The sequence below is a fragment of the Paenibacillus sp. J5 genome (genome assembly GCF_054955055.1).
Genome location: NZ_JBUEDD010000006.1, coordinates 1 through 115,343, shown reverse-complemented (window position 1 = coordinate 115,343; position 115,343 = coordinate 1). Strand labels below are relative to the sequence as shown.

Here is a 115,343-nt window from a genome sequence, read left to right as displayed (position 1 = left end):
CGCTATTAAGCGCCAGGATCGTGTTGAAGGTCACCATCGGAATCATAATCCGGGTCAGCTCGACAGTGAGTGTCAAGGCTTCCGGCGGGAAATTGGGCGTAAACAGCCTGACCAGTTGCTCTGTGAACAGCAGACCGAGCAGGCTGATCAGCACCGTCATGCCGATCGTCACCGTATAGACCACATCGAGGAATCGGTTCGTATCCTGCTTGCTCTTATGAAGGATGTAATCCGACATGACAGGGATAAAGGTCGTTCCCAGTGCCGGCACCATAATGCCGGTCATAATCTGGATGACCGACTGCGCCATCAGATACGTGTCCGAATACAGACTCGTTCCGTAGGTCGCTGCCAGCACGACATCCCGCAGAAACCCTGTCAATCGGCTGGCAAAGGTAATGACCGTCACCAGAATAGCCGCGCTTACGATGTTTTTGGACATACTTCCGCTCCTTGCCTAGTGAACAGCAGCCTGCTGCTTCTGCCGAATATGATGCTCGAACAGCGCCAGGTAGTGAACGGACATGCGCTCCCAATGATGGCTCAGCGCAACCTGCCTGGCCGCCTCTCCCCGTCTTTGCAGCTCCTCCGGGCTATCGATCAACTGGTGGAACAGCTCGCCCAGTGCCTGATCATCATCCGGGTCATCCAGCACAAAGCCCGGCGATAAGCTGCCCTCCGTTCTTTCGATAATCTCTGTTACCCCGGACTGCTCGGTAATGATGACAGGCAAGCCGGACGCCAGCGCCTCCAGCACAACCAGGCTGCAGGCTTCATAGCGGGAAGGGAAGATGAACAGATCGACTTGACGCATCAGATGATTCACATCTGAACGGTAGCCAAGGAAGGTGACCCGATCCTCGATCCCGAGAGTAGCCGCCAGTTGCGGATAGATGCTGTCTTGCGTATCGCCGGCGACGAGCAGATGCAGCCGCTCCGCATGCACCATTGCCTTCAGCACCGTGTCCAGATTTTTGCGCGGTGTACGAATGTCCCCGGCGAACAAGCCGACGACACGACCGGGCGGCAGTGGCCACTGCTCGCGACCGCCCTTGGGCGCCGGATAGAACTCATTCGTATCGACGCCATTGGTGATGACGTGTACCTTGCTCCGGTCGATCCCCAGTTCCACCATCTCCTCCTTCACCTTGCTGGACACTGCGATGATAGCCGAGCTTTGCCGGAATGCAACCCGCTCCAGCCAGGAATTGACCATCGTATATAGCCCGAAGTACCACCGCTTCCACGTCGGATCGACCCGGAAGCTGTGCACCGGCGATTGAAACCATGCGCTATGCACAAAGTGCACGGCGTTGAAGTCGCCTCTGGCCCAGGTGATGAAGCCATTGACCAGCACGATGTCCACCTTCTCCTGCCTGCGCAGCGTCTGCACGGCCAGACCGCTCTTGAGCGCGAAGAGCTGATAGCCCAGCAATACAGGCAGCCTGCGGGGATAGGTCACCGGAATAAACGTGAACCTCGGATGCGCCAGCAGCTCCTCTGCCGCCTCGCTCCCTACCACATACACGTCGGCTCCGCGCTTCAATGCCTCGGCAGCAATCTCATAATTGACTCTGCCCTGCCCATTCCCCTTCATAACCCGGTGGGTTACAATACAAATTCTCATCTCACATCACCGCTTCCCTTGCTTAGCTCAGCTTGCTCAGTAACTGTATCCGATGCTCCCACAGACAATGCTTGGTGACCCAGTCATAGCCATCGTTGCCCATCTGCCTGGCTAACTGACGATCCTGCATCAACTGGCGGATCTTCTCCGCAAGCTCCTGCTCGTCGAGCGGATCGACCAGATAGCCGGTCTGCCGATCAAGCACAGCGTCCGGTATCCCCCCGCTTCGCCCGCCAATGACCGGGAGCCGGTGATAGTTCGCTTCGAGAAACACGATGCCGAAGCCCTCCACATCTCCCTTGTCCCTGATCTCGCGGCTTGGCATAACGAACAGCTCCGCTTGCGCGTACCACTCATACAATTGCTCATCCGACACGGTACCGGTGAAGAGCACATGTCCGCTTACGCCGCATTCCTCGGCAAGCTTCTCCAGACGCTGCCGATCCGGCCCATCGCCGCAGATGACATACAGCAGCTCCGGCATATCGTCGGCCAACTGCCGCAGCGCCCGAATCACCATATCATGTCCCTTCCGCTCCACCAGTCGGGCAACCGTAATGAGCACCCTCCTGCCCTGCAGCGGGGGGTCGCCCTGCCGGGTCTCGCTCATCGTCGGTCGCGCTTCTCCGATCTGCGCAGCCGCTGCCGCTCGCAGCTTGTACTTGGCCGTGTTCAGCCCTGGCGGAATGATCACAAGCTGCTCCCCTGAGAAACCCAGCTCACGGATGCGCTGCTCCGTGTAGCGGCTATTGACTACGATATTGTCCGCTCGCCCAAGCAGCCATCTCAACACGCCGAACTTGCGGCTATGCCGCATCCCCAGCACATCCAGACCGTGAACATAGCAATAATACTTGACGCCAAATATCGCCTTCATGAACGGCCCTGCCACGCCGACCGGGTAGACATTGACGAAATGCAGCTCATCATACCGCCATACCAGCTTGAGCCGCACGAGCTGCACGAGCAAGTTGAGATACGCCAGCAGTTGCCGCAGCTTGCTGCCGCCGCCAAAGATCATGCGCCGGATAACCGTATGGCCGCACTCGCGGTCGAACTGCTCGCTTGCTGCACGGTCTGTACTGTAATGAGCGAGCACGGCCGTATCTTGTAGAGGCAAGTGCGAGACCAGCCCATAGGCGTAGTCATGAATCCCTCCCTTATCCGGCGGGAAATCAATCGCGACGAACAATCTTCTCATATCGCCCCCTGATTGCTGCCGTACTGAAGCTCATAATAGTGGCGATACGTTCCATCCTTGACCCGCTGCCACCATGCAGTATGTGTACGGTACCATGCGATGGTCTCTGCCAATCCCTCGTCAAAGGCATACTTCGGACGCCAGCCCAGCTCTGACCGCAGCTTGGAAGCATCAATGGCATAGCGGCGATCATGCCCCTGACGGTCGGCTACGTAACGAATGCTGCTGATCGGCAGCGAGAGCTGTGACAATATCGCCTGTACCACCTCCAGATTCGTTCGCTCGTTGTTGCCGCCGACATTGTACACCTCGCCCGCGCGTCCGTCATGCAGCACGAGATCGATGGCTGCCGCATGATCCTCAACATGCAGCCAATCCCGAACATGAAGTCCATCTCCATAGACTGGAAGAGGCTCCCCCTCCAATGCGTTCGTAATCATGAGCGGGATGAGCTTCTCCGGAAAATGATAGGGGCCGTAATTGTTCGAGCAGCGCGTAATGCATACCGGCAGCCCATACGTATGATGGTAGGCTTGCACCAGTAGATCCGAGCTGGCCTTGCTGGCCGAATATGGACTATTCGGCGCGAGCGGCGTCTGCTCGGTGAAGAACCCTTCCGCCCCCAGCGAGCCGTACACCTCATCGGTAGAGATATGAATGAACCTCGCTATGCCTTGCTTGCGTGCTGCCTCCAGCAGCCGATGCGTGCCGACCACATTCGTGCGAATGAATTGATCCGGCTCCATAATGCTGCGGTCAACATGAGATTCAGCCGCAAAATGGACGATCGCATCGGCCTTGCAGGAAGCCAGCGTCTGCTCCACCTGCCCTGCATCGGCAATGTCTCCTTGGATAAACCTGTAATTAGGCAAATGCTCGACCTCACGCAAGTTATCCAGATTGCCTGCATAGGTCAGCTTGTCATAGTTGATCAATGTGTAATCCGGGTAGCGCTTCAACATATAACGAATGAAGTTGCTCCCGATGAATCCGGCACCGCCCGTCACGACGATCCTCATCGTCTCCACTCCCCTCCTATTGCTTCGCCGCACCTTGCATGAGGCTGGCGCTGTATCCTTCTCCCGGCTGAGTGCTGACCATCTCATTCGCTCGCGACCACGATTCATGTGTGCCGGCATCCGTCCACCAGCCCTGCAAAATATCGAAGGTCAACTGACCCTGACGGATATAGACATTGTTGACATCCGTAATCTCCAGCTCTCCGCGTCCCGACGGCTTCAAGGTCTGAATCATCTCGAATACCTGGGCATCATACATGTAGATTCCTGTGACCGCATAATGACTCTTCGGCTGCTGCGGCTTCTCCTCGATGGCGGCGATCAGCTCCCCTTGAATCTCGGCTACCCCGTACCGTTGCGGATCAGGCACCTGGTGAAGCAGGATTTTTGCACCGCTTCCCTGGCGCCGGAAGTTGTCGATGTAAGGCCGCAGAGGTTCGGAGAATATATTGTCTCCCAGCAGCACAATCATCTCCTCCTCCTTCACGAAGCTCTCCGCCAGTGCCAGCGCTTGGGCAATCCCGCCCGCCTGATCCTGTACCTTGTAGGAGAACGATGCGCCGAATTCGGTGCCGCTCCCTAGCAGATTGACCACATCCCCCATATGCTCCTTGCCCGTAATAATGATGATGTCTGTTATCCCAGCTTCGACGAGCTTATGGATCGCATGGTAGATCATCGGGTATTTCCCCACGGGCAGCAGATGCTTGTTGGTCACCTTCGTTAACGGGTACAGTCTTGAACCGGTTCCGCCTGCGAGTATGACTCCCTTCATGTCTCACCACTCCTTAATAGAGGTTGGAGGGCAGCAGCAGTTCTCTTCACCTGCGCCGCAGCTCCTGATCAGGGTCTGTACATGGACATCCCCAGCATGTAGAACAAAAACACATTAAACGGGTAAATCTCCAGCGAGCTCGTCACAAGAAACGAGACCACTGTCCCTGCAAGCAGAGCAATGGAGGCTCGCACGTCCCGCCGCTCCGGCGCGGCATTCTTCACCAGCCGGATGAACACCACCGTGAACAGAAGCAGGAAAAATAATAGCCCCACAGCACCTAGCTGTTGATAGATGCTAAGCACTTGGTTATCTACGGCATAGCTCTTGGATAGCTCATCCCCCAGAAAGGCTGTCCGCTGACTGGCTGCGCCCACAATCCCGAGCCCTTGGCCGAATAGACCCTGGAAGGAAAGAAGCGGCTGCAGATGATCCCCCCAATTACTGAAACGAATCAACAGCGAGGTGGTCGAGATCATGGCGCCTTGGCTGCTGACGATCGGCAGCACGATGGCCAGCACAGCGGGAAGGAAGCACAGCCCCGCAATAAATAATTGCTTGCCCTGCCTTTTGCCCAGCAGATAGAGGCAGCACAGGATCAGCTCGGCGACCAGCCACAGGACGAGTGCGGAACGAATCGTGGACAGATACAGAAACACGAGCGTATTCGCCCGGAGGAGCATACCCGCCCACCATAGCCCTTTCAGCCGCTTGGCCTGCTCCAGAATGATGCTGACGACAGCCAGCGTGTAGGCATAGGCGTCAGGACTCACCGTCCAGGAGGAATAGCGGGGCGTGCCGTCCACGAAGCCTTTGACATTCACGCCATAGACGTAGTTATACTTCAGGATGAGCTGATCGATGCCGATAAAGCTTTGAACGAGCCACCCTGCAATCAGCAGCACATAGACGACCAGAAAGGTACGAATGAAGCTGACCTGCACACGTCCAAAGTACATGCCCATGAACAGCATCAGCATTGGCAGCACCGTAATCTTCACCCCGTAAATATAGCTTAATGTTCCATTGTATGAGGTATAGATGCTCAAGCCGAGGACAGGAAAAGCCGCGATGCAAAATAGCAGCAAATCTCTGGAGCGATCGGTGCAGTGATGAAAGGTCAGCCTGAGGCTGCACAAAAAAAAGAAGACCAGGAACAGGTCTTTAATTGAACGAACGAAAAAATTATCCGCGTGAATCGAGATGAAGCCGTAGAGGGAGGCCAGCAATATGAAGGCGATCATGACGATATTCAAATCGACGGCTCCGGCCTCTCTGTGGCTCTGCCCGTCCGTTGCGAGCTCCCAACGTAATGTACTGCTCATCAAGCGCACCTCTCCATTCGCTAAGCCAGCCGCACAGCCGCAAATTGTTCGGTACAGCGGGCATATATATCCAGATGCTGACGAATATTTTCCTCGACCGAAAATTTCTGCGCATAGGAATGACATCTCTGACGCAATGCCGCTCGCTCCATAGGGTCCATATTACGGAGCCGTATGATCGCCTGCTGCAAGCTGTCTCTATTTTGGGATTGAAATAAATGACCGGGGTCAATAATGACTTCGGGTATGCCCCCCACCTTGGATGCGAGCACGGGCGTTCCTGCCTGATACGCCTCTATAATGACTCTCCCGAACGGCTCGTTCCAGATGGATGGCACAATGAGCGCATCGAGCGTGCTCATGCGATGCACGGTCTCCTCCAGGCTCAGCTTGCCCGTGAACCGGATACGCGAGTCGCCTGCATGCAGCCCCTCCAGCCTCTGGCGCTGTGTGCCCTCGCCGATCACGATGGCTTCTCTCACCGTCTGCTCTGGCAATTGGCGCACCGCATCGAGGAACACATCCACCCCTTTGTTCGGCTCCAGTTGTCCGACGAAGCCGAGCCGCAGGGCTGGGCTGCCGCCGCCGCCTCTCCAGCCTATCCCATCTGCTTCCTTGAGCGGAACGACCGCGTTGGCAACCGTATACCGCTCTGCCTGAGGAAACAAGTGATGTCGCAGATGCTCGTTCAATATAAATCGGGAGATGCCGATCACACTGTGAACATACCTGCTCTTGCGTGCTGCAAGCTTCCTGTACACCGCACAATACCAGGACAGCTTCATCGGCTCCAGCAAGGCATAGTCCCGCAGCGTATGCGCAATCGGAATCCTTCTCTCATAGGCAGACTGCCAGACGGCCAGGCTGATGCCGGATAGATTCTGGGTATGAATCAGTGCAGGCTGTACGGAATCGAGCAGTTGGTCAACTAATCTCTTCTGTGCATAGTTGTACATGTTTCTCAGATGCCAGCCCAGCTTGACGATGGAGGTATGGCGCTCCTTGTCAGGCAGCCAGTATAGATTGTTGTAGGGCAATCTGTACAGGGTCGCACCATTGCGCTCCTCTTGCTGTATCCCTTCGCTTCTGGCATTCGGCCCTACAGTGACGACCGATACTGGACAATGCTTGCTCATGCCCTCCGCCAAAATCTGTGTCGAAATCTCGGCCCCCCCAATCATATGAGGAGCATACAGACTATGAAAATACATGACTCCGCGATTCATCGATCACATTCCTTTGTTGGGGATTATCGTTACCGGATAACACAACACCCAGGTCGTCTTCCAAGATGCGCCTTAGCACCGCATAATGTCCCTCAATGCTGAACCAGCGCTCCGCATAATGACGGCCGTGTGCGGCAAGCTGCTGTGCGGCACTTCGATGGGTGAGCGCCCATAAGACTTGCTCTGCAAAGGGATGGGGCTCATCAGCCACTAAGATATGCTCCTGATGCTGGAGATCTGTGCCATCTATGCCTACTGAGGTCGTAATGACGCTCTTCCCGTCCAGCAGCGCCTCGATGAGCTTGATCTTCACGCCAGCTCCGTAGCGGAGCGGGACGATAATGGTGCTGAATTGCCGCAGCACCTCGCCGGAGCGCTCCACGTAGCCTAATGCGCGCACATTGGGGTAGGAGCCCCACTGCTCTGAGCCATTGCCGAATATCGTTAATTCGGCTCCCGGAAGCTGCTGGAGCACAAGCGGCCATGCCTGCTCCAGAAACCAGCGAATACCGTCCTGATTCACCTCCAACGTGTAGTCGCCAAAGGTCAGCAGGCGAGGCCCGTCTATGAGCGTCTCCTCTGTGTGGTTGCGATGCACCGATAACGGAAAGGCCGCGGGCAGATGCTCGCCACGACTGGCAAGACTGGTGAGACTGGACATGGCCCCCTCCGGTGCGGCCAGCGCACCGAGGCCGCTATGAAACTGCTGCCGTTCACGCTCGGAGATAAAGAGCAGACGGTTAAACTCCCGGAACCCTCTCCGCTCCCATCGGCTCAGTCGCCAGGCATCCAGCCGGTAGGCGAATGCCCTGAGCTTGCTTGGCGTAATCCTGGCAAATTGCCGATAGTATTCACTCTCGATGTTATGGAGCCGCAAATAATTGAGCTTGGCCTGAACGAGTCCCTGCTGCCAGTACGGATACATAAATTCCGATTCACAGATTGCAATATCATAGTGCTGATCCTTCAGATAGCGGGCAATGCGGCGATGGAATCGGCTGGCTGACGCAATGGGCATATGCCAGCATTGCAGCGGCAAACGCTTGGGGTACAGATGCAGACGGACGTTCGAGGGCAGCTCAATTGCACTGTCTTGCGAGCACTGGTCATGGTCATCGATTGCAATGACATCCAGCTCAAATCCAGCCAAGCGGCTGAGCGAGAGCACACGACCCAGGATGTCCTGCTGACCGCCAATTTTGTGCTTGCGAACCGGGTTTTTTAGCGACATAATGAGTACACGGTAACGGTTCAATGACATTCTCCTTTCCGCTACCTTATTTCAGATATAGCGAATATTTCCGCTTCAAGCCGTGAGGGAGCAAGCGGTGTCGCTTGCCCAGGTTGTAGCCGATAAATTTGGCCGCCGTATCCAGCAACGCATATGGTACCAGTCTCAGCTTACGCCGATGGTAGAGATGGCGGATCTGCCTGCGTACCATGCGCAAGCCCTCCTTCTCATTGGAGACATGCGCAAAGTCCTGCCATGTATGCTGAAAGGCCATCCCGATGTCGAAATAACGCTTGAATTGCTGGGTGAGCGTGTAATTATGGGAATGGAAAACCTGTGCCTCGGCACAGTAATGCACGCTGTAATTCCGACTGATCGCCCGTTGCGCGAAGATCATATCCTCGTTCAGTATGATCTTCTCCGGGAACATGCCGAGCGCGAAGAAGACCTCTGCCTTGTACATGCAGCATACGTTAGACGAGAAATAGGTTTTGATCCCCAGCTCCGCCAGCCTCTGCTTATTCTTCTCCAGCGATTGACTCGGGTAATTGAAGGTACGCGCAAACACCTCCAGCTCATGCGCCTGTTCGCGCGGAATCTGCCGGGCATAGCAGGCAGCCGCCTGCTGCTGTCTGCAGCAAGCAAGCAATCGCGCCAATAACTTGTCATCGCAAGGGAGCGCATCCTGTGTCATGAACAGCAGATAATCTCCCGATGCGCGCGAGGCCATCGTATTTCTCGTGCTCCCATGGTCAAAGGAGGCATTCGGAATCACCTCCAGTTGAACCCCCGGGTACTCACGGATCACCTGCACCGTATCATCTGTGGAGGAGGAGTCGGTAATGATAATTTCAATCGGCTCGTCGACCTGCTGTGAATACAAGCCCTCCAGCAAGAGCCGAATATAAGAGCCTGCGTTATAGGTTGGGATAAGAATTGAGATCATAGGTTCCACTCCATTCCGGTTCAGTGATCATCTACAAAAAGAAAACACGCCCTATGCCACTGCGCCGAAGTCACGACACATGCAGCATGAACAGCGTGTTGCAAGCCTCCTCAGTAATCCAGGCGCTGCGCTTGGGCTAATAGAACGCAAACGGTACAACCATAACCCGCCGGTCTGAGCCTAACCGATTTTTGACCACAATATTTCCCTGATCCACATACACATTCAATTTGCCGTCATGATCCGTCTCCCCGGAGGCTACACTCGCGCTGCCCCCAACAAATATCGGGTACAGATCCTTCCCTGCGGAGTACACCATGGCCACCGCATCCGGCGTATAAAAGTCGGCATAGATGAGATAGACTCCCCGTTTATTCGGGTTATTGGCAAAGCTTAGCGAGAAGATGTGCTTGCTTGCCTGCGGGATCATCTCTTGAAGTCCGGCGAAGGAGGTTGCCCGTAGTTGACCATCCCAGGTTGCATGCGAGGCGGCTGTTCCGACATGAAGCGAAGCATCCTGTGCATATTCAACATGAATATCCGCATACGATGTGCTGCGTTGCCTGACGGTAATCGGTACATTCACCTGCTTGCGCACGCGCAGCATTCCCTTATCGCCCTTGGTGAACGGGTAGCTGTCACCGATAATCTCGATTCCTGCTCCGCCTTCTACCCGGACAACATCTATGGCATAGTCTCGCGGGTACGTCTCCAACATAAACTTGCTTGCTTTATCCACATCCCAGGAGAATCCAGGCTGGAGAATTCTCAGGGTCGACACGACCGGGCTCGCTCCCTGCGCATAGTCAGAGTAGATCGCAGCGTTCCCTATCTGTTCAAATCGCGTATGATCGAGATTCACATCCATCAGAAACAGATTCTTGCCCCCACTCTCGCTAGGCCGAGGCTCGCAATAGATCGCAAACGGCGCATGACCGCAGTGGCTATCCCTCATCGACAAGCCCTCGATACCTTGTGAAGCATTGGTCGCAATGTTAGCGAAGCTGTTATGATTGACCTGCGAGTGAAGAATGGAATAGTCGCCTGTGCACTTACTGATATAGATCCCGTAGTAGTTGTACTCAATCCAACAATTCATAAGCTTGATATGTCCGACCTCGTTGGCGTAATCGAGTCCCTTGTCAAACCCGGTTACCCAGCAATACTCTATACTTGCTGCACAGTGGCCGACGATCTGAAGACCGTCGCATTTTGCATTGGCTTCCCCTAGCGCGTACTGTCCGGGGCCTGTGAAATTAATGTTCTTGATAATCGGATGCCGACTTCCCCATCCTGGTGTCCGGTCGACGATGACAGCCGGTATCCCGGAGCCTAACGCGGAGAATCGAAGTCTCGTCGCTGTAATATCTCCGACTAATCCCACGCCATTCACACGCAGTTGCCTGTTGAGCACATAGCGGCCAGCAGGAATGTAGACCGCGCAGCCCTGCGGTGTATTCATAAAGGCGAATTTGGCTTCATTCAACGCCCCTTGAATCGCACACCAATCCAGCTCATCATCGAGCGAAGCTGCATGAGGATACGTCTGCTGAGCTTGCACCAGTGTTGTAAAGCTCTGTGACAAGGGATGTGACAGCCCATCGCCAACTGCACCGAAATCCTTGGGGTTTAACATGTTGGGGACCTCCTGCCTATAGTTCTGGTATGTTGACTCCCCATTAATATGCATCCTTGGTGCCGAATAGCACACGGAACGTCTTCATGATTAACAAGAGGTCGAAGGCAAGGCTGCTGCGCTCGATATACTTCAGATCCAGCTCAACCATCTGCTCGAAGCTGAGGCTGCTGCGACCGCTCACCTGCCACAAGCCCGTGCAACCGGGAATGACGAGCAGGCGCTGCTTATGATAGCTGCTATATTCCGCTACTTCTCGCGGCAATGCAGGACGCGGGCCGACCAGGCTCATCTCGCCCTTCAGCACATTGATGAGCTGCGGCAGCTCATCGAGGCTGGTACGGCGGATGAACCGTCCGATGCGGGTTACGCGCGGGTCATGCTTGATCTTGAACATCGCCCCGCTAATCTCATTTCGCTCCTGCAGCGTGTTCAGCAGTTGCTCGGCATTGCGTACCATCGAACGGAACTTGTACATTTTGAACAGCTTGCCGTCCTTGCCAATCCGCATCTGATGAAACAATACAGGACCATCTCGATCCTCCAGCTTGATCAGGATACCGATTAGGAGGAGCAATGGCGACAGCAGCAGGATGCCGGTCACGGCAGCGCCAATATCCATGAGACGCTTCATATTTATATAGAAGATATATTTCCGTTCCTTTGCTTTCATTGCATAATAGGAGCGGACCTCCAGGGCGAGCTGCCCCTTCTCTTGGGGGGAGGACAGACTCATGCGCCCTCACCTCGGCTCACCAGCAGATGGTGGAGACGCTCCTTGCCGAGCAGGTCCTCAAGCATCGACAGCAGCGGAAGCCTCAGCTCCTCATTCTTCAAGGCGAATTCCAGCGTCGTCAGGATGAATCCGAGCTTCTCCCCGACATCATATCGTACTCCTTCAAAATCATAGGCCAATACGCCTTGCTGTGCATTCAGCTTCTGAATGGCATCCGTCAGTTGAATCTCGCCGCCAGCCCCTTCCTCCTGCTCGTCCAAAAAGTCGAAGATGTCCGGCGTTAGCACATAACGTCCCATAATCGCAAGCGTCGATGGTGCGTGACCTTGCGGCGGCTTCTCGACAAAGCCATTCACCTGGTACAGCCGCCCTTGGGAGCTGAGCGGGTCAACGATGCCATAGCGATGCGTCTGCGAGGCGGGCACATGCTGGACACCGATCACTGAACGCCCGGTCTGCTCATACTGCGCTGCCAGTTGCTGAATGCAGGGCACCTCCGCCTCGACAATATCGTCCCCCAGCAGCACAGCGAACGGCTCGTTGCCAATGAAGTTGCGGGCGCACCATACCGCATGGCCGAGCCCCTTGGCCTCCTTTTGCCGGATGTAATGAATATCTACATTGGAGGAACGGCGCACTTCATCCAGCAGACCGAGCTTACCCTTGCTGAACAGATTATGCTCCAACTCGAATGCATGGTCAAAGTGATCCTCAATGGCTCGTTTTCCCTTGCCTGTGACGATGATGATGTCCTCAATGCCCGAGGCGGTTGCTTCCTCGACAATATACTGAATGGTTGGCTTGTCTACGATGGGCAGCATCTCTTTAGGCATCGCTTTGGTAGCAGGCAAAAATCGGGTTCCCAGTCCAGCAGCAGGAATAATGGCTTTTCTGACCTTTTTCATTCCCATCCTCCTATCCCTTATGTAAGGTAAAAAAATAAATAACACCCTTTGAGTCGGTGTCATGGCACGTAGGCTCAACGGGGATTATTTAGATTTTCAACTCGATAACCTAGGTCGTGTCTGAACACTCTGCACGGATCAGATCTGGCCGAATTTTCGTTCCAGGCAAGGCGCTTTTTCGCAGGCGTACCGGGGGTACGTCAAGAAAAGGAAACGCAGCATGGGGCGAAAAGGCGGGGAGAGATGCCCTTGAACGGGTGTTCAGACACGACCTGACCAAATAAAGGGCATCTAACCCTGCCTCACATCACACCACTGACAATGCTGTCTAAGGTTTAACACCCACAGCGTGACCGAGTGCCTCCGATGATATAGGTACAGGAGACATCACCTGCAGACATATTGCTCTCCGCTATTTTTTATCCTCTTTATGATAATAGTGATAAATCTTACCTTGGTGCCGTTGCACATTATTCAGGACAACTCCAAGCAAGGGCGCATTCACATGCTGAAGGCTGGCCTTTGTTTTTTTGACACGATCCTTCTTCACCTTCTCCGCCTGCACCACCATAATGACTCCATCGCATAAACCGCTCAAGACCAGACTATCTGTCACCGCCATGACGGGCGGCGTGTCGAACAGAATCATGTCATACTGCTCCCGCATCTCGGCCACCAGCTTGTGCAGCCGTTGGGAGCCTAGCATCTCTGAAGGATTCGGGGGGATCGGCCCTGCTGTAATAACATGCAAGTTAGGGATGGAGGCGTCACTAATCACTTCATCCAGATGCAGTTGATTGGAGAGCAGGCTGGATAAGCCGACACGGTTCGTCAAGGAGAAGACATGATGGAGCGAGGGCTTTCTCATATCTGCATCAATCAGCAGCACCCGCTTGCCCTCCTGTGCATAAGCAATCGCCAGATTGGTGATCGTCGTCGTCTTGCCCTCCCCCATCTGCGTTGAAGCAACCATGATGACCTGAATAGAGCTGTCAATGGCTGAATACTGGATGTTGGTTCGCAAGGTACGGTACGCTTCGGAGATCGGAGATTTGGGATTGGTCAAGGTAACGAGATTCGTATCACTGATTGAGCGTCGCATAGTTCTCACCCACCTCCTGTTGATAGGATTCGCTCATTGTTCTGCGGCTTACACGCATGTCATCCTTGTGAATCCTCGTAATCGCCGCCAGCACCGGCAACTCAATATGCCGTTCCAGATCCTCCTCTGACTTGATCGTGTCATCCAGATAATCCAGCAGGAAGGCCAGGCCGATGCCCAGAAGCAGCGAGACAATGAAGCTCATGACCATATTCATCACCGGATTCGTATTGATCGGATGGCTCCGCTCCTCCGGGCTCGCCTCATTAAGTAAGGTCACATTATCTACCTTCATAATGGTAGGGATCTGCTCCTTGAATACCTTGGCAATCGCGTTTACGATATTGGCTGATCGTTCATAGGAGCTGCTACGAAAAGCAATATTCATCACCTGAGAATTACTTGCCGCACTAACTGTAATTCCGCTGGATAGCTGGCTTGCGGTCATTTGAAACTCTGGATATTGCTCGACAACCTTGGAAGTAATGGCGGTAGAGCGTATAATTTCTTTATAAGAATTTATTAGCATTATGTTGGTTTGCACGGTATTATAGTTAACGGTAGACATTCCTTCGATTTGTGTGGCTTGATTGACGATCAATTTGGCATTGGCCTGATAGATTGGTGTTGTCAGGAAAAAGGTTTTGATCGCGGCTCCTGTGCAAGCGATGATGACGATAGCAAGGATCAACCACATTTTCTTTTTCACAATACTCATGTAATGAATGAGCTCCACAAGCGTTACCTCCATTTGTTCAATATTCAGATTGGATAGCAAGCTCCCAGGGCTTTAATCATATGCGGTCATTTGCCGGTACATGGTGTGTATGCGGGCCTGGCGAGGACTTTGCTTGAGAAGGATGTGATTCAAGGAATAAATCAATGCTCTCTTCGCAGAAGGAGGTAGGATGAAAACAATTCCATACTCAAACCATTGGTCACACGGCTGCTTCCATATGATCTGGCCTGTCAGCTTGTGCGAGCAAGACATCAGCTCGACATCTATCGCCACAACATATTGCAGCGTGATCGGGAAATCCAGAGCTGCCACAACGACCATGCCCTCCGGGCCGATCTGCTTGATCATCACCTTGCGGCGTTTACTCTGGAGCGGCTGGCCCTTGACTTCCACAAGCTGCAGCTCACCCATTAGCCCCTGTGTCATATGAAGTCGAACAAACTGTCGATTTTTAATACTCCGCATCTGTTGATATGACATGGTTCGCTCCTATACCCAAGATTGTATGTCGACCAGGTATACAGCGGCTGGCCGCCGGGCAGACTTAATCTTAAGATTGATACATAGTGTATCTTTCACAAGTACTACTTTACGATACAGAACGTAACATGTCAATACTTTTTTCACAGATTTTCATTGGAATTGCGACGATTTGTTTCAACGAATGCATTTCATCTTCAGACGTATTAATATAAAATTATATAGTGTTAGGGGGATATTCATGGACACTGGAGGACGTATTGCTAAACTGAGAGAGGAACGCGGATGGACGCAGGAACAGACTTCTTCGATGCTTGGCATTTCCCGCGCGGCACTGTCTCATTATGAAAAAAACCGGCGTGAGCCGGATACAGAAACCTTATTGAAGTTTGCGGATTTGTTCCAGGTTTCGGTGGATTACCTAGTTGGCCGCACGAAGCTGCCCTCTCAGGTTTTGGACGATAATATCAGGGATTTCGTTGATCAGCTAGAGCTTTCAGACGACGAAATAATGGCCCGATTCTCCTTAACCATTGACGGCCTCAAGCTTACCCCGGAGGAAGCAAGACGGTTCATCGCTTTTGTACGGGCAGAGCGCATGATGAAATAAAGCTATTTTTTTCGTCCTCAGCGTTGGTGAAGTAAGAGAAGCAAGCCCCCTTGATATGGGGGTTTTTGTTTTAGGTTAGATCATCCTGGAGGGGAAGTTTCCGGAGGATTTTCTCGGCTGCGCCGCTCGCAAATGATAGCGCTAACTTTCAAACTATAGCTTGCGGCTGCCTTCATCTTGCGACTTGATTCGTTCTACCAATTCTTCAACGTATAGCTGTGATTCCAGACCGATCTGCTCCATAATGGATCGGACATCCAGAACCTTAGAGGCAAGATTCTCCTCTTTCTCTTTCTTCTTGTCCATCATGAGTCATCTCCAACTCCCTACTTACATTAATAAATGATTGCCTCGAGCATGTCTGAAATCTCTCGCTATCAAACATTATACGAGATGCTCATGAAAGAGTGTGTCGGACGATAGTGTCGAGCGATCATTTTTTAGATCATATGATGTCGAATGATATTTATCCGCTCGGAAAGCTTGAAGATGGTGTCGAAAACGAATTAATGAACATGATGCGTAATGATATATACCATAGCTAGCACCGCCTGTTGTCCTTCAGCGGCTTGTCAGCCCTGTACCCTCGGCTTGCCAAGCGCGAGCCTCTTCGCCGACCTTGACGAACCACGCTTCGTTTCGGGTAGATCTAGACGCCAGGTATAAGCTGCTCGATGCATTATCCCTTATATGCGAAGAAACCCGCCGCAGCACTGCCTTGGCAGTACCGCAAGCGGGTCTGTATCCCCCTCCATCGAGGGTATATATGCTTAGTTGCCGCCTACGCGAGCCAGCTCGCGCATATTGGCTTCAAATGCCGCCAGAAGCGCCTCTTGGCCCTCCAGACCGGAGTCATGCATCTTCTGAATTTGCGCCAGCATACGCTTGTAGTCCTTAGGAATGACGCGCACGAAGTCGCTCAGCGTATTGTGCCAATCAGCCAGCACGCGGTTGCCCACTGCACTGCCAGTCAGCTCGGTATGGCGCTCGATGTAGCCCTTCAGCTCCGCAATCTCGGCCTCATCCTCCAGTCGCTCCAGCAGCACCATCTCCAGATTGCACTTGGAATAGAACTCGCCCTTCGGATCGTACACATAAGCGACACCGCCGGACATGCCGGCTGCGAAGTTGCGGCCTGTGCCGCCAAGTACAACAACGCGTCCACCCGTCATATACTCGCAGCCATGATCGCCTACGCCCTCGACGACAACTGTCGCCCCGGAGTTCCGCACCGCGAACCGCTCGCCAGCGATGCCGCGGATATAGGCTTCCCCGCTGGTTGCGCCATACAGCGCCGTGTTGCCGATAATGACATTGTCCTCTGCTGCGAAGGTCGCCTTAGGCGACGGCGCCACGATGACCTTACCGCCGGACAGCCCCTTGCCAACGTAGTCGTTGGAGTCGCCCTCCAGCGAGAGTGTGATGCCCTTAGGAATGAAGGCGCCGAAGCTCTGGCCGGCAGAGCCGACAAAATGATACGAGATGGTATCCTCCGGCAGTCCCTTCGCACCGTAACGGCGTGTCACCTCACTGCCGAGAATCGTACCCACAACACGGTTCGTGTTGCAGATCGGCCACGTCCCGCGCACCGGCTCGCCATGGTTAAGCGCAGCCTGCGCGTGCGGAATCAGCTCCTGCATATCCAGGGACTGCTCCAGACCGTGGTTCTGCTCCTGGATGCAGTAACGTGAAGCATCCGCTGGCACCTCAGGCTGATGAAGCAGCGGCGACAGGTCAATCCCCTTGGCCTTGTAATGGTGAATCAGCTCACGGGTTTCCAGCTTATCGACGCGACCAACCATCTCCTCGATGGTACGGAAGCCCAGCTCCGCCATAATCTCGCGCAGCTCCTGTGCGACGAACAGCATGTAGTTGGCCACATGCGCCGGATCGCCCATAAACTTCTTGCGCAGCTCCGGATTTTGCGTGGCTACGCCGACCGGACAGGTGTCCAGTTGACAGACGCGCATCATGACACAGCCCAGCACGACGAGCGGCGCGGTGGAGAAGCCGAATTCCTCGGCACCCAGCAGCGCTGCGATCGCCAGATCGCGCCCGTTCATAATCTTGCCGTCGCACTCGACAACGACGCGATCGCGCAGATTGTTCAGCATCAGCGTCTGATGGGTCTCGGCCAGACCCAGCTCCCACGGGAGCCCGGCATGCCGCATCGAAGCCATCGGCGAGGCGCCTGTGCCTCCGTCATAGCCCGAGATCAGAATGACATCCGCGCGGCCCTTGGCGACGCCCGCAGCGATAGTGCCTACACCAACCTCGGATACGAGCTTGACGTTAATGCGCGCACGCGGGTTCGCATTCTTCAGATCGTGAATCAGCTCAGCCAAATCCTCGATCGAATAAATATCATGATGCGGCGGGGGCGAGATCAGACCCACGCCAGGCGTGGAGCCGCGCACCTCTGCTACCCATGGATACACCTTGCGCCCAGGCAACTGTCCACCCTCGCCAGGCTTCGCGCCTTGCGCCATCTTGATCTGAATCTCATCGGCATTGACCAGATAATTGCTCGTGACACCGAAGCGGCCGGAGGCCACCTGCTTGATTGCGCTCCGTCTGGAATCGCCGTTGCTGTCCGGGATGAAGCGCGCCGGGTCTTCCCCGCCCTCGCCTGTGTTGGACTTGCCGCCGATCCGGTTCATCGCAATCGCCAGACTCTCATGCGCCTCCTGGCTGATCGAGCCATAGGACATCGCGCCTGTCTTGAACCGCTTCACGATCGACTCTACGCTCTCCACCTCGTCGATTGGCACCGAGCCGCCATCCGTGCGGAAGGAGAGCAGGGAACGCAGCGTCAGGTACTTCTTATCCTCGCCCTGCACCAGGAATGAGAATTTCTTGTAGGTCGCATAGTCGTTGGTACGGCAAGCCATCTGCAGCGTATGAATCGTCTGCGGACTGAACAGATGATCCTCCCCGTCCTTGCGCCACTGGTAGTCGCCGCCAGAATCCAGCTCCTTATCGGTGCCTTCCTTACCCTCGAAGGCGTGGCGATGCGCCTTGAGCGTATCCTCAGCTATGACATCAAGACCGACTCCCCCGATACGGGAAGGCGTCCAGGTGAAATAATCGTTGATCAGCTCTTCTTGCAGGCCGACCGCTTCGAAAATTTGTGCCCCGCGATACGACTGAATCGTCGAGATGCCCATTTTGGACAATATTTTGACAATCCCCTTCGTAGCCGCCTTAATGAAGTTTTTCACAGCCTTCTCATGCGTTACGCCAGTCAGCAAGCCTTGGCGAATCATATCGTCAAGCGTCTCGAATGCCAGATAAGGGTTGACGGCGCTCACGCCATATCCGAGCAGCAGCGCAAAATGATGCACCTCGCGCGGCTCGCCCGATTCAAGCAGAATGCTTACCTGAGTACGCGTGCCCTGGCGAATGAGATGATGATGCAGGCTCGACACGGCCAGCAGGGATGGAATCGCGGCATTTTCCTTATCCATGCCGCGATCGGATAGGATAATAATATTATGGCCCTTCGCAATAATCCGATCGGCAGCCTCGCACATCTCCGTCAATGCAGCGCGCAGCCCTTCCTCTCCGCGGCTCGCAGGGAAGAAGATCGGCAGCGTAATCGACTTGAAGCCTGGGCGACGCACATGGCGCAGCTTCGCGAACTCTTCATTAGACAGGATCGGCGTAGCCAGCCGAATATGACGGCAGCTCTCCGCTTCCGGGTTCAGCAGATTGCGCTCCGGTCCGATCGTCGTGCCCGTCGATGTAATGATCTCCTCGCGGATCGCATCGATCGGCGGGTTCGTCACTTGTGCGAATAGTTGCTTGAAATAGTTGAACAGCCGTTGCGGCTTCTCTGACAGTACAGCCAGCGGGGCGTCATATCCCATCGAACCGATCGGCTCCACCCCGCTGCTTGCCATCGGCTCCAGCACCTTGCGCAGATCCTCGAAGGTGTAGCCGAACGCCAGTTGGCGCGTGCGTACTGCGGTAGAGTCCGGCTCAGGAAGCTCGCGCGCCTCAGGCAGCCCGTCGAGTCCAATCAGATGCTCATCCAGCCATTGCCGATAAGGCTTAGCAGATGCAATCTCCTGCTTCACTTCCTCGTCCGAGACGATGCGGCCTTCCTTCGTATCGACGAGCAGGATGCGGCCTGGGCGCAGGCGGTCCTTGTAGAGCACATTCTCAGGATCGACATGGACGGTTCCCGCCTCAGAGCCGAGAATAATGACATCATCCTTGGTGACATAATATCGTGCAGGGCGAAGACCATTGCGGTCAAGCAGCGCACCGATCTGCGTGCCATCGGTAAAGGCCATCGCCGCCGGGCCATCCCATGGCTCCATCAGCGTGCTATGATATTCATAGAATGCTTTCTTCTCATCATCCATGCTCTCATGGTTCGACCACGGCTCCGGCACCATCATCATGGCTACATGAGTGAGCGGACGGCCAGCCAGATACAGAAACTCCAGCGTGTTGTCAAACATCGCCGTATCGGAGCCATCGGGATTAATAACAGGCTTGATCTTGCTCATGTCTTCGCCGAACAGCTCGCTGGCGAACAGCGTCTGACGCGCATGCATCCAGTTGACGTTGCCGCGAAGCGTATTGATCTCGCCATTATGAATGAGGTAACGGTACGGATGCGCACGTTCCCAGCTCGGGAAGGTGTTCGTGCTGAAGCGGGAGTGAACGAGCGCAATCGCCGTCTCTACCGATTCATCATTCAGTTCTATATAGAAGGAACGCACCTGCTCTGTCGTCAGCATGCCCTTGTAGACGATCTTCTTGCTGGAGAAGCTCGGAAAGTAGAACATGTCTCCGCCCTCAAGCCCTGCATAGCGGATCGACAGCTCAGCGCGCTTGCGGATGACATACAGCTTTCTCTCGAAAGGCAGCTCGCCTTCAAGCTGCGCAGCCTTCGCCACAAATACCTGTCTGACGAATGGCTTGGCTGCCTTCGCTGACTCGCCCAGCTTCTCATCATTCGTAGGTACAGTTCGCCATCCGATCAATGTCTGGCCTTCCTCGCGAATGATGCGCTCCAGGATGCGCTCATGCTCTGCACGCTGCGACTCCTCATGCGGCAGGAATACCATACCCACGGCATAGTCGCCTTCTCCTGGCAGCTCAATGCCCTGCTTCTTCAGCTCCGCAGCAAAAAATCCATGCGGAATCTGGAGCAAAATACCTGCGCCGTCCCCGGTATTCGGCTCGCTGCCTTGTCCGCCGCGATGCTCCATGTTCTCCAGAACGGTTAGCGCCTGCCGCACGATGCTGTGCGATTTGCGCCCTTTAATATTGGCTACGAAACCCATCCCGCAAGCGTCCTTCTCATACTGCGGATCGTACAAGCCTTGTTTTGGCGGCAAACCCAAACGTTTCTCTGTCATCTTGTTGCAACCTCTCTATTAGAAGATTTGTTGAAACGAGCGTAAACGGCTGCGTCCAGCGTAGAACCGCACAGCGTTTCGCGCCGTGAAATAACAGCCTGGCAGCTTGTATGCCTGCACAGCGATATTTCAACGGAAATCCAAGTTGTCTGGCGGATAGGACGTAACAGGCATCGAACAGCCTGCCGCGCAACAATTCATAAAACTCCGCTTTAATTCCGGCCCTATTTGTCATAAAATTGGACAAGGGAGACTCGCCTCAGGAGAATTAGAAAGACCCCATGCCACCTTCTCTGCCGCTCATAGCTAGTAACGGGACATTCACATCAATAGCTGTAAGCTCATCTTAAATAATGTGTTATTTATTTTAACATTCCCCTATTATGATAGCAATTTAATATTTTTATGATCACGTAAGGAATCTTTTATCATACATTTCACTGTACATAAACCTTCCATGAGATTAGAAAAAACCTAACTTCAAGATTAACACTCCTCTTGTTGACTCTCCCTACTACGTTCAATATATCAGAAGGAAGTGAATTATATGTATAGTAAGTTCAGGAAAAGGACGCGGCAAACAGGCTGGATTATCGTATCCGCCATCTTGTTGGCAGGCACTCTTGTTGCCGCCCCGCTGCATCCTCACTCCATAGCCCATGCCGAGCCATCAGCAGCAGTGTCCGCTATCCCTGCGGTGCAGGAGCAGGCCGCTCCCACCTATCGCATCATCGCCATCGGCGACTCGCTGACCGCGGGGTATGAGCCGGGACTAAGCGAGGACTCGAAGCCCTATGGCTATGTGGAGCGTATCTATGAGCAGGCATTATTCCATGGGCGTGCAGCCTACAGCAACTACGGTATTCTCGGACTGAAGCTGGACGGGCTGAACAACTGGCTCAAGGCAGCCTACAGCGGGGCTTCCATCACGGCGGACGACATTCAAGCCGGGCTGCTCGATCCGCGCACAGCCTCGTTCGCCGCAGCGACAGGCAAGCTGCACAACGACATAGCGCAGGCCGATCTGGTATTGATCACAATCGGAGGCAATGATTTCAAGGGATTATTCGATCAACTCCCCTCTGGCCGCAGCGTATCGGACGCTTGGCTCGCACAGGAGCTGGAGCACTATGAGCAATCACTGGAGAGCTCGATTCGTATGATAGCTGCCATCTCGCCCACAGCCAAGATCGTCATATCTGACCAATATTCGCCGATTCCCAATTTACCGCTTATTATGTCCGCGGAGGACTACGATTATCTACTGGATGCAGCGGCAGGCTTGAAGGAAAGACTGGAGCAGGTGGTGAACAAACTGACACAGGAGGGCTATGCGGTGAAGGGAGCTTACTCCGCCTCCTCATTCGTCAAGCACGAGGCCTCATCCACTCATATTTTGTCTAAGGACATCCATCCGAACCAGCAAGGCTATGGTTATATAGCCGATGGCTTCACGGAGGCCATCTGGGGGGAAAAACGTATGGTCGCAGAACGCGAGGAGGGGGTCCCGATCTCCATTGTCGTCGACGGGACAGAACTGCGGACGGCGAATAAGCCGGTCATCCGGGCGAACCGCACCTATGTAGCCTTTCGTGACATCGCCGAGGCGATGGGGGCAACCACACAATGGGACAACTCGTCCAGAACGGTTACCATCACTTATGGCATGAAGGAGGTCTCCCTGCGCATCGGCGAGCCTGCTATGACCATGAACGGCAAGAGAGTCGCTATCGACACCCCAGCCTATCTGCAGCAGGTGGGCAAGGAGCGCAAAACCTATGTGCCTCTGGCCGTGCTGGCGGACGGCTTGGGCTTCCAGGTTGAATATCGGGCGCCGATACGAACCGCCTTTATCAATAAGTAAGCCATTAAAGCTGATTGTCGTCCCCGACCGGGCAAGCTTGTATTGACATGATGATGCTAAAAAGAAGGTGGCAGGCATCCGCTTCGCCACTTTCCAACAGAAGCAAAAGAACCAAAAAAGTTGGACGGAAAACATTACGTTTTTCCGCCCAACCTTTTTATTTGGGGGCTTTTTGGACAGCCCCAACTTATCTCCCGCTTGCCACAGACAGCTTGGCCAGCCCAGCTATCCTGTCAGACAGCAGGATTTCCATCTGACCGCTAGGAAAGCTGCTTCCGATATTCCTCGCGCAGCCGGGCCAACTGATCCACTCCGCGCTCTGCCCAGCGGCGGAGGCGATCCACCTTGTCCCATTCCGCCTCCAATGCCGCCAGCAGCGACTCGCCATAGTCTGGAATCTCCCCGGAATACGGGTGCAGCTCGCGCGTCAGCGCCCATGCCTTCTCTGTATAGCTCAGTGCGCGCCGCTCGTGAAACATTGGCACATCCGGGTCATACGGGTGATGCAGATCACCCTGCTCGGGATGCTGTAGTACAGCGAGCACCTTGACGAGCGAACGCGGGCCGCTCGTTTCAAGCAGCTCCCCTGCATAAACCCCGGACTTATAGGGCATTTTCACAATAGAACCGATCTCCATAACCATCCTCCTCCTGAACAGCCTCATTGGGCTGCCAAGTAAAATCCTGCTTTAAGGAATAATTTTAACATATTTTAAGGTTACAGACAGGGGGAAAGGCCAATTGTCATCTTGTCTAAGCCGTTGTGAAGTCGTAATATGGTATTAGGAAAAGTAGGTGAGAAGATGCGTAAGAAAAGAGTGCTTCTGCTCTCTGAAGGGTTCGGTTCCGGACATACCCAGGCTGCCTACGCACTCGCTGCAGGCCTTAGAGAGCTGTGCCCTGCAGTGCAGACCCGCGTGATCGAGCTGGGCAAATTTCTCAATCCGGTGGTGGGCCCCTGGATTACATCCGCATACCGCAAGACCGTGAGCAAGCAACCCAAACTGGTGGGCATGATGTATCGCACCCAGTATCACAAATCACTTAACCGTTTCACTCAGCTTGCGCTTCATCGGGTCTTTTATACCCAGACTTCACAGGTCATCTCCCAGCTTAAGCCTGATCTGATCGTATGCACCCATGCGATTCCGAACGCTGTGGTGTCGCGGCTCAAGCGACTTGGACTTCATGTTCCCTTATATACGCTGATCACCGATTATGACGCCCATGGCACCTGGCGAAGTCCTGAGGTGACTAAATATCTGGTATCCACGGAGCCTGTCAAGAACAAACTACTGGCACATGGCGTGCCCTTGCAGAAGATTGAGGTAACCGGCATCCCAGTGCACCCGAATTTTTGGACAACCTATGACAAAAATGAGCTGCAGCAGCAATTCTCGCTCAAGCCCATGCCCACCGTGCTCGTCATGGGCGGAGGCTGGGGACTGCTAAGCCGCAATAGCTTGTTCGAGCATATGACGAAGTGGCGCGACCATATTCAGATGATCTTTTGCCTTGGCACGAATGAGAAGGCGCGCGAGGAGATGCTCGCTAACGACAGCTTCCGCCATCCGAATATCCGGGTGATTGGCTACACGAACGAGATTAGCAAGCTTATGGATGTGTCTGATCTGTTAATTACCAAGCCTGGAGGTATGACCTGCACCGAAGGGCTGAGCAAGGGCATCCCGATGCTGTTCTACGAGCCGATTCCGGGACAGGAGGAGGAGAACTGCGAATATTTCATTCGCAATGGCTTTGGCGAGATGTTTCAGAAGGAGACCGTAGAGCGCTGGTTCTCGCTGCTTCAGGAGCCTTATGCAGCCGGACAGACGCGCCGGGATCTGCTCACCAAGCGCAACCAGTATTATGATCCACGCCAATGCTCAAGGGCTGTATTAGAGATGATGCCTTAACTTATAAACGTAGACGCGATAAAGGCTTGTTCCTGTGCAAGGTCACAGGAGCAAGCCTTTATCTATCTATATAAATTAGAGGGAGAGCTTATATAGTGCTCCATCAGACAGACGGTCAGGATACACTGCCACCGAACAAGAACCGGTACTCCCAATGCTTGCCCTGGATGGAATCAATGCGGACGCCGCCCGAAGCCTTGGAATAGGTGTGCAGCACCTGTCCATTGCCCAGGTAGATGCCCGTATGGCTAATACCTGCTTTGGACTTGTCCACCTTGTCATAGGAAGATTTTGATGTTCCCTTGTAATCACTGAAGAACATCAGATCCCCGCGCTTCAGTTGGCTCCACGAGGTCGTCGTCTTGCCGATCTGCTTCACGTAATCTCCCTGCTGTCTCGAATCGGCTGGCAGCTTAATCCCCATGCCGTCCAGGAATGCGCGGCGAGTGAACGCGGAACAATCGAAAGCGGCGGTGGAATTACGATCAGAGCCATACTGATAGGGCGTGCCCAAGTAGGTCATACCCGCTGCAATCGCCTGTTCATATGAGCCCGTAGGTACTGGCGCTGGTGTCGGAGCTGGAGCCGCCCCGCCATTCGTCGGCGGAATCGCGCCATTCACCGTTACAAAGGATGGCTTGCTGCTAATATATCCCCGAGTGCCCGAGCTGTCCATCACCTCATACCAGTAGGCATTGGGCTGACTGACAATCTGCACCTGCTCCCCTGCTTGCAAATAACGAATGCGCGCCGCGTTGGTCGAGGCCGCAGTACGGAATGATACGGATGACTTGATGGATGCATTGGTCTGTCCCGACCCGGTATCTGGAGTCGGCGCAGATAGAACGCTTATGTACTTGGCTTGTGCGGAGACATATCCGATTGCTCCGCTGCTGGTCTGCACCTTGTACCAATAGGCATTGACCTGCTCCAGCAGATTGACGATCTCTCCAGCCTTCAGATAGGCTGTAACCTCAGATGCTGTGCTGGGTGCTGTTCGGAAGCTGACGGAAGCCTGAATCTGGGCTTGACCTGCGGCAGCGTCCGCTGGATGTGGTATAGCAGCGACAGCGATAGCTCCCGCTAAGGCTAATGTCCATAATTTCTTCATACGATCCCTCCGAAGTATAGAGTTTCTTGGTGTCGGACACGCAATCTGGCATCCGCCTTCTGTCTACTAACTTACCTTCATTCTAGGCGGACAAGCCGGGAGAAGCATCCGCCGCCAGTCCCATTTCCATCGCTACCATATTTGCCATTGGCGATTATTTCTTCCTTTTCCTCCAATACGCCATCACAGCCGTTTCTTGCACATCATCTTCAAAGCGCTGGTACGCCTGGTTTTTCCTCTCACGTCTCCCTATCTTCCATTTCATTCCTCTCGATGAAAAATTAGTTCCTAAGCCTGATTGCCCACTTCCCCTTACTAGGACCAGGAATAAATTGGCACGCTTAGCAAGCCAAGTTCAAAAAAAACAGCCCGCGACTCCGCTTCGTGCGGAATCCCGGGCTGTAGTGCTGTAATAAATAGGCTCATCTCTTCATTCGCTATGTAGCCTTCAAGCCGTTATGCTCGTCAATGAACGGCTCAACATGAACATGGACACTCATAATATTGTGCTTCTTCTCCATTTTCCGCTCGATCTCATCACAGATACGATGGCTTTCGATCAAGGTCAGGCGCGGGTCTACCTGTACGATGACATCAACCAGCACATTGCTCCCGTGGACACGCGCTTTAATATCGGATATGGACTGCACCCCCTGTACACGCTCGATAGACGACCGCATCGTCATGAGCTTGCCCGCGTCAAATCCGTCTGTCAGGGCATGTGTCGCACTATAGAAGATGTCCCATGCCGTCTTGCATATAATAATCCCGACGACGACGGCTGCAGCGGCATCCAGCCAAGACACGCCAAGCCTCGCTCCCAGGATGCCGACCGCAGCTCCTGTGCTGACCAGGGCATCCGAGAGATTGTCCTTGGCCGCCGCCATCAGAGCATGACTGTCAATTCGCTTGGCCAGCCTGTTGTTATACAGGTACACGCCATACATGCTGATTGCAGCGCCAACCGCCACCCAGAAGGCCAGCATCCCCGGTACCTCCTCTGTTCCACGGAACAAGGATGTAATCGTGGTGACCAGTACCTGGATGCCGACTGCGGCCATAATGAAGGAGGCGATCAGGGCAGCGATCGTCTCCGCACGGAAATGCCCATAGGGATGATCCTTGTCAGGCGGCTTCTGCGAGATACGCAGCCCGATCAGCACTGCTACCGATGCCACGATGTCTGTCAGGTTATTGAAGCCGTCCGCGAACAGGGCGCTCGACAAGAACAGATAGCCGATAACCAATTTGATAGAGGACAAAATCAGATAGGCGCCGATACTGACCCATGCCCCCCGCTCGCCCTGCTTTATTTTCTCATACTGATCCAACTTAGAGCACCTCCGAATAACTCTTCCATTCAATAACGGTATCATACCTGACGAAACCCTAGTGGGTCTAGAGAAACAGTGTTGACCCAGGGTTGTCTTTTATGCATTAGAGCAACTTGTTCGGATGGCCGCAACATCTTTTGAAGACCGCCAATCTTCACTATATCGTGCCCATCTTCTACCATTTGTATAACTGCCCCATCCACTCCCTATGGCAGAGCACTAGTATCTACAGCAGCTTGCCGACCGTATACCAAGTGAGCCAGAGAGCAACGCGCCTGCACCGTACTGCCTGCTCCAGCGGCCTCCGCTGATGGCGCCGCAGCTCACCCGAGCCCATAGAAAAAAGCCGAACCGGTTCACGTCCGGGTCGACCTTTTCTGTGCTGCGGCAGGCTGGAGCCTATGCTGCGCTCCTCGCAGGCCTTATTCACTTCACAACTGCTAACCGTGTGAGGATAGCTCCTCGCCACACTGGATGCAATATTTGGAGAGGATGTCATTCTCCGTCTTGCAGTGATAGCAGATGACACGAATCTCGCCGATCGTATTATCCGGCTTCACCTCCTGCGGCTGAATGAGACGCTTCCCGCAGTCGGGGCAGTAATTCACATCCGGTCCAACCACCTTGCCGCAGACACAGGTTTTCTCCTCCTTCAGATGCTTGATTCTCGACTCCAGCTCTGTAATCTCGTCGCGCAGCTCGCTTAGCTCCTCACAATATGCCAGCACCTGCTCCTCCGAGTGCGACAGATCCCCCTCCAGATAGGCTTCGAAGACTGCCTTCCCGATCCTTGTGCTGATGCGATCCATTTCCTTCTCACGCGTAGAGATTTTGCTCCGCAGCTTGGTTGTCTCCACCGTCTGCTGAGCCAGCCGCGCAGCCTCCGAGGCTCCCTGCTTCATTTTATCGAATATCGACATCTGCTCACTTCCCCTTGTATCAAAATTCATTTCTCTTACATACGCCACAAGCGCCAAATAGTTTCTGGCAGGGGCATACAATCTCAGGGCGTTACGGATGCCGCCGACCTTGAGAATCAAGGCTTCGCTGCGCACAGGTCTATACGTCAGGTAAAAGCGGTCGCTTAGCCATCCTTATAGATGAATAAACACCCTGCGGGAATGTCTCACCGCAGGGTGTCCTCTTAACGCATTAAGCTTCAGCAGGGTACAACTGCTCACGCAGCGCCTTGATTTCCTTGCTCTCCAGATACTCATCATAGCTCATCATGCGATCGATGACGCCGTTCGGTGTAATCTCCACGATCCGGTTGGCAATCGTCTGGATGAACTGATGGTCATGCGAGGTGAACAGCATCGTGCCGTCAAAGTCGATCAGCCCGTTATTGAGCGCTGTAATCGACTCCAGATCCAAGTGGTTCGTCGGCTCATCAAGCAGCAGCACATTGGCCCCGGACAGCATCATCTTGGACAGCATGCAGCGAACCTTCTCCCCCCCGGACAGCACGCTGGCCTTCTTCAACGCCTCATCGCCAGAGAACAGCATGCGACCCAGGAAGCCGCGGATGAAGGATTCATCCTGATCCTTGGAATATTGGCGAAGCCAGTCCACCAGACTCGTCTCTACACCGTCGAAGTAAGCGGAGTTATCCTTCGGGAAATACGCCTGGGATGTTGTGACGCCCCACTGATAGGTTCCGGCATCCGGCTCAACCTCGCCCATCAGAACCTGCATCAGCACCGTCTTCACCAGCGAGTTCGGCCCTACCAGCGCAATTTTGTCGCCCTTGTTGACCGTCAACGTCAAGTTCTCAAACAGCTTCTCGCCATCCACCGACTTCGTCAGTCCTTCGGTCAGCAGCAATTGCTTGCCTGCCTCACGCTCCGGCTTGAAGTTGATGAACGGATATTTACGGTTCGATGGACGGATGTCATCGAGTTGAATTTTGTCCAGGAGCTTCTTACGCGAGGTCGCTTGCTTCGCCTTGGACTTGTTGGCGCTGAAGCGCTGAATGAACGCTTGCAGCTCCTTAATCTTGTCTTCCTTCTTCTTGTTCTGGTCACGCATCAGTGTCAGCGCCAACTGACTGGACTCGTACCAGAAGTCGTAGTTACCCACATAGAGCTGGATCTTGCCAAAGTCAATATCGGCAATATGGGTACATACGGTGTTCAGGAAATGCCGGTCATGGGAGACGACGATGACGGTGCCTTCGTAGCCAGCCAGGAAGTTCTCCAGCCATTCGATCGATTGCAGATCCAAGTGGTTCGTCGGCTCGTCAAGCAGCAGCACTTGCGGGTTGCCGAACAACGCTTGCGCCAGCAATACACGCACCTTCTGGTTGCCGTCGAGCTCATTCATCAGCTTCTCGTGCAGCTCTGTCTCAATCCCCAGTCCATTGAGCATCGAAGCTGCCTCGGACTCGGCCTCCCAGCCGTTCATCTCTGCGAACTCGGCCTCCAGCTCGCCTGCGCGCATCCCGTCCTCATCGGAGAAATCCTCCTTCAGATAGATCGCGTCCTTCTCCTTCATGACCTCATAGAGCTTCTTATAGCCCATGATTACCGTATCCAGCACCTTGAACTCATCATATTCAAAATGGTTCTGCTTGAGGACTGCCATACGCTCGCCAGGTGTAATATGAACCTCCCCATTGGTAGGCTCAATCTCCCCAGACAAAATCTTGAGGAAGGTCGACTTGCCTGCGCCGTTAGCGCCGATCAGACCATAGCAGTTGCCAGGCGTAAACTTGATATTTACATCTTCAAATAGGGCACGCTTCCCAAAGCGCAGGGTGATGCCACTTGTACTAATCATGGATTATATCCCGTCCTTCTTATCAATAATCGTTTCATCCTCTCATTATACCACAAATTCTCCAGTTAAGGGCTAGGGGGTGTCTTCGAGCCACTCCAGAACATCGCTCATCACCGCTGCGCTCCATTCAGCGCTACTGTGTAATGATGAACCATCGTAAACGGCTGCCTTCCGTCCTTGAGGAGTATATACAAATAAGCCGGGCAAGAGCGGCGCAATGCGCGCCCCCTGCCCGGCTGATCGAATCGATGCTTATAAGGTCTCCAGCATATTCAGCAGGACACGTATCGCTTCCGCTCTGGTCGCTGTCCCCTGCGGAGCGAACTGATTGCCGCTGCGCCCCTGAATCCATCCTTGTTCCTGTACGGCATGGACAGCACCCCTGGCCCAGCCTGGAATCTCCTGATCATCTGCAAAGGAGGTCGACGCCTTGCCATCCATCTTCAGTCCCATCGACTTGGCAATCATCATCACCATCTCTGCTCGCGTAACCGCCGCGTTCGGACGGAAGGTCTGATCCGCATAGCCGTTGATGATGCCAGCCTGTACGGCCTTGGCTACCGCATCGCCAGCCCATGTCCCGATCGCATCCCGATCCTTGAATACCAGCTCTGCCGCGGCGCCCTCTCGCTTCAGCGCATTCATCAGCAGCACGGCGAATTCAGCGCGGGTAACGGTCTTGTCCGGCTTGAATGTTCCATCCGGGTAACCGCCAGCGATCCCCAGCTTCACTGCCTTGCCGATGTCTGTGGCCGCCCAGTGTCCTGCCGTGTCCGAGAACAGCGGCTCGGCGCTACCCGACTGCTCAGGCTCAGCCGCTGCCTTGACGGCCAACACGGCAAACGGAGTCAGATGGTCGCTCTCCACCGATATGATGCGGCCGTTCACTGTGCCGCCCATCTCCACCCATTCCTTCTTACCTTCATCATAGTAGAAGACAGAGGGCTTGTATCCGGCTGGCACTGCCGACGCATCGAACTGGAAGCTAAGTGTAATCGGCTTCTTGAAGTTGTCGCTGCTATTTTTCGTAATCTCAAATACGGGAGACAACAGAGTCTGACCGCTCGGCACCATCGCCGAGGCCGCAGAGCTGTCCAGCTTCTCTACGGTCAAGCGCAGATCATCCGCAGAAGCTCCAGCCGGCACAACCACGCTCAGCTCGCTGCCCAGCTCCAGCTTCCCGCCAGCGGACGGGGAGATGACACTCTCCGCGAGGCCAGCATTGCCTGAGCCGCTTGAACCGCTTGAGCCACTGCCTGTGGAGCCGCTTGGATAGGTGACAGCTACTGTCTTGACCGTCTGAGACAGACCCGCACTCTCCGACCCGGCCGCGTCTACCGCTTTGACCGTGAACGTATATTCTGTGCCTGAGCTCAGTCCTGTAAGCTCGACCGACCGCGCCTCATTGCCTAGTGTCCGAATTGGCACTGTCTTGCCGCTCTCATAGACGCGGTATTGCTTGACCTTGCCCTGGGCATCGGCTGACGGCCAGCTCAGCGTCAGCTTGTTCATGCCCACTCCAGCAACCTCCAGCTTCGTGCCCAGCTCCCAACCGACAGCAAGCTCATTGTTCATATCGAACTCCTGAGTTCCGAAGGTGGCGAACCAGTCCTTGATCTGCGTCTTGTCGGAGGTAAACGCCATGGACAGCATCAGCATAATACGCGCATGCTGGGCATTCAGACTATCGCCCGCCACAATGTTGCTGCCGGTTCCCGGATACATCGTTCCCGAGCCCGTGCGGGTCGTCGTCACGAACATCACATCATTATCGCGGATTGCCGCAGTGCGGGCGGCGCTCAGCTTGGAGGAGATGCCGCCTGCTCCGGTACCAGCGGTGACGATGCCCTTGGTGCCGTCTGCCACCAGGCCGCGAATCGCGCCGCCGCCCGCGTCTTGGTAATTGTAGACAATCTCGACGATCGGCAGCTTGTCTGCCGTAATCGTCCGCAGGTCGAATGGCGTCTGCCAGTTCGACTTGCCCGCCTTCATCGCTCTGGCATTCAAACGATAGATACGAATATTGCTCTCATCGATATAGCCCAGCGCGCCCAGCATCGGAGTCTCGAACGTGTCCATCCGGTGTGCATTGGACTTCGTCACCTCTCGTGCCGCCTGAATGACGTCATTGAGCATCAGCACCGTGCCGAACCACTTCGTCTTGCCGCTGCCTGCCAGCTTGATCGCATTATACAGGTTGGCAGGCGCATCCGTACCGATGACATCCCACGGGCGCATCGCCCCGGTGATGACGACCGGCTTCGGACTTCTCACCGTCAGATCGAGGAAATACCCGATCTCCTCCATCGTGTCGGTCCCGGTCGTCACCACGACGCCGTCATAGCTCTCCAGCGCCTGGTCAACTGCCAGTGACAGATCATACAGCTCCGGGAAGGTGTAGCCGCCCGAGCCTTTATTCCCGAACTGGTAGGTGGCGACATCGGCAATCTTCTCTTTGCCTGGCAACTGCCCTACCAGATCCTCAATTTTGTATGTTCCTGCTCTATAATTTTGAAAGCTGGTCGAATCCGCCGCCTGTCCAGCAAGCGTACCGCCGGTGCCGATAACAAGCACATTAGGAAGTGGCGACTGCTTATGTGCATCTGAAAGCTCCGGTATAGGGAATACCTTAGGCGCCAGCGTCTGTGCGACAGCAGTAGTCGCAGGTCCGAGCGCCCCCCACACCATCGCACTCAGCAAGGCGGCGATGAGCAGCGGCACAAGAAGCCTGCCCGTTATTGTAGATTCCGTTCGTGACATGAAAGACTTCCCTCCTGCAAGCGTAAACGTTCGCCCCCTCTACCCATGGACAAGGCAAGAGCCTCCCAGTTGCCCGGAAGCCGCCGTAGCGGCCTCCTGTAATCGGGCGAGCGGTCGACTGTACACGGTCATGTTCGTGGCAGCTTGCCAGCTTGCCTTGCCCATCGACAGGGACGTGACGTTTCGCATTTGGAATTAGTAGTACGAAATCGTTGCGGTGCACATTGATGTGTGAATCAGGTTCCAGCCGGCACAGCAGTCTCTTCCGTTCCCACCGGAGCCGTCTGAGGAGCCGCTTCTTCCGATGCATTCGGTGTCGTCTCCGGCGCGGTCTCAACCGCAGACGTCTCTGGGACAGTCTCAACCGCAGGCGTCGGGGTCTCTACTGCGACCGGAGCCTCGACCGCCCCCGCCTCAAGCTCCGAAGGCAACGCCAAGGTTCTGCTCTCCACCCCGGCATCAACTTGGACATCCTGTGTACCGTAAGTTGCGAACCAGTCCTTGATCTGCGTCTTGTCAGAGGCGAACGCCATGGACAGCATCAGCATGATGCGCGCATGCTGGGCATTGAGATTATCGCCCGCTACAATATTACTGTTGCTTCCTGGATACATCGTTCCCGAACCCGTGCGGGTCGTCGTCACGAACATCACATCATTATCGCGGATCGCCGCGGTGCGGGCTGCGCTCATCTTGGAGGAGATGCCGCCTGCTCCGGTGCCTGCGGTGACGATCCCCTTCGCTCCCTCTGCCACCAGGCCGCGAATCGCGCCGCCGCCTGCGTCTTGGTAGTTGTAGACAATCTCAACAATTGGCAGCTTGTCCACTGGAATCGTACTGAGATCGAACGGCGTCGACCAATCCTCCTTGCCTGCCTTCAGCACACGAGCCGGAGCGCGGTAGATGCGAATATTATTCTCATCGATATAGCCCAGCGCGCCCAGCATCGGGGTCTCGAACGTGTCCATCCGGTGTGCGTTGGACTTCGTCACCTCTCGCGCCGCCTGAATGACATCATTGAGCATCAGCACCGTGCCGAACCACTTCGTCTTGCCGCTGCCTGCCAGCTTGATCGCATTATACAGGTTGGCAGGCGCATCCGTACCGATGACATCCCACGGACGCATCGCCCCGGTGATGACGACCGGCTTCGGACTTCTCACCGTCAGATCGAGGAAATACCCGATCTCCTCCATCGTGTCGGTCCCGGTCGTCACCACGACGCCGTCATAGCTCTCCAGCGCCTGGTCAACTGCCAGCGACAGATCATACAGCTCCGGGAAGGTGTAGCCGCCCGAGCCTTTATTCCCGAACTGGTAGGTGGCAACATCGGCAATCTTCTCTTTGCCTGGCAGTTGCGCTACCAGATCCTCAATTTTGTATGTTCCTGCTCTATAATTTTGAAAGCTGGTCGAATCCGCCGCCTGTCCAGCAAGCGTGCCGCCGGTGCCGATAACAAGCACATTAGGGAGAGAAGACTGGATGGCTCCTTCAGAGAGCTGAGGAATATCAAACTTTTTGACTGTCCCTCCGCCTGGCAGCGTCTCAGCAAATACCATTGCAGCAGTCGCTCCCAGCATGGCTATAACTAATAGTGGGATCAGTAACTTTTTCACAAGCTTGCTCTCTTTCAATGATGTCATAAAAATTAACCTCCCATATTGTTTATCTATCTAGTAGACAAACTCATTTTATTATATGTTAGTTAATATGACAATTAGTTAACACTATTAAAATAACGGTTACATTTACTTTATACTATATATATCTAAGTTTTACGCCATAATACGCCTTGGTCTAAAGAAAATACCTTAATTCACTGTGGTGTAGAACAACTTATAGATGACATTATATATGACATATATAACATCCAGTGTTCAGATAATGTTTAGAGCGAGCAGCTACACTACATATGAGATCAGTTGAAAAAGGAGGGGCAGCAATTGCCCAACATCATCAGTATTTATCCTGTACATGACTTCCATCTTATCCTGGAGCTAGGATCCGATGAATATCGCGTCATTGATCTGCTGCTGTTCGTGGAGTTGCTGCCCGAGGAGCGTGAAGCGGGGCGATTTGCCGAGGTATGGCTTGATACGGAAGAACATGCCGTCCGTCTAAGCGGAGGACGGTCGATCTACGGGCACCAACTGTGCGAGAATAGCCTGCCGCTGCAGTTGCCGCATTGTATTCGTCAAATGTAGCGGCACGCGGGCAACTGCTCCCCTCTCCATCATCGCCGCCAGACACACAGAAACAGCCCTCTTCGTCTCCTGTCGGAGCCGCGAGGGCTGTCTGTACACCTGCCATTCGTGGTATTCATCGTCTTGTCGCGTATACGTTATCCTTCACGGTTACCCGCCGGGTCTACCACTCCAGCTTCACTTCACTGCCGGTACGCGACGATTCATAGATCGCATCCAAAATACGATTGTTCGTATACCCCGTCAGCGCTGAGCTGATCGGCTGCTTATTATCGCGGATACACTCCAGGAAATGCCTTCCCATTAGCACACGGTCGCTCTCGCCTTCCAGCGGCTCCACCACCGCCTCCTTCACCTGATCGCCTTCATGTGTTACAAGACAGCCTGTGGTGCCGCTCAGCGACAATCCGGCCTCCGTCCCCATTAATTGAACGTAGGGGTCCTCCTTGGCGCCAGCAGCATGAGCGGCCCAGCTTACCTCCAGCAACAGCGTCGAGCCATTGTCCATCTTGATCATAGCCGTCGCCAGATCCTCCACATCATAATAGCCTTCCCAGTTCGGCGTGCCCCATGTCCCGATTCCGCGGCGCTGAGGGCCAAATTCGGCATAGGTCGAGCCGTACACCGATACCGGCCGTGGATTGCCCATCAAATATAGCGACAGATCGAGCATATGTACACCAATGTCAATCAGGGGACCTCCGCCGGACTGATCCATGCGGGTAAACCATGATCCCCAGCCGGGAATCCCCTTCTTGCGAATCCAGCCCGTCTTGACATTATAGATACGCCCTAGCGCTCCCTGGTCGATCTGCTGCCGGATTGCGCGGCTGATCCCCGTCCAGCGCATCTGATGCGCCATCATCAGCACCTTGCCCGACTGCTCCGCCGCTTCCATGATATGCTTGGCCGACATGGACGTGTTAGACATCGGCTTCTCCAACAGCACATGCTTGCCTTGACGCAGCGCCTCGATAGCAAGCGGTGCATGGAACTGATTCGGCACCCCGATGACGACAGCGTCAATCTCCGCATCCTCCAACAGCTCCTGCGGCGTGGCATGAACCGTGCCAATCCCATGCTCCTCCGCTCGCTGCTTCGCTGCGGGAGCGTGCGCATCCGCTACAGCGGCTATCACTGCCTCTGGCAACTGCTTGAACGTTTCCATATGAACATGACCAATGGCGCCTGCGCCAATGATGCCCAGACGTATAGGTGTTACTGACATGGTGTAAATCCTCCTTCGTTGCATATGGCTCCAGTATACCCTGAGCGGCACGCCGCATTCCAGCACGCGGATGGCCTTGTCTTTGTGCTCGTTTGGCATCGGTTACATCTCTGGCATTGCCGAGCGGAGGCTACCGCAGAGAGTCCAGCTCTATGCAGCACCTCCGCCCGTGATGCCAGAGCGTGTCTTCAATCGCCGACAGGAGCAGATTGTGCGAATGCTCGTTCCGGGCAAGGCGCTTTCTTGCAGGCGTACCAGGGGACGCCTGCAGGAAAGCGGCGCTGTACAGGGCAAAGAGCGGTGATGGGCGCCCTTGAGCGGGTTGGAAAGAAATATCCTAATGTCCATGAAGCCGCCATGTCTCTCCATGCGGCAATATAACCAGTCGCTCCTCCTCGATCCGCTGCTGCCTCCGACCGCTCTCCAGCCGATCGAGCGCCTCCCTCGGCGTATCGTCCGCAAGCTTGAACGCCCCATAATGCATCGGCACAAACCAGGATGCCCCCGTATCAACAAACGCCTGCAGCGCTTGCTCGGGCGTCACATGCTGAGGGCCCATGAACCACTCCGGCTCGTATGCTCCAATCGGCAGCATCGCTACATCAATCTTGAAGCGGCTTCCGATCTCCTTGAAGCCGTTGAAGTAGCCGCTGTCTCCAGCAAAATACAAGGTTGGATTGTCCGTGAGCACCGGCCTGCCCCTCTCTGACTGCAGCGCCGGAGATGGAGCTTCATCGTTCGCCCCTGCAATGCTCTTCAGGCCTTGCTGGCGAAGGTCAGCATCCTGCTTCCGCGCCAACTCCAAGGACGGTTCAATGATCCAGCCGCCCCAGTGCGAACGATTCATATCCCAAGGGGTGCGCCTCGTCCAATGCTGAGAGGGGACGAAGGTAAATGTCAGGCCGTTGATCGTCGCCGATTCCCACCAATGGAACTCGCGCACTCTTAGAAACCCCTTTAGCCGCAGCTTATTTTTAAGCCCTGCGGGCACCAGCAGTTGTTTGTCCCCTGCCAGACGGCGCAGTGAGGTAATACTTAGATGATCATAATGGGAATGAGAGATCAGCACCATATCGATCGGAGGCATATCCGTTAGCGGGATGCCCGGCGGAGCCAGCCGCTTCTGGAACGCCATTCTGCCCGACCATACCGGATCTGTGACGATGTTCACTCCTGAATGCTGGATCAGAAAGGTCGAATGGCCAATCCAGGTGATGGACGGTTCTATTCTATTGGCATGCAAATAGTCAAGATTTGGAGCCACATGTGGGACGACATAGGAATAATCCTTTAGTTTAAGCTTGTTGGCGCGTTCTTTGCGCCACCGTTTAAAGTGAGCCATCGTATGCTCGGTCTGTACCGAATCGGGATTAGAAAATCGCATTCTCGACAAGGAATGTTCTCCCCTTTGCTGTTCTATGCTCTCTTCAGCATACCAGTTCAGCGGACAAAATATCAAATTGATTCCTCTCTTATCTGGCTAGCAGCCACCCTAACCAGAGCCCTCCTGCAATGAGCCAGAGCGGCAGCACAAGAAGCAAGCCATTCCTTAAACCTGTTCGCAAATCGCCTTCTTTGTTCATCATTATGCAATCCCCCATCCATTGCTACACGTGCTTGAGAGGGACCCGCCCCGCCGGCCGAATTAGCCACTCTGACGCTTAGCCCCCACAGCAAACACGGTACGCCTTCTTACATACCAGTGTTTACGTACACGTGTGAACGCAGACCTCTGAATGTAACCCGCTCGCATGCATTCACTTCGCAGAGCAATACGCCGCACCGTACTCAGCTCCCGGCACGCAGTGCTTCGCCGCATGACAGTACGCGATTGAATCCTATGCTCCTGCAGGCCAGTTACTCTCCACTTTGCAACTTGGCTCGCAATGCTGGCGTGTTTAACCGCTAGTTGTCAGAATTCCCCCACCTTCTAAATTGGGGGATGAATGGCAACGGTCTGATCTACATTGACTCCTACCGCCTAAGATACTATAATAAAATGATTCAGTCGTATATTAGGAAAGGGAGTAGAATCGATGAAATTAGACTCCAATAACCACTCAGTATTCTCATTGAACTATCACTTGATTCTAGTCATCAAATATCGTAGGAAAGTCATTACCGCTGAAATATCCGAACGTCTGAAAGAGATATTCGAGTCCATTCAACTACCCTACAATATCACGCTTCAGGAATGGAATCATGACCAGGATCATGTTCACGTTCTCATGAAGGCGCATCCCAATACGAACATTTCCAAGTTTCTCAACGCTTACAAAAGTGCATCCTCCAGGCTTATCAAAAAGGAATTCCCTATCATCCGAGAGTCACTTTGGAAAGAGCATTTTTGGTCACGTTCCTATTGTCTGCTCACAACGGGCGGAGCACCCATAGACGTAATCAAGAAGTACATCGAAAGCCAAGGCATGAAAGGATGAATCGTAGTGCTGAAAGCCTACAAGTATCGCATCTATCCGAATAGCCAGCAGCAGCTTTACTTTGCAAAAACCTTCGGTTGTGTTCGATTCATCTACAATCGGATGCTTGCAGACAAGATGGACCATTACAAGCCATCACTTCGGACGGTGAAGTTATTGCCAATCCCAAGCACCTTCGAAGGCCCGAAAAGCGATTAGCCAAATTACAGAAAGACCTTTCACGTAAGAAAAAGGGAAGCCATAATCGTCATCAGGCCAGGTTGAAGGTGGCCAAGTTGCATGAAGAGATGAGGAATCAACGTCACGACTTCTTGCACAAACTATCTTCCAGGATGATTAGCGAAAACCAAGTCATTGTCATGGAAGACCTAAGCGTAAAGAATATGATGCAGAATCCTAAGCTTGCAAAGGCCATCAGTGAAGTATCGTGGAGCCTGTTCCGTTCGATGCTGGAATACAAGGCACGATGGTACGGCAGAGAGATTATCATTGCACCTAAAAACTATGCAAGCAGTCAGCTATGCTCCTGTTGCTAAGCGTTGCCGATTCCATTAAGGCAACAGCACTGCATAACCAACGACATAAGGAGGCGCTTCCTTGAAACTGTTATCGATTGAACCGACACCAAGCCCAAATTCTATGAAGCTGAATGTGGATACCAAGCTTCCTCCAGGCCAGCGCTATACGTATACGACCAAACAGATAGATCAAGCCCCGGAGCCGCTCGCAGCCTTGCTGCGAATCGATGGGGTGCGCAGCGTGTTCCGCACAGTTGATTTTATCGCATTGGATCGTAAGCCGAACGCAGACTGGCAGGCGATTCTCGCTCAGGCCCGGCAGTTGCTTGCCAACGATGCCCAGTCGCCTGATGACAGCGCGGTCGCACAACAAGATACAGCATATGGCGAGGCACATGTGCTGGTGCAGATGTACCGCGGTATTCCCATGCAACTGCGCGTGCGCATGGGCGACAGCGAATCACGCTCGGCGCTACCGGAAGCGTTCGGAGCTGCCGTTCATGAGGCCGCTGGAGCCGGGATGATTCGAGAGCGGATGCTGGAGGATCTCGGTGTGCGCTACGGCGAGCCGGAGGAGATCATGAAGGAAGTGATCGCCGAGCTGTCGGCCGCTTACACCCCCGAGCGACTGCGTGAGCTGGTCGAGGCGGCCAAGGCGCTCGGTTCGGGAGCACCCGCTGAGAATAACCTCCCGCCTCGACCGGAGCCACTGACCAGCGCAGAGCTGGCAGAGAGGCTGCAGCAGCCAGACTGGCGTGACCGTTATGCTGCGATGGAGCGGGTATCCCCTGATCCACAGATGTTGCCGCTGCTTGCACAGGCGCTCACTGATGAGAATGGATCGATCAGGCGGCTCGCTGTCGTCTACCTAGGCGACCTGCGCATTCCCGAGGCGCTGCCGCATCTGTTCACTGCACTGAAGGATCGCTCTCCCTCTGTACGGCGTACAGCGGGGGACACACTGTCCGATCTGGGTGATCCGGCAGCCATTGGGCCGATGATCGAAGCGCTGCAGGACAGCAACAAGCTCGTTCGATGGCGGGCAGCACGCTACCTGTATGAGATTGGCGATGAGACGGCTCTGGCTGCGCTGCGAACTGCAGCGGAGGATGAGGAGTTCGAGATTCGGCTGCAGGCTCAGATGGCTCTGGAGCGTATCGAACGGGGCGAGGAGGCTGCGGGCTCGGTCTGGCAGCAGATGACCGCCAGTCGACGGGCCAAGCCGTAACTACCTCCAATCCAGCCGCATTCTGCCCATCCTGCTGCGCTTCCCTGCGTGAGCTATCGTCTGCAAGAGGGTAGCAGTTCGCAGCGGCACAGCTAGGGAAGTAGCCGATTGACAACTTTGATTGAAAACACGGCAGCCCCTCACAAGTCGCAAGACTTGCAAGGGGCTGCCCTAGTTATCAGGCACCTCACTGTAGCTATGAAGCATTAGAGGGAGCCGTAATCAGACGTTCAATATAATTCAGATAAGCACTCTCCTTACCCTCTTGCCGCAGCTTGTTAAGCGTATCCACATACGTATGACCGGCGCGCGGATAGCTTTTCACCCAAGCGTGATCCTTCCGCATCTCCTCGTCCGTCTTCAAATAATAGGCGTAAGACACCTGATCTTTGCGATCAGGAAGCGGGTCATCCCATGTCGTATCCAGGTGGTACCACACGCCGTCCAGCCGAACAAGATTCCATGCATGATCTCCAGTATCGACGGTGCCTTCGACTATTGTATTCTCAATCCCCGCCGCTTGCAGCAGCTTGTAGGCCAGCAATGAATAGCCCTGGCAGACAGCTCTGCGATCCGTGAGTGCGCTGTACGCTGTATATCGTTCATAATCTGTGTCATAGCGGAGTGTACGGACAATCCAGTCGTGAATCAACTTTACTTTCAGGTGATCGTCCATGGATGGAGTAATCAAATCTTCGACAATCTCCCGCGTCTGGCGATTGACATAAGCGGTTTCTTCCGGTGTCTCGCGGTAGCTAACACTGATGTTGAGTTTGGCGCGGGCGCTCCAGGTACGAAGAGTATAAAAATACGAATCGACAATATAAGCGGTGTAATCATCCTGCTCTATCGCTTTTCTCATTAGCTGTGGAAGGGCTTCAGACAATACTTCCTTATCACCAGTGTACGAGATGACGATCTCCTCTGTGCGAATCTGCAACTGCTTGACCAATAGGTGCTCCAATTGATTCAGGTCGGCTACAACAGAAGCATCGGCAAGAACAGCATCGAGCTTCAATTCGGTTCCCGTGCCAAAAATGACAACAGCGGTCAGCAATATCCATTTCACCAGCTTCTTCATTCGTCCTCCCATAATCGTAGTCGGCTTCCTAAAGCATGCGATTATGGATTATTATACCTGACCGTATGACTAACGTAAACCTGACTCCACATGAAAAAGTAATAATTTACATTATAAAACATTACATTATAGATAAAATAATACCTTTGGATATATTACCTTCATATGGATGTATATAAAATGAAAGGTTATCCATCGACAACTAATCATGCGGGGCTGGTCTCCCCGCTGCCCATTGCACTCGCCAGTTTTGTAACATAACTGTAACTTTAGCTTCAGGTTAGGTTCATCTTCACTCCCTATAATAAGTGACATGACCCCCCTTATTATATATTCTCTCTTGTGCCTGCGAACGCTGTTCGCAGGCAATTTTGTTTGAGTATATTAGATAGCTCACCTCGACGCAGCACTTCTCCAGACCGGAGCTGCTGCGGCCGCTGCTGCAAAGCGCGAGGCTTGCTCCGTTAGTCGCCCATACTCTCCGTCTCTGATCCACGCCTTATTGACCAGCTTGCTGCCTAACCCGACAGCACATGCTCCCGCCCGGAAATAATCCTGAATGTTGTCCAGATCAACACCGCCTGTTGCAATCATCGGAATATGATCCAGCGGAGCGCTAATCTCTGCCAAGTACCCGACACCCAGGGAAGCCATCGGGAATACCTTGACCGCCTCTGCCCCTGCCTTCCAGGCTCTGACAATCTCCGTCGGCGTCATCACCCCTGGCCACACTGCAATGCCGCGCTCCGCACCGAACTTCACTACCTCTTCATCCAGATTAGGCGAAATAAAGAACTTCGCGCCCGCGGCTGCCGCCTCCTCAGCCATACTGCGATCCAGCACCGTGCCTGCTCCGATCCATGCCCTTCCTTCAAACTTCTCACACCAACGGCCGATGATCGTCGAAGCGCCGTCCGTGTTCATCGTCACCTCCATCAGCCGTATTCCGCCATCGATTAGCGCCGCGGCTGCCTGATCCGCTGCGTTACCTGTTATCCCACGGAAAATTGCGATGATTTTATGTTCCAATAGCGCATCCAACATGGTACTCATCGATCTCGCCTCCCTGATTCTCTCTGGCGGGGCATAACGGCAGTAAACCCATCCCGGCCTGCCGCGTCCAAGAGCCCCTCAATATCAATCACAGGAAGATTGTAACACGGGATAAGCGCCTAGGCATACAATGGAGCAGGTTAAATACCCAGTCGAGCGTTTAAGGAGAAATGCAACTATGTCAAGAACAACGATTGTGAGTACTTCCGCCAGAGCAGGCGGCTGCGGCTGCGGAAATCAGCAGTCCTCCCGCATCATCACCACCCCGCTTGCCCGCGCTCTGCCAGGGCCAGGCTTCGGGCCGGGACCAGGCTTCGGGCCAGGGCCGGGACCGTTCCCGCCTCCTCCGGGGCCAGGACCATTCCCGCCTCCTCCAGGACCGGGACCATTCCCGCCTCCTCCGGGGCCAGGGCCGTTCCCGCCTCCTCCGGGGCCAGGGCCGTTCCCGCCTCCTCCAGGACCAGGGCCGTTCCCGCCTCCTCCAGGACCAGGGCCATTCCCGCCTCCTCCGGGGCCAGGGCCGTTCCCGCCTCCTCCAGGACCAGGGCCGTTCCCGCCTATTATTCCACCGATCATCACACCGATCGTACCGGTCGTGCCTATACCGGGTAACCGGGTGACGGTAATTATTAACGGCGGCCGCATCGCACCTGGCATCACACGGCCCTATTCCGTGCCTTACCGTTTCGGTGTAACCGTTGGCAGCGCACTCGCCTCTACCGGAGTCATCGCTTTTGGGCCGAACGGTCAAATCACCAGCATTAGCGGCATCTACGTCGGGCCAGGCAGCAGCATCAACTACACCCTCCGTGTCAATGGTCGCCTGATCCCGCCAAACCAGTTATTTTTGCCACTGCAGCCCCAGGATGCTGTTGAGGTTGCCTTGTTCTAAGCCCGAGCCCCCTCTCATCTCACCTCGCCCGTAGTGCCCCGCCTTTGAGCAGGGGAGCACTGCGGGCGGCTTTCAGCCGTATTTCCCCTAATCATAAAAAAAAGCACTGCTCCAACATATGGAGCCGTGCCGCGGGCAGTTCCCTTATCTAATTAGCCATTGCTTTCCGACATACCACTCATTCAATAACTGCCGAGCCCGCAGGGAAGAAGCACAAGGCAGCAAGCTTCGTTAGCCACACCTAGGGCGCGATCAGTCAAGCCCTGCCTTCTTCGTCCGCATCTCAGCCAGCGTACTGTATTCCGATCTAGCCGTCTCACCGATAGCTGGTACGATCTACAGCACTTCCTCCTTGATCGCCTTGAGGCGCTTCATAACATCATTGGCTCCACGTCCAAAATAGTCGTGCAGCAGCGTGTACTCCTGATACAATCTCTCATACCGTTCCACATTGGCTGGAATCGGCTTGAAGCTCTCCTCACGCACACGCGCCATGCTGCGAGCAGCGTCTACGATGCTGTCATAGCCACCCTTCGCCGCACCCGCTGCCACCGCTCCGAACATCGCCGCTCCCAGCGCCGGCGTCTGCTTCGAAGCCGCTACCTTAATCTCGCGGTTCGTCACGTCCGCATAGATCTGCATCAGCAGGCGGTTCTTCTGCGGCAAACCACCGCAAGCGTACATCTCGTTAACAGGCACGCCGTTATTATGGAACGCATCCACGATCTTGCGAGTGCCAAATGCCGTTGCCTCCAGCAGCGCACGGTAGATCTCCTCTGGCTTGGTCAGCAGTGTAAAGCCGAGCAACAGCCCTGTCAGATCGGTGTCTACAAGCACCGAACGGTTGCCGTTCCACCAGTCAAGCGCGAGCAGGCCAGACTCGCCGACTTGCAGCTTGGAGGCGCGATCCGTCAGCCACTCATGAACACTGATCCCCTCTGCCTGCGCAGCTTCGACCACATACGCCGGCACCGCATGCTCGACATACCATTCGAAAATATCGCCAACCGCCGACTGGCCTGCCTCATAGCCGAAATAGCCTGGGATGATGCCGTCTTCAACGACGCCGCACATTCCCTCGACCTCCCGCTCCTCAGTGCCCAGCAGCATATGGCAGATCGATGTGCCCATAGCCATGACCAGCTTGCCTGGCTCAACCACACCGACACCCGGAACAGCGGCATGGGCATCCACGTTGCCGACGGCGACCGCTGTACCGGCCTGCAGGCCGATGCGAGCAGCGAATGCCTCGGTCAGCTCTCCTGCTTTCGTGCCTAGCGGCAATACTTCACCACGCAGCTTCGTGTCCGTCAAGCTCTCAAGGCGCGGGTCCAGCGCCGCGAAGAACTCCTTGCTCGGGTACCCCTCCTGCTTGTGCCAGATCGACTTGTAGCCGGCAGTACAGCTATTGCGTACAATGTTCCCCGTCAGTTGCCCAATCACCCAGTCCGTCGCCTCGACGAAGCGATCTGCAGTATCATACATCTCGGGAGCTTCATTGAGAATTTGCCACACCTTGGCAATCATCCACTCGGACGAGATTTTACCGCCGTAGCGTGGGAGGAACTTCTCTCCGCGCTTCTCGGCAATCTCATTGATCAGATTGGCTTCGTCCTGAGCCGCATGATGCTTCCAGAGCTTCAGCCAACTGTGTGGATTATGCTTGTATTCGTCATGGAAGCAGAGCGGCACGCCATTGCTGTCGATCGGCAGCATCGTACAAGCTGTAAAATCAATGCCCAGCCCGATCACATCAGCCGGATCGATACCGGATGACTTCATCACAGCAGGCACTGAATTTTCCAGCACTTCAATATAGTCCGCAGGATGCTGCAAAGCCCAGTCCGGCTCCAGCTTCACCCCAAGACCCGGAAGCTCCTCGTCGATAACATGATGCCGGTAAGGGGTTACATGATCGGCTAACTCGGCCCCATTGCTCAAATCAACCAGAACGGCGCGGCCGGATTGTGTCCCATAATCGACGCCGATTGCATATTTTTTGCTCATCTTTTGCTGGCCTCCTTATTTTTGACCGTAATAGGCATTGGCTCCATGCTTGCGCAAATAGTGGCGGTCGAGCAAATACTGATCCATTGCGCCAATCTGCGGATTGAGCTGGAAGGTCTGCAGCGCCATCTTGGCCACCTCTTCCAGGACAACGGCATTATGCACCGCGTTATGCGGGTCCTTGCCCCAACAGAACGGCGCATGGCTGTTCACCAGTATGGACGGCACCTGCAGCGGATCGATACCGAGCTTCTGGAATGTCTCGATGATGACATGGCCGGTCTCCAGCTCATAGGCCCCCTTGACCTCTTCCTCCGTCATCGCGCGGGTGCAAGGTACCTCACCGTAGAAATAATCGGCATGGGTCGTGCCAAGTGCCGGAATACCACGCCCGGCCTGCGCAAAGCTGGTCGCCCAAGGCGAATGCGTATGCACGATGCCGCCGATGCCCTCGAATGCTTTGTACAAGACAACATGGGTCGCTGTATCGGAGGACGGTCGGTAATCTCCCTCTACCACCTTGCCATCCAGATCAACGACAACCATCTGCTCCGGCTTCAGCTCATCATACGGAACCCCGCTTGGCTTAATAACGACCAGCCCGCTCTCGCGGTCAATGCCGCTTACATTGCCCCATGTAAATGTTACCAGTCCATACTTGGGAAGGTCCATATTCGCTTCCCACACCGCTTGCTTCAATGACTCCAGCATCAGCAGCCGCTCCCTTCCAGTCCCTCTAAATATAAACGCTTACCTGTATCATATTATAGGTTGTACGTACAAGTATGTCACGTATTATTTTGGTCGCCCTGTAGATTCGCGCACCACCAGTTTGGGCTCATATACCATATCCTCCACCTGTCCGCCTCTGCCGCGCTGCTCGATCAGTTGATATAAGGTACGTACAGCCTGCTCGCCCATTTCGGTCTTCGGATGCGTCATCGTTGTCAGCTTGACCTCCGTGGCGGTCGCCAGATTCGAATCATCAAAGCCGACCAGCGATATATCCTCGGGGACATTCAGTCCCCGCTGCCGAATGACATCCAGCAGCCTTACCGCAAGCTGGTCATTATAGCAGACGATCGCAGTGGGGCGATCTGCAGGCTCGCGGCTGAGCAGCTCTGCCACCGTCTCCAGCGGGCGCCGATCCTTCTCCTCCGTCGTATAGCGCAGCAGCAGATCCGGGATGAGAGGAAGCTGCGCCTCGCGATGAGCTCTGCGGAAGCCGCGCATCCGGTGTACGCCCTGATTGTCATCCGTCTTGAAAAAGCCGGCGATCCGCTGATGGCCAAGCTCCAGCAGATGGCGCGTCGCCAGATAGCCTCCCTGCTCGTCATCCAGCCGCAGACAGGGGGCATCAACATCGCTATACCGCTCATTGAGCATAATATACGGGATGTTCTGAGCATCGAGCGCCAGGAAAAAGCGGAAGTTAGGATTGCCCTCCGCGCTCTTGGTCGGCTCGATGATCAGGCCGTCCAGCGGCTCATGGAGCATCGATTCCAGGCTTTCGCGCTCCTTCTCCTTCTCATTGTCCGTGCTCGCCAGCAGCAAGCGACCGCCGAGCGACCGCAGCTCCGACTCCACTCCGCGCACGATAATCGGAAAGATATAGTCGGAGATATGGGTGGTGATCATGCCGACCGTCAGGCCGGACGAGCTGCCACGGCGCTCTCCCACAGGAGGCTCCGACACGAATGTCCCTTTTCCCTGCAACCGGTACAGCCAGCCGTCCTGCTCCAGCTCTCCGAGCGCCTGGCGCACCGTCTGACGGCTCATCTCGAACCGCTGCGCAATCTCGTTCTCCGAGGGCAGCTTGTCATGCGGCTTGAACCGGGTGGTTGTAATCCATGTCAATATTTCACGTTTGAGCAATATATATTTTGGCGTAGGCTGCTTCAAGACACACCTCGATTACATATAAGTTGTATTCCTCGATTATATCATAGCCCCAACTTGTATGTACATTCACTCTTCCCTTGCTCCATAAGCCAATTGCAAAAAAGCTGCGGCATCTGAATATCCCTCAGATGCCGCAGCTTATGCTTCCGCCTGGAAAGCCTACACTACATCATAGCCCTGTTCTTCGATTGCCTCCTTGATCTGCTCCAGGCTCACTTTGCCTTCATCATAGGCAACCTTCACACTCTTGCCCGCCAGATCTACCACACCGCGCGCGCCCAGAGGCTCCAGCGCCCCCTCCACCGACTTCACACAATGCCCGCAAGACATTCCTTCTACCTGCAGCGTTACCTCTTTCATCCTGTTCAGCTCCTTTATATCATTATTCACTTCATATATTATTACTATACTCCAGTAGAGTATAAAATAACGCAAAATTACATGTCCGGCCCTCTTCACCAGCCCTCGTTCACACATCTCTGCGCGCCTGCAATGACTTGCGAATCTGGCGGCGCAGCATGGCTGCCTCGGTTTACGGGTAGACAAGCAGTCCCAGCCGGGCAGCTTCACGTAGATTACAACGCCTGCTTCTACTTGATCAGCTTATTAATCGTCTTGAGCAATTCGTCCAGCACATCCTTGTCGCCTTCTTCAATCCGCTCGACAATACAGCTCTTCATATGCCCCTCGAGCAGCAGCTTCCCTACCCCATTAAGAGCTGACTGCACAGCAGCAATCTGATTGAGTACATCATCGCAGTAGGTCTGGCGTTCGATCATGCCCTTAATTCCGCGAACCTGTCCTTCAATTCGATTCAGACGGGCAATCAGATTCGCCTGGAATTTCTCGGAATGGTGGCTTCTGCGCTGTTCGCCTTCATGCCCACAATGCTCAGGCTCGGTATGCTTATCCACTTCAACCGCTCCTGAATTATGCTGTTGATTATCCAAGCGCCTCACCCCTCTCTCCCTGCAGCTAGCACGCTATCTGAGATTCATTCTAGCATACCCCCTCCCTGTATGCAAGATGTAATCTTCAGCGCTGCTGGAAGCGCAGGAGAGACATCTGTTACAATGGCATCAAACTTATAGGAGGAGGACGTAAGATGATGATTACCGAGAGACTTCGCACTTCCAAACGCGATGAGATGATTGACATTACACGTGCCGTGAGGGCCGCGGTACAAGCTTCAGGCATACAGGAGGGACTGGCTGTCGTCTACTGCCCACACACCACAGCAGGAATTACGATTCAGGAAAATGCAGACCCGGATGTCAGGCATGATGTGCTCATGCGGCTGGACGAGGTATTCCCGTGGGAGCACCCGAAATACCGCCATGCTGAAGGAAATACCGCCTCGCATCTCAAGGCGATCACAACAGGCAGCTCGCAGACGGTCATCATTCATAAGGGGCAGTTGCTGCTCGGCCGCTGGCAGGGTATTTATTTCTGCGAATTCGATGGCCCGCGCACGCGCGAATTTCATATTCGGATACAATAGGCTCCCTTCCCCAATTGCCGGACACAGCTTGTTCACGCGGAAGGCACTTGACAAATCACCTCTTATTTATAATAATTATAAAAAAAGAATTCATATATTATAAATACGGAGCGTGATTTCCATGACCTATCATACTGTAATTATCGGCACCGGCCCTGCCGGACTTACCGCAGCGATCTACCTGGCTCGCGCCAATATGAATCCCCTTGTCATTGAAGGCCCTGAGCCGGGCGGACAACTGACCACAACAACAGAGGTGGAGAACTTCCCAGGCTTCCCGGACGGCATTATGGGACCGGAGCTGATGAGCAATATGAGGAAGCAGGCTGAACGCTTCGGCGCGGTGTTCAAGAGCGGCTGGGTCACCAAGACCGACCTGAGCGCTCGCCCATTCAAGCTGGAGGTGGACTCTCTGGGAGCGATTGAGGCGGAGACACTGATTATATCCACTGGCGCTTCTGCCAAATATTTAGGCATTCCCGGCGAGAAAGATAACATTGGCCGCGGTGTCAGCACGTGTGCAACCTGTGATGGATTTTTCTTCCGGGGCAAAAAGATCATCGTCGTCGGCGGTGGCGATTCCGCGATGGAGGAGGCGAATTTCCTGACACGCTTCGCGTCAGAGGTACGGGTTGTGAATCGTCGCAATGAGCTGCGCGCCTCCAAAATCATGCAGGATCGTGCGCGTGCCAATGAAAAGGTATCGTGGAGCCTCAACCGGACGCCGGTTGAAGTTGTCGCAGGCGCTCTGGGCGTAACCGGACTGAAGGTGCGGAACAATGAGACCGGCGAGGAGGAAGTGCTGGAGACTGACGGTGTGTTCGTTACGATCGGGCATACGCCAAATACCGGATTTCTGGGCGGACAGGTCGAGACCGATGAGCTGGGCTATATTGTCGTGAAGCCTGGCACCTCCCACACGAACATTCCGGGCGTATTCGCCTGTGGCGATGTTCAGGATACACGGTACCGTCAGGCGATCACTGCCGCAGGCAGCGGCTGCATGGCCGCTCTGGATTGTGAGAAGTTTCTGGAGGAAGCAGCTTCCGCTCCTGCTGCACAGCAAGCCTGATTCATAACATCCTAGAGACTATACCCCTTTAAAGGAGGCAACATCCATGTCCAAACAAATCGTGCAAGATGTCCTGAACCGCCAGATCGCAAGCTGGAGCGTGCTGTATGTCAAGCTGCATCACTACCACTGGTATGTGAGCGGCCCGCAGTTTTTCACGCTCCATGCCAAATTCCAGGAGCTGTATGAAGAAGCGGCGCTGCATGTAGATGAGCTGGCCGAGCGTCTTCTGGCGCTGGGCGGCAAGCCGCTAGCCCGGATGAGCGACTACCTGGAGGCTTCCAGCGTGCAGGAGGCGCGTCCTGACGAGAACGCAATCCAGATGGTCGATACGCTCATCAGCGATTATACGACGCTGATCACGGAGCTGAAGGAAGGCATGTCCGCCGCTCAGGAGCTGAACGACGAGACAACCGCCGATCTGCTGCTAGCCATTCATACCGGACTGGAGAAGCATGTCTGGATGCTGAAGGCATTCAACGGCAGATAAGCAGCGACCGCCTGCAGAACTGCAGCCTCCGGCTTGCTTCGTTGCAAGAGCGAGACAGACGCAGAACAGGCCTTGCAGTTATCCGAGCTGCACTAGAGGACGCCTTCAGCGTGGTACACTCTGTGTCCACCCCATGGCACCAACGCTTCAAGCTGAAGGATACCATACAAACACCCCCTGCGCGGAAGGTCACTTCCTGTTCAGGGGGTGCTGTCTGTCGAGGGACAGGATGGCTACGGCTACGGCTACATAATATAATAGCTAGTGCTTCCTGGATGTTACTTCTTCTGGGCAGCAATCTGCTCAGCCAGCTCGTTCAGATAGGTCCAGCGCTCCAGCAGCTCCTCCAGTCGGGTCTCTGCCGCCTGCTGCTCCATAGCCAGCTCCTGCAGCCTGACGGAATCGCTGGCTGCCTCCTCCATCCTGCTCTCCAGCAGCGCCAGCTCAGCTTCGGCTTCAGCAATCCAGTCGTCGATTTGCTCGAAGTCCTTTTGCTCCTTATAGCTCATCTTCAGCGCTTTGCCACGCTGTCCGGCCCTGGAGCCCTCTGCACTGCCCGCTTCGCTGTCATCGCTGGACGGACTGCCCGTCCCCTTGCTGCCCTCCCTATCCGGTATCTGCTGCCCTGCAAGCGCAGCACGCTCCTGATACTCGGTATAATTGCCGACATGCACACTCACCTTGCCTCCGCCTTCAAAGGCAGCGATTCGCTCTACAGTACGATCCAGGAAATAACGGTCATGCGATACGATCAGGACGACGCCCGGGAACTCGTCAAGGTAGTCCTCCAGCACTGTCAGCGTCGCTATATCCAGATCATTCGTCGGCTCGTCCAGCAGCAGCACATTAGGCGCCTGCATCAGCACGCGCAGCAATTGCAGCCGACGCTTCTCCCCGCCGGACAGCTTGGCGATCGGCGTCCACTGCAGGGTGGATGGGAACAAGAATCGCTCCAGCATCTGTCCGGCCGAGATCAGCTCCCCTTCGGCTGTCCGCACCTGCTCGGCACCTTCACGGATATATTCGATGACTCGGAGCTCCTCGTTCATCTCCTCATGCTCCTGGGAGAACCAGCCCAGCTTCACCGTAGGCCCTCGCTCGACCGTGCCGCCATCCGGCTCCAGTCTGCCTGCCAGAATCCGAAGCAGCGTTGATTTCCCGCTGCCATTGCGTCCGATAATGCCAAGCCGGTCGCCCGGCACCGCGATATAGTTGAAATCCTCGAACAGCACACGGCTGCCATATGCCTTGCGAAGCTGCTCCGCCTCGATGATCTTCTTGCCGAGCCGCTGCGAGGCGACCGACACATCCAGCTTGCCGCCAGCCCGCTCCGGCGCGGCCTCCTTGAGCTGCTCGAAGCGCTCGATCCGTGCCTTCTGCTTCGTCGTGCGTGCCTTGGCGCCGCGCCGAATCCATGCCAGCTCGCTGCGCAGCAGATTTTGCCGCTTCAGCTCGGAGGCAGCCTCGCGCTCCTCGCGCTCCAGCTTCAGCTCCAGAAATCGGGTATAGTTGGCGGTGTAGAAGAACGCGCTCCCGCGATCCAGCTCCATCATCCGGTTGCTGACACGATCAAGGAAGTAGCGATCATGCGTAATCATGAGCAGTGCGCCCTTACGCTTCTGGAGCATGCCCTCCAGCCAGGCCACCGATTCATTATCAATATGGTTCGTCGGCTCATCGAGAATCAGCACATCCGACGGCTGAATGAGCGCAGCCGCCATCGCTACCCGCTTGCGCTGACCCCCGGACAGCGTGCCCAGCTTCGCATCAAAGCTTGTAATCCCGAGCCTTGTCAATGCCGTCTTCGCATCGCTCTCCAACTGCCATACATTGAGTTCATCCATACGTGTATTGGCTGCTACCAGCCGCTGCTGCAAGGTCTCGTCTCCAGGTCGCAGCTCAAGCGCGGTCAGCGCTTCCTCATACGCACGCAGCGCAACCATCTCAGCGGAGCTACCCTGATACAGATGCTCCAGCACGCTCATCTCCGGGTCGAACACCGGACTTTGCGCCAGCATCTGGATTCGCACCCGGCTTCCGACTGCTACCCGACCGCTGTCAGGCGGCTCCAGACCCGCCACCACCTGGAGCAAGGTCGACTTCCCGGTGCCATTGACACCGATAATGCCCATTTTGTCGCCTTCCTCCAGACCGAACGTCACATCCTTGAACAGTACCTTTTCCCCATAGGTCTTCGTTATATTCTCCACTGACAGCAGATTCATTGGCTCCAATATCCCTTCGCTTGGTCTTCTATGGCTATATTGTAGCATACATTGCCGACCACAGCGCGCCTGCAGATAGAGGGACAGCGCGTCCAGAGGACAGTGTCACCCCCTTAGCGACAGAGCACGCCAAAGAAGAGACCGCCCCATCAGGCGATCCCTTCCTTCACTTCTATTCCGCTGCAAGCAGTCGATCCTCCGTGGCGTAGGTGGCACGCAGCTTCCTCTCCGCTTCCAGATGGCTGGCCTGCAACACCAGCTCAGCCTGCTGCGGCTGCTCTGCTCTCTCCAGCTTCTCCCGGGCAATCGATCGGCTTACAACTTCATACAGCATCCCCACATTAACACCGCCTTAGGCTAGTGATTCAACGAAGCTCTTGCCGTACTGGATACATTCCTCTCGTTCATCTGCGGACGGATTCAATTCAATTTTCAGTCCCTCCAGCACTTTGATTCCTCCGCGTTCCTGCAGCTTCTCTGTCAAGATATCGACGGCAGCTCCAAACATAGGATATGACGAATCCGCCGAGCCGAACACGGCGATTTTTTGGCCGTCCAGATGAATGCCATTCATCTCCTCATAGAAATCCAGAAATTCATCCGGCAATTCGCCGTCTCCCCATGTGTAAGCGCCCAGCACAATACCGTCATATTGCTCCAGCTCGCTCGCATTGGCGTCCATGACCTCTTTTACAACCGGCTCTATGCCAGCCGCGCGAATTCCTGCTGTAATGGCATCTGCCATCTCCTCTGTGTTCCCTGACATGCTGGCAAATACGACAATAACTGTAGACAAGCTAGCTCCTCCTCAATGCCCCTTAAAATGAAATATGGAATGAACGCCCAAAACTATATATAACAATACTCAATATCAAATAGAACCACGAAGCTTTAATTAGCGTCTGCCCACCTCGTCAGCAGCCCTTGATGGAACACCATCCTCGCACAGCAAACGGTCAATTCACCCAACATATCGCCCCTTCTGCGGACTTCTCGCAGGAGGGCACCTCTGCCGGCAAGAGGCTTAATGCCAGCCGCACATAATCCACTGACTGTTGCAGGTGATTAGACGCCGGATGCATGACCTCGCAGCGTCCGGTAAGCAACGAATAGATCTCGATCCTCTCTGGCAAGCGGGGGAATGCGCTGCTGCAAAAGACCGTCGTATAATGGCAAAATGCGCGCAGCAGCTCCTCGCTATCATCGACCACATATTTCTGCACAATGTAGCGCTGCCCGTTCCTGAGATCGTCTGCTGTCTCCAGCCGCGAACCGTCCGCGGCACAACCATCTTCAACCTCTGCGGACATGACGAGCTGAAAGATCATCGACAGCCTGCGCCGCAACTGAGGATGATGCGTCTCCCACTGCTCGAATCGGAGCAAGGGCTCATCGCTATGGCGTCCCTCCAGCAGCCGGGCCATCTCGCTGCCCAGCCGCTGGCGAATCTGCGCAAAGTGCTCCAGTGAATCGAATGCGCCGCAGCGGTTCGTCCACCTGCGCTCCAGCAGCACCGGTAGTAGCTGCGGGTGCCTTGCTTGCGACGGGAGCGCAAAGTAATCATTGATCGCATGGCTGAGCGCATACTGCGACAACTGCCGCCAATGCAGCGGACGCAGAGCGCCTGTCGCTGCCCTGACCTGTCGGCGTTCGCAGCCGTCCGAGACAGCGCTGCGCAGCAGCTCCTCCAGCTTGTAATCCCGTATCGGCTCCATTCTCTTGACCTTCTCCGCTTCCTTAGCGTTCATTGCCCATCGTCTGTACGCCCTCGAACAGTGTGGCCAGATACATCTGGTCGCCGTCCGTGTCGATGTCTGTCACAGGACAACCCAGCTTTAACGAGATCAGCGAGATGCGCCCCCCGACAAGACCGAGTCTGTACAGCCCGCGGTCACAGCAGAGATAGACATCCTTCCCCTTCGTGACGACAGAGAACAGAAATAATCCGTCAAAGCTGAAGGTCTGGAAGCCGCCTCTTCCATCCCCCTGCATCAGTTCCCCCTGCTCCGTAACACCGATAACCCGTCCGCCGAAGACGGCAAGCGAGGTTACCGCCGCGCCCAGCTTGAATTCCATCCAGTCATCCTCTAGCCGATCATAGATCGCTACGCCCTTCTCCATCCCTAGTATGATATATTGAGGCAAATAGAGAAAATCATAGACGATCTCATTCGGGAACGCCAGATTATGCCAGTGGTCGCGCATACCGCTCCAAAAACCATATTGTGTCGCAGCCAGTGAGGTTTTGCCAACCTGACGGAATTGATAGCAGCCGATGGCCAGCGATGAAGCTTCCCACTGCTCGCCCGTATAATAGAATAAGCCGTTATTGGTGCACGCCGACAACAGCCGCTCCTGCACATACAGACGATTCACATGCGTCTGCGGCGGCAGCCCCTCCTCCACACGCTCCCAGCTTCCTGATGTATATTTACGCATGACACCTTGTCCCATCGGCGCTGCGATCAATGCGTTCTCGCCAAACACTTTGACAGATGAAAAATGAAATAATATCCAATCCTGATCGGCAGGCTTGCCCTCCGTCGCCAAGACGATACCTCCTCCTGAGTAGGTTCATGCTTTATATTTTACTGATAATGATTATCAGTGTCAAATTTAATTTCGCCGCACGCCAAAGAACCGGAACCACCGTTGCAGCGGCTGTTCCGGGCAGCTTGAGAAGCTATTGCTAAACATATTATCGGGGCGGAGCAGGCGGTGCGCCTGACAGCTTTTCGATCTGCGAGCAGATCTCATGCTGCCACCTCGTATCCCCTGTCATGGACGCCAGCAAGGACAGATTGCGCAGATGAGCCAGCTCGCGGCAATACGAGGCATTCACCGCTAGACAATGCTCCATATCCATCGTCTCCTGGTCGGACAAATCTCGCGTCCCCTTGAGTGTCCACAGCTCCGCAAGGCGTTCGTGAATCGGCAATATAGCCACCCTGCTCCCCCCTTTCTCTCCATAGTATTACCAATAGTTGCCGAATGTAACAGCTTTTCGACCTCCGCATGGCTTCTTTTCATGGAATCAGGTATGATAGCATTATTCACGAACATCATGGCTATGCTGAACATATCGGACAGATTACATAGCGTTCACATTTACATTTTGGAGGCACCTTAGTTCATATGAAATCCCGGCTCAAACAGGCATCCAACCGGATCACGCCCACTCAATTCATCGTGCTCGGCTATTTACTAGCTGTCATTCTTTCAACGATCATCCTGCGGCTGCCTATCAGTTGGCAAGAGGGGGCACGCCTCTCCTGGATGGACGCGCTGTTTACTGCCACGAGCGCAGTCAGCGTTACAGGTCTGACGGTCGTCGGCACGGCCGAAACCTTCAGCGAGTTCGGCAAGATTGCGCTGCTGTGCATGTTCCAGCTTGGCGGCATCGGCATTATGACGCTCGGTGTCTTCCTCTGGCTTATACTCGGACGCAATATCAGTCTTTCATACAGGAAGCTGATTATGGTCGACCAGAACCGCAATAATCTCTCCGGGCTGGTTATGCTGCTGCGGCTCGTTTTTATCCTGACCCTGATTATTGAAGCTGCAGGCGCCGCGGTGTTGACTGTCTACTTCAAGCTTGCTGGCATCTATGACGACTGGCTGACGGCCTTCGTCCATAGCGCATTCCATTCGATCTCGGCCTTCACGAATGCGGGCTTTGACATCTATGGCGACTCGCTGGCTCCATTCCGGGACGACTATCTCGTGCAGATGGTGACGATGCTGTTAGTGCTGCTGGGAGCGATCGGATTTCCAGTGCTGATCGAGCTGCGGCAATATTTCTCCAGGCGCAATGAGCAGCGTTATCGCTTCTCCCTGTACACGAAGGTAACGGGCCTGATGTTTCTCATCCTGATCGTATTCGGGGCTGCAGGCATCTGGCTGCTGGAGAACAGCCTGTACTTCGCCTCGCTCACCTGGCACGAGAAGCTGTTCTATTCGCTGTTCAATTCTGTCTCTACGCGCAGCGCCGGGTTCTATACGATGGATATTAATGATTTCAGCATGCCGACGCAGATGCTTCTGTCTGCGCTGATGTTCATCGGCGCCAGTCCATCCAGTGTCGGCGGGGGCATCCGCACGACCACCTTTGCTGTTATTCTGCTGACGCTCGTCCATTACGCTGCAGGTCGCAGCGAGGTGCGTATCTTCCGCCGCACAGTGAAGCAGGAGGACATTACCAAGAGCTTTGTCGTCTTCACCGCAGCTACGATGATCGTCATCTCCAGTACGATCCTGCTGGCGTATACCGAGCATAATCATCTGCCGCTCGTCTCGCTCATCTTCGAGGTGTGCTCTGCGTTCGGCACCAGCGGCCTGTCGATGGGCATTACCGATCAACTGACTACCGGTGGCAAATGGGTGCTCATTCTCATTATGTTCATTGGGCGGATTGGCGTGCTCTCGCTGCTCTTTCTGTTCCGCACCAATCAACGCAAGCAAAATTTCCACTATCCGAAGGAGGATATTATTATCGGATAGTGGAGAGCTTCCGCGCAACCTGGAGGGACTCAAGCCGATCCTATCATTCTCCTGATGATGGCTACCGGCGTGACCGGATTATTGCGCACGTCGAACAAGCTTGTTGCAGCACCGGGGCTGCAACAAGCTTATTTGCATCTTCTACTCCGCAAGGTATACTAACATTATTAAGATACCTGATGTTATCTGCTCGTGCTGCAAGGATAGAACGGCTGTGAGGCAACGGATGCTGGTGCGTTATGCAGCTCTCTCGCTCCAACTGCTGCCTCTCTTGTGAGAACGCTACCGGTCTCTGGAACGCTACTCCCGTGCCCCTGGGCCAAGCAAGCTTGACTCTTCGCCAGCAAATACGGTCAAGAGCAGCCCGTACCCTAGTTGTCGATTGCATCGCGGCATGACAGACGGTGAAAGGAGAACGACAATTGTCTGCCAATAACTATGTTCCCAAGGAGCCTGTCGTCATAGAGTGCAATGTGGAGAAAACATTGGAGGTATTAAGCGGTAAATGGGCCTTTCTCGTGCTGCGCGAGCTGTTCTGCGGAACGAGGCGCTTCGCCGAGCTTCAGCGCTCCATCCCCGAGGTCAGCCCCCGCGCGCTCACCACGACGCTGCGCCACCTGGAGGAGAAAGGGGTGCTGGAGCGTGAGGTATTCCCTACTGTTCCCGTAACGGTCGAATATACGCTGACCCCCAAGGGGCAAGACCTGCACAATATATTGAAGGAAATGAAGCTCTGGGCAGCCCGCTGGACGTAGCTGTAGCTGCCCGTCATTCACACCCGAGCATGCGGATGTACCAGCCCAGCTTGGATGGCTAAGCGATGCGCGACGCGCGCCTTGGCATTATGGCGCTACGGCATAGGCGACGTTCCGGTTTGCCAGGCCGCGCTATGGAGCAGCCTGAGCCTGTCTATCCCCATTCTCGCCTAACGGCAACACCCCCAATGGCACAGAAAGCAGCAGGCAACCGCCTGCTGCTTTCTTGTGCTCCGATCGAATGCGGGGTTGAAGGCGCGGTATCGCCTCCGGGCAAGCCGATCTTGCCCGAGCGTTGCTCGCCTGTCTTTAAATCCTCTGCGGCTTACTGCGCCCCGGGAGCAGACTGGCCGCTGGCCGTACCAGCAGTTCCTGGGACATTCGTCGTACTCTGACCGTTGGCACTGCCATCCGCAGTGCTCTGTTGCCCGCCCGTTCCCTGCTCTCCGTCAGCGCCTGCCGCGCTGCCCGCATCGGCCGCTCCATCAGACTGCTTGCGTGTCGGGTTTTTGGGCGTGCCGGTCAAGCCGATCTCATCATCATACGCATCGAATATTTGCCGTGCGATCGGCGCCGCGCCCCAGCCGCCATAGCCGCCATCCGGCACGACCACCGCCACCGCCAGCACCGGATTGTCCGCTGGCGCGTAGGCGATGAAGACCGCATTCTCCACCCGCTTGCGCTTGCCTACGTCCTGCTGGGACGTTCCCGTCTTCCGGTTGAAGCTATACGGAAATCCGTCAAATCCCTTGACAGACACCTGGGACATCCCCCGTTCGATTACCTCCCAATACGCATCTGGAATATCGACCTCATTGAGCACCTCGGGCGTATAGCCCTGCACCAGATTGCCCTTGGCATCACGAATCTCATTGACGAATTGCGGCTTCATCCGTTTGCCGCGGTTCGCCAGCATGGTCGTATATTGCGCAAGCTGCAGTGCCGTGTATCGCCCCTGCTGACCGAAGGAAGCGAAGACGAGCGCCGCCTGGGCGCTGCCGCTGCTCTCGCTGAAGTAGTCCTTAACGCCCTTGGACTCGTTCGGCAGTCCGCTGCCGGTCAGCACGCCGAGCCCAAATTGCTCCATGTAGCGATCCCAGATCTGCAGCCCCTCATCCCCCGGCTTCATGTACAGCCGGTTGCCAATCATCTCCGACATAAAGGCGTTGGAGGATTGTTTAATAGCTTCCCATGGTCTTAATAGTCCGTTAGCCTTGTTGCCCGCGTTGGAGACACTCGTCTTGTGACCCTCGCGCCCGAAGTAGAACGCTCCACGGTCGTAGTAGGTCGACTGCGGGGTGAACAGCTTCTCATTCAGCCCGAGCAGCACCGTCAGCGGCTTCTGTGTCGAGCCCAGGTAAACGAGAGACGAGGGATGGTTCTTGACCTCATTCGGGTCTTCATAATAAGGCATCGAGGTGCGGATGGTGCCGTTATTAATAAAGTATTGCAGATATTCAGACTGCTCCTTCGTAATGGTGCTCTGCCACACATTCGGATCATAGTCCGGCATGCTCGCCATCGCTACAACCTTGCCTGTCTTGACCTCCATCGCCACAGCGTAGCCGGTACGCGCATATTTGGCACGCTCGCGCGGGTTGGAGGAGGTGCGAATCTTCTCCAGATGGTTCATTATCGCTTCTTCTGCCCGGAGCTGGACATTTTTGTCGATGGTCAGGAACAGGTTATTGCCCTTCTCTGGCGCAGTGAACTCCATCGGACCGATAATCCGGTTCATGCTGTCGACCGGGTAGCGCTTGACACCATTCTTGCCGCGCAGCTCATCCTGATACATCAGCTCCAGCCCGTCATAGCCGACCCGTTCCTTATCCAGATACTGGTCAACCGGGTCGCGTGTGGAATTCTGCTGCTTGATTTCCTGATATTTCGTCAGGCCATTCTGCTCCTGATACAATGCATTAAAGCCCTTCATGTAGCCGACGAGCTGCACGGCCACCGTATCCTCGCTGTAGTGACGGATACTCTCCTCGATGATATCCACTCCAGGGTACAGATCGGCATTCTCCATGAAATAGGCAATCTCTTCCTCGTTCACGCCGGCCTTGATCCGACGCGGCTCGAAGACATAGGTAATTCTGCCCTTGATGTCCATCAGCTCAAAGATTTTCTCCGCGGTCAGGTGCGCGCTGCTTCCCCCGTTAGCCTCGCTGCTGCCATCCTCTCCACCACTGGAATTTCCTGCGCTGCCGCTCGCGGCATCTTGGCCGTCCTTGGCTTTGCTTGCGTTGCCCAGCTCCTCGAATGCCGCAGCCAAATGCCTGGCCATCTCGCGCGCACTGTCCTCTGTGGTGTCAGGCTGAATGGTGTAATAGAGCGATTGTGTGGACGTCGAATAAGCGATTGGCTCACTATTCAGATCATAGATATTGCCACGAATGGGCGGAATTTTGACATAGCGGGTGCCGATGCTGGTGACCTTTGCCCTCAGCTCGGGGCCCTCAACAAACTGTAGAACGGCAAGTCGGACGATGAGTACAGAAAATACAAAAAAAGTGAGGAAAAAGAATATATTTAAGCGAAAGGAAAAGCTTCGTCGATTGGCAATGTCGCGTTTTTTCTGCTCCTCAGAGCGCAATGGCTGCATGTTCCTTGGTACCTCCCTGACCTGTAAAGCTGTCTACTCCAGTATAAAGTAAATCGCCGTGAACATCCACCTCTATACGTAAATCATCTTGTACCACAGCAGCAAAGAGCAACGCAGGTTACTAGCATGCTCCCCTCCCTATAGAATAGTAGTCGCTCTGGATCAGAAACATACCTTCAGGCATAACAAAAACCCGAGTAAGGCATGGCAATCCTCTCGATCAGATCGCCATGCCTCACTCGGGTATGCGTTGGCTGTCCTGCTCCATCCTAAAGGAATGGAGTTAACCGGCTCAGCCCTTGGCAGCCTTGTAAGCAGCAATATATTGTGCAGCACGTTCAGCAATCAATGCATAGTTCCCCTGCTTGACCGCAGCCGTCGTCAGATCGGAGCCGATACCGACAGCAACAGCCCCTGCCTTGATCCATTCACCGAGGTTGTCCAGCGATACGCCGCCTGTTGGCATAATGTTCGCCTGCGGCATAGGTCCTTTGATCGCCTTGATCATCGATGGCGAGTACAGGTTGCCCGGGAACAGCTTCACAATGTCAACGCCCAGCTCCAGCGCCTCCTGAATCTCCTTGACGGTCATTACACCCGGCATGACCGGCACGCGGTAGCGGTTGCACAACGTAACAGTCGCAGCATTCAGAGATGGCCCGACGACAAATTCTGAACCGCTCAGAATAGCAGCGCGCGCTGTCTCAGGGTCCAGCACCGTACCGACGCCGATAATCGCATATTTGGATGGGTCCGAGGTAGTGCTTGAATATTTGGCAGCCAGCTTCTCGATCGCACGCAGCGCGAAAGGCACCGTCATCGTAATCTCGATCACTTTGATTCCGCCAGCAATCGATTGCTCTGCCATCTCTACCACTTCATCCGGGGTGTCCCCACGCAGTACGGCTACTACACCTTCCTCAGCAACCTGCTGGACAAGCTTCAATTTCTTCATCCTTATTGCCTCCCCCTAATAATTGGACACACGACCTGATTATAGCCTAGAGATCGAGGGAAGGGAAGCATGGAATCCACCTTGCATCTGGATGGCAGGACTTGCCACCGAGCAGACGCCCTGCGCCACCAGCCACTTTACAAGGATCAGCTCCAGGCATCGGCCAGTCGGGACACGCCCTCTCCAATCTGAGACACCGTAAGCCCCCCATAGCCCAGCAGCACGGTACCCTCAGCCGCCCGCTCAGGCAACAGTGCATACGGAGAGACGGGATATACGCTAACCCCATGCTGCCTTGCACGCTCAATGAGATCGTGCTCGCTCCGCGATCTGTGATCACGGAGCAGCAGATGCAGCCCCGAAGCGGCGCCAATCATATCCATCTGCTCCCCCAGCAGACTTGCGATCCGCGAGGTGATAGCCTGCTGCTTCGTCTGATAGAGCGCCCGCATTCTCCGAATATGGCGCGACAGATCGCCAGAGGCCATGAACTCACTAAGAGCATGCTGAAATATCGGAGAGGCCAACTGGTCGTACCGCTGGGCAAACGCCCCAAACTTGTCCAGCAGCCGCGGCGGTAGCACCATGTAGCTGATGCGGATGGCCGGAGTCAGCACACGCGAGAAGGTGCCAATGTAGACGACGCTCCCCGTCTCATCCATGCTCTGCAAGGAAGGGATCGGCCTGCCGCCGCCGTAACGAAACTCACCATCATAATCATTCTCGATGATCAGGCTGCCGCTATGCGAGGCCCAATCCAGCAGTTGGAGCCGCTTGCCTGCCGACAGTGTCATCCCATAGGGAAATTGATGCGATGGCGTCACATACACAGCCTGCGCGCCACTCTCCACCACCTCCTCGATGCGGATGCCATCGTCCTCCAGACACAGCGGACGACAATCGAAGCGGAAGCGAGCGAGCAGCGCCCGGATGCCTTCATTGACCGCCTCCTCGGCAGCAAGTCGCTGCACCTCGCCCTCCAGCAACTGGAACAGCAGATCGAGTGAATGGTATGTCCCGGCCCCAATCACGATCTGATCCGGCGAGCAGCGCACGCCGCGCAGCTGATGCAGGTAGGCGGCGATCTCACGGCGCAGCTCAGGCTCCCCCTGCAGCTCGCCATACAACAGCAGGCGGCCTCCGTCCTGCTTCATGCAGCGGCTAAGCCACCTGTGCCACCTGGAGATGGGGAATTGACTCGTATCCACACTGCCATAGCCGAAGTCATATTCGATCGGATCGCTGTGACGGGCATGATAGGTGTGCAAGGGCGCGGATGTCCTGGACGGCGATTCTCTTATTGCAGGCGAGCGCTCTTGCAACTGTGAAGCATAGTAACCGCTGCGTGGACGGCTATGAAGGTAGCCTTCAGCCTGCAATTGCTCGTAGGCCTGGGCAACCGGCGTGCGGCTGAGGCGCAGATGCGCTGCGAGGCTGCGAATAGAGGGCAGCCGTGTGCCTGGCGGAATGGCTCCGCTCAACAGCTCTGCGCGCAAATAACGATACAACTGCACGAATAATGGTGCATCAGCCGATTCGTCTAACGTTGGCGTTAATTCCAGCATCGTTCCCGCCTCCTTGCTTGTATTCATCTGTCATTTTAATTTCGTCAATTTTGTACATTTCCTTAAAGCCATGAAGCACGTACACTTATCGTATCATCTAGGCTGGCCAGCCGCTATCCCTATACAGGAGGCGTTCTACCGATGAACCTGACCCAATACACCTTGCCGCATATTGAGCGGCTTCAGCCCTATATTCCTGGCACCCAGCCCGCTAGCGGATTAACGGTTGCCAGACTGCACCAAAATGAGCATCCTTATCCTCCCTCCCCCTTCGTTCTGCAGGCGTTGCAGGATTCGGGGAGCGAGCTGATCCGCTGCTATCCGCATTCACAGGGGGGCGAGCTAAGAGAAGCCTTGGCGGCTCACTACGGTGTCAGCGCAGAGCAAGTGCTGTGCGGCAATGGCTCCAGCGAGCTGATCCAGCTTATCTACCGCGCCTTCATCGGGCTGGGGGGGAAGGCGGTTATCCCTTACCCCACCTTTGCCCTGTACGATAATGCAGCAGCCGCATGGCAGTCCGAGGTGGTGCGTGTGGCTGCCCGACCCGACTTTACGATTGACACAGAGGAGCTGGCGGCAGCGGCCTGCGATGCCCGCGCCATCTTCCTCGTCAACCCAGGCGCTCCAACCGGCCTGCTGCTGTCTGCTGAGCAGGTTGAACGGCTCGCCAGGAGCACCTCGGCGCTCGTCATTATCGATGAAGCTTATATGGATTTCGCGGATTCGGATCAATCCGTCATTCGTCTTATCCATGAGCTGCCTAATCTGCTGGTGCTACGCACCTTCTCCAAGGCTTATGCGCTCGCTGGAGCTCGCGTCGGCTGTGTCTTCGGAGGACGAGCGCTGATTCGTGGTCTGGAGAAGATCAAGGGTGTCTATCCTCTGAATGCTCTAAGCCAGCGGCTGGCGATTGCAGCCCTCGCCGATCAGCCTCATATGAGACGGGGAGCGGAGGCGATCCGTCAGACGCGCGCCTCATTCAGCCTGGCGCTGCGGGCAGCAGGCTGGGTCGTGCTGCCCTCACAGGGCAACTTCCTGCTCTGCACGCCTCCGCCACAGGCTGTAAATGCAGCTACACTGGCAGAGCGTCTGGAGCAGAACGGCATCTACGTGCGTCATTTCCGGGCAGATCGGCTTGAGGACAAGCTGCGTATCAGCATCGGTACTGCGGAGCAGATGGAGCAGATGCTTGTCGTAACCAGCCGTTTGCTCGCATAGAGCATGACTTCGAGGAGCGTCACGTTGTGATTCCCCCCAACCGCCGTATGCAGCGACGCACCGCGTGCCGAGAGCTGAACGCACCAGCCTTCGGCACAAGAGCAGAGCTGTAAGACAAGCTCAGCGCTTCATGCGTGGAGCCTTCCGGTCAGAGGCCGCTAGCGTTAGAATCAGCATCACGGCTCGTTATACAGATGAAGAGCAGCATGCCTATTTTTGCGAGAGACAGTTGACATTTGCGCAGGACAGGAGTATAAAGAGGGTAATAATTCATTGACGGGAACACATCGATCATGCCATGAGCATCCCCCAGAGAGCCGGTTCATGCTGGAAGCCGGCGGTTGCAGGCAGATATGGTATCCTCCCCGAGAAGCCCCACTGAACTTTGGCAGGACGCATGGCTGAGCTTTGCGCGCCAGACTGTAAGCTGCGGACGGCTGTCCCCCGTTACAGGGAACACGTATGCATGTACGTTGCAGAGTGCTGGCGCTTCCTTGACTATCGAATGGATATGTAGAGGCTGAGGCTGGAATTAGGGTGGTTACGCGAGTTCGAATCTCGTCCCTTGAGGGGCGGGATTTTTTTGCATTTAACAATATATCATATACAGATGGGTAGGAGGAACAATCCATGGAGCACCAAACGAACGCGGCACATCGCGTGCCCTTAGAGGATATTGTATTTGCCCAGCATCAGTTGAAGGATGTCGTCATTCGCACCCCGCTTCAGCATAGCCGCGCGCTGTCTGAACGGTACGGCTGCCGCGTCCTGCTCAAGCGCGAGGATCTGCAGGTCGTCCGCTCCTTCAAGCTGCGCGGCGCCTATTACCTGATGAAGTCCTTATCCGCTGCCGCCCCGCTCCACGGCGTCGTCTGCGCGAGCGCAGGCAACCACGCGCAGGGCGTGGCATACTCATGCCAGACTCTTGGCATTCCCGGCAAAATCTATATGCCCAGCACCACTCCGCGTCAAAAGGTGAATCAGGTGCGGTTCTTCGGTGGAAGCATGGTTGAAGTCATTCTTGTGGGGGATACATTCGATGATGCCTATGCCGAGGCCATCGCCGCCAGCGAGCGGGAGCAGATGCCCTTCATTCATCCGTTCGATGACCCTAAGATTATAGCGGGCAATGGAACGGTAGGGATGGAGATACTGGAGCAGTCCGATACTGTGCCCGACTATATCTTCGTGACCGTCGGCGGGGGCGGGCTGGCGGCCGGCGTCGGCTCCTATGTGAAGCCAGTACAGCCCCAGGTGAAGCTGATCGGCGTAGAGCCGGAGGGAGCTCCATCGATGAAGATATCCCGTGAACGGGGCGAGGTAACGGCACTGGAGGAGATTGACAAATTCGTAGACGGTGCGGCTGTCAAGCGGGTGGGCGATCTGACATTTGAACTGTGCAGCCACTACCTGGACGATGTTATTACTGTAGCCGAGGGTCGCATCTGCACGATTATGCTGGACTTGTACAACGAGAGCGCAATTGTTGCCGAGCCGGCAGGAGCAACAGCGATCGCCGCATTGGAGCCATACCGTGAGCAGATCGCTGGCAAGACCGTGGTCTGTGTCGTGAGCGGGGGCAACAATGACGTGGATCGCATGCAGGAGATCAAGGAGCGCTCCATGGTCTATGAGGGCTTGAAGCATTACTTCATGGTGAACTTCCCGCAGCGTGCCGGCGCCTTGCGCGAGTTCCTGGATGATGTGCTGGGGCCAGACGACGATATAACGCGCTTCGAATATACGAAGAAGACGAACAAGGACAACGGCCCGGCGCTTGTGGGTCTGGAGCTGAAGCAGCGCAGTGACTACGAGCCGCTCATTGCCAGGATGCAGGCGAAGGGGCTGCAGTTCACCGAATTGAACAAAGACCCGCTGTTGTTCAACCTACTAATATAGCCGCCCTCTCCCGCAACAAGGCCAGGAGCAGCGCATGACCGCCTCCTGGCCTTGTTGTACTTACTGGTACACAGTTGCCTGTTAGGTCACCAGGCATACGCCCGCGGCGCATCGCCGCCCGGCCCTGGGAATATCTCGTCCAGCCGCGCGAGCGCCTGCTCGTCCAGCTTCAGCTCCACCGCCTTGAGCGAGCGCTGGAACTGCTCCAGCGTCCGCACGCCGATGATCGGCGCGGTGACCGCCGGGTTAGCCAGCAGCCAGGCGAGGGCTACCGTATCCTCCCGTGCTCCCAGCTCATCGCAGAGTGCACTGAAAGCCTCCAACTGCTCGCGGTGCTTATCGAGCCGCTTCGGATCGCCGCTGCGCTTGCCTGCGCCGCCGCGATGCCAGTTGCCTGCGAGCAATCCGCCGTCCAGCGGGCTCCACGGAATAATGCCGATGCCCAGATGCTCTGCGGCTGGCAGCACTTCCAGCTCGGGCAGCCTGCAGAGCAGGTTATATTTGTGCTGCTCGGACACCAGTCCCAGCAAGCCGCGCGCCTTGGCTTCGCCCTGAGCGACCGCCATGTCCCAGCCTGCAAAGTTGCTGGAGCCGACATAGCCGATCTGCCCGCTAGCCGCAGCATGCTCAAATGCGTTCCATAGCTCCGCCCAGGAAACATTGCGATCGACGTGATGCATCTGATACAGCTCGATATGATCGGTCTTCAGCCGCTTGAGCGAGCCTTCCAGATGACGGCGCAGCTTATAGGCGGACAGTCCACGTTCCCCGTTAGGTCCATCTGTCTTGTCCTGCATATCCCCATAAAACTTAGTTGCCAGCACGGTTCTTGCACGACGTCCGCCGCCCAGCTTAAACCAACGTCCGATTATTTTCTCCGTGCGTCCTGCATTTTCGCCCCAGCCATAAATATTCGCCGTATCAAAAAAATTAATCCCTGCATCCAGCGCAGCATCCATAATGCGAAAGGCTTCCTTCTCATCCGTATCGACACCAAAATTCATCGTACCCAGACATAGACGGCTTACTTTAAGACCTGAACGTCCCAGTGTTGTATACTCCATCGTCGCGTTGCCCTCCTCTTGTACCCATGTGTCCCCATTATACTGTATTCCGGGACAATGCCCAACACTTAACTTGGATGAGTACGTCATGGATTTCTCGAAGTAATAGCTCAGGCGGAATCTGCAATTAAAGGTCTGATTTACAAGGAATTCAGGTATCCATGTCGAACAAAAATTAAGGAACCGTCGATTATCATCGGCAGTTTTTAAAATCATCCGAACTGGGGGAAACTAAACGTCACAAGATACGTTAATTAAATTGGGGACCTTCCCAAAAGTGACCAAAGGAGCCAGCATGTCCAAAATAAAGCGCAGCAGTTGGTTTGGCCGAGAGATGCTGTTGCTCTCCGCCATCGTACTGCTTGTTGAATTTGTTCGCGGCGCAATGCTGATCAGCTTCTTGCCCATCTACGGCGAGAAGCAGCTCGGGCTGACGCTCGATATTATCGGCATCGCTATTACGGCACATTATCTGACCGACACGGGGCTAAAGCTTGTCATCGGTTACTTGCTCGACCGTTTCTCTGTCCGCTTCGTCGTTCACACCGGATTGCTGTTCTGTCTGGCGGGCGTGCTGATCCTCGGCTATGCTCCGTTGCCCCTGCTGTTTATTGTAGCTTCGGCCATCTATGGCATTGGCATCTCTCCTGTCTGGATCGTCTGCCTGACCAAGGTGAGCGAGGAGCAGCGGGCGACTCAGATGGGCTATCTGTACACCTTATGGTTCATCGGTCTTGGCGCGGGGCCAGTGCTGTGCAATGTTCTGCTCGACTGGAGCCCGGCCTTCACCTTCTATCTGCTGGCGGGTCTGTCCCTGCTGGCATGGCTCCTCTCCCTAATGATCAGCAATACGACCGCGCGCAGCATCGAGCAAATTCCCTTCAAGGCGCAGATGGTCATGTTGAAGGATAAGCTGCGTCAGATGAAGCTGCTGCTGCCCGGCATGATTCTGCAGACGACCGGAGCCAGCATGCTGGTGCCGATCCTGCCCAGCTTTGCAGAGAAGCAGCTCGGCATGTCCAGCACGCACTATTCATTTATTCTGATGGCTGGCGGATGCTGCACCGTGCTTGGGTTGGTGCCAATGGGTCGGCTGTCCGATCGGCTGGGCGGGAAGAAGTGGTTTCTCGTGGCTGGCTTCTCCCTGTTCGCGATCGCCCTGTATCTGCTGACCTGGAAGCCTCCCCTGTGGGAGTGCATCGTACTGGCGGCAGTGCTCGGCGTATCCTATGCAGCCCTGCTTCCCGCCTGGAATGCGCTGCTCGCTTCGTATGTCCCGTCCTCTGGACAGGGACTTGGCTGGGGCGTCTTCTCTACGATTGAGGGCATCGGTGTCATGGTTGGCCCGGTGCTGGGCGGCATGCTGGCAACAGCAAATGGCGAGCTAGCTGTCATCTTCATCAGCGCCATTCTATTCGGGCTGATCGGGTTGTTCTATCTGTGGTTTCCTTTCAGAGCCTTCGAAGGGGAGCGGCAAGGCGCGGCGTAACTGCCGCGCACGGCCCTATGTGCCGCTCTCTTTATCTACAGCGTCTTCTAGCGAGTACGTTATTTAACATGAAATGGAGTTAGATCTGTGAACGAATGGATGGTTTCTATTCAGGAATGGCTGAACCATGTTCAGCATCTTACCCCCGAGCAGTTGCAACGCAAGCTGGAGAGCTATTCAGCATTCGGACCGCTGCCAGGCATTATTGCACCTTTTCTCGAATCGTTATTGCCGTTTCTGCCGCTGCTGCTTATCATCGCCGTCAATGCCAATATCTACGGCCTCGGGCCAGGAATTCTCTACTCGTGGGTCGGAGTATGCTGCGGCTGTATGCTCGTATTCTGGCTGGCTAGGCGGCTAGGCGGTGGCTTTCGCGGCTGGCTGCAGCGCAAGTTCCCTGCAAGCTCCCGATTTTTTGCCTGGATTGAGAAGCGGGGCTTTACACCGATCTTCCTGCTGTCCTGTTTCCCGTTCTCACCCTCTGTGCTCGTCAATATTGCCTCCGGCTTGACCACCGTACCGATGCGTGTGTTCGTCACGGCGATCCTGATGGGCAAGGGGGTCATGATTACGAGTGTATCTCTGCTCAGCTTTGACATTGCCAAAATCATGGATGCACCGTGGAGAATCGGAATTGCCATCGCAGCTTTGGTCATCATGTGGCTGCTAGGCAAACGGCTGGAGCTGAAATTTCAGACCTGATGCCGCTTGCCACTTGTTTGTCCTATGCTGGTTACACCTTGAATTGCTATGGCTGACCCACCTCTTACCGTACATAGCCGCCGCAGCGCTGCGTCATACTAAGATACAGCTTCCTGGATTACCGTGACGGCGGCAGCCGACCTGCTGCCTTGTCGGAGCGTGAATGAACGGAAGCTGAAATCCAGAACGCGCTGCCTGCAGGCAGCAAGCAGAGGAGGGGAACGGGATGTCCGGCACTGAGCCATCCCGCAAGCAGCAGGCCGCCAGCAAGGCCCAATCGCTCGCAGACCGCGGGCAAGGCAGCAAGCAGCAAGCCAGCACACAGCAGGCTGAAGCGGATCGCGCCGCTGTACCCAAGCATGGCTTGTAGCCTGCTCTGCCATAGTTATGGACAAGGAGGAGCAGCATGAGCGAGAAAGTGAATCATTATGATATGAACCCCATGACCGGGGAAGAGGTCGAAGTGGATGGTGTCTATGAGAACGAATCCGGTCAGGAAACCGAGTTGAAGCGCGGAGACACCTTTCCCGCGGATCTCGTGCTGGGAGCAACCGAATGGCAGCTAACCGAATATCAGATGGACAATCATCACGAAGGCGAGACTGATCCACGTCTTGTGCCCAAGAAAGACAAGGATAAGCCATTCAAGGTGACACATCCCCGCCGCCATCTGAACCGGGGCGACCGATAACCTGAACCCTGCGCGGCTCAGGCCGCCGGGACACCTCAAAAAAAGCCGCATCGCCCTTCCGTGAAAGGCGATGCGGCTTCTTATGTGTTTCCATGCTTGGCACTGTATTTATCTTGTTACTCCTCGTCCTGTTCGCCTCGTTGCCGCATCTGCACCTGCTCAATCAACTTTTCCAGTCGACGCAGATGATAGGCGTATTCCATCAGCGCCGCACCAACGAAGATGAACGGCTTGCGCTCGTCGAGCTGAGGATGAATAAAGCTGATGAGCTGAGCTTTGAAGGCGTCATACTCCCCGTCCTCCGGTACGATCGTCACTCCCGGCTTCATCTTGTCCTCTGCCTTGAGCAGGATGTGTTCGTGATACTTGGTCCATTCCTCGATCTGCCGATCGAACCGCACGGCCCACTCATCCGCACCCGGCGCCCCAATGTAATGCTCCTCCACCACTTCGAGCAGATCGACGCCCTTTTGCAGGGAACGGATCATCTGCCTGGATACAAGCAACTGCCGCGCACGACTCTGCTTGCTGCTGCTCGTAATGGCCCGCTCCTCCTCGAATAGCTGATACCGCTCTTGGAGCTTGCGCAGCGTGGCTTGCAGCTTCTCCTTCTCCTTGTTGTACACCTGCTCCTTCATCTCATTGGAGATGGCCGTGCGCAGCAGCAGCGAGAGCAGGTCAAAGGCTTCATGCACCTGGTCATTGAACTGCTTGCGTGGCCGAGGCGGATAGACAAGCACATTGACGAGAAACGCCGCCCCCATCCCTGTCAGCACCATCGCCAGACGCTGAAAGGCAAATAACCATCCCGCCGAATGCGCCTCCATCACAGCGACCACCGTGACGAGTGTCAGCCCGATGGCACTATCCATCTTCAAGCGAATCGTGAGGATGATGACCGCAATACAGACCAGACCGACAGCGATCGGTGTGCTGCCAATCAGGTAGACGGCTGTCAGTGCCACAGCCGCTCCCATCAAATTCGCCTGCAATTGATCCAATATTTGTTTCCAGGAGCGATAGATGGACGGCTGTATCGTAAATATAGCCGCCACCGCTGCAATCAGCGGAGACGCAAACCCGAATAATCCGCTTACGAATATTGCCAGTGCTACCGCCAGCCCTGTCTTAATCACACGGGCCCCAATCGTCATTTTACGCCAAACCTCCTGTTAGTCTACCTCAGCCCATTCCTCCCACGCAAAAGGAAATGCGATTAACAGCGTTGTGCCTACTCCGACCTCGCTATCCACCTCAATCCGTCCGTGATGATTGTCCATTATTTTGTAGCTGACCATCAATCCCAGACCGGTCCCTTTATCCTTGGTTGTATAGAATGGCTGTCCCATCTTGGACAGCATTTCTTGATCGATGCCAGGACCCTCGTCCTTGACTCGAATGCTGACCTCACCATCCTCAAGCATACATTGGATACCGATCTTTCCCCCATCCGACATCGCCTCCATGGCGTTTTTGATCACATTAATGAAGACCTGCTTGATCTGATTCTCCACGCCGTAGACCCACAGCGCCTCCTCGTCATAGATGGCCTCCAATTCTATATCGTACAATATTGCCTGGCCCTCTAGCAATGTTATCGTATCCCGCATGATCTGACGAGCGTCCTTGCGGCTCAGCTCATATACCTGGGGCTTGGATAGCATGAGCATCTCACTGACGATCGATTCGATCCGATTCAGCTCGGATTTCATAATTTCCTGTATATCTTCATTGGTATCTCTGCCTGACATGATGAGCTGGAGGAAGCCCTTCAGCGAGGTAAGCGGGTTGCGAATCTCATGCGCGATACCCGCAGCCAATTGACCTGCCACGTACAGCTTCTCAGAGTTGATCAGCAGCTCCTCGTTCTTCTTGCGCTCCGAGATGTCGCGAATAATAATTTGCACAGCATGCTTACCAGCAAACCTCGTCGGCGTCTCCACCACCTCTGTGTGAATCAGCTTGCCGCCGATCGTATACCATTCCTGCTCCACCGGGCCATAGGGACAGTCCGGGCAAGCGGTCTCAATCCGCTCACGCAGCTCGTCATGATGCTTCGGATGCAGGAAATCATAGATGGAGCGACCCAACATCTCCTCCTGCCGAAGCGCCTCAAACATGCGCAAACCCGATTGGTTGACGTACTTCCATTCATTTTCAGCAAAAATAGCAATGGTATCCAGTGAATTCTCAACCAGCAGCTTATATTTCTCATCCGCCTGCCCCAGCCGCCGATTCGTATAGCCGATCATCAGACTGAAGCCGATGACGAGCAGCGTGGCAACACCCATGATAGCCGACAGGAGCATCATATTTTCATTCAGTCGGTCCGCGGTCATGATGGCCGTATACTCCACAGTAATTGCTTCAAGCCCGAGCCCTTGCACAATCATAACAGAGGTGCCCAGCAGCAGGCTGCTTGTCAGCAGATCATCGCCCTTCTTGATCTCATACCGATAAAACGCGCAACCGGCCGTCAGCCAGCTCAGGGCAAGGGAAAGGAAGACCAGCCCGTCATCTACGGAAAATTGCTGCATCGGCACAATCATAACACTATAGTAGAACATGACGACCTGCACAGCCGACAGCAGCAAGCTGGACAGTATCACACGCGCCACCAGCATCGCCTGGCTTAAAAAGAACACGATGGAGAGGAAGGTCATCCCCATCCCGATAAATAACAGCAGCAGCATGCGACGGTCAATAATGATCATCGTGTCTGAAGCAAGCAGCACCAGGAAATTCACGACGGCAAGGCCAAGCCCGAAGACAGCCGCCCCGCCAAACATCCAATGCAGTTTCCCATGTCCGTTCGAACGGGATACATTGCCGATTAACTGGAACATGGTGAAGGAGGCTAGAGCGCTAATGGTGAGAGACAACATCGTAAAAAACAGGCCGCCGTTATTTAGATAGTTATTCATTCCCCGTTCTACCACCTCATCTCGGAATGGATTTGAATTTCGACAATTTTCCATAAAACCCTTTTTTCACGGCGTTATATGACGAAAAAAGCCAGCAAATGCCAGCATTTTCTTCCAGTCTTCGGCAGGATGTGCGTTCTATATTATTCTCCATTTTCATTCTATGAAAATAGGGTATAATATAACAAACTATGCTGCCAGTTCATGCCGCGGCCAGATGGCTGGCGGGGTGGCACGCATGTGGAATTCGTATCGGACGAAACAAAGGAGATGTCTATGTCAAAGCTACTTAAAGAATTCAAGGAGTTCGCTGTACGCGGCAATGTCATCGATCTCGCCGTCGGTGTGATCATTGGCGGGGCTTTCGGCAAGATCGTGACCTCGCTGGTGAATGACATCATCATGCCCCCGATCGGCATGCTGCTGGGCAATGTAAACTTTACCGATCTCTACTTCAGCCTGGAGCCAGAGCGGACGATGGTTGATGGCAAGCACATCTCGCTTGCTCAGGCGACAGATGCCGGTGTTGCTGTCATTGCTTACGGGCAATTCATTAATATTATGCTGAACTTTATCATTGTCGCCTTCTGCATCTTCTTGATGGTGAAGGGAATCAATTCCCTGCATCGCAAGAAGGAAGCGCCCGCCAAGGCGGAGCCGACCACCAAGGAGTGTCCGTTCTGCCTCTCGACCATTCCGGTGAAGGCTACCCGCTGTGGGCACTGCACCTCCCAACTGGTGCAAGAAGATGCACGATGAGCGAATGGTTCGATTACTATGACGAACAGATGAATCTTCTGGGCACGGCGCCACGCGAGCGTGTCCATCATGAAGGGCTATGGCATCAGACCTTTCATTGCTGGGTCGTGCAACGACGCGAGGCGGGCGCATATGTATGGTTTCAGCAACGGCAGCTTGGCAAGGATACGCACCCCGGACGGCTGGATATTACGGCCGCCGGCCATCTAAGCGCCGGCGAGACCATCAGCGACGGGGTGCGCGAGCTGGAGGAGGAGCTAGGCATTCGCGCCGAGTTCAGCGCTCTGGTGAAGCTGGCTGAGCATCGCGAGGAGGTGGAGGGCGAGCTGGGTGGCACGCCCTTCATTGATCGTGAGCTTAGCCATGTCTTCGGCTACGTCTGCGACCGTCCGTTGTCCTCACTGCAACTTCAGGTAGAAGAAGTGGCAGGGATGTACGAGGCGAGCCTGGATGAGATGATCGCGCTGTTCGAAGGGGAGCAGATGTCCGTGACGGCTCTCGGTGTAGCCCCGGATCGCCGCGGAATGCTGCAGCCGTCGAGCCTGGAGGTCCGAACTGCTGATTTTGTCCCGCGCGAGACAGCTTACTATACGAGAGTATTCCGGTCGTTGAAGGAGCTCTAGAGGTAGAGCGGGAGCGCGTCCTGCCGGGCCAGCCCGCCTGCCCCGGCCAGCCTGCCTGACTGCCTCCCTGCCCTTGGGCATGTGTGGCCTCCCAATTCGCATACCAGCGGTCGATCATGCCATGAATCTGAAAAAATACAGTGCTGCGCGGCGCCACATCGAAGTCATTAAGGTCTTCTTCTCCATACAACAGCGCCGCTTGCTGATGAATGCAGTTATGCAGATAGGTCGACTCAATATATCGCCCCAGTTCATCGGCCGTAGCGAATGACTCCGGCTGAGTGACAATTCTCCGCTCCGCCTCGGTATCATAGCAGTAGGAACGGCGAATGGCCTCCGGCACCTCCCGCCATGGCTCCACCAGCGAGGCGTCATAGCCCTGCTGGCTATACCAGGCCAGCGCTTTGCGAATATATTGGCGGTGGAACCGTAGAAAATCTTCGCCATACCCGGCTGGCGGCTGCTCCACATTGACATGATGATGGGCATGATGCCAGTTGCGATGCTCCATCAGCAGGCTGTTCGGATAGTTCGGAATGCGCGGCACGCTTTTCCCTCCCGTACACCATTTTGGTTTGCTTGCTACTATCCTATGTCCGCAGGAATACAAGCGTGAAGAAGGGACAGAGCATCTGGGAGAAAATTATAAACAAAGGTCGAGCCCGTGTGCGAAGGTTGCACCGGGCTCGACCTTTGTGCTCATTGGATTCTATTCGTGTGTTCCACCCATTCAAATCGATTGGCTGGCCTAAGGCTTCCTAGACCTCTGTAGCTGTCGCTTCCGTGGCTGTCTTGCCCCTTCTGCGCAGCACTCGCCGCAGCCACTGGCTGAAATCATCTGCCATGCTGTAGACAACTGGGACAAAGATCAACGTAAATACCGTGGAGAACAGCAAGCCGAAGATGACGACAATGCCCAGCGGCGCCTGCATGCTGGAGCCTTCCCCGAGTCCAAGCGCGAGCGGGATCATCCCGAGCACCGTCGTTAATGTCATCATGAGAATCGGTCGCACCCTGCTCGGCGAGCCTTCCATAATGGCCTCATAGCGTTCCATTCCTTGCCTGCGCAAAATATTGATATAATCCACCAGCACAATTCCATTGTTAACGACGACCCCAACGAGCAGAATCATCCCGATCAACGCTGGCAAGCTGATGGCGGTGTTTGTTACAAATAGTCCAATCAAGACACCTATGATCGAGGTGGGTACCGAGAACATAATGATAAACGGATGAAGCAGCGACTCGAACTGTATCGCCATGACGACATAGACGAGAAAGATAGAGAATACGAGTGCAAGAGCCAGATCAATGAACGAGTCCAGCATCTCCTCGGCCTCGCCGCCCATGGAATAGCTGTAGCCCTCCGGGAAGTTCATCTTATTCAGTGCGGCTTGAATGTCGTTCGCTACACTCCCCAGATCGCGTCCAATTACATCGCTCGTGACATTGATTTGTCGCTGTTGGTTTTCCCGTTGGATGACGACCGGGCCCTTCAACTGCTCAAATTTGGCAACCTGTGACAACGGAATATACTGGCCGGTAGCTGTCTGCAATCGCAGTTGGCTAAGAGCCGCCAGGTTGGCTCTCTCCTCCTCAGGCATCACGACGCGCACATCATACTCCGAGCCCTCTTCCCTGAACTTCGTCGCGAGCTGTCCGTTCATGGCCAACTGGATCTCGCTAATGATCTGCTGATAGGTCAGTCCGTACTGCGCAGCCATCAGACGGTCGACGATAATGTTCATCTCCTCGTTGCCTTCCTGCGAGGAGGTCTGAGCATTATGGACACCCTCCACCTCAGAGATCAGCCACATGACCTGGTCAGCAACCTCCTCCAGCACCTCACGGTCCTGACCGTTAAGCTTGATCTGGATCGGGCTGCCCGCGCCCAGCCCCGTCTCCATTGCGGAGACCGTAATCTCTGCTCCTGGAATCTCCTGCGTCTGCCTGCTCAAGCTGCTTACGAATTCCCGGGTCGTCATGTCGCGCTCCGTGGAGCCAATCAGCTCCATCGTCAGTGTCGCTTGATTGGAGCTATCTCCACCGAAGCCGAGACTGCTTCCACCGATCGATAGATACGCCATGCGGATCATCGATTCATAGGGTGCAAGCAGCGCTTCCACTTCGTTGGCTATCTCCTTGGTTTCCTCCAGTCTTGTGCCTGAGGGAGCCTTAATCGTAATGGTTAGCCGCCCCTCATCATCTGCTGGCATCAGCTCCATGCCGATCATGGGCGCCAACGCCAGGCTGCCTACCATTAAGGCACCGACGAGAGCAACCGTCGTCTTGCGATGCTTCAGTGACCAGGCCAGCCGCTTCTTGTAGAATTGAATCAGCAGATTCAGTCCGCGCTCGAACAAGCTAGGCTTGCGCTCCTTGAGCGGCGCCGACATCAGCTTGGCCGACAACATTGGCACCAGCGTAATCGCGACAATCAGCGAGGCCAGCAGTGAAAAGGCGACGGTCAGCGCCATCGGCTTGAAGATGTCTGCGGCAATGCCCTGGACGAAGACAATCGGCACAAATACGACAAGCGAGGTTACGGTGGAAGCAATAACTGCCGCTCCCAGCTCGGACGCTCCTTTGACCGCCGCTTGCAGAACCGTCGCGCCGCGCTGACGATGAACGACGATGTTTTCCAAGATAACGATCGAGCAGTCCAGCATCATCCCGATCCCCAGCGCCAGTCCGCCCATGGAAATAATGTTAAGCGTCTGCCCTGTAAAGTACATCATCGCAAAGGTAGACAAGACGGCAATCGGAATGGCGATCCCGATAACCAATGTGGCTCTGATGCTGCGCAGGAACACGATCAGGATCAGGACAGCTAGTATGCCCCCTTGCAGCATATTATTCATGACGCCATCAATCGACTGCCGGATGTAGATGGAGGAATCCGTTACCACCGTCAGCTCGACACCTTCTGGAAGCTGGCTGTTCATCTCCTCCATTGCCTTATAGATTTCATCCGCCACCGAGACGGTATTCGCATCGGACTGCTTCTGGATCGAGAGGACAAGAGCCGGAGCGCCATTGACCAGCGTAAGGGAGGTTTCCTCCTTATAGGTGTCCTTGACCTCCGCCAGTTCATGCAGTCGAATCTGCTGACCGTTGGACAGCAGAATGAGCGTATCGCGAATCTCAGCAACAGAGCTGTATTCGCCCTTCACGCGAATCTGCATCTCCTGTTGCCCCTTGACGACGCTCCCCGCCGAAACCGATTGATTGCCTGCGCCAAGCACCTGTACAATCTGCGATGGTGCTACCCCGTATCTGGCCAGGGCGGCTCGATTCAATTCCACCAGAATCTCTCGTGTCTTCCCGCCGGCAGCAGATACGGAGGCCACCCCCTTCTGCCGCTCGAGAAAAGGAATGAACTGTGTTTCCGTCATGCTCTGAAGTCGCGAGCTATCCTCCCCGGACAACGCTAACGACATAATAGGCAACTGCTGCGGGTCGAAGCGCAGTACAGAAGGCGTACCAGCGTCCTTCGGCAGGAACTCCTTCACCTGGTCTACCTTCTCGCGAATGTCCAGCAGTGTATTATCCAGATTGGTGCCGGACTTGAATTCCATGATCACAAGCGAGGAATTGGCCTGAGACTGAGACGTAAGACGACTCATGCCTTGTATCGAGCTGAGCGACGCCTCCATAGGTCTAGTAACTAGCTTCTCGATCTCCTCAGGAGCCGCTCCCTGATAGGAGGTGGCCACCACGGCAACCGGGATGTCGATCTTCGGGAAGAGGTCAACAGCCAGATTGCGCAGGCTCACCAGACTCAGAGCAATGACAGCAAGAACGAGCATTGTGACACCTACCGGACGCCGGACGGATACATCCACTATTCTCAAGGTTTCTGCGCCCCCTCGACAACTGTGACCTTCATCCCGTCCTCCAGCGTAATCTGCCCCTTGGTCACAATCAGATCACCAGGCTGAATATCCCCCTTGACCGCAGTCAGGGAGGATTGCGTCTCCAGCACCTCGATGTTCTTCATCACCGCTCGATCCTTCTCAATGACAAACAGGTAAGAGGCTCCGCCCTTCTCCACCACCGCTTCAGTCGGTACAAGCAAGGCATCCTGCTGCCGCTCCTGCGTCAGCAATAGCTTGGCGATCATCCCCGGCTTGATCGCCTGATCTTCATTGGCCAATCGCACCTCAAGTGTATAGAAACCGGTGTCGTTGGTCACAGGGGATAGGTAGCTGATCGTCCCCGTATGCCCGGTGCCCAGATCCGGGATGTCCACCTGAATCTCCGTCTTATTCTGGAGTACCAGCATCTGGCTCGAGCTGACATTGGCAGTAATCTTGATCGGTTGGATGGAGACCACGGTGAACAGAGGCGAGCTTGGCGATGCGAAGCCTCCAAGCTCGCCGTTCACATTGACGATCTCGCCAGCGAATGGCGTTGTAATATATGTATTTTCCAGTTGCGCTCGTGTTTGCCGCAGACGCAGCTTCGACTGCTCAACCGAGATGCGCGCCTGCTCCAGCTCCGTATCTGTCGTCATCTCGGATCGTACCAGCACCTTATACTGGTTCTGGGCAATCTCGAGCGCATATTCCTCCATTTCTACCTGGGTCTGCAGGTCATCTCCCTTGATTCTCCCAAGCCGCTGTCCCTTCTTCACGCGGTCCCCCTTCTTGACATCCAACTGGATAATCTCCCCGGTCATCTTGGGGAAGACATCGACCGCGGTGCTCGGTACCGCCGACCCGATCAATTCACTCTGCTGGGTCAGCGCGCCTTGTGTGACAGCTTTCACCTGAACAGGCGTCTGGCGCTCCTCCTGCGACTGCTTCTCCGCCGCCGACGGCTCATCGACCTCTGTGCAGCCGGATAATAGCAGCATCCCTGCAATGGTTCCTGCGGCAAGCAGTGTATTCCACCTTATGCTTCTCAACCCTATTCCACTCCTTTGCATACGACTGGCGTTGCTTGCGGATCGCGCATGCTACAGACTGGACTGGATGCACGTCCCGCAACTACTGTTACTAGTTACGAGAGGCAGGCGGAATTGTTTCATAATTTTATTAATTTTTCTGATAAATCCCCCCTTTGGCCGTTGCTTATCGTCATGGAGAGATGATGACTTACCTATATAGCAAGAAAAACCGCCCCAGCAAATTGAACTCGTGAACCGCGCCCCCAATGTTAGATACATCTCCCATTGGGGGGCGTTTCATCGCAGCCATCTTCAAGGGCGGTTCCGTATGATGATCGTTCCACATGATCCCGCATACATTAGTTTCACTTATAATTCCTGCTGTGCAGACTCAATGATGCTTTACTAGCTGATTCGGCTCCGTTTCACAAGCAGCGGTATAATCGAACAACGTCAGACTCAACGATGCTCCACTAGTCGCCATGACTCCGCGTTCTAAGGAGTACTCGGAGCACTGATACCTGGCAGCGCCTCCTTAGCGTCAGGAGTCTCGCTGCCCTCTGACGGCGATGCATTCTCCTCTTGGGCATTGCTGGAGGAATCCTCCGATGTAGTTGGGTCCGTCGACAGATCCTCCTGCTTGTCGGATTCGGAGTTCAGCGAGTCAGGTACCGTCGTGTCTGGCATGCCAGAGTCTGGTGCGCTCGTGTCTGGGGCATCCGTTGCACCCGGAGTGGTTGTGTCTGGTTTGGTTGTGTCTGGAGTGGTTGTGTCTGGGGTGGTCATATCCGGGGACGACATGTCTGGGGATGTTGTCCCCGGTGTCGCCGTATCAGGCGTTGAAGCAGGTGTATTGGTGGAATTACCAGTAGAAGAACAGCCCGCACCGACCAACAGCAGAGCTAACGAAAGTACAATCAGCGCATGTTGTTTTCTTTTCATCGTTATTACCTCCCGTGGTGTTGAAAGTGTCTTTTCCTGAACAGCCTTATTCGTCAACCTCCTGAGCGACTGTATCTGCATGAGGACTACATTCCCATCTATACGCCTCCCTTCGTTGGTATCTAAATGTAAAGCCCGAAACTGAACGGAAGCTTAAATGAATCTAAAAGGAACATTAAATGAGAGAATCCTAACTTCTGGAAATCTATACATCTACCTAGGGCGGGGCTTTACACTTTGCAGGGAGCAGATGTTGCCGTATATACGTGTCGAGCACGATTATTTGCAGATATATACTGGAGGGTCGTTCAGGAAATGAAAACGCAGCAGGGGGCGGCAGAGTGAGGAAAACTGCCCTTGAGCGAGTATTCATGCGTGTCTCAGCTAAGACTCGGGAATGGGGAGGGAGGGGCTCACGCTAGGTAACACGATATAAAAATTCAACCTGATCGAACTCCCCCATCCACCGTCGCCCTACCGAGGACGCCACATGCAAAACCAAACTCTAGCGACTTATATGCTACTTGTTATGAGAATATTGTAATATAGCCCCATGATCAGGTCTTCTACGGGAAAGTAGCATCGCCAAAGCTTACAGTGGAATAATCGAACATTGGAATGTCGAACATCTGAATGTGTCAGTACTCAACCTGCTGCTCAAGCGGACGGGGGAAACCGATCAGATTGGTACTGGCTAGCTCTGCTCGTGAATATCCTTAGTTTGGCTACGAAATGACGTTCCCAGCAACGGCGCCTGCAACGCATTGTAATCCAGCACAGCCTTCTCGATGGCGGAGCGGAGCTCGGCCTGTCCCAGCTCGATCCCCTGTTCCTTCAAGCGGGTGCTTAGGTAGCCGTAGGCCGCTTCTAGCTTCTTCGGCCCGCCGACCTCCCGGAACACCGTCTCGGCAAATGCGAAGGCTTCGCCAGCCAGCTTATGCAGCAGCTCTCGCTGCTCATTGGTCGCGCGACTCTCCAGCCACCTCAGCATACGAGCGCGTGCCTGAAACAATGCAGCCGTAGCAACTGAAGCCAGAACAGACAGGATGGCGAGCACGATTGTTTGGAGATACGGTTGAAGCATAGCGTGCATATGATTTCATCTCCTTAATATAGGATTTATTATGACGAACTTCATTAATAGATATTTGTCATATTATTCAGTTTTTTAAGACATTTAATAAGGTAAAGCCTATGCGACATGTATCATTAGCGGGGTTAAGGAATGAGCTACTAGTGATTCTTCCTCAACCAATTCGCTAGAATAACGGCCAGCTCTGCCCTGCTTACCGGTTGCTCCGGCCTAAAGGTGCCATCTGGATAACCGCTCATTAGAGCATTAGACGGGTCTGTCACCCGCTTGATCGCATCTTCGTACCATGATCCAGGTTTAATATCGGAATATTCAGTTTTATTAGACGTTTGATTGATCCCCGTCGCGGCATTCGGGCTTGGGGCGTTGATCATGCCAGAGCCAGCACTTGGCTGACCTGGAGAGTTCGTTGCAATAGGCTGCAAATCATACACCTGAACAAGCGCGGAGACGATCGCCTCTGCGCATTGCTGCCGATACGCCTCCGACTTCAATAATTCGACTTCACGGCGATGAGTCATAAATCCACATTCTACGAGAATGGCCGGCATCCGGCTCTCCCGCACCATATGGTAATTCGCCGTCTTGACTCCTCTATCGCGCAGGCCTGTCGCTGTAATCAACTGGGTCTGTACAGCCTTGGCGAGCTGAACCGATGCGGCGGATGGCTTCGTATACGTGAAGGTCTCGATTCCTTCCGCGCTGCTCCAGCCGTCGCCGCTAGCATTGGCATGGATCGAGATGAGCACATCCGCTCCCCAGGCGTTGGCCTTGTCTGTGCGTTCCTTCAACGGCACATCGCGACTGCCGTCAGGAGCGTGGGTGAAGCTCGTCTCCACGCCGCTATAGCGGCATAGCAAAGCAGCCGCCAAGGTGGCGACTGCTTGATTGAATTGAAACTCCCGCAAGCTTCCGTCGGGCGAGCGCTTGCCGGGCGTGTCCGGGCCGTGCCCGGCGTCTAAGGCGATTTTGAACTTACTCATGGTGCTTATATCCCCCCTTAATTGTTATTGCTTAGCCCAGTACCCCGAATATGGTGAGATGAGATAATACACCTTTATCACACCATTAACGATTGACCCAGTAATGGCATTCAGAAGTACATGTTCGTCTGCTATAAGGTTTGAAACTGCCAACCCAATAAATATCCGTTCGTCGTTCATCTATGAATACATGCGCGTCTCGAGCACTCTAGAGCTGTCTTTGAAATTAATTCTAATGATGTTCTTTTGGAGCCGGAAAAGCCGACCACGATTCGTGCCAATCTTTTTCTTGATGTGAATGACGAGATTATCTGGCTCGATTTAGCATTCATTTCTCGAAGACATAATTCAAAACCTGCAGCGCATTACCGCGGCCAAAACCTTTGATGTCCTTCAGTTCAAAGCTGTCATCAACAGAAAATGTGAATTCCCCGCCTATAGCCGACGAAATAGAACTCAGTAATGTAGTGATATTAAATTATAGAACCTGACATTCATGATGTGCATTCACTCAAACTGTACAAGTCGCTTCAAACCTTCCGGCCTCATCATTGATTACATAAAATTGGCCACGCTCATCTTGAACGTGGCCTACCACTGCGCTATCTCCCCAAATTTAAAAGGCCCGTTAGGAGCCTTTCGTAATCAATCCCGCTCTATATCCCGGCACCGTTGCCGTAACCTCAACGGCACCCTCAGGCACAGTGATGCTTGCCTCGCCGCCTACTGTCTCGACCGTCTGTGTCCAATCCGCTGCGCCGAATGTAACCTCTACGCCATCTGCATACTGTCTCGTTCCCAAGTAGTCGTATACGTGGGCGGTTACCGTGTCGCCGTCTTGTGTGAGGCGCAGGTGATAGCACATGTCGTGGAAGGTTCGCACAATGGCCGTCTGCGTTGGCGTTACGACTTCTTTGACCTTCAACACTTCGCTTCCGCTGATTTCGTACATTCTATCCCTCCTTATAAGAGCGCATAAGCCGCAATAAATGTGATGTACGCGTTTGAATCCCTACTAACCGTTATCTTGAGCGATGTGTTAAATTTTGTGGCCTGCGGCAATGTTAAGCCTGTTCCTGTCGGAATGAAATTCAGAAACTTCACCCCGTCTACCTCCACCGTGAATCTGCCGTTACCTACGCCGGTAAATACCGTAGCTGATAGACCAGTTAATACGCCAGATCCAGTAACATCCACCAACGTCGTATTAACTGCACCGGTTGCCGGTTGCACTTGTGCGATTTGCGGCGTTGTTGTCATCCAGTTAAAGCCCACCGAACTCCACCCCGTTCCATTGTAATATTCCAGCTCCCCGCTATTCACCCTAAAGCTCACATTATTCTGAATCTTCTGATCTACATATTGCTTCGTCCTTAGCGGCGTCATGTATACCGTGTTGGCTGTCCCTGCCTCCGCCTGTGCCTGAGTCGCCACTGGCAGATTCTCCACGCTGCCTAGCCCTACGTCAGCTTTCGCCAGTGACACCGCCCCGGTCTTGCCTGCTACGCTCGTGACAGTGTTCACCTGCGCTCCTGCTGCGATGCCGTTCAGCTTTGTCTTATCCGCTGCCGCCATCAGTCCATTGGTCGATGTGGTCGCCACAGCCGTACTGGCCTTCGCATTCCAGGCGCTCTTCTCCGCATCGGTGACAAATCGATTATTCGCATCCTGCGTAATGATGGAAGCTGGATGTGCTGCCGGATGCGTGTAATTGTTCGCACCCGCTGCAATCCCGTCCAGCTTCGCCTTATCCGCCGTGCTCATAAAGCCCGCAGCACTCGTTGTTGCTGCTGCATGGGCGCTGCCGCCAGCACCGACATGCGAGGAAGGCGCCGCATCCGTAATGCCATAGCCGCCAAGCGTTGTCGGCTTGCCGTTGACTTCAGCGAAGGCGACATTCCCCCATGCAGCGCTACCTGCCGTGCTTCCCGCCTTCAATACTTTCCCGCTATTTCCGGTTCCTGTGGCTGGCACATGCAAGCTGCCGTCACCTGCAGGATGAACATAATTGTTCGCGCCCGCCGCGATTCCGTCTAGCTTCGCCTTGTCCGCTGCGGACATGCGCCCAGGCGCGGTCGTGCTTGCCAGCTTGACCACCTCGGTATCCAGCACATCCATATTGTTGTTCAGATCGGCAATGTCGACGATATCTGTTCCATCTGGCTTGCGAAGCCCCAGATTCCCTGTTGTCTTCACCTTGCTCACTCTCCCTCATAAACTCGTAGTTCGTTCCACGTTCTGCTCTTGGCCTGGTCCCAAGACAACTGCGTCAACGTATCCCACCACGTATACGTATATTTAAATGAATAGGCCAGATGCGCCGGCTTCACTTCCTCCAGAAACTGAATTAAGCCCGCCATATTGAGCGGCACGCCCATCACGCCAACGAATTGAATCTCGAATCGGTATTCCTCTGGAAACTCCTCTATCTCTACCTCGCCGCCTGAGAAGGCGGCAGCAGCACGAATCAGCATCGCCTTGGTCGCCGTGCCGGAGCCGCGCACCTTGGCAAGCACCACCTCCCGCCGCCATTCGTATGGCCTGGACGGATCACTCTGTATGCCCAGCTCTCGCTCCCAGCGCCCCAGCCCCCATGTCGCAGATGCAATAAAACGCTGGTTCATCATCTCTTGGGCACTTCTCTGCTGTGCATACAATAAGAGGCCGAGCTGCTCCTGCAGCGCCTCCATCTCCATCACGCCTTCATAGTAGAAGGGAAGATACGCCATAAGATCAACCTGGCCCTCTATATCCGGGCCGTCCTCCCCACCGCCAGCCACCCCGTAGGGCAGTTGTCCGTACCTATTTGTCCCGTAGCTCAACGTTTACACCCCCTTGAGCTGATTCCAGGTCAGAGCGCCCTTGGATACGTAGCTCGCCGGGTTGAAATTGCCTGCATGCCATATTTTTTGACCGGATACCTCAGCATCCGCAGGCAACTGCACGACAGCCTTAGGATACACTTTAGTATCCGTCGTATAGATCGCAGACAACGCCACATTACTGAAAATATCTGGCGCCGTCGTGTTGATGCTCATCACCCTGCCGAAAACCTGCACCGTGTTGCTCGCCGTCGTGCGCGAGACGACCGTCACCTTGTAACGGCCATCCGCGCTGTCGTACCACATGTCCGACAGAGCGAACAGCTCCGATATAAGAGGATCGGCGTGATTATAGTACGAATGCTGGCTGCGGATCGACCCGTTCGCCTGGTTCGTGAACACAGAGACACGTTTGTTCAAGCGTCCCGTGCCGTTGGCATGTGACCAAGAAGTGACCAGTTCAATCTCGAACCACGCGGAGAAGTCCGCGGACATCACAGGGAATTGAATATCGAACTTTTGGTTCGCTACGCCGTTCGACAGTGTCAGGCCGCCGATATACCGCTCCATATAGCGATTGTCCAGCTTGTAGGCCGGTGCGCGCAGCACGCCAGTCATCGCATCCCCAGCTTTATTAAGCGGCGTATAGCCGAGATTGCTCTGCTTGCCATTCCAGGCCGACTTCTCGGTATCAGAGACGAATCTGCGCGCTGTTGATTCTGTAATCTCTGCCGCCGTATGGGTATGGGCGGTGGGCGGGAAGGCTGTCGGCTTGTCGGCTACATTGCTCCAGGCTACCTGATCCGCCAGCTCTGCGCGATCTACCTTGCCGTTATTGTTCGTATCATAGATCGACTTGAGCATATCACCGCCAAGCTGGGCGTTCGCCAGCAGCACATTGCCCTCAGCCGTACCGATGTACAGCTTGCGTGTATCTGTGCAGTAGCCTAGCTCTCCAACAGCGAGTGTACCGATATTTGCTTCCTGCCCGCGACGGATTTGAATCAAGGCTTTTCGCGCCATGTATATTTCACCCCCTTAAAAAGTACCTCCATCTACAACAGCTACAGCCAGCCGATTGCCATTTGCAGTATCGTAGATGATGCTATTCTGGTCTATATACGCCTCGATCCCGGTGCTGTTCACCACAATGCCCTTGCCAGCCTTCGCTCCTACTGCTGAGGCAGCCACGGTGATCCCATTCCCCGCACCTACAGCAAGCGTAATCACATCGCCCTGCCCGCCGCCAGTCAGGCCTGAACCAGCCGTAATCGTCTGATTCGCCTCTCCAGAGCGTACCCAAGCTGTTCCGTTGAACACGTAGTTTTTGTTCTCGTCATGGATGTAGACACTCCAGCCCAGCTTCGGCTCGTAATAGCTCCATGCCGTACCGCTCCAATGGGCAATCTGATTCGTCTTGCCCGCCCATGCTCCCGTCGCCCCTGTTGGGATAATCCAGCGGTAGCCCGCTGCCGGGGCAGCAGGCGGCGAAGCCAGCGCGCGTGAGCCTACACTATCCTGCCAGTCCAGCCCGCGCACAGCATTGCTGATCTCCGCATTGATCTTTTGCGACGACCAAAGTGAAGTTCCTCCTGTGACCGTATCATTAATCTGCCGATGCCGCGTCGCATCCCCCATATGGGTGCGCAGCTCAGCCGCCGTCGCTGTATTCGTGCCGTCCGATACCTTGTTCACACTGCCGCCTGTAACATCGGCCTTCTTCACACGGGCATAGCTCGTTCCGTCTGCTACATCATCCAGCGTGCCCGTCAGGTCGGCCAGCTTCTGCGCATTGACACGCCTCCACTGCGTCCCATCATCCAGATACAGATACCCGCTGTTTGCTCCACTGCTCACATAATACAGCCTGCCGGAAGCCCCTCCGTTAGGTCGCTCTGCCTCCGATCCCGACAATGCGCGTCCGACGAACACATTCGCTGCGCCGTCGCCAATATAGATTTCTTTCGTATCGGTGCAAAACCCCAATTCGCCCGCTAGCAAATGACCGTAAGCGTCAAGTTGGGCCCTCGTTCCTCTCTTGATCTGTATCGTCTGTGCCATGTTCTCCCTCCCTCTCTATCTGATCGCCTGCAGCGTAAACAGCGATTGCTCTCCTTGGCAGGCAAAGCTGCCCCTTCGCATAAATATTGACGGCCTGTCTGTTGGGACAGCTCCGTCTTATCCTTCAAAGCGTAAACGGCTGTCGCCGTCCTTGACGGCTAAGCTTCGTTTCGCGTAGATATAGAAGCACATATAAGGCGAACAGCACTTATACATCCTTATATATCAAAAAAACCGCCGTCAATGACGCCGGAGGCTTTGTAGTTCTGCAGATCCTGCTGGGTACGAACAATACTGCTCTGCACCGCATTCATATGGGCGGCGTCCACCTGATCACCTGGCGTTTCATAGGAGATATAGACCGGGCTTTCCGAAGCAAATACCTTCACCCATGTGCGCCAGGGCGCTTCGCCGGGTGTGGACAACAGGATGTTGTCCACTCTGCGTCCTGTCAGCTCTTTGCCGGTATAACATTGAACACTTCCCTTACGCACATTGCTATGAGCCAGATACCCCTCATATACCCCGTCCTCAAGGATCAGCTCCTCCTCGATGACATACATGCCGCCATCTTGTCGCTTGTTCAGCTTCTCCACAAAACGATCGATAGGCTCTGCTGTAGACATCAGCTACACCCCCAGACGAATCGCGCCTGCAAGCGGCACTTCTTCCGCCTCCAGTGCGATATTGGCGCTGCCGCCATTGAGCTTCAGCTCACTGTAATCCGCTACTCCCGGGATGCCCAGCAGCAGCGTACCGACCCGTGCGACACTGACATAGCTGTCCACGAAGGCCATGCTGCGGAAATAGGCCTGCAATTCCAGTGACAACGAATCGCTCACCTGCTGCAGCGTGTAGCCTGGCGCAAGCACCACCGTGCTATCGACCTCGATGCTCTTGCCTAGCGCCGGGCTAACCGTTACCTGCGCGCCGATCGGGCGCAACTGCTCGATATGCTCTCTGACCTGCTGCACCAGCTCAGCGGTTGGCGGCAGCTTGTCGCTGTCGGCAATAACCGTCTTGACGGTGCCCGGACCGCTCCAGAGCGGATGAACCTTGACAGCGCCGACTCCCGGCACCTCAAGCGCCCAGTTTTTATAATCATACAGATTGCCCCCGGCTGAGGGCGTCTGCACACGGGTCAGGTAGCGGCTTCGCAACGCCTCGTCGCTCTCCGCCTCCTTGCCAGGCACGACCACCTCTGCCAGCTCAGCACGAGCCAGACCGGCAATATATTGAATCGGCACCAGTGCGCCATAGCTCTGATTGCCGATGATGCCAGCCGACTCGCACTCCACCATGTACTCGCCTGCATCCAGCCGCCGCACAACCTTAAAGTTCGTGTTACCCGCCGAGAAACGGCTCTGCAACGGAATCTCCAGCTTGCCATCCTCGGCATCATAGAAGATCGCCCTTCGCTGGGCAGGCGTGGCCTGCTGGCGATTAAGGCCGAAGTCGGCGGCGCGCCGCTCCAGATATTCTCCCGTTGCCGTATCCGCGAACGACAGATCGAGATTGAGATCCAGCTCCATATACATCTGGGCGAGCTCAGCAGCAGCAGGCGCCAACGCATCATAGATGATGCTGCCTTCTCGCTTGTCGAGCACATCCGGTACCTTGGCAAGCATTCGTTCCAGCAAAAAATCAAACGTGTACGCTTCGTACATTAATTCACCCCCTGAGACACCACAAACTCGCCAGCAACAGATACGACGGTAAATTCCACCGCAATATTCTCTGAATGGCGAGTCATGCTAAAATTATCAATAGATCGTATACGCTCATCCTGCAATACAGCCTCTTTGATCCAGCGCTCCATCTCGATCTCGATCGGGTTGGGCCGAATCTCCGAGCCGTAGTCTGCACTGTAGATCAGATACACGTAACGCTCTGTCGCGAGCGCCTTGTATACGGCCTGTTTGATCGCATCCAACCCATCGATTCTACTGCTTATACGCCTCTGTCCGACATCCAGCTTGTAGGTCAGGCTCGGCTGATCTGACTGGCGCTCATACGGAATGCGCGCCGGCATCGCTCCACTTGGCAGCATTTAGCTCACCACCCGATCCAATATCACGTAGTCTTGTCCTCCTTGGCAGCGCAGCAGGATCAGCTTATCCCCCAGCTTCAGCCCCTCCTGCAGCACGACCTCCTCCGAACCGATCCTCTGCTTCTTCTCCTGCAGAGATTGCGGCATAATCAAAAATTCACCAGGCAGCGTCAGCCGCTGATCCACGTTAACCTCAAGCGGCTGCTCGCTCGTTACTTTGCCATAGACCACGGCGACCGGATTGCCAGCCTCCACGGCACTGGCTCCAATTAGCTTGATCTTCTCAATCAGACTCATAGTCGATACACCACCAGTTCCAGCGACATTGTATGCTCATCTCCTTTGAAGCTATGACTGCACTCATTGATGACATAGAACCCCTCAATACCGAGCTCCTCGATCATGACATAGATGGTATGACCCGCCCGCAGCCCCGGGTACCCGAGCGCAGTGAGACTTAACGTCACCTGCTCGCGATTTTTCATCGTCATGAGATGCTGCAGCGTCTCCTCAATCTGAGCCTCGTTCTTCCCTTCGTCTACCTTCTCGTAATATTGGAGCGTTCCCCACTTGGCCATATTCGAGCTGTCCCGCGCCATATAGACCTCGCGCTTGCCTGTGTCCTTATTGTCCCGCACCAGCTTGATCTGATTGTACGTATCATTATCGATCGAGCGGCTGCTGCTAAAGCCCGTTAGCAGGCTTTTCTCACCCACGACCACCTGTTGCCGCATATCCTCCAGCTTGCGCAGCGTGATGGAGCCGAAATCATCATAGAGCACGTAAAGCTGCTTCTCGGACACCAGCGTATGATCCAGCGCAGTGCAGATAATGTCCATCAGCTTCTTGCCGTCTTCCAGCAGCTTAGGGATGGCATAACGAGTATCCGCCAGTTCGCCTACCTGCAGCTCATTATCTGAGGCAATCTTGCGGATGATCTCTGTCGCGGTCTTATTTGTAAATACATAGGTGTCACTCGTCATCAAGTACCGGAGCTGGTCGTAAGCTGTTACGCTCAAGCTCTCGTTCTCATCCTCACTAACGATGAAAATATAACCATAGAACAGGTTCACATCATCCATGCGAATACGTAGAACATTGCCCGGCTCGAACTTGACCTCCTCCGGGGACAGGAAGGATCGCTTCAAAAATTTCATTTCCACACTGGAGGCCGCGCCTACGCGAACCGTCTTGAACGTCAAGCTGCTCACCATGCCGGAGATATCCCATAAGGTTCCGTCGCGATTATCCACGATGACTTCAATCATGTCGCTCCCGTCTTCCTTCCCTCTGGTGTTATCGGCAGCTTCAGCACCATGCCGATCGGTAATTTCCTTAATTGATCCGCGCGAATCGAATTGAGCTTCATGATCTCCTTGTACCGTTGCTCATCCTTCAGTTGTGTCCGGGCCACGCTCCAGAGCGAGTCCCCCTTCTTCAGCGTATAGGTGGCTGGAGGAACCCTCTCATCAGGCCGAGGCTGCTTATCCTGCTTGGCTACCGCCTCTTCGCCCTCCTTCTGTACCACTACCGCTCTGCGGGTCAGATGAAAGCGGTACTCCTTCAACGTCAGCTTAAATTCGATATCGCCACCGCTGCCTGCCACCTCGCGCCGATCGAACTGCTCGATGCTGACCGCGATGGAGAACTTGTATCCTTCAGTATGCACAAGCAGCCGGGATGGTCGCCGGGACTCCTGCCAGCGATTGATGGTGGACACATAGTAGCTCGGTTCCTTCCAATGCTTACTGTCGATGGTCAAATAGTGGGCAGGTATGGCAGGAAAGACACCCTCGAAGCTCACCTCAGCCAATTGACGCGAATGAATGACATTCACCTCGCCCAGACCTATAATGTCGAAGCTCGCTCCGCGCCCTGTCTTCTTCACCTCCAGCGACTCCGGCAGCACCGGAAAATCAAACATTTCGGCGAAGTTGTTATGGCTCAGGTTGATGCGGTACTTCGGTTTGTTCTCCTTCCTCTCATTCAGAAGATCCTTGATTTTTTGATCGATGATATATCGCCAGAAATCCAGTTGAATCACCTCCGTAACCCTCTCCATATGAATGTATGGCAGGCCAGCATGACCACCGCAGACAGCAGCAAGCGGCGTCTGGCACTACCCATAGACGCCGCTTGCTGTGCTTGTAATCTGCTTGGTTAATATGTCCTCGATCTTGGCGATCATCGTATCCACATCATCCCCATTACGAACATCTCCCGTCGTTACCTGAACTGTCGGGGTCAATGTAACGAAGTTCTGAATCGCCTTCATCTCCGCCAGATCGCGCATTACCTTCAGATCCTCGCTGGAGATGTCCACCTGCTCGTCAATATTGCCTAGCGAGTTGACACGGTTCACTGTACCGATATTGCCAGCACCGCCTTCGTCGGCGGTTCCCCATGTGCCGTTCTTGAGCTTGTCGGAGAGGAATGGATCAGCGTTCAGATCAGCGCTAGGTAACTTCGTTGCAGCATTGAAGCCATTATTAAACAGTTCAGCAGGATTAGAAAAGGATGGCCTCAAATTATCAAAGCTAACTGTCTTCTTGTCGCTCGTCGGCTTAGGCATCCAATCCATTACAGACTGAATACCTTTGCTTAATGCATTCGGGTCTGTCTCGTCCATTAAAGTGATTGTATTTAAATTGAGATCAAACGCACCACTAATCTTCTCTATCAACCAGTTGACGGCTTTCAGCGCTCCGTTGATCGCCTCCACAAAAACTTTAATAAAGCTCCCTGCGAATTTTTCTGCACCCACTGCCATTTGATACATGAAACCTAGATAATTCATCGTTAAGTCATAAAACAATTTTTGAATAGCATAAACAGGATCATTAAAAATATTAGCAAGAAACTCCGCAAAGCTTACGAAGCGATTCCATGCATAAGCAACGACGTTATAGATTATCCCTAACAAGCCCAAAAACAGGCCAACAACAAAACCAATGATCTCCCCGGTTGAAATCCCAAAGGCATTTAAAATTTGGATGAGTACAAAGATGACACCAACAATCAGCAAAAGCGGCCATGTAGCAATCACCCATTGAACGAGCCAAATGGCTGCAAAAATAGCGGCAGCGATGCCTAAAGCTGCAAGAGCATTCATGACACTATCCCAGTTATTGAGCAACAGCTCAGCTACCCAATTAGCCGCATCTATGATTAGATTGAAGCCGCTAATAATTGCACTGATAAAACCATCAAATGTGCCTGAGGAAAAGGCTGATATAAACAAATCACCAATTCCCATCAGCCCAGGCAAAATACCGAGTCCGATTGTTTCACGTAACTGCTGCATCATGCCTTGAAGGATACGCAACTTGCCCTCCGGCGTCTCTCCCAACGAACGGGCCACACCTTCCGTATGCTCATTCAGCATTTGGACAAGCAAGTCTGCACGCTGAGCTTCACTTCCAAACTTGAACATTTGACGCTCGCTTTCGGATAAAAACGAACTGAGCTTCTCTCCATTTCGGGTGATAGAGTCAATATTTCCATTCATAACCTTACCCATAAGATCGGCTGCTTGCTTAATTTGATCTGTATTTACATTGATACCAAACATCTCAGTTGCCAAATCATACAACGGCTCCGTAAGCTTGCTCACATTTTCAGGGTTGCTCACATGCAGGGCTAGCTGGGCCTGACCAACAATTCCTGTATTTGCATTTATCGGCGTGACGAGACTGAGCTGATCCGCTTGATGTTCAACCTGATTTACTTCGCCTTGAGATCTACCATTAGTATTCGCCATCACTTTCTGAAGCTGCTGTTCCGCACGGATACGTTCGTATGCAGCATCGACAGCCTGGCGGGCTAACCCTATCGCTTCCCCATAATACTTCTTGACCTCTGATCCAACTTTCAATTGGGGGGTCAAATCCCAGAGCCATTTGGAGAACTTCTTTACACTTTTTACCGCTTCATCATATTTTAATTTTACTCTCAAATTCAGAACTGCTAGTTGACCTACTGTATTAATGATTGTCAGTACGCTAGCGATTGACATTCATCATCACCACCCTTCATTTCAATTCCCCTGCCTAGCGCCGCTTCATCTTCCGCTGCTGCTGCTTCTCTGTCTTGATGCGTACATCGATCATCGCGTAGATGGCTGCACGCTCATGCCTGCTCATCGCCATCAGATTCTGCGGCAAAATATGCAGCTCGTGGAGAGCATAGTAGGCGTAATTCGCCTCCCCATCGCCCTCCTCGATCAGTTTTTTACTTCATCCACCATGTCCCCCAGCTCCTGCTCGAAGCCATTCAGCTCCTGAACCCTCTTAAGCAGGCCGCCGAATTCACCTGGCAGCAGCATTTTGCGCAGCAGCGACTCCGCACCGATCGTGGAATATGATTTTTGCAGCTCCAGATCCTTCAGCTCGGGATACACCACGGAAGCCGCCACCAGCTTGGCTACATACTCCTCCTGATTGGTCTCCAGTGTATAGGAGCCGTTCTTCCCCTTCTGCCGACGGGTCGACGCCTTGCGAATCTCTGCATTCTGATCCTCGGTTATGCTGCGCAGCTTCCACGGAATCGGGTTGCCCTCCTCATCCTTGAAGCGGTTCGATACGATGTACTCCTCTGTCGTCTCAATGGACGCATTTTGTGCAAAAAAAGCTTGAAATTGGCTCATCGTTATTCCTCCAAATAGTAGAATAGAATTAGGCAGGCTGCTCTCTAGCCATCAGGGCCAGGAACAGCATGCCATTGTGCAACGCATCAGATCAATGCCGCTGCCAGCAGCCTTGCGGGCGCACGACCCGCAGCTACCAGCGCGCGGTGTTCTTGCTCATGACGGCGGTCGATCGCCCCCTTACAGGCTCGGCGCCTGAAATGCTTGCTCGATCAAGATGTCCTCGAATGTGAACTCCATCTCCTCCTCAAGCGCATCGCTCTCCGTGTCCAGCGACGCCATGATGACACTGTTCAGATTGACATTTTTCAGCGTGACACGCTGCTCGCCGATCGAGGACGACGGGTCATGGTTGCTCACCGTAATCTGGAAGTAGGTGTCGATGCCATCCTTAATGTATTTCATCATCAGCTCACGGAAGACAGAGGTTACATAATAGATGGTCATGCTGCCTGTACCGCTCCAGCCAGAGGCCTTATGCTGCACGCCCCTGCGCCCCAGCACACGCACCTCTGCCTTATTTTTCTCGACCGTTGCCTCCAGATTTTTCACATAGAACATTTCTTCCTGCTTGCCGTTAATAACTGCATATGCCTTGCCTTCCTGACCGGAAATAATGTCTCTAGCTCTCAGAAAATCCATATTACGCCACCGTCACTTTCAGATAGATTTTTTCGGCTGCATCAACTGGCTGAACACTCACTTCCATCAGCACGCTATCTACTGCCTCACCCTGCTGCACTGTAAAGTCTGTCTGTGGGTTGAAGTTTTGAATCGCAGCGATCGATTGGAGCGTCTGAAGGTAATTGACTGCCTCGTTACGCAGCATGCTGCGCCCGTCATTGTTGTTGTTCACACGCCCTACGTAAGACGCTTCAAAGATACGCTTCAAGTCATTGGCGATGCTGTCCAGGACACGAATGACACGGTTCTTCGCAAATGAGCGGGCTTTGTCCGCCGTAAAGCGAGTCAGCGTATTGATGTCCTGCTCCACTACGGCCTGACCGTTGCTGGCCGTAAACACAAATTCGCCGTTTTGCAGCGCGGATTCGGTCTGCGTATGGGTGTAGCGAGCCGCGGCATCGACGGCTCCGTCGTAGGCGCGATAGGTCAGCGACTCATTAGGTGCTGCTCCCGCAGTAGCCCCTGCCACCCAAGCAGTCGCCTGCGCTGCCGTCAGTGTCGTGCCATCTGCCAAAATAACGCCATTCTTCACGCTGATGACTCCTTCATGATCAGCGATCGGATAGTTGGTCAGCACAGCCTGCACCTTATAGCCCTCTGTCTCCCGCAGACGGCGAATAAAGGCTGTATAGACGCCCTTCAATGCCTCATCCTCCGACACCAGCGCTACCGTATTGAAGCTTTGCAGCTCCAGTGCGGATAGAAATGCTGTATGATCCGAATTCGCCGCGGCGCCGTCTGTTCCGCCTGTCAACGGGATGCCTGCCGTCGGCTCCAGCTCGTCCGTTCCCGCGAAGCTGACCCAGCTATTCGCTTGCAGCTCACTGGCTTGCAGCGCCACCTGGCGATCGACCTCGACGCCTTCGAGCAATGTCTTCACCTCATATTTGCCCTCATGCTCCAGGCTCGACTGAATGACCACCGCCAGTTGATTGCCGCGTGTCCCGCTGTAGCGCGCCTTGATCTCCAGCACGCCGTGCGTAGCAGATGCCTGAACGCCTGTATTCAGACGATACAGCAGCAGCGTCTGCGCACGCTTCAGCGCTTCCTGCACCAGCAGCAACTGTGGCGCAGACAGCTCATAGCCTAGCACCTCCTTCAGATCTGCCTGGCTCGACTGAATACGGAGCAGTGTCTTCTCCGCTCCCCATGACAGCGGCAGCGCCAGAGCGGCGACCCCGCGCTCGCCTGTTGTGCCCACGGTTTGCGGGGCACTGCTCATATTAATGTAGACGCCTGGGCGCACCTTATTTTGTGTAACGAATGTTCCTCCTGCCATTTACTTCGCCTCCTGATTGATGAATGAATTGATGATTTGCTGCAGCTCTGCGTGTGTGTAGAGCCGCCCCTCCTCCAGCAATGCCTCGATCATATCCTTCTCCAGATGGGTATACCCCTCAGAGGTTAGATATTGCTGCTTGCTATATGCTAGCGGAGCTTGACGTTTATCTCCTCGCCGATCGGCATTTGCCGCCCTCTTTGCTTCCTCCTGAATGCTCATTGCTTCATATCCACCTCCATACTCATGCCTTGCATCGGTTGTGCAGGCGGCTTCTGCTGCATCAGGGCTACATCATAGTCGACCTTGAAATGCAGCCTTCCCTGCAAGGTTCGGCATCGCTGACGCTTGCCTCTGAGCAGACCGTCTGCCGTCATTAACTCCAGGGTCAGCCCGTATAGCTGCTCGTACACCTCCAGTTGCGTCTTCGCCTCTTCCTCAGCTCCCCGCATATACTCAATATCGAAGCTATGCGTGCGTATGAAGCGGTTTCCCCGCTCCTGCTCCTGAGACGAGGACAGCAGGCGAACGACCAAGCATGGCATCTGTTCGCTGCTCTCCGGTGCACTCTCTTGAATCGGTACCGCAGGAAAATGAGCGGCCAACATGCCGACCAAGCTCGCCCGCACACTCGTGAGCGTCGTCACTGAAGATTTCACCCCCTCCTCAACCACCACATACAAGTGCAGACAGGCGATGCCATCTATGGACGGCATCGCCTGTTTCATGCAGCTATATAAGGCTGTATTAAGCCATTTCACTTGACACTCTATATAACAAGCGTAAACGGCTGTCGCCGTCCTTGACGGCTAAGCTTTGTTTCGCGTAGATATAGAAGGCGAACTGCACTTATACATTCTTATATATGCACAAAGGCTGCCTCTAGGGCAGCCCTTGCAACTTGCAGTGGTTGTTTATCTTTTTTGTCTACATTACCATAATAGCACAGGAAAAAGCGGAAAAGGGGACGCGCTCGGGACTTCGATGGGACATCTGCGGGACAGCTCTCACAGCCCCTGCTTCAGGCTCTTGCAGGGAGCTCTCGTGAATCCTGGTCATCGTCATGGATCGCCCATCGCAAGCTGCTAGAGCGATCGGGAGTCTGAGAACGAAGAAACCCGCTCCGATTGTTGCCGGAACGGGTTATGTTCGTATTTCCTAAGCCAGCCCTGCCAGCTCAGCATATTCATGGATCGCCTTCGGCTTCCAGCGGGAGAAGGTTTTGCGCACAATCAGGAGCTGAGCCGATACCTCCTCCACCGACAGCCCCTCTATGAACCGCAATCGCAGCAGCCGGGAGTAATCGGGCTTGTAGGAGGCCAGCGACTCCAACGCATGGTCGATATGGTCCTTCTGCTCCTGCAGCGCCTTCAACTCATCCAGACGTCTGACCGCCCCCTCATAGCCCTCGTAGCTGTCCCCATCACCACGGCGCGCCTCCAGCACCTTGGCAATCCGATGAGCCAGATCATTAAGCTTCCCCTGATCCTCCTCATCCGCTCCGTGCACACGCCGCACCTCACGCAGTTGGCTGAGCGTCCCGGTCGTATAATTCTCAATATAAGCATGCGCCGTCAATTCCAGCTCCTGCTCTCTCGGAGACAGATACATATAGGAAGGCATCGACTTCAGCTTGCGGTGCAGCGCCTGCAAGCGGTCGCCCTCCGGCCCGCGGGAGACCGCGATGCCCATCCCAACCGGCTGCTTCTCCAGCATGGCAATCCGCCCCGCCAGACGCTTGTACCCCTTCAACTGCTCGATCACCTCATGCTCATAGGAAGGCTTACCCGCCATTGCCACCGTTACCACCGTTACCATAGGATGCAACACTCCTTTGCACACTTGTTCTCATACCTTCTTGTTCTCTATACCTTTTATAGAAGAAAGAGCTCTGTATAGCCCCCAGCAACAACAGAAAAAGGAACGTTTGTTCTCTTCTATTTTAGTTCCTTTTAGGAACTAAGTCAACTCATTTCTTCATTTATATTCCTGTTTTTTCTTCAAAATAAGGTTTCAATTCGGAACAATATAGTGTAAAATAAAGGTATTATGTTCCGGTGGTGATACAACATATGACGAGCTTTCATCTACGTTTTAGACAGCTTAGAGAACAACAACAATGGACCCAAGATGAAGTTGCGGACAAGTTGGGCGTTCAGCGCTCCACGATTGCAGGCTATGAATCTGCTGAGAAGAACCGGATTCCAAGGGAAGAGACACTGCACAAGATTGCAGATCTGTTCCAGGTCTCTCTGGATTACCTGCTTGGACGCTCTGAGATTCCCTCGATGGATCGCAGCTACTCGCCCCCGGCACCTGACTGGGCAACCTCCAAGGACAAGCGCGATCTGAAGCTGATGCTCCAAAGCCCGGAGGTGCTGTTCTTTGACGGCATCGAGTTTTCCGAGGAAGATCGGGCGAAGATGATGGGGGTCATGGAGACCATCTTCTGGGACGCGAAGAAGAAGAACAAGGAAGCCTGGAAGAAAAACCGCGAGAAGAAGAAGCCTCAAGGCTGAGACAGGCGTGCACTCTAATTTCGTTCCGATTAGGAACTAACCTTAGAGTGCGCCGGTCTTCGGCTGGAGGCAAGGGATGTGCAGCACAACTGGGAGGTTGTTGAAGGCGGGGATGTCATTGGATATTAAAAAGAGAACACGCAATTTGTACAGCAAGCATCGAACCAACTGTCCCTTCAAGCTGGCTGAGAAGATGAACATCACGATATTGATGCTGCCTCTCCCGCAGGAGGTCAAGGGCTACTGTCAGCGACTGCTCAAGCAGAAGTATATTGTGATCGATCAAAGCCTGAGCGAGAATGAGCGGCGCTTTATCTGCGCTCATGAGCTGGGCCATATGATATTGCATAAGGGCTTCAACCATTATTTCATTACGCGCAGCACGCATTTTATGATCGGCAAATTCGAGCGACAGGCGAATGAATTCGCCGTCAAGCTGCTCTCCTGCGGCGAGCAGATGGAGCAGGGCGAGCCGCTCGAATGGTATTTACGCCGATGCGGCGTTCCTGATGAGATGCACAGCTATTTCTTTTAAGTCATGCTGTCAATGCAGCAGTCCGGTGAGCGGCTCCCTTCCACAGGCGAGCGCCACCGGACTTTTTTACTGTTAGCAAGGCATGCTTCGGCCTATTGCGCATTCAAAGCATCGTAAGCCGCTTGATACTCATCGATAATCTTCTGTCCGCCGGCTTGGAGCCACTTCTGGATGTCCTGATCAAGCCCGGCATCATCGATTTTGCCCATAATGTACTTGGTCTGAGCATCCTGCAATAGCTGATCCAGCTCTGCGCCGCGCTCGGAGTAGGTGACGGAGGACAGGGTCAGCGCCGAGTTCGGAATCGCATATTGGGCGTTTTCCTTGGCCATCCGCGTTCCCTTCTCTCCCAGCTCCGTATCCTTGAGCGTCTTCACATGATACCCTTCCACATTCGGCAGATTGTCGCGGTATGGCTTCACCTCGCGCTGGAACAGGCTGAAGTCAAGGAATTCCGTCCGGTCATCCTCCGTATAAGCAAAATGCTTGCCCTCAACGCCGCGCATGAGCAGTGTCGCCAGCGGCTCATCCATCAGCTTGTCGAGAAAGCCGAGCAATTGCTTCAGCTCCTCCTCAGAGGCTACTGACGACCTGGGGATCGCCAAAAATCCGTTATGCCCCGGCTCGCCTGCCAGACGGATGCCGTCCGGCCCGGCGAAGGCGGCGTTATCCACTACCGCATTCGGATCGTTGGCTACCAGACGATCATGCTGGCTCTTGACGCTCTGCGCCACTGCGTTACCCAAGCCGGCGCGCCCGCTATCAAAAAACTTGCTCGATTCCGAGCTATCCAGCACGGCAAAATCCCGATTGATCAGCCCCTCCTCGAACATGCGGCGAAGCATCGCCAGCACCTCGCGGTATTCCTTGGTCATCATCTCCGGAGTGATCTTGCCGTCCACCATCCCCCAGCGGTTCACACCGCCGATGCTGACGGCCAACCTTGTCGGGAGCGCCGAGTTGCCGAGATTGTACTGCTTCTCCAGTACGAAGCCATACGTATCGTTCTGCCCGTTGCCATCCGGGTCCTGCTGCACCATCGCCTTCTGTGTCGCGTACCAGTCGTCCAGCGTCACCGGAACACTCAGCCCCAGCTTCTCCAGCCAATCCTTGCGATAATTGAAGGCCGCCCGGCCAATATCCCGAAACAGCGGCACCCCGTACACTTTACCCTCCACCGAAATATTTTTATAATGCTGCTCCCCTTGCGCCGCCAGATTCGGATAATCCTGCAAATACGGCCCCAGCTCCCAGAACATATCCGACTGGATGGAGCTGATGATAAGCGGCGTGTAGTTCAGCTTGACAATCTTCGGCAGCTCGCTGGAGGCGATCATGACACTGATCTTCTCATCATAGGTCGATTGCGGAATCCACTGAATATCCAGCTTGACACCCGTATACGCCTCGATCGCCCGCTCCACCTCATTCCCCTTGGCCGGAATATCTCCGACCTGCGTCAGGCCAATCGATACCGTTAGCGGCTCCTTTGTCCCCTCCGCATCGGAGGCAGGCCGCTCCCTATCCGCGCCATTGCTCCCGCAGCCTGCCAGCAGTCCTGCAGCCAGTACACACGAGGCCACGCCAGCAAGCCAGCGCCGCCCTTTCCCTGTCGTCTTTACCATACGTATTTCCCCCTTCTTCACTCATTTTCCCGTCTGCCCACTCGCCCAGTTGGAGCAGGTCTGCACCACATAGGTTCAGCTCCAGTGCCTTACCACGGTACAACAGCACCTACGCGCCCTCAACCGTGCATCACGGTGCATTCCCGTGCTACCCCTTGACGGAGCCGAGCAGGATGCCCTTAACAAAATGCTTTTGCAAAAACGGATAGACCAGCAGGATCGGTGCTGTTGCAAATACGACGACCGCCATCCGAATCGTGAGCGGCTGAATGTCCATTTCTTCAAAGCTGGCATCTCCGAATCGGCTTTGCGCCAATATAACAATCTCCCGCAAATACACCTGAATCGGCCATTTCGTATTATCGTTGATATACAGCACCGCACTGAAGAACGTATTCCAATGATCGACCGCATAAAACAGCGTAAAGGTCGCAAGCGCCGGGCCGGACAGCGGCAGAACGATGCGAAAAAAAACGCCGAGGTCGTTGCAGCCGTCCATTTTGCCCGAATCCTCCAGCTCCTCCGGTATGTTCTGAAAAAAGTTTTTGAGCACAATCAGATTAAATGCACTGATCGCCGCTGGAAACATCAGCGACCATAATGTATTGGTCAGGCCGAGATTTTTGACGACAAAATACGTTGGGATCATCCCGCCGCTGAACAGCATCGTGAACAGCACCATCAGCATCAGTCCCTGCCGTCCCCGCAGCCTTCTGCGCGACAGCGGATAGGCCATCAAGGACGTCAGCAGCAGATTAATAAATGTCCCCAGCACCGCGACATAGATCGTAATCAGCAAGCTGTTCGTCAGTGTCGGCGTCGAGAAAATGTAGCGGTACGCAGCCAGCGACCATTCCTTCGGAAATAATATCAGTCCGCCGCGTGCCGCCTCCTGGGGACTGGTGAAGGAAACCGCAAGTACATACACAAACGGCAGCACCGCGGCCAACGCCGCCAGCGACAGCAGCACGACATTCACCATGTCAAACCATCGGCTGCCCCATGATCGATCTTGAATCACCGCAGCTCCTCCTTTCGTCTAGAAGACCCCTTCCTCGCCAAACCGCCGTGCCAGCCAGTTCGCGCCGAACACGAGCACGAAGGCGATCGCAGACTTGAACAGCCCGACAGCCGCACTGTAGCTGAACTGTCCCTGAGTCATGCCCTTCGTATAGACGAAGGTATCGAATACTTCCCCGACCTCGCGGTTCGTCGGCGTCAGCATCAGGAAGATCTGCTCGAAGCCCGTATCCAGGAAATGGCCCAGTCGCAGAATCAGCAAAATCACAATCGTGCTGCGAATCGCCGGAAGCGTCACATGCCACAGTTGCCTCCATCGGCCTGCCCCATCCATACGAGCGGCCTCATACTGCTCCATATCCACGCCGGTCAACGCGGCCAGGAAGATGATCGTTCCCCAGCCGACCTCCTTCCAGATCTGCTGCGAGATGATGACCGTGCGGAAATATTCCGCCTCCAGCAAAAAGGCGATCCGCTCTCCCGTCAGCCGATAGAGCAGCTCATTCACCAGTCCGTTCTCCGTTGTCAGCAAAATGTAGCTGAGGCCGACCACCACGACCCAGGATACAAAGTGCGGAATATACACCAGCGTCTGCACAACCCGCTTGAAGCCGCTGCGCCGCACCTCATTCATCATCAGCGCCAAAATAATCGGAGCCGGAAAAAAGAACACCAGATTATACACCGCCAGCACCAGCGTATTGCGAAACAATGTCCAAAACTGCAGCTCGCCGAACAAACGTTCAAAATGTCTCACCCCGGCCCACGGGCTGTCCATAAACCCGAGATGGGGCTTGAAGTCCTGAAAAGCCATGACCAGACCGTACATCGGCACATACTTGAAAATGACAAAATAAAGGATGCCCGGCAGCAACATTACGTACAGCCAGCGGTCGCGGAGCACATCCATCATCAGCGCGGCACGCCTGCGGCTTTGCGGCTGTATACCAGTATGAAGCGGCTCTGGCTGAGCGCCCGTCTGCTTCCCCATTTATCTCCCTCCCCTCTGCAAGCGGATACGGATTCCATCATGCCCCCTGCGGCTTTGCTGCGCATCCCCTCCAGTTAACCTGCTATCCTCTCTCCCCGTCCCACAAGCATGGATACCCCCTGTGCAACATGGCATACTCCCTAGACAACCCGGACAGCCCCGCCTTAGGAGGAGCCCCATGGCCCGGACTACTCCATGTCGTCATCCTCCGCCAAGCGGCTGCGCTGCTCACGGTATTGCCCCGGCGTCATGCCGGCATATTTGCGGAAGCTGCGAATGAACGCACTCGTATTGTTGAACTGCAGTTGCTCGCCGATGTCGGCAATCTTCAGCGTTGTCGTCTCCAGCAGCCGCTTCGCCTGCTTCATCCGGTAATCGCTCATATATTCGCTGAAGGTTCTGCCGATATGCTTCTTGAAGACACGACTCAGATAGACCGGATGATAATTCAACCGCTGCGCGCACAGCTCCAGAGTGAGCGGCGTATGGTAGCCGTCATGAATCATTGCCGCCATCTGCTCTGCGATGCTGTCATATTGCTTCTCCTCGCGCGCCTGGAGCTGCCGCGCCACCGGACGGAACAGCCGCTCGGTGAACCACTGCTGCAGCTCACTGCGCGTATGAAGGGCGAGCAGTTGCTGAAGCTGCCGGTCTCCATCGAACACGGCGGAGAGCGGCACTCCCCCATCCCGAAGCTGCTGCAGCACGCGGGAGATGAATTGAAGCAATAACGCATGATGCTCTCTACGGTACGTCTCCCGTTCAAGAATCTCGGTCAAGTAGCCGTGGAAGGCTTCCTCCAGTTGTGCTTCGTCCTGCTCCCTCAAGTAATGGATCATGCGATCCTCCATGACCTTCAGATGCGCATAGACAACCTCACCGGGGCTGCCGCCCGCAGCGGCATCGTCATAATGGACGATAATACCGTAGCCAAGTCGAATCCGGCTCTTCAGGGCGGACAGACTCTCCTCATAGGCCCGAACGGTCTCCGCCAGCAGCGGGAATGGCCGGCTAATGCCGATGCTGACCCCCAGAGCAAGGTAATGCCACACCTGCTCCTTCACCTGCTCCGCTATGGCATAGGCCGCGCGTTTGGCTTCCACCGGGTCTGCCTCGTCCAGCACCAGCAGCGTGGCCTGTGACTGATCGAACAGGATCGGCTCAAATCGGCGGGCAACCGGCAGCAGCTCTCCGACCATATTGTTAATTGCGAACAACAGTAAATCCCGGTCAACAGAGCCAAAGCGGGTCCCCTCCAGCGGATCGAGCTGCACGGTCATAACGGCCAGATGCCCCCAGCGCAGCGGGAATCCGTATACGCCTCCTTGTTGTTGTAGTTGACCGCCCTTATCCTGCCCGGCGAACAGCTTCAGCACCATATACTCCTTCAAATGCCTGGCCTGGCCCCGCATCTGCTGCTGCAATTGACTGCGCGAGATGGCCAGACTGCGCAAGCTGCTCTCAATCTCGCTCAGCTCGCCTCGCCTGCGCGCGGCAGATTCCATCCCGAGCTGCTGTACAACCTCAAGCAGCCGCCGAATTGGAAGATACATGCGCAAGCTCCCAAAGTAAGCGCTAACAAGAACCAGAGCCAAAATAAGCAGCCCGCTGACCGCAGTGAGGATGGCAATGCTCTTGGTCTGCTTGGTCACCTCCGAGAGCGAGGTAACCGAAATATAGGTCCAGCCGTTGTATGCGGAGGATTGATAGGCTACGACGACCGCTGTGCCATCCGCCATCGTCGAACGGAATACTCCGGCGCCGCGGGAGCTGCTGCGCTCATCGACTACTGCTGCGCGCTCATAACCGGCATCACTCTCTCCGTTCGGATACACCTCTTTGCCTTCCTGTCCCTCCGCCCCTGTGGCTGTAGCCACAGCGCTATAACTGCCCATAGCAAGCCTTGCAGCAGCCTGCTCCGTAGCGGTGCCATAGCCAGCACCCGTAGCGACGACCGGATTCGCGGAGTCTACCGCAGCATCCTCCTGACCCATCAGCCTCGCCAATACCTCTGCGCTGATCTTGCCATAGCGCTGCTGCTGGGCAGACGTGCCGAGGAAGTCCACCCCATCCTGACCGATAATGTAATGAAAGCCCATCTCCTTCGTTCGCGACAATAGACTTTCCATATCCTGCTTGAGCACCTCAACCACCATCAGCCCACGCGGCACCTGCTGCCTGGGGATCAATGGAACCTTTTGCACCAGCCGCACGGTACGAGCTTCGCGATCCGCTCCTGCCTCCATGGCCGATCTGTTGCCCCCCTCGCCCATTCCCGCCACGGGGTTCTCAGCCATGCCCTCATCGACAAACAGACTGCGGGGGTCGCCCGCATACGCCAGAAAGCGAGCACGCTCCTGGAACAATGGCAGCGGCTTGAACTGATCCAGCCCTACCACCCATTGCGACTCCAAATTGGCAAAATAAGCCCGATGGACCGGAATCGACGTCTGCAAACTGAGCAGCCCGGTCGTCATCTCCCGCACCTCAACGAAATTTTCCTCTGTCCACTGCTGGCCAAGCGCCTGGCGCACAAGCGGTGAATTGGAAAACTGCAGGGTAGATTTCTCCAGTGACTTCAGCATCTGTTCAAGCTGCAGCCGGGTCTGCTGCAGAATGAGCTGATTCCCCTCACTCACCTTCTCCTCCACAGCCTCCGCTGCGATGAAATAGGACAGACCGCCAGTCAAAATAACGGGCAGTGTGCCGATAACCAGACTGAACAGCAGCAGCCTCCACAAGTAGGTTCTCATCCCGTTCCCCCTCTCTGGACTATTCCCATGTACGAACCAAAAAATAGAGACTATTTCTTAGAATCGCACAAAGACGACGTTGCCGTCTATAGTCCTGAGACAACTTTGGCGGTAATCTGAGGTGCTCTGTAAAGCACAGCCATTTTGTTTTATAATAAAGTTAGTGCAATTGCAAGGAATTAGCAGAGACAAGGAGCTCGAAATAATGAATCAACTTACAACTACCGAAATTAAGCGTTTCAAGAATGAACTGACCCGTTTCATGATGATGTATAAATTCGCGCTGGACGCCCTGGAAACTAGAGTGGAAATATTAAAGGAAGAATTCCAACTGCTCCACGACTATAATCCCATCGAGCACACCAAGTACCGCCTGAAGTCGCCGGAGAGCATCATGAGGAAGCTCTATCGCAAAAGTGTCGGTTTTTCCTTCGCCAATGTGCGAGCTGAGATTAAGGATATTGCCGGGCTGCGCATCACTTGCTCATTTTTGTCGGATATTTACCGCATTCAGGAAATGTTTGAGCGTCAGAGCGATCTGAAGGTGCTGGAGATCAAGGACTATATTAAGCATCCCAAGCCCAATGGCTACCAAAGCCTTCATCTACTGCTGGATGTTCCGGTGTATATGTCTGATCGACTGGAGCATGTGTGCGTGGAGGTGCAGGTGCGCACGATTGCGATGGATTTTTGGGCCAGTCTGGAGCATAAAATTTTTTACAAATACAATCAGGAGGTGCCTTCGCGACTGCTCAACGAGTTGAAGGAGGCTGCGGATTCCGCATCCGCGCTCGATAAGCAGATGGAGCGGCTACACCGCGAGATTGAAGAAATTAAGGAAAAGCAATCTTCCGACGAAATGGATGATCTGCGCCGCATTATTATTAACAACCAGCAATTCTCGCTGCCTCCCGCCCTGCTCCAACTGCTAGAGGAGCAGCAGGATTCCTAAGATAACCCAAGATGGTGCTATATGACTGTGCGACTGTGCGCTCATCGTCATATCGAACGCTCGGACACCTGCGATTCATCTACCAGGAGAGTTGCAGCGTCCCCTCTCGAACTCTCGGACTATGGCCAGTGAGCAGTAGCCCATGAGCAGTAGGCGGTGAGTTAGGCAATCGTGCCCTCCCACTCCAGGATACAGTGCATATGCTGTACCAAAGGAGTGGTAGCTGTGGCAAACTATCGCATCATTGTCGACCTGTCCGACCGGACGCTTTACCTGCTCGATGGCAATACCGTCACACGCGCCTTCCCTGTCGGGATCGGCAAGATGGTCACCCGTACTCCGACGGGGGAATTTCGCATCATTAACAAGCAGTACAATCCCGGCGGGCCGTTCGGCGTGCTGTGGATGGGACTATCCAAGCCACATTACGGCATTCATGGCACAGATGATCCTTCATCGATTGGCCGCCTTGTTTCACATGGCTGCATTCGCATGTACAATGACGATGTGCTGGAGCTGTCCTCGTTGGTACCGATCGGCACCAGAGTTACGATTCGTGAATAGCGCTTTGCCTTTGCCTTTGCCTGCAACCCTTTCTAATTCGTTACGTATACACCTGTATATGAAGTAACGAAAGGAGTGACCGCAATGCGTTACCAAGCGGGAGGCGCCATGATTCATTGCCCTTGTTGCCAGCATGATACGTTCTCCAAGGATTACCGCCAGTTGAATTCCAAAGGGGCAACCTTTTTCGGGCTGGACTGGGCGAACCGGAATGCCGTCATTCTCATCTGCAGGCGCTGCAGCCACATTTCCTGGTTCATGGAGGAGCCGATGGAACGGAAAAATTAATGAAAATACGCCTTTGCTCCGCATACGACGGGCTGAAGGCGTATTTTTAGGGTCACTGTCAGAGCACATCACGCCCAGCGGACGTTGAATACTCCCTTTACTGCTGTGCTTGAACATCGCCTAGCTTTAGCTCGGTCTGAGGGTCGAAGCGGATCACATAGATCACTCTTCCCTGCGCATCCTTGCCCTGCTCAGCAGAATCGCCATAGCGGTTCGCATTGATCGTCACAGAGCGATACACGTACCCGCCTTCCTCCAGCAAGGTTTGGATACGCGCGGCCGCCTCCAGCAGCTCTTCTCTGCTGCTCTGGCTAGCATCGAGCACCATGTACAGCCATGGCGGCTTCGGCAGTGCCAGCTCTCGACTCCAGCTAGCACCTGCTGGCAGTTGCCCGCGCAGCACCTCGACATGGGTCTCTACAAGCCGAAGCGATGGCACCTGCGGCTGCAATAAGGCTTGTAGCTCCGCAGACGCCTCCCGGCCAAGCTGCTCCATCTTCTCCTCATCGAGCCGGCTGGTATATAATCCGTCAGCGGCCACAGTCGTTGGCCATATTCCGCCTCTCATGCGAAATTCAAACTCTCCCGGAGGATTCGCCTCCTGCTCCACGCCGCCGATGATCACTGCCTCGAAGATATATTCCTCATTTTTGAACGTATAGCTTGCCTTCTTCACTCTCAGCTCCAGCTCTGGATATTGCTCCTTCAGATACTGCTCCAGGCTTTGCTGCGCCAGCCACTTGCTCGCCGGATTGCCGTTAAAGGCGTTATAGATGAACAAAACCAACAGAGCAAGAAGCCCCAATGCCAGACCATAGATTCGCTTTTTAGATATCATCCTTCTCCCCGCCCTCCCTTAGCTTTCGTATCAGCCACCCCATGCAGCAGCCTATCATCGCAAATCCCCCGTGAAGGAGAGCTAACAGTGCCCCCGATGCAAATGAGTGCAAAACGTAGATGATTAGAGAATCGCCCCCGCTCCCCGATGCCCATTCCGCTATACTTTGCCCCAGCGACCAGAGCAGGATGGGCGCCGCAGAGATGGCCAGCACGGTCACCGCGCTGCGGTAGAACAGATAAGTGAGCAGCCCCAGCACCGTATACCAGAGTATGAATCCGAAGCTGTTATTAAGCAGTGAGGTCTGGAGAGCCAGGAAGAAGGACAATGCAACAAACAGCAGTTGATAGAGTGACAACCGCCGCTGTATTCGTCTGATCATAGCCGAATAGTCCGCTGCGGGCGGAGGAAGCTCTGATGGAGTAATCTGCAGTGGCTGTGCTGCATGCTGTGCCAGCTCCTGATATTCATCTGAGCTGCCAAGCTGCTCCTCCAGCCACTGCTTCGTCTCCGGCTGCAGCAGATTCTCATGATATAATGGGAGCAGATCCTCTATAATATATCGCACTCTACGATCCATAATATCCCTCCAACTCCTTATGCAGCTTTAATTTGGCACGATGGAATGTCACTCTGGCATAATTCTCGCTCTGTCCGGTCAGCTCACCGATTTCCTTGAATGACAGTTCCCCATACGCTCTTAGAATCACGATCTCCTTCGCGTTCTCCTCCAGCGAATTGATCTTGTCCAGCAGCAGGCGCTGCTGTTCACGCTGCAGCACCTGCTGCTCTGTCGTCAGTGCCCGCCGCTCAGCCTCCTGCGGCTCTATTCGAGCGGCTAGCTGCCGTCGATAGCGCCTGGAACGGTATTCCTTCCTCAACACATTAACAGCGATTGCAAACAACCATGTGGACAGGGAGGAGCGTTCGCCAAATGAAGCATGGTTCTTCATGGCTTGGTAGAAGGTTTCATGAGTCAGATCCTCTGCCGCTTCCTTCATGCCCGTCTTGGCATAGAAATAGGCATAGATTCGCGGTTGAATCTCTCGGTACAGCTCCTCCAGCTTCAAGCGTCTTCCTCCCCCTCTCCCGTTGTCTGTTACATTCCCTTATTGAATTCGCTTATTCATGTAGTACCTCAAGCTTCCCATTCGTTACAGCTACTTCAGAAATTAAATACAAAAAAAGCATCCCCCGTCTACATTAGCTGTAAACGGAGGATGCCTGTTGCTATTGTTGCGCTGCCGGCTCTTCCTCTGTCTTGGCGCCGCCCTGGTTGTTCAGCACAACCAGTTCGCCTTCCTTCTCATCGATCGTCAGCGAATCGCCCTTGGAAATATTGCCGCGGAGCAGCTCTTCCGACAAGCGGTCCTCAATATGCTTCTGAATCGCGCGGCGCAGTGGACGCGCACCATATTGCGGATCATAGCCCGTGTCAGCCAGGAATTTCTTGGCTGCGTCGGTCAGGACGAAGTCCACATCCTGCTCGCGCAGACGCTTGCGCAGCTCCTCAGACATCAGCGTGACGATCTCGGCAATATGCTCCTGCTCAAGCGAGTGGAATACGATCGTCTCGTCGATGCGGTTAAGGAACTCCGGACGGAAGCTTTTCTTCAGCTCCGCCATAACTTTATCCTTCATCTGCCCGAATTCACGACCGGCATCATGCACAGCAGTGAAGCCCAGTGTCGAGTTGCGCTTGATCTGATCCGCCCCTACGTTGGAGGTCATGATGATCAGCGTATTGCGGAAATCAACGACACGTCCCTTGGAATCCGTCAGACGGCCATCCTCCAGCACTTGCAGCAAGATGTTGAACACTTCAGGATGCGCCTTCTCGATCTCGTCCAGCAGCACTACAGAGTATGGCTTGCGGCGTACCTTCTCCGTCAGTTGGCCGCCCTCTTCATAGCCGACATATCCCGGAGGCGCCCCGACAAGACGGGAGGTCGAATGCTTCTCCATATATTCAGACATATCGATCCGAATGACCGCATTCTCATCCCCGAACATCGCTTCGGCGAGCGCTCTGGCAAGCTCCGTCTTGCCGACACCGGTAGGGCCCAGGAAGATGAAGGAGCCCATCGGACGCTTAGGGTCCTTCAGGCCGGCACGCGCGCGGCGGATCGCCCTGGATACAGCGCTGACCGCTTCCTTCTGACCGATTACCCGGTCATGCAGAATGTCTTCCATCTTCAGCAGACGCTCCGTCTCGCCCTCAGCCAGCTTGCTGACCGGAATTCCTGTCCAGCTTGCAACAACCTGCGCAATATCCTCCGGCGTAACCTCCGAATCGGTACGACCCTGCTTTTCCTTCCACTGGTTCTTCGTCACATCGAGCTCTTCGCGAATCTTCTGCTCCGTATCGCGCAGTGCCGCTGCCTTCTCGAACTCCTGACTTTGAACAGCCGCGTCCTTCTCCTTGCGGATATCCTCCAGGCGGTTCTCCAACTGCTTGAGGTTTGGCGGTACCGTATACGAGCGAAGCCTTACCTTGGAGCTGGCCTCGTCGATCAGGTCGATCGCTTTATCCGGGAGGAATCGGTCTTGAATGTAGCGGTCGGACAGCTTCACCGCTTGCTCGATCGCCTCATCGGTGATTTTCACCCGGTGATGCGCTTCGTAGCGGTCACGCAGACCATGCAGAATCTGAACAGCCTCCTCCGGAGACGGCTGGTCTACCGTAATCGGCTGGAAGCGGCGCTCAAGCGCGGCATCCTTCTCAATATATTTGCGATATTCATCGAGCGTGGTTGCCCCGATGCATTGCAGCTCTCCTCTAGCCAGTGCTGGCTTGAGAATGTTGGAGGCATCGATCGCCCCTTCAGCGCCGCCCGCACCGATCAGCGTATGCAGCTCGTCGATGAACAGAATAATATTTCCAGCCTGACGAATCTCATCCATAATCTTCTTCAGACGATCCTCGAACTCGCCGCGGTACTTCGTACCTGCTACCACTGAGCCCATATCGAGCGTCATGACACGCTTGTCGCGCAGCGTCTCTGGAATCTCGTTGGCGATGATCTTCTGCGCCAGTCCCTCTGCGATCGCGGTCTTGCCGACCCCCGGTTCCCCGATCAGCACCGGATTGTTCTTGGTTCTGCGGCTGAGCACCTGGATTACACGCTCAATCTCCTTGCTGCGTCCAATAACCGGATCGAGATTGCCTTCGCGGGCGATCGCCGTCAGATCACGCGCCAGTCCATCCAGCGTAGGCGTGCTCACATTAGCTGGAGCCCCGTGGCTGCTCGACACGGCCTCACTACTGCCCAGCAACTGCAGCACCTGTTGGCGTGCCTTGTTCAGGCTGATGCCGAGATTGTTCAGCACGCGAGCCGCGACGCCCTCGCCTTCCCGGATCAGGCCGAGCAGGATGTGCTCGGTGCCAACATAGGTATGACCCAGCTTGCGCGCTTCATCCATGGACAGCTCGATCACTTTCTTCGCTCTTGGCGTATAGGCAATATTGGTCGGCTGCTCTTGACCACGGCCAATCAGCGTCTCGACCTCATCTTGAATTTTCTCCAATCCCAGGCCCAGTGCGATCAGAGCTTTGGCAGCAATGCCCTCTCCTTCACGAATAAGACCCAACAGGATATGCTCTGTGCCGATATTGTTATGCCCCAGCCTAACGGCTTCTTCCTGCGCCAGTGCCAAAACCTTCTGTGCTCGTTCAGTAAATCTTCCAAACATCATAGCGATACACCTCCAGCTTTAAGTTTGCTGCGTTAAGTATCGGCGAATCAGCTCAGCCCGCCGCACATCCCGCTCCTCCGAATTTAACTTCTCCTCGAAAACCTGCTGCAAAAATCCAGGCTGCATCAGCACCATCAGTTCATTCATCACCTGCGGCCCCGCGCTCTCAATCAATCCCAGATCGATGCCTAGCCGCAGATCGGACAATCTCTGCGCTGCTTCCTTGGAATCCATAATCGCTGCATGGGACAAAATACCATAGGAGCGAAGCACCCGATCCTCGATACGAATCTTCGATTCAGCCATCAGCCGTTCGCGTGCTGCCTTCTCATGCTCGATAATCTGCCTGGCGACACTATGCAGATTGTCGATAATCTCATCCTCGGATTGGCCCAGCGTAATCTGGTTGGAGATCTGGAACAGATTGCCTACCGCCTCGCTGCCTTCCCCATAGATGCCCCGTACCGCTAGACCGACCTGCGTAATAGCGGACAAGATGCGATTAATCTGCTTGGTGAGCACCAGAGCCGGCAGATGCATCATCACCGATGCGCGAATGCCGGTTCCCACGTTGGTTGGGCAACTGGTCAGATAGCCGCGCTGCTCATCAAAGGCGTAATCGACCTGCGATTCAAATATATCATCAATTTGGCTGGCCAATGTCCAGGCTTCCTTAACCTGAAAACCAGGGTACAGACATTGGATGCGCAAATGATCCTCTTCGTTAATCATTATACTGACGGATTCGGAATCGCTCAATATTAAAGCGCCCGCCCGCGATTCACTGGCAAGATTCGGGCTGATCAGATGCTTCTCGACAAGCACTCGTTTCTCCAGTTCACTCAGCTCTGACAATATAAACGTGTCAAAGGTTCCTGCCTGCTGCAAATCGGTTGACCCAGCAACTGCTGTCAGTTGCTCCATCACCTCACGCGATTGCTGATTGGTCGCTAGCATTGGAAACGGCTGCTTTTGCAAATTGCGCGCAATGCGAATCCTGCTGCTGATTACGATCTCGGAATCGGGTCCCTCGCTGCGCATCCAATCACTTAATGCTTCCTGAGCAAAACGTCGTTTTCCCACCGTAATCCCTCCTGCCTCTTAGCCGGATTGGCCAATCTTGCGTTCAAGCTCTCGAATCCGGTCACGGATATTTGCAGCCTGTTCGAATTCCTCCTGCTCGATCCGCCGCTGCATCTCCTTCTTCAACTCATCCAGCTCGCGTCTACATTGAATCTGCCCGCCGGAGCGCTTTGGAATTTTGCCGACATGTACCGTATTGCCATGAACTCGCTTGAACAACGGGTCTAGCCGGGCAGCAAAATGCTTATAGCATGAGCTGCATCCGAAGCGTCCAATCTTGCTGAATTGGGCATAAGTCAGTCCACACTCATCGCAACGAATCGTCTGCGGCTTAGGGCCAAGCCCCGTAGCCCCGGATTTCTCGAAATCAAGCAGACCCGAGAGCAAGCTATGAATGGAGAAGCCTCCAGGCGTGCCCGGTATGCCCTCGCCCTTCTCCCTGGCACAGGATTCGCAGATATGGAATTCTGTCTTCTCCCCATTCACAATCTTCGTAAAATGAAGCGTAGCCTGCCGCTCTCCACATTCCTGACATAGCATGAAGAAGTCACTCCCTTCAACAACATGTAACCGCAATCCCGGTATCCATTCGTCCGGTTCGTCAACACCGACAGCGCCAGTCGTGCACATCGGGCAATTACTTCACAAGCAGCGATATGAGCATCGACTTCAATATTCTCGCCCTGACCTCATCTCTGAGTGGCAGCTTGAGTGCAATAACATCCCGATGTATAGCCGCGCGCAGCAGATTCGCCTCTCTGGAGGAGATCATCTGTGCCTCCAGCAGTTGGTAGATCAGCCCCTCCGCAGCGCCTTGGTCCACCTGGTCTCCAATCGTATGGTGAATATGACCTTGTATCGCCTTCAGCTTAGGCAGCTCTACCTGCTGTATTCGAATATATCCGCCACCACCGCGCTTGCTCTCCACCAGATACCCTTTTTCCAATGTGAAGCGGGTGCTTAATACATAATTAATCTGGGAAGGCACACATGAAAACCTATCGGCCAATTCATTTCGTTGAATCTCAATTGAACCCTCAGAGCTATCCTGCAGCAGTTGCTTCAGGAAATGCTCCAGTGCATCTGAAATGTTTCGCATATCACCAGCCCCTAGAGAATATACATCATGATCTTGCATAAACATACAGCCTTGCTTTGAATCAAGCAGTCTACAGCGAAGACCGTTTGTTAGAAAGAAAAGTCATTGACTTTGACTTTCTTTGACTTTAACTTTTATTATACTGATATTTGTGCCAAGGTCAAGTGTTTCCACTACAAAATCTGTCTGACCCCTCTGTCTCCCCGCACTTTAACTGCTTGTATTGTTTACATCCAATGAGCGAAACATACCTATGTATAAGAGAATATGAGCAGAAGACAACGCTAGAAGCCTCCCGCCCACATCCCGTTCGTCGGTTATGATGCAGCAAATATTGAACCGGCTAAGCCGCTCAGAAGAAATCTGCCAGATACGTTATTTTATCTGGAATCAACCTCTCCATCTCGTCTACAGCCTCCACATCGCCTTGAAGCATACCCAGCCTATGTAGCGTTGTTGCAAGCTTTGCGCCGGTCAGCAATGCCGAGAAAGCACGAATATCGCCTTGAAGCATGGGGAGATCCGATTGTACTTTTGCATATTTTGTTACATGAATGCCATACTGAGGATCAACCTTGAGCACGTAAACACCAGTGTTCCATTGTGCATCTCGGTCCTCGATAATCAGTTGACACCTACCAGATGCTTCAGGTCTCCCGAAGGGCTGCTGCTGCAGGAAGGCTTCAACATCCACAATTCGTGCCATATAGTATGGCACGTTATGCTGTTCAATTCGCGGATCGGGCGAGCAATACGGCAGCTCATCATCAAGCGGCGCGGTGACCTTAATCTGCTCTACCATGGAATCATGATTGGCCCAGTAGCCCCAAAGCCCTTGAAAGGCATCGTGGTCAAGGTATACCATTTCTTTGATGTTCAGCACGCGATCCTTCAGTTCATAGATTGCATAGCCGGTGGGAGTTTGACTGGCATTGCGATACATAACCACCCTCCCAGACTTTCGGCGAAAGACCGAGCGCTGCCACCATTGCGGCGTTCTCGCCAGTGTACCGTTATAACGGACAGCATATTGTTCATAGATAGGAGCCAGCAATGCAGCCAACTCGTCCCCCTTCGCTGACAGCCGCTCAACACGACCTGAAGCCTGAAAATGATGGGACAACTGGTGTTGGGTTAGCGTGTAGCTACGATGCTCTATACACAGCTCCCAGCCGTACTTGCGGTAAAAGGGGATAGAGAACGGATGCAGCATGGAGATGGATTGACCTTGTGCCCTCATCTCCTGCAATGCGTGGCGGATTAGCTGCGTTACCGCTCCCTTGCGTCTCTCCTCCGGCCAAGTCGCCACACTGGCAATTCCACCCATAGGTAACACCTTGCCGAATACGTACACCTCCAGCGGTATAATCGTCAGCATCGAGCATAATCGTTCCTCATCGAAAAAACCCCATACCTGCTCCGGATCAAATGCTACTCTCTCTTCCTCTAGCCGCTCATCGGTGAACTGGAACTGGAACGCATACTGCTCCAATGCCATATACTCATCAAAGTGATGCTGCTCCAGTCTCATTATGGTCTTATCCAATGTCATCCCCGCTTTCATGATGATCGATCGTTCTCTCTAGCCAAACCAGATGGACTTATTGAAATTATACATCAAGAATGAGCGGCTGCATAACAAACCA

Annotated in this window: 108 protein-coding genes and 1 pseudogene (1 of these 109 running past the window's edge); 27 read left to right on the top strand and 82 right to left on the bottom strand. The window is 54.5% G+C overall.

Going from position 1 to position 115,343, the window contains the following annotated elements; translation table 11 throughout:
* From murJ to ACY1JZ_RS12810, 15 genes are all read right to left on the bottom strand, one after another.
* Positions 1–442 carry the start of a murein biosynthesis integral membrane protein MurJ gene (gene murJ, locus ACY1JZ_RS12880; protein WP_462629509.1) on the bottom strand. Its footprint begins 1,112 nt before the window's first position, so only the first 442 of its 1,554 coding nucleotides appear in the window; its start codon is at positions 440–442; its stop codon lies beyond the left edge, outside the window.
* Between the two features lie 15 nt (positions 443–457).
* Positions 458–1,627, bottom strand: a complete 1,170-nt coding sequence (locus tag ACY1JZ_RS12875; RefSeq protein ID WP_462629508.1) for a glycosyltransferase family 4 protein — start codon at positions 1,625–1,627, stop codon at positions 458–460.
* A gap of 22 nt (positions 1,628–1,649) precedes the next feature.
* The gene (locus tag ACY1JZ_RS12870) at positions 1,650–2,828 is read right to left on the bottom strand and encodes a glycosyltransferase family 4 protein (protein WP_462629507.1); all 1,179 of its coding nucleotides are present in this window, start codon (positions 2,826–2,828) and stop codon (positions 1,650–1,652) included.
* A complete protein-coding gene (rfbB, locus tag ACY1JZ_RS12865) occupies positions 2,825–3,847 on the bottom strand; it encodes a dTDP-glucose 4,6-dehydratase (protein WP_462629506.1) in 1,023 nt (340 codons plus the stop codon). Before rfbB ends, ACY1JZ_RS12870 begins: the two co-directional genes overlap by 4 nt.
* A gap of 16 nt (positions 3,848–3,863) precedes the next feature.
* Complete coding sequence (locus tag ACY1JZ_RS12860; protein WP_462629505.1) at positions 3,864–4,622, bottom strand: sugar phosphate nucleotidyltransferase; 759 nt, start codon at positions 4,620–4,622, stop codon at positions 3,864–3,866.
* A gap of 68 nt (positions 4,623–4,690) precedes the next feature.
* Entirely contained in the window at positions 4,691–5,947 is a 1,257-nt protein-coding gene (locus ACY1JZ_RS12855) for a hypothetical protein (protein ID WP_462629504.1), read from the bottom strand.
* A 20-nt stretch (positions 5,948–5,967) separates the two neighbouring features.
* Entirely contained in the window at positions 5,968–7,173 is a 1,206-nt protein-coding gene (locus ACY1JZ_RS12850; protein ID WP_462629502.1) for a glycosyltransferase family 4 protein, read from the bottom strand.
* Positions 7,145–8,428: a glycosyltransferase family 4 protein gene (locus tag ACY1JZ_RS12845; protein WP_462629500.1), complete on the bottom strand. Its 1,284-nt coding sequence runs from the start codon at positions 8,426–8,428 to the stop codon at positions 7,145–7,147. The genes ACY1JZ_RS12850 and ACY1JZ_RS12845 overlap by 29 nt, the downstream gene beginning before the upstream one ends.
* Positions 8,429–8,450: 22 nt before the next feature.
* The gene (locus ACY1JZ_RS12840; RefSeq protein ID WP_462629498.1) at positions 8,451–9,350 is read right to left on the bottom strand and encodes a glycosyltransferase family 2 protein; all 900 of its coding nucleotides are present in this window, start codon (positions 9,348–9,350) and stop codon (positions 8,451–8,453) included.
* Positions 9,351–9,486: 136 nt separating this feature from the next.
* Complete coding sequence (locus tag ACY1JZ_RS12835) at positions 9,487–10,986, bottom strand: pectate lyase family protein (RefSeq protein ID WP_462629496.1); 1,500 nt, start codon at positions 10,984–10,986, stop codon at positions 9,487–9,489.
* Between the two features lie 43 nt (positions 10,987–11,029).
* Positions 11,030–11,722, bottom strand: a complete 693-nt coding sequence (locus tag ACY1JZ_RS12830) for a sugar transferase (protein WP_462629494.1) — start codon at positions 11,720–11,722, stop codon at positions 11,030–11,032.
* Complete coding sequence (gene galU / locus ACY1JZ_RS12825) at positions 11,719–12,627, bottom strand: UTP--glucose-1-phosphate uridylyltransferase GalU (protein WP_462629492.1); 909 nt, start codon at positions 12,625–12,627, stop codon at positions 11,719–11,721. Before galU ends, ACY1JZ_RS12830 begins: the two co-directional genes overlap by 4 nt.
* 412 nt (positions 12,628–13,039) lie before the next feature.
* Positions 13,040–13,729: a CpsD/CapB family tyrosine-protein kinase gene (locus tag ACY1JZ_RS12820; protein WP_270166010.1), complete on the bottom strand. Its 690-nt coding sequence runs from the start codon at positions 13,727–13,729 to the stop codon at positions 13,040–13,042.
* Complete coding sequence (locus ACY1JZ_RS12815) at positions 13,710–14,480, bottom strand: YveK family protein (RefSeq protein ID WP_462629684.1); 771 nt, start codon at positions 14,478–14,480, stop codon at positions 13,710–13,712. The genes ACY1JZ_RS12820 and ACY1JZ_RS12815 overlap by 20 nt, the downstream gene beginning before the upstream one ends.
* Before the next feature lie 39 nt (positions 14,481–14,519).
* On the bottom strand, positions 14,520–14,948 hold the full coding sequence (locus ACY1JZ_RS12810) for a hypothetical protein (RefSeq protein WP_270166014.1): 429 nt from the start codon (positions 14,946–14,948) through the stop codon (positions 14,520–14,522).
* Positions 14,949–15,189: 241 nt separating this feature from the next.
* Here ACY1JZ_RS12810 and ACY1JZ_RS12805 point away from each other — a divergent pair, with 241 nt between their 5' ends.
* Positions 15,190–15,558 carry a helix-turn-helix domain-containing protein gene (locus ACY1JZ_RS12805; protein ID WP_462629490.1) on the top strand — a complete coding sequence of 123 codons (369 nt, stop codon included), beginning with the start codon at positions 15,190–15,192 and terminating at the stop codon, positions 15,556–15,558.
* A gap of 153 nt (positions 15,559–15,711) precedes the next feature.
* Here ACY1JZ_RS12805 and ACY1JZ_RS12800 read toward each other — a convergent pair whose 3' ends face one another.
* Positions 15,712–15,864 (bottom strand): hypothetical protein, encoded by a 153-nt coding sequence (locus ACY1JZ_RS12800; protein WP_270166018.1) that lies wholly within the window; start codon positions 15,862–15,864, stop codon positions 15,712–15,714.
* A 464-nt stretch (positions 15,865–16,328) separates the two neighbouring features.
* Positions 16,329–20,933: a glutamate synthase large subunit gene (gene gltB / locus ACY1JZ_RS12795; protein ID WP_462629488.1), complete on the bottom strand. Its 4,605-nt coding sequence runs from the start codon at positions 20,931–20,933 to the stop codon at positions 16,329–16,331.
* Between the two features lie 547 nt (positions 20,934–21,480).
* Between gltB and ACY1JZ_RS12790 the strand changes: the two genes are divergently transcribed.
* Positions 21,481–22,797, top strand: a complete 1,317-nt coding sequence (locus tag ACY1JZ_RS12790; protein WP_462629486.1) for a stalk domain-containing protein — start codon at positions 21,481–21,483, stop codon at positions 22,795–22,797.
* Between the two features lie 260 nt (positions 22,798–23,057).
* Here ACY1JZ_RS12790 and kapB read toward each other — a convergent pair whose 3' ends face one another.
* On the bottom strand, positions 23,058–23,435 hold the full coding sequence (gene kapB / locus ACY1JZ_RS12785; RefSeq protein WP_270166024.1) for a sporulation phosphorelay system protein KapB: 378 nt from the start codon (positions 23,433–23,435) through the stop codon (positions 23,058–23,060).
* Positions 23,436–23,600: 165 nt separating this feature from the next.
* On the opposite strand from kapB, the gene ACY1JZ_RS12780 reads away from it, so the two are divergent.
* Positions 23,601–24,713 (top strand): MGDG synthase family glycosyltransferase, encoded by a 1,113-nt coding sequence (locus ACY1JZ_RS12780; protein ID WP_270166026.1) that lies wholly within the window; start codon positions 23,601–23,603, stop codon positions 24,711–24,713.
* 115 nt (positions 24,714–24,828) lie between these two features.
* On the opposite strand, the gene ACY1JZ_RS12775 is transcribed toward ACY1JZ_RS12780, so the two are convergent.
* The 7 genes from ACY1JZ_RS12775 to ACY1JZ_RS12745 form a co-directional block, all read right to left on the bottom strand.
* Positions 24,829–25,824, bottom strand: coding sequence for a C40 family peptidase (locus ACY1JZ_RS12775; protein ID WP_462629484.1), 996 nt, complete (start codon positions 25,822–25,824; stop codon positions 24,829–24,831).
* Positions 25,825–26,261: 437 nt separating this feature from the next.
* Positions 26,262–27,200: a cation diffusion facilitator family transporter gene (locus ACY1JZ_RS12770; RefSeq protein ID WP_270166030.1), complete on the bottom strand. Its 939-nt coding sequence runs from the start codon at positions 27,198–27,200 to the stop codon at positions 26,262–26,264.
* Positions 27,201–27,384: 184 nt separating this feature from the next.
* A complete protein-coding gene (locus ACY1JZ_RS12765) occupies positions 27,385–27,588 on the bottom strand; it encodes a hypothetical protein (RefSeq protein WP_270166031.1) in 204 nt (67 codons plus the stop codon).
* A gap of 10 nt (positions 27,589–27,598) precedes the next feature.
* Entirely contained in the window at positions 27,599–28,078 is a 480-nt protein-coding gene (locus ACY1JZ_RS12760) for a zinc ribbon domain-containing protein (RefSeq protein WP_270166032.1), read from the bottom strand.
* A gap of 232 nt (positions 28,079–28,310) precedes the next feature.
* Positions 28,311–29,936 (bottom strand): ABC-F family ATP-binding cassette domain-containing protein, encoded by a 1,626-nt coding sequence (locus ACY1JZ_RS12755; protein WP_270166033.1) that lies wholly within the window; start codon positions 29,934–29,936, stop codon positions 28,311–28,313.
* A 252-nt stretch (positions 29,937–30,188) separates the two neighbouring features.
* A complete protein-coding gene (locus ACY1JZ_RS12750; protein WP_462629482.1) occupies positions 30,189–32,696 on the bottom strand; it encodes an asparaginase domain-containing protein in 2,508 nt (835 codons plus the stop codon).
* A gap of 236 nt (positions 32,697–32,932) precedes the next feature.
* Complete coding sequence (locus ACY1JZ_RS12745; RefSeq protein ID WP_462629480.1) at positions 32,933–34,339, bottom strand: asparaginase; 1,407 nt, start codon at positions 34,337–34,339, stop codon at positions 32,933–32,935.
* Between the two features lie 300 nt (positions 34,340–34,639).
* On the opposite strand from ACY1JZ_RS12745, the gene ACY1JZ_RS12740 reads away from it, so the two are divergent.
* Complete coding sequence (locus ACY1JZ_RS12740; RefSeq protein WP_462629479.1) at positions 34,640–34,900, top strand: hypothetical protein; 261 nt, start codon at positions 34,640–34,642, stop codon at positions 34,898–34,900.
* Positions 34,901–35,063: 163 nt separating this feature from the next.
* On the opposite strand, the gene ACY1JZ_RS12735 is transcribed toward ACY1JZ_RS12740, so the two are convergent.
* Together ACY1JZ_RS12735 and ACY1JZ_RS12730 are read right to left on the bottom strand one after the other, a co-directional pair.
* Complete coding sequence (locus ACY1JZ_RS12735) at positions 35,064–36,128, bottom strand: Gfo/Idh/MocA family protein (protein ID WP_462629478.1); 1,065 nt, start codon at positions 36,126–36,128, stop codon at positions 35,064–35,066.
* 337 nt (positions 36,129–36,465) lie between these two features.
* Positions 36,466–37,521: an MBL fold metallo-hydrolase gene (locus ACY1JZ_RS12730; RefSeq protein WP_462629477.1), complete on the bottom strand. Its 1,056-nt coding sequence runs from the start codon at positions 37,519–37,521 to the stop codon at positions 36,466–36,468.
* 643 nt (positions 37,522–38,164) lie between these two features.
* Here ACY1JZ_RS12730 and tnpA point away from each other — a divergent pair.
* The 4 genes from tnpA (at position 38,165) to ACY1JZ_RS12710 (ending at position 40,312) form a co-directional block, all read left to right on the top strand.
* Positions 38,165–38,566, top strand: coding sequence for an IS200/IS605 family transposase (gene tnpA, locus ACY1JZ_RS12725; RefSeq protein ID WP_270166038.1), 402 nt, complete (start codon positions 38,165–38,167; stop codon positions 38,564–38,566).
* A 6-nt stretch (positions 38,567–38,572) separates the two neighbouring features.
* Positions 38,573–38,764, top strand: coding sequence for a helix-turn-helix domain-containing protein (locus ACY1JZ_RS12720; RefSeq protein ID WP_462629476.1), 192 nt, complete (start codon positions 38,573–38,575; stop codon positions 38,762–38,764).
* On the top strand, positions 38,701–39,102 hold the full coding sequence (locus ACY1JZ_RS12715) for an RNA-guided endonuclease TnpB family protein (protein WP_462629682.1): 402 nt from the start codon (positions 38,701–38,703) through the stop codon (positions 39,100–39,102). The genes ACY1JZ_RS12720 and ACY1JZ_RS12715 overlap by 64 nt, the downstream gene beginning before the upstream one ends.
* A 61-nt stretch (positions 39,103–39,163) precedes the next feature.
* On the top strand, positions 39,164–40,312 hold the full coding sequence (locus ACY1JZ_RS12710; RefSeq protein WP_462629475.1) for a conserved virulence factor C family protein: 1,149 nt from the start codon (positions 39,164–39,166) through the stop codon (positions 40,310–40,312).
* Between the two features lie 196 nt (positions 40,313–40,508).
* Here the strand turns inward: ACY1JZ_RS12710 and ACY1JZ_RS12705 are convergent, their stop codons facing one another.
* Both ACY1JZ_RS12705 and ACY1JZ_RS12700 read right to left on the bottom strand, forming a co-directional pair.
* The gene (locus ACY1JZ_RS12705) at positions 40,509–41,393 is read right to left on the bottom strand and encodes a transglutaminase domain-containing protein (RefSeq protein WP_462629474.1); all 885 of its coding nucleotides are present in this window, start codon (positions 41,391–41,393) and stop codon (positions 40,509–40,511) included.
* A 393-nt stretch (positions 41,394–41,786) separates the two neighbouring features.
* Complete coding sequence (locus ACY1JZ_RS12700) at positions 41,787–42,446, bottom strand: bifunctional 4-hydroxy-2-oxoglutarate aldolase/2-dehydro-3-deoxy-phosphogluconate aldolase (RefSeq protein WP_462629473.1); 660 nt, start codon at positions 42,444–42,446, stop codon at positions 41,787–41,789.
* A gap of 178 nt (positions 42,447–42,624) precedes the next feature.
* On the opposite strand from ACY1JZ_RS12700, the gene ACY1JZ_RS12695 reads away from it, so the two are divergent.
* Positions 42,625–43,338 carry a hypothetical protein gene (locus tag ACY1JZ_RS12695; protein ID WP_462629472.1) on the top strand — a complete coding sequence of 238 codons (714 nt, stop codon included), beginning with the start codon at positions 42,625–42,627 and terminating at the stop codon, positions 43,336–43,338.
* Positions 43,339–43,674: 336 nt separating this feature from the next.
* On the opposite strand, the gene ACY1JZ_RS12690 is transcribed toward ACY1JZ_RS12695, so the two are convergent.
* From ACY1JZ_RS12690 to ACY1JZ_RS12670, 5 genes are all read right to left on the bottom strand, one after another.
* Positions 43,675–45,345, bottom strand: coding sequence for a ribulokinase (locus ACY1JZ_RS12690; RefSeq protein ID WP_462629470.1), 1,671 nt, complete (start codon positions 45,343–45,345; stop codon positions 43,675–43,677).
* 15 nt (positions 45,346–45,360) lie between these two features.
* The gene (gene araD / locus ACY1JZ_RS12685; RefSeq protein WP_270166046.1) at positions 45,361–46,056 is read right to left on the bottom strand and encodes an L-ribulose-5-phosphate 4-epimerase; all 696 of its coding nucleotides are present in this window, start codon (positions 46,054–46,056) and stop codon (positions 45,361–45,363) included.
* A gap of 84 nt (positions 46,057–46,140) precedes the next feature.
* On the bottom strand, positions 46,141–47,247 hold the full coding sequence (locus ACY1JZ_RS12680; RefSeq protein ID WP_270166047.1) for a GntR family transcriptional regulator: 1,107 nt from the start codon (positions 47,245–47,247) through the stop codon (positions 46,141–46,143).
* Between the two features lie 159 nt (positions 47,248–47,406).
* Complete coding sequence (locus ACY1JZ_RS12675; RefSeq protein ID WP_270166048.1) at positions 47,407–47,607, bottom strand: copper ion binding protein; 201 nt, start codon at positions 47,605–47,607, stop codon at positions 47,407–47,409.
* 230 nt (positions 47,608–47,837) lie between these two features.
* Positions 47,838–48,161, bottom strand: a complete 324-nt coding sequence (locus ACY1JZ_RS12670; protein WP_462629681.1) for a metal-sensitive transcriptional regulator — start codon at positions 48,159–48,161, stop codon at positions 47,838–47,840.
* Between the two features lie 191 nt (positions 48,162–48,352).
* Here ACY1JZ_RS12670 and ACY1JZ_RS12665 point away from each other — a divergent pair, with 191 nt between their 5' ends.
* The 3 genes from ACY1JZ_RS12665 to ACY1JZ_RS12655 all read left to right on the top strand — a co-directional run bounded on the left by ACY1JZ_RS12665 (position 48,353) and on the right by ACY1JZ_RS12655 (position 50,310).
* Entirely contained in the window at positions 48,353–48,748 is a 396-nt protein-coding gene (locus ACY1JZ_RS12665) for a secondary thiamine-phosphate synthase enzyme YjbQ (RefSeq protein ID WP_270166049.1), read from the top strand.
* A gap of 121 nt (positions 48,749–48,869) precedes the next feature.
* The gene (trxB, locus tag ACY1JZ_RS12660; RefSeq protein ID WP_462629467.1) at positions 48,870–49,820 is read left to right on the top strand and encodes a thioredoxin-disulfide reductase; all 951 of its coding nucleotides are present in this window, start codon (positions 48,870–48,872) and stop codon (positions 49,818–49,820) included.
* Between the two features lie 46 nt (positions 49,821–49,866).
* Positions 49,867–50,310, top strand: a complete 444-nt coding sequence (locus ACY1JZ_RS12655; RefSeq protein ID WP_270166053.1) for a Dps family protein — start codon at positions 49,867–49,869, stop codon at positions 50,308–50,310.
* A 278-nt stretch (positions 50,311–50,588) separates the two neighbouring features.
* Here ACY1JZ_RS12655 and ACY1JZ_RS12650 read toward each other — a convergent pair whose 3' ends face one another.
* From ACY1JZ_RS12650 to ACY1JZ_RS12625, 6 genes are all read right to left on the bottom strand, one after another.
* Positions 50,589–52,535: an ABC-F family ATP-binding cassette domain-containing protein gene (locus ACY1JZ_RS12650; RefSeq protein ID WP_462629465.1), complete on the bottom strand. Its 1,947-nt coding sequence runs from the start codon at positions 52,533–52,535 to the stop codon at positions 50,589–50,591.
* A gap of 172 nt (positions 52,536–52,707) precedes the next feature.
* Complete coding sequence (locus ACY1JZ_RS12645; RefSeq protein ID WP_270166058.1) at positions 52,708–52,875, bottom strand: hypothetical protein; 168 nt, start codon at positions 52,873–52,875, stop codon at positions 52,708–52,710.
* Between the two features lie 12 nt (positions 52,876–52,887).
* A complete protein-coding gene (locus ACY1JZ_RS12640; RefSeq protein WP_462629463.1) occupies positions 52,888–53,331 on the bottom strand; it encodes a flavodoxin in 444 nt (147 codons plus the stop codon).
* Positions 53,332–53,491: 160 nt separating this feature from the next.
* Entirely contained in the window at positions 53,492–54,250 is a 759-nt protein-coding gene (locus ACY1JZ_RS12635) for a hypothetical protein (protein ID WP_462629461.1), read from the bottom strand.
* A 22-nt stretch (positions 54,251–54,272) separates the two neighbouring features.
* The gene (locus ACY1JZ_RS12630) at positions 54,273–55,085 is read right to left on the bottom strand and encodes a hypothetical protein (protein WP_462629459.1); all 813 of its coding nucleotides are present in this window, start codon (positions 55,083–55,085) and stop codon (positions 54,273–54,275) included.
* Positions 55,086–55,233: 148 nt separating this feature from the next.
* On the bottom strand, positions 55,234–55,482 hold the full coding sequence (locus ACY1JZ_RS12625) for a DUF7667 family protein (protein WP_442954783.1): 249 nt from the start codon (positions 55,480–55,482) through the stop codon (positions 55,234–55,236).
* A 188-nt stretch (positions 55,483–55,670) separates the two neighbouring features.
* Between ACY1JZ_RS12625 and ACY1JZ_RS12620 the strand changes: the two genes are divergently transcribed.
* Positions 55,671–57,035 carry a TrkH family potassium uptake protein gene (locus tag ACY1JZ_RS12620; protein WP_462629456.1) on the top strand — a complete coding sequence of 455 codons (1,365 nt, stop codon included), beginning with the start codon at positions 55,671–55,673 and terminating at the stop codon, positions 57,033–57,035.
* Positions 57,036–57,457: 422 nt separating this feature from the next.
* Positions 57,458–57,790 (top strand): winged helix-turn-helix transcriptional regulator, encoded by a 333-nt coding sequence (locus ACY1JZ_RS12615; protein ID WP_270166068.1) that lies wholly within the window; start codon positions 57,458–57,460, stop codon positions 57,788–57,790.
* A 325-nt stretch (positions 57,791–58,115) separates the two neighbouring features.
* Here the strand turns inward: ACY1JZ_RS12615 and ACY1JZ_RS12610 are convergent, their stop codons facing one another.
* The 3 genes from ACY1JZ_RS12610 to pdxR form a co-directional block, all read right to left on the bottom strand.
* Positions 58,116–60,395, bottom strand: a complete 2,280-nt coding sequence (locus ACY1JZ_RS12610; RefSeq protein WP_462629454.1) for a peptidoglycan D,D-transpeptidase FtsI family protein — start codon at positions 60,393–60,395, stop codon at positions 58,116–58,118.
* Between the two features lie 292 nt (positions 60,396–60,687).
* On the bottom strand, positions 60,688–61,350 hold the full coding sequence (locus tag ACY1JZ_RS12605) for a bifunctional 2-keto-4-hydroxyglutarate aldolase/2-keto-3-deoxy-6-phosphogluconate aldolase (protein ID WP_462629452.1): 663 nt from the start codon (positions 61,348–61,350) through the stop codon (positions 60,688–60,690).
* Between the two features lie 146 nt (positions 61,351–61,496).
* Entirely contained in the window at positions 61,497–62,915 is a 1,419-nt protein-coding gene (gene pdxR / locus ACY1JZ_RS12600; RefSeq protein WP_462629450.1) for a MocR-like pyridoxine biosynthesis transcription factor PdxR, read from the bottom strand.
* A 141-nt stretch (positions 62,916–63,056) separates the two neighbouring features.
* Between pdxR and hisC the strand changes: the two genes are divergently transcribed.
* Positions 63,057–64,133, top strand: a complete 1,077-nt coding sequence (gene hisC / locus ACY1JZ_RS12595) for a histidinol-phosphate transaminase (RefSeq protein ID WP_462629448.1) — start codon at positions 63,057–63,059, stop codon at positions 64,131–64,133.
* Positions 64,134–64,763: 630 nt separating this feature from the next.
* Complete coding sequence (gene ilvA / locus ACY1JZ_RS12590; protein WP_462629446.1) at positions 64,764–66,032, top strand: threonine ammonia-lyase IlvA; 1,269 nt, start codon at positions 64,764–64,766, stop codon at positions 66,030–66,032.
* A gap of 86 nt (positions 66,033–66,118) precedes the next feature.
* Here the strand turns inward: ilvA and ACY1JZ_RS12585 are convergent, their stop codons facing one another.
* Positions 66,119–67,096 (bottom strand): aldo/keto reductase, encoded by a 978-nt coding sequence (locus tag ACY1JZ_RS12585; RefSeq protein WP_270166074.1) that lies wholly within the window; start codon positions 67,094–67,096, stop codon positions 66,119–66,121.
* 295 nt (positions 67,097–67,391) lie between these two features.
* Here ACY1JZ_RS12585 and ACY1JZ_RS12580 point away from each other — a divergent pair, with 295 nt between their 5' ends.
* From ACY1JZ_RS12580 to ACY1JZ_RS12565, 4 genes are all read left to right on the top strand, one after another.
* Entirely contained in the window at positions 67,392–68,585 is a 1,194-nt protein-coding gene (locus ACY1JZ_RS12580; protein WP_462629445.1) for an MFS transporter, read from the top strand.
* A gap of 87 nt (positions 68,586–68,672) precedes the next feature.
* A complete protein-coding gene (locus ACY1JZ_RS12575; protein ID WP_462629444.1) occupies positions 68,673–69,287 on the top strand; it encodes a TVP38/TMEM64 family protein in 615 nt (204 codons plus the stop codon).
* A 226-nt stretch (positions 69,288–69,513) separates the two neighbouring features.
* Complete coding sequence (locus ACY1JZ_RS12570; protein ID WP_270166077.1) at positions 69,514–69,657, top strand: hypothetical protein; 144 nt, start codon at positions 69,514–69,516, stop codon at positions 69,655–69,657.
* Between the two features lie 36 nt (positions 69,658–69,693).
* On the top strand, positions 69,694–69,978 hold the full coding sequence (locus tag ACY1JZ_RS12565; protein ID WP_270166078.1) for a transposase: 285 nt from the start codon (positions 69,694–69,696) through the stop codon (positions 69,976–69,978).
* Between the two features lie 116 nt (positions 69,979–70,094).
* On the opposite strand, the gene ACY1JZ_RS12560 is transcribed toward ACY1JZ_RS12565, so the two are convergent.
* Together ACY1JZ_RS12560 and ACY1JZ_RS12555 are read right to left on the bottom strand one after the other, a co-directional pair.
* A complete protein-coding gene (locus ACY1JZ_RS12560) occupies positions 70,095–71,132 on the bottom strand; it encodes an FUSC family protein (protein WP_270166079.1) in 1,038 nt (345 codons plus the stop codon).
* 18 nt (positions 71,133–71,150) lie between these two features.
* Positions 71,151–72,902, bottom strand: a complete 1,752-nt coding sequence (locus ACY1JZ_RS12555; protein ID WP_462629443.1) for an ATP-binding protein — start codon at positions 72,900–72,902, stop codon at positions 71,151–71,153.
* A gap of 270 nt (positions 72,903–73,172) precedes the next feature.
* Between ACY1JZ_RS12555 and mscL the strand changes: the two genes are divergently transcribed.
* Together mscL and ACY1JZ_RS12545 are read left to right on the top strand one after the other, a co-directional pair.
* Positions 73,173–73,661, top strand: a complete 489-nt coding sequence (gene mscL / locus ACY1JZ_RS12550) for a large conductance mechanosensitive channel protein MscL (protein WP_462629680.1) — start codon at positions 73,173–73,175, stop codon at positions 73,659–73,661.
* Positions 73,658–74,284, top strand: coding sequence for an NUDIX hydrolase (locus tag ACY1JZ_RS12545; RefSeq protein ID WP_462629442.1), 627 nt, complete (start codon positions 73,658–73,660; stop codon positions 74,282–74,284). The genes mscL and ACY1JZ_RS12545 overlap by 4 nt, the downstream gene beginning before the upstream one ends.
* 97 nt (positions 74,285–74,381) lie before the next feature.
* Here the strand turns inward: ACY1JZ_RS12545 and ACY1JZ_RS12540 are convergent.
* From ACY1JZ_RS12540 to ACY1JZ_RS12425, 24 genes and pseudogenes are all read right to left on the bottom strand, one after another.
* Positions 74,382–74,795, bottom strand: a pseudogene (locus tag ACY1JZ_RS12540) (hypothetical protein); the annotation flags it as partial.
* A gap of 247 nt (positions 74,796–75,042) precedes the next feature.
* Positions 75,043–78,129, bottom strand: a complete 3,087-nt coding sequence (locus tag ACY1JZ_RS12535) for an efflux RND transporter permease subunit (RefSeq protein ID WP_462629679.1) — start codon at positions 78,127–78,129, stop codon at positions 75,043–75,045.
* A 5-nt stretch (positions 78,130–78,134) separates the two neighbouring features.
* A complete protein-coding gene (locus tag ACY1JZ_RS12530; RefSeq protein WP_462629441.1) occupies positions 78,135–79,193 on the bottom strand; it encodes an efflux RND transporter periplasmic adaptor subunit in 1,059 nt (352 codons plus the stop codon).
* A gap of 477 nt (positions 79,194–79,670) precedes the next feature.
* Complete coding sequence (locus ACY1JZ_RS12525) at positions 79,671–80,117, bottom strand: hypothetical protein (RefSeq protein ID WP_462629440.1); 447 nt, start codon at positions 80,115–80,117, stop codon at positions 79,671–79,673.
* A 694-nt stretch (positions 80,118–80,811) separates the two neighbouring features.
* Positions 80,812–81,210, bottom strand: a complete 399-nt coding sequence (locus ACY1JZ_RS12520; protein ID WP_462629439.1) for a phage holin, LLH family — start codon at positions 81,208–81,210, stop codon at positions 80,812–80,814.
* 140 nt (positions 81,211–81,350) lie between these two features.
* On the bottom strand, positions 81,351–82,193 hold the full coding sequence (locus ACY1JZ_RS12515; protein WP_462629438.1) for an N-acetylmuramoyl-L-alanine amidase: 843 nt from the start codon (positions 82,191–82,193) through the stop codon (positions 81,351–81,353).
* 628 nt (positions 82,194–82,821) lie between these two features.
* Positions 82,822–83,145, bottom strand: a complete 324-nt coding sequence (locus ACY1JZ_RS12510) for a hypothetical protein (protein ID WP_462629437.1) — start codon at positions 83,143–83,145, stop codon at positions 82,822–82,824.
* Positions 83,146–83,156: 11 nt separating this feature from the next.
* Positions 83,157–84,389 (bottom strand): hypothetical protein, encoded by a 1,233-nt coding sequence (locus ACY1JZ_RS12505; RefSeq protein WP_462629436.1) that lies wholly within the window; start codon positions 84,387–84,389, stop codon positions 83,157–83,159.
* Positions 84,390–84,394: 5 nt separating this feature from the next.
* Positions 84,395–85,015, bottom strand: coding sequence for a putative phage tail protein (locus ACY1JZ_RS12500; protein WP_462629435.1), 621 nt, complete (start codon positions 85,013–85,015; stop codon positions 84,395–84,397).
* A 3-nt stretch (positions 85,016–85,018) separates the two neighbouring features.
* A complete protein-coding gene (locus tag ACY1JZ_RS12495) occupies positions 85,019–86,038 on the bottom strand; it encodes a hyaluronate lyase N-terminal domain-containing protein (protein WP_462629434.1) in 1,020 nt (339 codons plus the stop codon).
* 15 nt (positions 86,039–86,053) lie between these two features.
* Complete coding sequence (locus tag ACY1JZ_RS12490; protein ID WP_462629433.1) at positions 86,054–87,076, bottom strand: DUF2793 domain-containing protein; 1,023 nt, start codon at positions 87,074–87,076, stop codon at positions 86,054–86,056.
* Between the two features lie 218 nt (positions 87,077–87,294).
* Positions 87,295–87,702, bottom strand: a complete 408-nt coding sequence (locus tag ACY1JZ_RS12485; RefSeq protein WP_462629432.1) for a phosphoglucomutase — start codon at positions 87,700–87,702, stop codon at positions 87,295–87,297.
* Positions 87,703–87,705: 3 nt separating this feature from the next.
* Positions 87,706–88,743: a baseplate J/gp47 family protein gene (locus ACY1JZ_RS12480; RefSeq protein WP_462629431.1), complete on the bottom strand. Its 1,038-nt coding sequence runs from the start codon at positions 88,741–88,743 to the stop codon at positions 87,706–87,708.
* Complete coding sequence (locus ACY1JZ_RS12475) at positions 88,743–89,126, bottom strand: DUF2634 domain-containing protein (RefSeq protein WP_462629430.1); 384 nt, start codon at positions 89,124–89,126, stop codon at positions 88,743–88,745. The genes ACY1JZ_RS12480 and ACY1JZ_RS12475 overlap by 1 nt, the downstream gene beginning before the upstream one ends.
* Positions 89,127–89,423 (bottom strand): DUF2577 domain-containing protein, encoded by a 297-nt coding sequence (locus ACY1JZ_RS12470; RefSeq protein ID WP_270166094.1) that lies wholly within the window; start codon positions 89,421–89,423, stop codon positions 89,127–89,129.
* Positions 89,420–90,394, bottom strand: coding sequence for an XkdQ/YqbQ family protein (locus tag ACY1JZ_RS12465; RefSeq protein ID WP_270166096.1), 975 nt, complete (start codon positions 90,392–90,394; stop codon positions 89,420–89,422). Before ACY1JZ_RS12465 ends, ACY1JZ_RS12470 begins: the two co-directional genes overlap by 4 nt.
* Entirely contained in the window at positions 90,391–91,170 is a 780-nt protein-coding gene (locus ACY1JZ_RS12460) for a LysM peptidoglycan-binding domain-containing protein (protein ID WP_462629429.1), read from the bottom strand. The genes ACY1JZ_RS12465 and ACY1JZ_RS12460 overlap by 4 nt, the downstream gene beginning before the upstream one ends.
* Positions 91,171–91,245: 75 nt before the next feature.
* Positions 91,246–93,141, bottom strand: a complete 1,896-nt coding sequence (locus ACY1JZ_RS12455) for a hypothetical protein (RefSeq protein WP_462629427.1) — start codon at positions 93,139–93,141, stop codon at positions 91,246–91,248.
* A 207-nt stretch (positions 93,142–93,348) separates the two neighbouring features.
* On the bottom strand, positions 93,349–93,771 hold the full coding sequence (locus tag ACY1JZ_RS12450; RefSeq protein ID WP_270166102.1) for a phage tail assembly chaperone: 423 nt from the start codon (positions 93,769–93,771) through the stop codon (positions 93,349–93,351).
* Positions 93,772–93,951: 180 nt separating this feature from the next.
* The gene (locus ACY1JZ_RS12445) at positions 93,952–94,413 is read right to left on the bottom strand and encodes a phage tail tube protein (protein WP_462629426.1); all 462 of its coding nucleotides are present in this window, start codon (positions 94,411–94,413) and stop codon (positions 93,952–93,954) included.
* A 1-nt stretch (position 94,414) separates the two neighbouring features.
* Entirely contained in the window at positions 94,415–95,734 is a 1,320-nt protein-coding gene (locus tag ACY1JZ_RS12440) for a phage tail sheath family protein (RefSeq protein WP_462629424.1), read from the bottom strand.
* Positions 95,735–95,956: a hypothetical protein gene (locus ACY1JZ_RS12435; protein ID WP_462629422.1), complete on the bottom strand. Its 222-nt coding sequence runs from the start codon at positions 95,954–95,956 to the stop codon at positions 95,735–95,737.
* The gene (locus tag ACY1JZ_RS12430) at positions 95,953–96,495 is read right to left on the bottom strand and encodes a phage tail terminator family protein (protein WP_462629421.1); all 543 of its coding nucleotides are present in this window, start codon (positions 96,493–96,495) and stop codon (positions 95,953–95,955) included. Before ACY1JZ_RS12430 ends, ACY1JZ_RS12435 begins: the two co-directional genes overlap by 4 nt.
* Positions 96,496–96,892: 397 nt before the next feature.
* On the bottom strand, positions 96,893–97,552 hold the full coding sequence (locus ACY1JZ_RS12425; protein ID WP_462629420.1) for an ECF-type sigma factor: 660 nt from the start codon (positions 97,550–97,552) through the stop codon (positions 96,893–96,895).
* Between the two features lie 254 nt (positions 97,553–97,806).
* Between ACY1JZ_RS12425 and ACY1JZ_RS12420 the strand changes: the two genes are divergently transcribed.
* Both ACY1JZ_RS12420 and ACY1JZ_RS12415 read left to right on the top strand, forming a co-directional pair.
* Complete coding sequence (locus tag ACY1JZ_RS12420; RefSeq protein ID WP_270166113.1) at positions 97,807–98,253, top strand: helix-turn-helix domain-containing protein; 447 nt, start codon at positions 97,807–97,809, stop codon at positions 98,251–98,253.
* Between the two features lie 118 nt (positions 98,254–98,371).
* Positions 98,372–98,788: an ImmA/IrrE family metallo-endopeptidase gene (locus ACY1JZ_RS12415; protein WP_270166115.1), complete on the top strand. Its 417-nt coding sequence runs from the start codon at positions 98,372–98,374 to the stop codon at positions 98,786–98,788.
* Between the two features lie 92 nt (positions 98,789–98,880).
* On the opposite strand, the gene ACY1JZ_RS12410 is transcribed toward ACY1JZ_RS12415, so the two are convergent.
* The 4 genes from ACY1JZ_RS12410 to ACY1JZ_RS12395 form a co-directional block, all read right to left on the bottom strand.
* The gene (locus tag ACY1JZ_RS12410) at positions 98,881–100,413 is read right to left on the bottom strand and encodes an extracellular solute-binding protein (protein WP_462629419.1); all 1,533 of its coding nucleotides are present in this window, start codon (positions 100,411–100,413) and stop codon (positions 98,881–98,883) included.
* 148 nt (positions 100,414–100,561) lie between these two features.
* A complete protein-coding gene (locus ACY1JZ_RS12405; protein WP_270166117.1) occupies positions 100,562–101,434 on the bottom strand; it encodes a carbohydrate ABC transporter permease in 873 nt (290 codons plus the stop codon).
* An 18-nt stretch (positions 101,435–101,452) separates the two neighbouring features.
* Positions 101,453–102,346: an ABC transporter permease gene (locus tag ACY1JZ_RS12400; RefSeq protein ID WP_270172663.1), complete on the bottom strand. Its 894-nt coding sequence runs from the start codon at positions 102,344–102,346 to the stop codon at positions 101,453–101,455.
* Between the two features lie 266 nt (positions 102,347–102,612).
* Positions 102,613–105,177 (bottom strand): helix-turn-helix domain-containing protein, encoded by a 2,565-nt coding sequence (locus ACY1JZ_RS12395; protein ID WP_462629417.1) that lies wholly within the window; start codon positions 105,175–105,177, stop codon positions 102,613–102,615.
* A 205-nt stretch (positions 105,178–105,382) separates the two neighbouring features.
* Here ACY1JZ_RS12395 and ACY1JZ_RS12390 point away from each other — a divergent pair, with 205 nt between their 5' ends.
* The 3 genes from ACY1JZ_RS12390 (at position 105,383) to ACY1JZ_RS12380 (ending at position 106,981) form a co-directional block, all read left to right on the top strand.
* Positions 105,383–106,129 carry a GTP pyrophosphokinase gene (locus ACY1JZ_RS12390; RefSeq protein WP_270166119.1) on the top strand — a complete coding sequence of 249 codons (747 nt, stop codon included), beginning with the start codon at positions 105,383–105,385 and terminating at the stop codon, positions 106,127–106,129.
* Positions 106,130–106,354: 225 nt separating this feature from the next.
* The gene (locus ACY1JZ_RS12385) at positions 106,355–106,693 is read left to right on the top strand and encodes a L,D-transpeptidase (RefSeq protein ID WP_270166121.1); all 339 of its coding nucleotides are present in this window, start codon (positions 106,355–106,357) and stop codon (positions 106,691–106,693) included.
* Between the two features lie 84 nt (positions 106,694–106,777).
* Entirely contained in the window at positions 106,778–106,981 is a 204-nt protein-coding gene (locus ACY1JZ_RS12380; protein ID WP_270166123.1) for a hypothetical protein, read from the top strand.
* A 97-nt stretch (positions 106,982–107,078) separates the two neighbouring features.
* Here ACY1JZ_RS12380 and ACY1JZ_RS12375 read toward each other — a convergent pair whose 3' ends face one another.
* The 8 genes from ACY1JZ_RS12375 to ACY1JZ_RS12340 all read right to left on the bottom strand — a co-directional run bounded on the left by ACY1JZ_RS12375 (position 107,079) and on the right by ACY1JZ_RS12340 (position 115,243).
* Positions 107,079–107,819, bottom strand: coding sequence for a YfjL-like protein (locus tag ACY1JZ_RS12375; RefSeq protein WP_462629416.1), 741 nt, complete (start codon positions 107,817–107,819; stop codon positions 107,079–107,081).
* Positions 107,809–108,399, bottom strand: a complete 591-nt coding sequence (locus tag ACY1JZ_RS12370) for a hypothetical protein (RefSeq protein WP_462629414.1) — start codon at positions 108,397–108,399, stop codon at positions 107,809–107,811. Before ACY1JZ_RS12370 ends, ACY1JZ_RS12375 begins: the two co-directional genes overlap by 11 nt.
* Positions 108,389–108,889, bottom strand: a complete 501-nt coding sequence (locus ACY1JZ_RS12365; RefSeq protein ID WP_270166129.1) for an RNA polymerase sigma factor — start codon at positions 108,887–108,889, stop codon at positions 108,389–108,391. The genes ACY1JZ_RS12370 and ACY1JZ_RS12365 overlap by 11 nt, the downstream gene beginning before the upstream one ends.
* Positions 108,890–109,049: 160 nt before the next feature.
* Positions 109,050–111,515, bottom strand: a complete 2,466-nt coding sequence (clpC, locus tag ACY1JZ_RS12360) for an ATP-dependent protease ATP-binding subunit ClpC (protein WP_270166132.1) — start codon at positions 111,513–111,515, stop codon at positions 109,050–109,052.
* Between the two features lie 18 nt (positions 111,516–111,533).
* Positions 111,534–112,598 carry a protein-arginine kinase McsB gene (mcsB, locus tag ACY1JZ_RS12355; RefSeq protein ID WP_270166134.1) on the bottom strand — a complete coding sequence of 355 codons (1,065 nt, stop codon included), beginning with the start codon at positions 112,596–112,598 and terminating at the stop codon, positions 111,534–111,536.
* A gap of 18 nt (positions 112,599–112,616) precedes the next feature.
* Positions 112,617–113,138, bottom strand: coding sequence for a protein-arginine kinase activator protein McsA (mcsA, locus tag ACY1JZ_RS12350; protein ID WP_270166136.1), 522 nt, complete (start codon positions 113,136–113,138; stop codon positions 112,617–112,619).
* Between the two features lie 97 nt (positions 113,139–113,235).
* Entirely contained in the window at positions 113,236–113,697 is a 462-nt protein-coding gene (locus ACY1JZ_RS12345; protein WP_270166139.1) for a CtsR family transcriptional regulator, read from the bottom strand.
* Between the two features lie 352 nt (positions 113,698–114,049).
* A complete protein-coding gene (locus ACY1JZ_RS12340) occupies positions 114,050–115,243 on the bottom strand; it encodes a GNAT family N-acetyltransferase (protein ID WP_462629412.1) in 1,194 nt (397 codons plus the stop codon).
* Positions 115,244–115,343: the final 100 nt, after the last annotated feature.

Coding starts and splice junctions, on each gene's coding strand:
- ACY1JZ_RS12875 (WP_462629508.1), bottom strand. CDS start 1,627: ATGAGAATTTGTATTGTAACCCACCGGGTTATGAAGGGGAATGGGCAG.
- ACY1JZ_RS12870 (WP_462629507.1), bottom strand. CDS start 2,828: ATGAGAAGATTGTTCGTCGCGATTGATTTCCCGCCGGATAAGGGAGGG.
- rfbB (WP_462629506.1), bottom strand. CDS start 3,847: ATGAGGATCGTCGTGACGGGCGGTGCCGGATTCATCGGGAGCAACTTC.
- ACY1JZ_RS12860 (WP_462629505.1), bottom strand. CDS start 4,622: ATGAAGGGAGTCATACTCGCAGGCGGAACCGGTTCAAGACTGTACCCG.
- ACY1JZ_RS12855 (WP_462629504.1), bottom strand. CDS start 5,947: ATGAGCAGTACATTACGTTGGGAGCTCGCAACGGACGGGCAGAGCCAC.
- ACY1JZ_RS12850 (WP_462629502.1), bottom strand. CDS start 7,173: ATGAATCGCGGAGTCATGTATTTTCATAGTCTGTATGCTCCTCATATG.
- ACY1JZ_RS12840 (WP_462629498.1), bottom strand. CDS start 9,350: ATGATCTCAATTCTTATCCCAACCTATAACGCAGGCTCTTATATTCGG.
- ACY1JZ_RS12835 (WP_462629496.1), bottom strand. CDS start 10,986: ATGTTAAACCCCAAGGATTTCGGTGCAGTTGGCGATGGGCTGTCACAT.
- ACY1JZ_RS12830 (WP_462629494.1), bottom strand. CDS start 11,722: ATGAGTCTGTCCTCCCCCCAAGAGAAGGGGCAGCTCGCCCTGGAGGTC.
- galU (WP_462629492.1), bottom strand. CDS start 12,627: ATGAAAAAGGTCAGAAAAGCCATTATTCCTGCTGCTGGACTGGGAACC.
- ACY1JZ_RS12820 (WP_270166010.1), bottom strand. CDS start 13,729: ATGCGACGCTCAATCAGTGATACGAATCTCGTTACCTTGACCAATCCC.
- ACY1JZ_RS12815 (WP_462629684.1), bottom strand. CDS start 14,480: ATGGAGGTAACGCTTGTGGAGCTCATTCATTACATGAGTATTGTGAAA.
- ACY1JZ_RS12810 (WP_270166014.1), bottom strand. CDS start 14,948: ATGTCATATCAACAGATGCGGAGTATTAAAAATCGACAGTTTGTTCGA.
- ACY1JZ_RS12805 (WP_462629490.1), top strand. CDS start 15,190: ATGGACACTGGAGGACGTATTGCTAAACTGAGAGAGGAACGCGGATGG.
- ACY1JZ_RS12800 (WP_270166018.1), bottom strand. CDS start 15,864: ATGGACAAGAAGAAAGAGAAAGAGGAGAATCTTGCCTCTAAGGTTCTG.
- gltB (WP_462629488.1), bottom strand. CDS start 20,933: ATGACAGAGAAACGTTTGGGTTTGCCGCCAAAACAAGGCTTGTACGAT.
- ACY1JZ_RS12790 (WP_462629486.1), top strand. CDS start 21,481: ATGTATAGTAAGTTCAGGAAAAGGACGCGGCAAACAGGCTGGATTATC.
- kapB (WP_270166024.1), bottom strand. CDS start 23,435: ATGGAGATCGGTTCTATTGTGAAAATGCCCTATAAGTCCGGGGTTTAT.
- ACY1JZ_RS12780 (WP_270166026.1), top strand. CDS start 23,601: ATGCGTAAGAAAAGAGTGCTTCTGCTCTCTGAAGGGTTCGGTTCCGGA.
- ACY1JZ_RS12775 (WP_462629484.1), bottom strand. CDS start 25,824: ATGAAGAAATTATGGACATTAGCCTTAGCGGGAGCTATCGCTGTCGCT.
- ACY1JZ_RS12770 (WP_270166030.1), bottom strand. CDS start 27,200: ATGATACCGTTATTGAATGGAAGAGTTATTCGGAGGTGCTCTAAGTTG.
- ACY1JZ_RS12760 (WP_270166032.1), bottom strand. CDS start 28,078: ATGTCGATATTCGATAAAATGAAGCAGGGAGCCTCGGAGGCTGCGCGG.
- ACY1JZ_RS12755 (WP_270166033.1), bottom strand. CDS start 29,936: ATGATTAGTACAAGTGGCATCACCCTGCGCTTTGGGAAGCGTGCCCTA.
- ACY1JZ_RS12750 (WP_462629482.1), bottom strand. CDS start 32,696: ATGTCACGAACGGAATCTACAATAACGGGCAGGCTTCTTGTGCCGCTG.
- ACY1JZ_RS12745 (WP_462629480.1), bottom strand. CDS start 34,339: ATGACATCATTGAAAGAGAGCAAGCTTGTGAAAAAGTTACTGATCCCA.
- ACY1JZ_RS12735 (WP_462629478.1), bottom strand. CDS start 36,128: ATGTCAGTAACACCTATACGTCTGGGCATCATTGGCGCAGGCGCCATT.
- tnpA (WP_270166038.1), top strand. CDS start 38,165: ATGAAATTAGACTCCAATAACCACTCAGTATTCTCATTGAACTATCAC.
- ACY1JZ_RS12705 (WP_462629474.1), bottom strand. CDS start 41,393: ATGAAGAAGCTGGTGAAATGGATATTGCTGACCGCTGTTGTCATTTTT.
- ACY1JZ_RS12700 (WP_462629473.1), bottom strand. CDS start 42,446: ATGAGTACCATGTTGGATGCGCTATTGGAACATAAAATCATCGCAATT.
- ACY1JZ_RS12695 (WP_462629472.1), top strand. CDS start 42,625: ATGTCAAGAACAACGATTGTGAGTACTTCCGCCAGAGCAGGCGGCTGC.
- ACY1JZ_RS12690 (WP_462629470.1), bottom strand. CDS start 45,345: ATGAGCAAAAAATATGCAATCGGCGTCGATTATGGGACACAATCCGGC.
- araD (WP_270166046.1), bottom strand. CDS start 46,056: ATGCTGGAGTCATTGAAGCAAGCGGTGTGGGAAGCGAATATGGACCTT.
- ACY1JZ_RS12675 (WP_270166048.1), bottom strand. CDS start 47,607: ATGAAAGAGGTAACGCTGCAGGTAGAAGGAATGTCTTGCGGGCATTGT.
- ACY1JZ_RS12665 (WP_270166049.1), top strand. CDS start 48,353: ATGATGATTACCGAGAGACTTCGCACTTCCAAACGCGATGAGATGATT.
- trxB (WP_462629467.1), top strand. CDS start 48,870: ATGACCTATCATACTGTAATTATCGGCACCGGCCCTGCCGGACTTACC.
- ACY1JZ_RS12655 (WP_270166053.1), top strand. CDS start 49,867: ATGTCCAAACAAATCGTGCAAGATGTCCTGAACCGCCAGATCGCAAGC.
- ACY1JZ_RS12650 (WP_462629465.1), bottom strand. CDS start 52,535: ATGAATCTGCTGTCAGTGGAGAATATAACGAAGACCTATGGGGAAAAG.
- ACY1JZ_RS12635 (WP_462629461.1), bottom strand. CDS start 54,250: ATGGAGCCGATACGGGATTACAAGCTGGAGGAGCTGCTGCGCAGCGCT.
- ACY1JZ_RS12620 (WP_462629456.1), top strand. CDS start 55,671: ATGAAATCCCGGCTCAAACAGGCATCCAACCGGATCACGCCCACTCAA.
- ACY1JZ_RS12610 (WP_462629454.1), bottom strand. CDS start 60,395: ATGCAGCCATTGCGCTCTGAGGAGCAGAAAAAACGCGACATTGCCAAT.
- ACY1JZ_RS12605 (WP_462629452.1), bottom strand. CDS start 61,350: ATGAAGAAATTGAAGCTTGTCCAGCAGGTTGCTGAGGAAGGTGTAGTA.
- pdxR (WP_462629450.1), bottom strand. CDS start 62,915: ATGCTGGAATTAACGCCAACGTTAGACGAATCGGCTGATGCACCATTA.
- hisC (WP_462629448.1), top strand. CDS start 63,057: ATGAACCTGACCCAATACACCTTGCCGCATATTGAGCGGCTTCAGCCC.
- ilvA (WP_462629446.1), top strand. CDS start 64,764: ATGGAGCACCAAACGAACGCGGCACATCGCGTGCCCTTAGAGGATATT.
- ACY1JZ_RS12585 (WP_270166074.1), bottom strand. CDS start 67,096: ATGGAGTATACAACACTGGGACGTTCAGGTCTTAAAGTAAGCCGTCTA.
- ACY1JZ_RS12580 (WP_462629445.1), top strand. CDS start 67,392: ATGTCCAAAATAAAGCGCAGCAGTTGGTTTGGCCGAGAGATGCTGTTG.
- ACY1JZ_RS12570 (WP_270166077.1), top strand. CDS start 69,514: ATGTCCGGCACTGAGCCATCCCGCAAGCAGCAGGCCGCCAGCAAGGCC.
- ACY1JZ_RS12565 (WP_270166078.1), top strand. CDS start 69,694: ATGAGCGAGAAAGTGAATCATTATGATATGAACCCCATGACCGGGGAA.
- ACY1JZ_RS12560 (WP_270166079.1), bottom strand. CDS start 71,132: ATGACGATTGGGGCCCGTGTGATTAAGACAGGGCTGGCGGTAGCACTG.
- ACY1JZ_RS12555 (WP_462629443.1), bottom strand. CDS start 72,902: ATGAATAACTATCTAAATAACGGCGGCCTGTTTTTTACGATGTTGTCT.
- mscL (WP_462629680.1), top strand. CDS start 73,173: ATGTCTATGTCAAAGCTACTTAAAGAATTCAAGGAGTTCGCTGTACGC.
- ACY1JZ_RS12545 (WP_462629442.1), top strand. CDS start 73,658: ATGAGCGAATGGTTCGATTACTATGACGAACAGATGAATCTTCTGGGC.
- ACY1JZ_RS12525 (WP_462629440.1), bottom strand. CDS start 80,117: ATGAAAAGAAAACAACATGCGCTGATTGTACTTTCGTTAGCTCTGCTG.
- ACY1JZ_RS12520 (WP_462629439.1), bottom strand. CDS start 81,210: ATGCACGCTATGCTTCAACCGTATCTCCAAACAATCGTGCTCGCCATC.
- ACY1JZ_RS12515 (WP_462629438.1), bottom strand. CDS start 82,193: ATGAGTAAGTTCAAAATCGCCTTAGACGCCGGGCACGGCCCGGACACG.
- ACY1JZ_RS12510 (WP_462629437.1), bottom strand. CDS start 83,145: ATGTACGAAATCAGCGGAAGCGAAGTGTTGAAGGTCAAAGAAGTCGTA.
- ACY1JZ_RS12495 (WP_462629434.1), bottom strand. CDS start 86,038: ATGGCGCGAAAAGCCTTGATTCAAATCCGTCGCGGGCAGGAAGCAAAT.
- ACY1JZ_RS12490 (WP_462629433.1), bottom strand. CDS start 87,076: ATGGCACAGACGATACAGATCAAGAGAGGAACGAGGGCCCAACTTGAC.
- ACY1JZ_RS12485 (WP_462629432.1), bottom strand. CDS start 87,702: ATGTCTACAGCAGAGCCTATCGATCGTTTTGTGGAGAAGCTGAACAAG.
- ACY1JZ_RS12480 (WP_462629431.1), bottom strand. CDS start 88,743: ATGTACGAAGCGTACACGTTTGATTTTTTGCTGGAACGAATGCTTGCC.
- ACY1JZ_RS12475 (WP_462629430.1), bottom strand. CDS start 89,126: ATGCTGCCAAGTGGAGCGATGCCGGCGCGCATTCCGTATGAGCGCCAG.
- ACY1JZ_RS12470 (WP_270166094.1), bottom strand. CDS start 89,423: ATGAGTCTGATTGAGAAGATCAAGCTAATTGGAGCCAGTGCCGTGGAG.
- ACY1JZ_RS12465 (WP_270166096.1), bottom strand. CDS start 90,394: ATGATTGAAGTCATCGTGGATAATCGCGACGGAACCTTATGGGATATC.
- ACY1JZ_RS12455 (WP_462629427.1), bottom strand. CDS start 93,141: ATGTCAATCGCTAGCGTACTGACAATCATTAATACAGTAGGTCAACTA.
- ACY1JZ_RS12450 (WP_270166102.1), bottom strand. CDS start 93,771: ATGAGCCAATTTCAAGCTTTTTTTGCACAAAATGCGTCCATTGAGACG.
- ACY1JZ_RS12445 (WP_462629426.1), bottom strand. CDS start 94,413: ATGGATTTTCTGAGAGCTAGAGACATTATTTCCGGTCAGGAAGGCAAG.
- ACY1JZ_RS12440 (WP_462629424.1), bottom strand. CDS start 95,734: ATGGCAGGAGGAACATTCGTTACACAAAATAAGGTGCGCCCAGGCGTC.
- ACY1JZ_RS12435 (WP_462629422.1), bottom strand. CDS start 95,956: ATGAGCATTCAGGAGGAAGCAAAGAGGGCGGCAAATGCCGATCGGCGA.
- ACY1JZ_RS12425 (WP_462629420.1), bottom strand. CDS start 97,552: ATGGTAACGGTGGTAACGGTGGCAATGGCGGGTAAGCCTTCCTATGAG.
- ACY1JZ_RS12420 (WP_270166113.1), top strand. CDS start 97,807: ATGACGAGCTTTCATCTACGTTTTAGACAGCTTAGAGAACAACAACAA.
- ACY1JZ_RS12410 (WP_462629419.1), bottom strand. CDS start 100,413: ATGGTAAAGACGACAGGGAAAGGGCGGCGCTGGCTTGCTGGCGTGGCC.
- ACY1JZ_RS12400 (WP_270172663.1), bottom strand. CDS start 102,346: ATGATGGATGTGCTCCGCGACCGCTGGCTGTACGTAATGTTGCTGCCG.
- ACY1JZ_RS12395 (WP_462629417.1), bottom strand. CDS start 105,177: ATGAGAACCTACTTGTGGAGGCTGCTGCTGTTCAGTCTGGTTATCGGC.
- ACY1JZ_RS12390 (WP_270166119.1), top strand. CDS start 105,383: ATGAATCAACTTACAACTACCGAAATTAAGCGTTTCAAGAATGAACTG.
- ACY1JZ_RS12380 (WP_270166123.1), top strand. CDS start 106,778: ATGCGTTACCAAGCGGGAGGCGCCATGATTCATTGCCCTTGTTGCCAG.
- ACY1JZ_RS12375 (WP_462629416.1), bottom strand. CDS start 107,819: ATGATATCTAAAAAGCGAATCTATGGTCTGGCATTGGGGCTTCTTGCT.
- ACY1JZ_RS12370 (WP_462629414.1), bottom strand. CDS start 108,399: ATGGATCGTAGAGTGCGATATATTATAGAGGATCTGCTCCCATTATAT.
- clpC (WP_270166132.1), bottom strand. CDS start 111,515: ATGATGTTTGGAAGATTTACTGAACGAGCACAGAAGGTTTTGGCACTG.
- mcsA (WP_270166136.1), bottom strand. CDS start 113,138: ATGCTATGTCAGGAATGTGGAGAGCGGCAGGCTACGCTTCATTTTACG.
- ACY1JZ_RS12345 (WP_270166139.1), bottom strand. CDS start 113,697: ATGCGAAACATTTCAGATGCACTGGAGCATTTCCTGAAGCAACTGCTG.